98 protein-coding genes, 1 pseudogene and 1 riboswitch (1 of these 100 running past the window's edge) are annotated in these 115343 nt (G+C 69.3%); of the genes and pseudogenes, 58 read left to right on the forward strand and 41 right to left on the reverse strand.

The genetic code is table 11. From position 1 onward, the window contains the following. A pseudogene (locus tag ACFXKA_RS23745) lies at positions 1 to 1205 on the reverse strand (Fe-S oxidoreductase); the annotation flags it as partial. Positions 1206 to 1582: 377 nt separating this feature from the next. Between ACFXKA_RS23745 and ACFXKA_RS23750 the strand changes: the two are divergent. Beyond that, complete coding sequence (locus tag ACFXKA_RS23750; RefSeq protein WP_379428954.1) at positions 1583 to 2290, forward strand: hypothetical protein; 708 nt, start codon at positions 1583 to 1585, stop codon at positions 2288 to 2290. Between the two features lie 90 nt (positions 2291 to 2380). Here ACFXKA_RS23750 and ACFXKA_RS23755 read toward each other — a convergent pair whose 3' ends face one another. From ACFXKA_RS23755 to ACFXKA_RS23780, 6 genes are all read right to left on the reverse strand, one after another. Then, complete coding sequence (locus tag ACFXKA_RS23755; protein ID WP_379428955.1) at positions 2381 to 3217, reverse strand: NRDE family protein; 837 nt, start codon at positions 3215 to 3217, stop codon at positions 2381 to 2383. Positions 3218 to 3370: 153 nt separating this feature from the next. Then, positions 3371 to 4717, reverse strand: a complete 1347-nt coding sequence (locus tag ACFXKA_RS23760) for a S1 family peptidase (RefSeq protein ID WP_379428957.1) — start codon at positions 4715 to 4717, stop codon at positions 3371 to 3373. Between the two features lie 150 nt (positions 4718 to 4867). Beyond that, positions 4868 to 6220, reverse strand: a complete 1353-nt coding sequence (locus ACFXKA_RS23765; RefSeq protein WP_379428958.1) for a S1 family peptidase — start codon at positions 6218 to 6220, stop codon at positions 4868 to 4870. 117 nt (positions 6221 to 6337) lie between these two features. Next, positions 6338 to 7471 carry a hypothetical protein gene (locus tag ACFXKA_RS23770; protein WP_379428959.1) on the reverse strand — a complete coding sequence of 378 codons (1134 nt, stop codon included), beginning with the start codon at positions 7469 to 7471 and terminating at the stop codon, positions 6338 to 6340. A gap of 46 nt (positions 7472 to 7517) precedes the next feature. Next, entirely contained in the window at positions 7518 to 10391 is a 2874-nt protein-coding gene (locus tag ACFXKA_RS23775; RefSeq protein WP_379428960.1) for a LuxR C-terminal-related transcriptional regulator, read from the reverse strand. 22 nt (positions 10392 to 10413) lie between these two features. After that, positions 10414 to 12216: an Hsp70 family protein gene (locus ACFXKA_RS23780; RefSeq protein ID WP_379428961.1), complete on the reverse strand. Its 1803-nt coding sequence runs from the start codon at positions 12214 to 12216 to the stop codon at positions 10414 to 10416. Between the two features lie 313 nt (positions 12217 to 12529). Between ACFXKA_RS23780 and ACFXKA_RS23785 the strand changes: the two genes are divergently transcribed. From ACFXKA_RS23785 to ACFXKA_RS23795, 3 genes are all read left to right on the forward strand, one after another. Beyond that, positions 12530 to 14482: an IniB N-terminal domain-containing protein gene (locus tag ACFXKA_RS23785; protein ID WP_379428962.1), complete on the forward strand. Its 1953-nt coding sequence runs from the start codon at positions 12530 to 12532 to the stop codon at positions 14480 to 14482. A gap of 84 nt (positions 14483 to 14566) precedes the next feature. Then, positions 14567 to 16414 (forward strand): dynamin family protein, encoded by a 1848-nt coding sequence (locus ACFXKA_RS23790; protein ID WP_379429044.1) that lies wholly within the window; start codon positions 14567 to 14569, stop codon positions 16412 to 16414. A gap of 412 nt (positions 16415 to 16826) precedes the next feature. Continuing rightward, positions 16827 to 18428: a dynamin family protein gene (locus ACFXKA_RS23795; protein ID WP_379428964.1), complete on the forward strand. Its 1602-nt coding sequence runs from the start codon at positions 16827 to 16829 to the stop codon at positions 18426 to 18428. Between the two features lie 10 nt (positions 18429 to 18438). Here the strand turns inward: ACFXKA_RS23795 and ACFXKA_RS23800 are convergent, their stop codons facing one another. Next, a complete protein-coding gene (locus ACFXKA_RS23800) occupies positions 18439 to 19599 on the reverse strand; it encodes a zinc-binding dehydrogenase (RefSeq protein ID WP_379428965.1) in 1161 nt (386 codons plus the stop codon). A 124-nt stretch (positions 19600 to 19723) separates the two neighbouring features. Next, positions 19724 to 21406, reverse strand: a complete 1683-nt coding sequence (locus ACFXKA_RS23805) for an MFS transporter (RefSeq protein ID WP_379428966.1) — start codon at positions 21404 to 21406, stop codon at positions 19724 to 19726. A gap of 113 nt (positions 21407 to 21519) precedes the next feature. Between ACFXKA_RS23805 and ACFXKA_RS23810 the strand changes: the two genes are divergently transcribed. The 3 genes from ACFXKA_RS23810 to ACFXKA_RS23820 all read left to right on the forward strand — a co-directional run bounded on the left by ACFXKA_RS23810 (position 21520) and on the right by ACFXKA_RS23820 (position 23932). Beyond that, a complete protein-coding gene (locus ACFXKA_RS23810) occupies positions 21520 to 22035 on the forward strand; it encodes a MarR family winged helix-turn-helix transcriptional regulator (protein ID WP_379428968.1) in 516 nt (171 codons plus the stop codon). Between the two features lie 69 nt (positions 22036 to 22104). Next, on the forward strand, positions 22105 to 22977 hold the full coding sequence (locus ACFXKA_RS23815) for a haloalkane dehalogenase (RefSeq protein WP_379428969.1): 873 nt from the start codon (positions 22105 to 22107) through the stop codon (positions 22975 to 22977). Between the two features lie 109 nt (positions 22978 to 23086). Next, positions 23087 to 23932 carry an RNA polymerase sigma factor gene (locus ACFXKA_RS23820; RefSeq protein ID WP_379428970.1) on the forward strand — a complete coding sequence of 282 codons (846 nt, stop codon included), beginning with the start codon at positions 23087 to 23089 and terminating at the stop codon, positions 23930 to 23932. Here the strand turns inward: ACFXKA_RS23820 and ACFXKA_RS23825 are convergent. Further along, the gene (locus ACFXKA_RS23825; RefSeq protein ID WP_379428971.1) at positions 23921 to 24403 is read right to left on the reverse strand and encodes a winged helix-turn-helix transcriptional regulator; all 483 of its coding nucleotides are present in this window, start codon (positions 24401 to 24403) and stop codon (positions 23921 to 23923) included. The genes ACFXKA_RS23820 and ACFXKA_RS23825 overlap by 12 nt on opposite strands. Before the next feature lie 124 nt (positions 24404 to 24527). On the opposite strand from ACFXKA_RS23825, the gene ACFXKA_RS23830 reads away from it, so the two are divergent. After that, positions 24528 to 25013 (forward strand): SRPBCC domain-containing protein, encoded by a 486-nt coding sequence (locus tag ACFXKA_RS23830; protein WP_354843292.1) that lies wholly within the window; start codon positions 24528 to 24530, stop codon positions 25011 to 25013. A gap of 38 nt (positions 25014 to 25051) precedes the next feature. Here ACFXKA_RS23830 and ACFXKA_RS23835 read toward each other — a convergent pair whose 3' ends face one another. Beyond that, positions 25052 to 25945, reverse strand: a complete 894-nt coding sequence (locus ACFXKA_RS23835; protein ID WP_354843295.1) for an LLM class flavin-dependent oxidoreductase — start codon at positions 25943 to 25945, stop codon at positions 25052 to 25054. A 163-nt stretch (positions 25946 to 26108) separates the two neighbouring features. Between ACFXKA_RS23835 and ACFXKA_RS23840 the strand changes: the two genes are divergently transcribed. The 7 genes from ACFXKA_RS23840 (at position 26109) to ACFXKA_RS23870 (ending at position 34175) form a co-directional block, all read left to right on the forward strand. Further along, positions 26109 to 27179 carry a DUF1707 domain-containing protein gene (locus ACFXKA_RS23840; RefSeq protein ID WP_379428972.1) on the forward strand — a complete coding sequence of 357 codons (1071 nt, stop codon included), beginning with the start codon at positions 26109 to 26111 and terminating at the stop codon, positions 27177 to 27179. Between the two features lie 9 nt (positions 27180 to 27188). Next, entirely contained in the window at positions 27189 to 27959 is a 771-nt protein-coding gene (locus ACFXKA_RS23845; protein WP_379428973.1) for a DUF1707 domain-containing protein, read from the forward strand. Positions 27960 to 28255: 296 nt separating this feature from the next. Beyond that, entirely contained in the window at positions 28256 to 30094 is a 1839-nt protein-coding gene (gene dnaK, locus ACFXKA_RS23850; RefSeq protein ID WP_364619978.1) for a molecular chaperone DnaK, read from the forward strand. A 20-nt stretch (positions 30095 to 30114) separates the two neighbouring features. After that, positions 30115 to 30699, forward strand: coding sequence for a nucleotide exchange factor GrpE (gene grpE / locus ACFXKA_RS23855; protein ID WP_379401329.1), 585 nt, complete (start codon positions 30115 to 30117; stop codon positions 30697 to 30699). Positions 30700 to 30753: 54 nt separating this feature from the next. Continuing rightward, positions 30754 to 31932, forward strand: coding sequence for a molecular chaperone DnaJ (gene dnaJ, locus ACFXKA_RS23860; RefSeq protein WP_354843309.1), 1179 nt, complete (start codon positions 30754 to 30756; stop codon positions 31930 to 31932). Beyond that, a complete protein-coding gene (locus tag ACFXKA_RS23865) occupies positions 31932 to 32324 on the forward strand; it encodes a heat shock protein transcriptional repressor HspR (RefSeq protein WP_379428974.1) in 393 nt (130 codons plus the stop codon). Before dnaJ ends, ACFXKA_RS23865 begins: the two co-directional genes overlap by 1 nt. Before the next feature lie 681 nt (positions 32325 to 33005). Beyond that, positions 33006 to 34175 carry a globin domain-containing protein gene (locus tag ACFXKA_RS23870; protein ID WP_379428975.1) on the forward strand — a complete coding sequence of 390 codons (1170 nt, stop codon included), beginning with the start codon at positions 33006 to 33008 and terminating at the stop codon, positions 34173 to 34175. Between the two features lie 14 nt (positions 34176 to 34189). Here ACFXKA_RS23870 and ACFXKA_RS23875 read toward each other — a convergent pair whose 3' ends face one another. The 3 genes from ACFXKA_RS23875 to ACFXKA_RS23885 form a co-directional block, all read right to left on the reverse strand. After that, positions 34190 to 34975, reverse strand: coding sequence for an FAD-binding oxidoreductase (locus tag ACFXKA_RS23875; protein ID WP_354843317.1), 786 nt, complete (start codon positions 34973 to 34975; stop codon positions 34190 to 34192). Between the two features lie 31 nt (positions 34976 to 35006). Continuing rightward, entirely contained in the window at positions 35007 to 36167 is a 1161-nt protein-coding gene (locus ACFXKA_RS23880; RefSeq protein ID WP_354843320.1) for an FAD-binding oxidoreductase, read from the reverse strand. Positions 36168 to 36301: 134 nt separating this feature from the next. Beyond that, positions 36302 to 37279 carry an NADP-dependent oxidoreductase gene (locus ACFXKA_RS23885; protein WP_379428977.1) on the reverse strand — a complete coding sequence of 326 codons (978 nt, stop codon included), beginning with the start codon at positions 37277 to 37279 and terminating at the stop codon, positions 36302 to 36304. Positions 37280 to 37470: 191 nt separating this feature from the next. Between ACFXKA_RS23885 and clpB the strand changes: the two genes are divergently transcribed. From clpB to ACFXKA_RS23920, 7 genes are all read left to right on the forward strand, one after another. Further along, positions 37471 to 40026 (forward strand): ATP-dependent chaperone ClpB, encoded by a 2556-nt coding sequence (gene clpB, locus ACFXKA_RS23890; RefSeq protein ID WP_354843326.1) that lies wholly within the window; start codon positions 37471 to 37473, stop codon positions 40024 to 40026. A 162-nt stretch (positions 40027 to 40188) separates the two neighbouring features. Further along, positions 40189 to 41070 (forward strand): DUF5666 domain-containing protein, encoded by an 882-nt coding sequence (locus tag ACFXKA_RS23895; protein ID WP_379428978.1) that lies wholly within the window; start codon positions 40189 to 40191, stop codon positions 41068 to 41070. A gap of 197 nt (positions 41071 to 41267) precedes the next feature. After that, positions 41268 to 42392, forward strand: coding sequence for a hypothetical protein (locus ACFXKA_RS23900; RefSeq protein WP_379428980.1), 1125 nt, complete (start codon positions 41268 to 41270; stop codon positions 42390 to 42392). Positions 42393 to 42540: 148 nt separating this feature from the next. Continuing rightward, positions 42541 to 43368 carry an SDR family oxidoreductase gene (locus ACFXKA_RS23905; RefSeq protein ID WP_354843334.1) on the forward strand — a complete coding sequence of 276 codons (828 nt, stop codon included), beginning with the start codon at positions 42541 to 42543 and terminating at the stop codon, positions 43366 to 43368. An 8-nt stretch (positions 43369 to 43376) separates the two neighbouring features. After that, on the forward strand, positions 43377 to 43922 hold the full coding sequence (gene pyrE / locus ACFXKA_RS23910; protein ID WP_354843337.1) for an orotate phosphoribosyltransferase: 546 nt from the start codon (positions 43377 to 43379) through the stop codon (positions 43920 to 43922). Positions 43923 to 44044: 122 nt separating this feature from the next. After that, entirely contained in the window at positions 44045 to 45103 is a 1059-nt protein-coding gene (locus ACFXKA_RS23915) for a beta-ketoacyl-ACP synthase 3 (protein ID WP_354843340.1), read from the forward strand. After that, positions 45103 to 45789, forward strand: a complete 687-nt coding sequence (locus tag ACFXKA_RS23920; protein ID WP_379428981.1) for a lysoplasmalogenase — start codon at positions 45103 to 45105, stop codon at positions 45787 to 45789. The genes ACFXKA_RS23915 and ACFXKA_RS23920 overlap by 1 nt, the downstream gene beginning before the upstream one ends. A 127-nt stretch (positions 45790 to 45916) precedes the next feature. Here the strand turns inward: ACFXKA_RS23920 and ACFXKA_RS23925 are convergent, their stop codons facing one another. From ACFXKA_RS23925 to ACFXKA_RS23955, 7 genes are all read right to left on the reverse strand, one after another. After that, a complete protein-coding gene (locus ACFXKA_RS23925; RefSeq protein WP_379428982.1) occupies positions 45917 to 46426 on the reverse strand; it encodes a hypothetical protein in 510 nt (169 codons plus the stop codon). Between the two features lie 161 nt (positions 46427 to 46587). After that, positions 46588 to 47700, reverse strand: a complete 1113-nt coding sequence (locus ACFXKA_RS23930; protein ID WP_379428983.1) for a phosphotransferase enzyme family protein — start codon at positions 47698 to 47700, stop codon at positions 46588 to 46590. Beyond that, on the reverse strand, positions 47697 to 49022 hold the full coding sequence (locus tag ACFXKA_RS23935) for a purine-cytosine permease family protein (protein ID WP_379428984.1): 1326 nt from the start codon (positions 49020 to 49022) through the stop codon (positions 47697 to 47699). The genes ACFXKA_RS23930 and ACFXKA_RS23935 overlap by 4 nt, the downstream gene beginning before the upstream one ends. Positions 49023 to 49076: 54 nt before the next feature. After that, complete coding sequence (locus ACFXKA_RS23940) at positions 49077 to 49523, reverse strand: hypothetical protein (RefSeq protein ID WP_354843354.1); 447 nt, start codon at positions 49521 to 49523, stop codon at positions 49077 to 49079. Between the two features lie 92 nt (positions 49524 to 49615). Further along, positions 49616 to 50227, reverse strand: a complete 612-nt coding sequence (locus tag ACFXKA_RS23945; protein WP_379428985.1) for a Uma2 family endonuclease — start codon at positions 50225 to 50227, stop codon at positions 49616 to 49618. Positions 50228 to 50267: 40 nt separating this feature from the next. After that, complete coding sequence (locus ACFXKA_RS23950; protein ID WP_354843642.1) at positions 50268 to 50909, reverse strand: response regulator transcription factor; 642 nt, start codon at positions 50907 to 50909, stop codon at positions 50268 to 50270. 53 nt (positions 50910 to 50962) lie between these two features. Next, on the reverse strand, positions 50963 to 52354 hold the full coding sequence (locus ACFXKA_RS23955) for a sensor histidine kinase (protein WP_379428987.1): 1392 nt from the start codon (positions 52352 to 52354) through the stop codon (positions 50963 to 50965). Between the two features lie 91 nt (positions 52355 to 52445). Between ACFXKA_RS23955 and ACFXKA_RS23960 the strand changes: the two genes are divergently transcribed. From ACFXKA_RS23960 to ACFXKA_RS23970, 3 genes are all read left to right on the forward strand, one after another. Continuing rightward, complete coding sequence (locus ACFXKA_RS23960; protein ID WP_379428988.1) at positions 52446 to 52853, forward strand: DUF4190 domain-containing protein; 408 nt, start codon at positions 52446 to 52448, stop codon at positions 52851 to 52853. A gap of 18 nt (positions 52854 to 52871) precedes the next feature. Further along, positions 52872 to 53555: a TrmH family RNA methyltransferase gene (locus ACFXKA_RS23965; protein WP_354843365.1), complete on the forward strand. Its 684-nt coding sequence runs from the start codon at positions 52872 to 52874 to the stop codon at positions 53553 to 53555. Between the two features lie 63 nt (positions 53556 to 53618). Continuing rightward, a complete protein-coding gene (locus tag ACFXKA_RS23970) occupies positions 53619 to 54761 on the forward strand; it encodes a glycoside hydrolase family 76 protein (protein WP_354843368.1) in 1143 nt (380 codons plus the stop codon). 4 nt (positions 54762 to 54765) lie between these two features. On the opposite strand, the gene ACFXKA_RS23975 is transcribed toward ACFXKA_RS23970, so the two are convergent. Beyond that, the gene (locus ACFXKA_RS23975) at positions 54766 to 55410 is read right to left on the reverse strand and encodes a DedA family protein (protein WP_379428990.1); all 645 of its coding nucleotides are present in this window, start codon (positions 55408 to 55410) and stop codon (positions 54766 to 54768) included. Positions 55411 to 55505: 95 nt separating this feature from the next. After that, positions 55506 to 56159 carry a VTT domain-containing protein gene (locus ACFXKA_RS23980; RefSeq protein WP_354843645.1) on the reverse strand — a complete coding sequence of 218 codons (654 nt, stop codon included), beginning with the start codon at positions 56157 to 56159 and terminating at the stop codon, positions 55506 to 55508. 227 nt (positions 56160 to 56386) lie between these two features. Between ACFXKA_RS23980 and fbaA the strand changes: the two genes are divergently transcribed. From fbaA to ACFXKA_RS23995, 3 genes are all read left to right on the forward strand, one after another. Then, positions 56387 to 57424 carry a class II fructose-bisphosphate aldolase gene (gene fbaA / locus ACFXKA_RS23985; protein WP_354843373.1) on the forward strand — a complete coding sequence of 346 codons (1038 nt, stop codon included), beginning with the start codon at positions 56387 to 56389 and terminating at the stop codon, positions 57422 to 57424. Between the two features lie 90 nt (positions 57425 to 57514). Then, the gene (locus tag ACFXKA_RS23990; protein WP_354843376.1) at positions 57515 to 58633 is read left to right on the forward strand and encodes a BTAD domain-containing putative transcriptional regulator; all 1119 of its coding nucleotides are present in this window, start codon (positions 57515 to 57517) and stop codon (positions 58631 to 58633) included. A 174-nt stretch (positions 58634 to 58807) separates the two neighbouring features. Further along, positions 58808 to 60274: a DUF4185 domain-containing protein gene (locus ACFXKA_RS23995; RefSeq protein WP_379428991.1), complete on the forward strand. Its 1467-nt coding sequence runs from the start codon at positions 58808 to 58810 to the stop codon at positions 60272 to 60274. A 208-nt stretch (positions 60275 to 60482) separates the two neighbouring features. Here the strand turns inward: ACFXKA_RS23995 and ACFXKA_RS24000 are convergent, their stop codons facing one another. Further along, a complete protein-coding gene (locus tag ACFXKA_RS24000; RefSeq protein WP_379428992.1) occupies positions 60483 to 61559 on the reverse strand; it encodes a fused (3R)-hydroxyacyl-ACP dehydratase subunits HadA/HadB in 1077 nt (358 codons plus the stop codon). 238 nt (positions 61560 to 61797) lie between these two features. Continuing rightward, the gene (locus ACFXKA_RS24005) at positions 61798 to 64146 is read right to left on the reverse strand and encodes a hypothetical protein (protein ID WP_379428993.1); all 2349 of its coding nucleotides are present in this window, start codon (positions 64144 to 64146) and stop codon (positions 61798 to 61800) included. A gap of 83 nt (positions 64147 to 64229) precedes the next feature. On the opposite strand from ACFXKA_RS24005, the gene ACFXKA_RS24010 reads away from it, so the two are divergent. Together ACFXKA_RS24010 and ACFXKA_RS24015 are read left to right on the forward strand one after the other, a co-directional pair. Then, on the forward strand, positions 64230 to 64673 hold the full coding sequence (locus ACFXKA_RS24010) for a DUF3151 domain-containing protein (RefSeq protein ID WP_354843386.1): 444 nt from the start codon (positions 64230 to 64232) through the stop codon (positions 64671 to 64673). A 58-nt stretch (positions 64674 to 64731) separates the two neighbouring features. After that, complete coding sequence (locus tag ACFXKA_RS24015) at positions 64732 to 65826, forward strand: FUSC family protein (protein ID WP_354843389.1); 1095 nt, start codon at positions 64732 to 64734, stop codon at positions 65824 to 65826. A gap of 257 nt (positions 65827 to 66083) precedes the next feature. Here ACFXKA_RS24015 and ACFXKA_RS24020 read toward each other — a convergent pair whose 3' ends face one another. Then, positions 66084 to 66866, reverse strand: coding sequence for a site-2 protease family protein (locus tag ACFXKA_RS24020; protein WP_354843392.1), 783 nt, complete (start codon positions 66864 to 66866; stop codon positions 66084 to 66086). Between the two features lie 56 nt (positions 66867 to 66922). Then, positions 66923 to 67582, reverse strand: coding sequence for a hypothetical protein (locus tag ACFXKA_RS24025; protein ID WP_354843395.1), 660 nt, complete (start codon positions 67580 to 67582; stop codon positions 66923 to 66925). A gap of 358 nt (positions 67583 to 67940) precedes the next feature. On the opposite strand from ACFXKA_RS24025, the gene ACFXKA_RS24030 reads away from it, so the two are divergent. Then, a complete protein-coding gene (locus ACFXKA_RS24030) occupies positions 67941 to 69230 on the forward strand; it encodes an adenylosuccinate synthase (RefSeq protein WP_379388662.1) in 1290 nt (429 codons plus the stop codon). 269 nt (positions 69231 to 69499) lie between these two features. On the opposite strand, the gene ACFXKA_RS24035 is transcribed toward ACFXKA_RS24030, so the two are convergent. Then, a complete protein-coding gene (locus ACFXKA_RS24035) occupies positions 69500 to 70993 on the reverse strand; it encodes a PLP-dependent aminotransferase family protein (protein ID WP_379428994.1) in 1494 nt (497 codons plus the stop codon). Between the two features lie 62 nt (positions 70994 to 71055). On the opposite strand from ACFXKA_RS24035, the gene ACFXKA_RS24040 reads away from it, so the two are divergent. Further along, positions 71056 to 71358 (forward strand): hypothetical protein, encoded by a 303-nt coding sequence (locus ACFXKA_RS24040; protein ID WP_379428995.1) that lies wholly within the window; start codon positions 71056 to 71058, stop codon positions 71356 to 71358. Between the two features lie 52 nt (positions 71359 to 71410). Continuing rightward, a complete protein-coding gene (locus ACFXKA_RS24045) occupies positions 71411 to 71971 on the forward strand; it encodes a methylated-DNA--[protein]-cysteine S-methyltransferase (protein WP_354843407.1) in 561 nt (186 codons plus the stop codon). Between the two features lie 69 nt (positions 71972 to 72040). Here ACFXKA_RS24045 and ACFXKA_RS24050 read toward each other — a convergent pair whose 3' ends face one another. From ACFXKA_RS24050 to ACFXKA_RS24060, 3 genes are all read right to left on the reverse strand, one after another. After that, positions 72041 to 73069 (reverse strand): hypothetical protein, encoded by a 1029-nt coding sequence (locus ACFXKA_RS24050; RefSeq protein WP_379428996.1) that lies wholly within the window; start codon positions 73067 to 73069, stop codon positions 72041 to 72043. Between the two features lie 321 nt (positions 73070 to 73390). Continuing rightward, the gene (locus ACFXKA_RS24055) at positions 73391 to 76012 is read right to left on the reverse strand and encodes a LuxR C-terminal-related transcriptional regulator (protein WP_379428997.1); all 2622 of its coding nucleotides are present in this window, start codon (positions 76010 to 76012) and stop codon (positions 73391 to 73393) included. Between the two features lie 65 nt (positions 76013 to 76077). Continuing rightward, a complete protein-coding gene (locus tag ACFXKA_RS24060; RefSeq protein ID WP_354843417.1) occupies positions 76078 to 76899 on the reverse strand; it encodes a helix-turn-helix domain-containing protein in 822 nt (273 codons plus the stop codon). Between the two features lie 102 nt (positions 76900 to 77001). Between ACFXKA_RS24060 and ACFXKA_RS24065 the strand changes: the two genes are divergently transcribed. Then, positions 77002 to 77538 carry a YceI family protein gene (locus ACFXKA_RS24065; RefSeq protein WP_354843420.1) on the forward strand — a complete coding sequence of 179 codons (537 nt, stop codon included), beginning with the start codon at positions 77002 to 77004 and terminating at the stop codon, positions 77536 to 77538. A gap of 81 nt (positions 77539 to 77619) precedes the next feature. Here ACFXKA_RS24065 and ACFXKA_RS24070 read toward each other — a convergent pair whose 3' ends face one another. The 3 genes from ACFXKA_RS24070 to ACFXKA_RS24080 form a co-directional block, all read right to left on the reverse strand. Continuing rightward, a complete protein-coding gene (locus tag ACFXKA_RS24070) occupies positions 77620 to 78717 on the reverse strand; it encodes a CaiB/BaiF CoA-transferase family protein (RefSeq protein ID WP_354843423.1) in 1098 nt (365 codons plus the stop codon). A gap of 108 nt (positions 78718 to 78825) precedes the next feature. Beyond that, positions 78826 to 79698, reverse strand: coding sequence for an amidohydrolase family protein (locus tag ACFXKA_RS24075; RefSeq protein WP_354843425.1), 873 nt, complete (start codon positions 79696 to 79698; stop codon positions 78826 to 78828). A gap of 91 nt (positions 79699 to 79789) precedes the next feature. Then, positions 79790 to 81181 (reverse strand): FAD-dependent oxidoreductase, encoded by a 1392-nt coding sequence (locus tag ACFXKA_RS24080; RefSeq protein ID WP_354843427.1) that lies wholly within the window; start codon positions 81179 to 81181, stop codon positions 79790 to 79792. A gap of 287 nt (positions 81182 to 81468) precedes the next feature. Between ACFXKA_RS24080 and ACFXKA_RS24085 the strand changes: the two genes are divergently transcribed. The 5 genes from ACFXKA_RS24085 to ACFXKA_RS24105 all read left to right on the forward strand — a co-directional run bounded on the left by ACFXKA_RS24085 (position 81469) and on the right by ACFXKA_RS24105 (position 84940). After that, positions 81469 to 81915: a hypothetical protein gene (locus ACFXKA_RS24085; RefSeq protein ID WP_379428998.1), complete on the forward strand. Its 447-nt coding sequence runs from the start codon at positions 81469 to 81471 to the stop codon at positions 81913 to 81915. A gap of 62 nt (positions 81916 to 81977) precedes the next feature. Continuing rightward, positions 81978 to 82093, forward strand: a riboswitch (SAM riboswitch). A gap of 14 nt (positions 82094 to 82107) precedes the next feature. After that, positions 82108 to 82530 carry a rhodanese-like domain-containing protein gene (locus tag ACFXKA_RS24090; RefSeq protein WP_354843433.1) on the forward strand — a complete coding sequence of 141 codons (423 nt, stop codon included), beginning with the start codon at positions 82108 to 82110 and terminating at the stop codon, positions 82528 to 82530. 34 nt (positions 82531 to 82564) lie between these two features. Beyond that, complete coding sequence (locus tag ACFXKA_RS24095; protein WP_354843436.1) at positions 82565 to 83779, forward strand: O-succinylhomoserine sulfhydrylase; 1215 nt, start codon at positions 82565 to 82567, stop codon at positions 83777 to 83779. A 61-nt stretch (positions 83780 to 83840) separates the two neighbouring features. After that, positions 83841 to 84482 (forward strand): type 1 glutamine amidotransferase family protein, encoded by a 642-nt coding sequence (locus ACFXKA_RS24100; RefSeq protein ID WP_379428999.1) that lies wholly within the window; start codon positions 83841 to 83843, stop codon positions 84480 to 84482. Further along, a complete protein-coding gene (locus ACFXKA_RS24105) occupies positions 84479 to 84940 on the forward strand; it encodes a MarR family winged helix-turn-helix transcriptional regulator (protein ID WP_379429000.1) in 462 nt (153 codons plus the stop codon). Before ACFXKA_RS24100 ends, ACFXKA_RS24105 begins: the two co-directional genes overlap by 4 nt. Here the strand turns inward: ACFXKA_RS24105 and ACFXKA_RS24110 are convergent, their stop codons facing one another. After that, positions 84941 to 85699 carry an HAD-IIA family hydrolase gene (locus ACFXKA_RS24110; RefSeq protein WP_379429045.1) on the reverse strand — a complete coding sequence of 253 codons (759 nt, stop codon included), beginning with the start codon at positions 85697 to 85699 and terminating at the stop codon, positions 84941 to 84943. A gap of 298 nt (positions 85700 to 85997) precedes the next feature. Between ACFXKA_RS24110 and fgd the strand changes: the two genes are divergently transcribed. The 3 genes from fgd to ACFXKA_RS24125 are packed head-to-tail and all read left to right on the forward strand — an operon-like array spanning position 85998 to position 90323. Next, entirely contained in the window at positions 85998 to 87008 is a 1011-nt protein-coding gene (gene fgd / locus ACFXKA_RS24115) for a glucose-6-phosphate dehydrogenase (coenzyme-F420) (RefSeq protein ID WP_354843444.1), read from the forward strand. A gap of 40 nt (positions 87009 to 87048) precedes the next feature. After that, the gene (pta, locus tag ACFXKA_RS24120) at positions 87049 to 89127 is read left to right on the forward strand and encodes a phosphate acetyltransferase (protein ID WP_379429002.1); all 2079 of its coding nucleotides are present in this window, start codon (positions 87049 to 87051) and stop codon (positions 89125 to 89127) included. Next, the gene (locus ACFXKA_RS24125) at positions 89127 to 90323 is read left to right on the forward strand and encodes an acetate kinase (RefSeq protein WP_379429003.1); all 1197 of its coding nucleotides are present in this window, start codon (positions 89127 to 89129) and stop codon (positions 90321 to 90323) included. Before pta ends, ACFXKA_RS24125 begins: the two co-directional genes overlap by 1 nt. 211 nt (positions 90324 to 90534) lie before the next feature. On the opposite strand, the gene ACFXKA_RS24130 is transcribed toward ACFXKA_RS24125, so the two are convergent. From ACFXKA_RS24130 to ACFXKA_RS24140, 3 genes are read right to left on the reverse strand one after another with little or no spacing between them, the layout of a single operon-like run. Continuing rightward, the gene (locus ACFXKA_RS24130; RefSeq protein ID WP_379429004.1) at positions 90535 to 92958 is read right to left on the reverse strand and encodes a tetratricopeptide repeat protein; all 2424 of its coding nucleotides are present in this window, start codon (positions 92956 to 92958) and stop codon (positions 90535 to 90537) included. 2 nt (positions 92959 to 92960) lie between these two features. After that, on the reverse strand, positions 92961 to 93947 hold the full coding sequence (locus ACFXKA_RS24135) for a glutamate ABC transporter substrate-binding protein (RefSeq protein ID WP_354843454.1): 987 nt from the start codon (positions 93945 to 93947) through the stop codon (positions 92961 to 92963). Beyond that, entirely contained in the window at positions 93944 to 95275 is a 1332-nt protein-coding gene (locus tag ACFXKA_RS24140; protein WP_354843457.1) for a hypothetical protein, read from the reverse strand. Before ACFXKA_RS24140 ends, ACFXKA_RS24135 begins: the two co-directional genes overlap by 4 nt. 156 nt (positions 95276 to 95431) lie before the next feature. Between ACFXKA_RS24140 and ACFXKA_RS24145 the strand changes: the two genes are divergently transcribed. Together ACFXKA_RS24145 and ACFXKA_RS24150 are read left to right on the forward strand one after the other, a co-directional pair. Continuing rightward, on the forward strand, positions 95432 to 96106 hold the full coding sequence (locus ACFXKA_RS24145) for an NUDIX domain-containing protein (RefSeq protein WP_354843459.1): 675 nt from the start codon (positions 95432 to 95434) through the stop codon (positions 96104 to 96106). Between the two features lie 3 nt (positions 96107 to 96109). Then, positions 96110 to 98293 carry a molybdopterin-dependent oxidoreductase gene (locus tag ACFXKA_RS24150; protein WP_379429005.1) on the forward strand — a complete coding sequence of 728 codons (2184 nt, stop codon included), beginning with the start codon at positions 96110 to 96112 and terminating at the stop codon, positions 98291 to 98293. On the opposite strand, the gene thiE is transcribed toward ACFXKA_RS24150, so the two are convergent. Continuing rightward, positions 98294 to 98995 carry a thiamine phosphate synthase gene (gene thiE, locus ACFXKA_RS24155; RefSeq protein ID WP_354843464.1) on the reverse strand — a complete coding sequence of 234 codons (702 nt, stop codon included), beginning with the start codon at positions 98993 to 98995 and terminating at the stop codon, positions 98294 to 98296. Positions 98996 to 99148: 153 nt separating this feature from the next. On the opposite strand from thiE, the gene thiO reads away from it, so the two are divergent. The 6 genes from thiO to ACFXKA_RS24185 all read left to right on the forward strand — a co-directional run bounded on the left by thiO (position 99149) and on the right by ACFXKA_RS24185 (position 104528). After that, the gene (gene thiO, locus ACFXKA_RS24160; RefSeq protein ID WP_379429007.1) at positions 99149 to 100234 is read left to right on the forward strand and encodes a glycine oxidase ThiO; all 1086 of its coding nucleotides are present in this window, start codon (positions 99149 to 99151) and stop codon (positions 100232 to 100234) included. Then, a complete protein-coding gene (thiS, locus tag ACFXKA_RS24165) occupies positions 100231 to 100443 on the forward strand; it encodes a sulfur carrier protein ThiS (protein ID WP_354843470.1) in 213 nt (70 codons plus the stop codon). The genes thiO and thiS overlap by 4 nt, the downstream gene beginning before the upstream one ends. A gap of 4 nt (positions 100444 to 100447) precedes the next feature. Continuing rightward, positions 100448 to 101200 (forward strand): thiazole synthase, encoded by a 753-nt coding sequence (locus ACFXKA_RS24170; RefSeq protein ID WP_379429046.1) that lies wholly within the window; start codon positions 100448 to 100450, stop codon positions 101198 to 101200. Between the two features lie 233 nt (positions 101201 to 101433). After that, complete coding sequence (locus tag ACFXKA_RS24175; RefSeq protein WP_354843473.1) at positions 101434 to 102402, forward strand: ABC transporter ATP-binding protein; 969 nt, start codon at positions 101434 to 101436, stop codon at positions 102400 to 102402. Continuing rightward, positions 102402 to 103220 (forward strand): ABC transporter permease, encoded by an 819-nt coding sequence (locus tag ACFXKA_RS24180; protein ID WP_354843475.1) that lies wholly within the window; start codon positions 102402 to 102404, stop codon positions 103218 to 103220. The genes ACFXKA_RS24175 and ACFXKA_RS24180 overlap by 1 nt, the downstream gene beginning before the upstream one ends. 303 nt (positions 103221 to 103523) lie before the next feature. Next, entirely contained in the window at positions 103524 to 104528 is a 1005-nt protein-coding gene (locus ACFXKA_RS24185; protein WP_379429008.1) for an adenylate/guanylate cyclase domain-containing protein, read from the forward strand. 19 nt (positions 104529 to 104547) lie between these two features. Here the strand turns inward: ACFXKA_RS24185 and ACFXKA_RS24190 are convergent, their stop codons facing one another. Next, a complete protein-coding gene (locus tag ACFXKA_RS24190; RefSeq protein WP_354843480.1) occupies positions 104548 to 104706 on the reverse strand; it encodes a hypothetical protein in 159 nt (52 codons plus the stop codon). A 179-nt stretch (positions 104707 to 104885) separates the two neighbouring features. On the opposite strand from ACFXKA_RS24190, the gene ACFXKA_RS24195 reads away from it, so the two are divergent. The 7 genes from ACFXKA_RS24195 to ACFXKA_RS24225 all read left to right on the forward strand — a co-directional run bounded on the left by ACFXKA_RS24195 (position 104886) and on the right by ACFXKA_RS24225 (position 114144). Then, a complete protein-coding gene (locus ACFXKA_RS24195; RefSeq protein ID WP_379429009.1) occupies positions 104886 to 106601 on the forward strand; it encodes an acyclic terpene utilization AtuA family protein in 1716 nt (571 codons plus the stop codon). 88 nt (positions 106602 to 106689) lie between these two features. Continuing rightward, complete coding sequence (locus ACFXKA_RS24200) at positions 106690 to 107853, forward strand: acyl-CoA dehydrogenase family protein (protein ID WP_379429010.1); 1164 nt, start codon at positions 106690 to 106692, stop codon at positions 107851 to 107853. Beyond that, a complete protein-coding gene (locus tag ACFXKA_RS24205; RefSeq protein WP_379429011.1) occupies positions 107850 to 109454 on the forward strand; it encodes an acyl-CoA carboxylase subunit beta in 1605 nt (534 codons plus the stop codon). Before ACFXKA_RS24200 ends, ACFXKA_RS24205 begins: the two co-directional genes overlap by 4 nt. A 26-nt stretch (positions 109455 to 109480) precedes the next feature. Then, positions 109481 to 111475, forward strand: coding sequence for an acetyl/propionyl/methylcrotonyl-CoA carboxylase subunit alpha (locus tag ACFXKA_RS24210; RefSeq protein WP_379429047.1), 1995 nt, complete (start codon positions 109481 to 109483; stop codon positions 111473 to 111475). A 3-nt stretch (positions 111476 to 111478) separates the two neighbouring features. Next, on the forward strand, positions 111479 to 112642 hold the full coding sequence (locus ACFXKA_RS24215) for an acyl-CoA dehydrogenase family protein (protein WP_379429012.1): 1164 nt from the start codon (positions 111479 to 111481) through the stop codon (positions 112640 to 112642). A gap of 86 nt (positions 112643 to 112728) precedes the next feature. Beyond that, complete coding sequence (locus ACFXKA_RS24220; protein WP_379429013.1) at positions 112729 to 113523, forward strand: enoyl-CoA hydratase family protein; 795 nt, start codon at positions 112729 to 112731, stop codon at positions 113521 to 113523. 6 nt (positions 113524 to 113529) lie between these two features. Then, positions 113530 to 114144, forward strand: coding sequence for a TetR/AcrR family transcriptional regulator (locus tag ACFXKA_RS24225; protein WP_354843499.1), 615 nt, complete (start codon positions 113530 to 113532; stop codon positions 114142 to 114144). A gap of 149 nt (positions 114145 to 114293) precedes the next feature. Here ACFXKA_RS24225 and ACFXKA_RS24230 read toward each other — a convergent pair whose 3' ends face one another. Then, positions 114294 to 114860 (reverse strand): TetR/AcrR family transcriptional regulator, encoded by a 567-nt coding sequence (locus ACFXKA_RS24230; RefSeq protein WP_354843502.1) that lies wholly within the window; start codon positions 114858 to 114860, stop codon positions 114294 to 114296. A 134-nt stretch (positions 114861 to 114994) separates the two neighbouring features. Between ACFXKA_RS24230 and ACFXKA_RS24235 the strand changes: the two genes are divergently transcribed. Beyond that, on the forward strand, positions 114995 to 115343 hold the 5' portion of the coding sequence (locus tag ACFXKA_RS24235) for a DUF6463 family protein (protein ID WP_379429014.1). The gene runs 83 nt beyond the window's last position; only the first 349 of its 432 coding nucleotides appear in the window; its start codon is at positions 114995 to 114997; its stop codon lies off the right edge, out of view.

The following is a 115343-nucleotide window of genomic DNA, read 5'->3' on the forward strand; positions in this document are numbered from 1 at the left end:
GCACCACAGGTCGTGCACGACCACAACACCTCAGGATCGATGACACCACCCACATCCTCGCCACCGACCAACGGCCGCTCGGCCTCCGCGCGCGCCGCCTCCGAAATCCGCGCCAGCGCACCCTCGTCCGGCTTACCCTCGCCGTCGACCAGACCGATCTCCTCGCCACCCATGTCCTTACGGCCACCGGCGAGCAGATACGGGGCCTTCGCGTAACCATGATCACGCAACGACATGATCAACAACTTCGGCGAGAGCGGCTTACCGGTATTCCAGGCCGGACACTGCGACTGACAACGACCACACTCGGTACAGGTCGTGACGTCGAGAATGTCCTTCCACGAGAAATCCTCGAACCTACCCACACCGAAAGTGTCATTGTCCGGATCGGCGGTCTCCATCTCGATCGGCTTACCACCCGACATCATCGGCTTCGCCGCACCCAGGGCGACATCACCGTCGGCCTCACGCTTGAAATAGATGTTCGGGAAGGCGGCGAACCGGTGCCACGCCACACCCCAGGTGACATTGCGGCCGACCAGCAGCAGGAAGGTCGCGCCGGAGACCAGCTTGATGAACGCGAAGATCGACACCATGATCACCGAGTCGGGCAGCAGCTTGGCCACCTGCTCGGTGAAGAAGTCGCTCCAGGTGTGGGATTCGTGATAGGTGGCGATCTTGCCCGCCTTCACGAAGGTCATGCCCAGGCCCTCGACGAGGACGATCGCCTCGATGACGTACGCGGGCGCGAACCGGGAACCGCTGAACCGGGACAGCCGCTGCGGCACGCGCGGGTGATTCAGCTGGCGGATGACGATCAGCACCAGAATGCCGATCACGGTGCCGATGCCGAGGATCTCGTCCACCAGGTGGTAGATGCCCCAGGACCCGACGATGGGCCAGTGGAATTCGGGGTCGAAGATCTGGCCGTACGCCTCGAACCACAGGATGAACCCGGCGAGGAAGCCGATCATGACGAGCCAGTGGGCCCAGCCGACCGTGCGGAATTTGTTCATGCGCGTGTGCGCGAGGAATTCCACGATCATGGTCTTGAAGCGGGGGAAGAATGGCCGCCAGCGATCGGGTGCGGACTGCCCGACCATGACGGTGCGCGCGATGTTCCGCACACCTCCGATGAACGATGCCCAACAGAAGACTGTGAACACCGCCCCAATCGTGCCCAGCGTCACTGTCAGGGCATTCATGTAGCGACCTCTCTTACGGTTCTACGAGCGTCTTGCGAGGCAGCCTGGTTCCGCCTCGAGTTGCTCGTATCCTAATGGACGGTAAGTTACCCGTCGGTAACTTAGCTGTCCAGGGTTTCCCACACCGTAAATCCCGGCAAATCGGTGCGGTAACCAAGGGCAGGCTTACTCGCGAAACGCGGTGTCCAGCAGAAAGAAACGGATCTCGCAAATCGTAGGGTGATCGACTAGGCTCACGCTGTCCGACAGCTGTGCGCGTCTTCACATGCTCGGGGAGGACTCGTCCTAGCGCGTGGCATGGCCCGAGGGAAGCCGGGCCTCGCGTGGCGAAGAGGCGCACAGCGGATATACCTCATGACGGATTGGATACCAACCGAATGAAGCTTCGCAGTACCACTGCGGCTGCTGCCCTGGTCATCGGCGCAATGACCATCGGGATGACGACCGCCCACGCCGACGATGCTCCCGCACAGCCTGCTGGAATCAACTACTCCACCAAGCTGGTCGACGGCAAGACGATCGTTTCCACCCTGAAGAACGGCACCTTCGAGCTCGCCCAGCAGGACGGCGCGACGCCCGAGGACCCGAAGGTCACGGTGGTGAACGTCAAGGACCAGCAAGGCGCGACCGCCATCTCCTTCCCGCTGAAGTTCGACGCCGACGGCACCGACATCCCGGTGAAGTCCGAGGTCAAGGACGACGGCAAGGTGCTCGAGCTGGTCCCGGAGAAGCCGGAGGGCTACCAGCCCGGCACCACCGTGCTCGCCGCCAAGCCGATCGCCTCGGCGGACGAGAACCAGAAGGCGATGAGCAACTTCTCCACTCAGTTCGGCCTGGCCATCGGCATCGGCAGCTTCGTGGGCACGGCACTCGGCGCGATGATCGGCTGCGTCGTGACCATCGTGGCCGGCTGCGTTCCCGGTCTGGTGGCCGGCGCCGGTATCGGCGGCATCCTCGGCACCATCGCCGCGGGTGGCCCGACCCTGGTCGCCGCGGGCATCGGCCTGCTGCAGACCCTGCAGGCTCCGGATGGCACCACCCAGTGGGCCACGACCAGCAAGCCCGCTCAGGTCACCCAGAACTGAACCACCGCCGGGGTTTTCGAGCCCTGGCACGCTGAACCCGTTCGGCCCGCCTCGCTCGTCGCAGGCGGGCCGAACGCGTTGGCGGGCCGATCAGGCCGGTAGCTCCAGCCGGCCGTCGAACGACACCGTGTCGCGGCGGTGGGCGAACCGGGCGAAGGTACGCTCGGTCATCACGTAGCTGCCGTCCTCACGCACCAGAAGAACTGTGCTGCATCGGGTTCCGTGCACGGGATGATCGACGAAGCGCGCGGAGGCCGCGCGTTCGGTGAGCGGGTCCAGTCCGGTCTCCGGCAACTCGGAGGCGCCGGCGGGGGTGCGGTCGGCCAGGGCGGCCAGATAGCTCTCGACATCGCCCGGATCCGCCGCGGCCATGGCGGACAGCGCACGCACGCCCTCGCGGACCTTGGGCCAGGCCGGATCATCGGTGCCGGTCGATACGCTGCCGTCGGGTTCGAGGGATCCCACGAGCGCATTGTTGGACAGGCCGTGGAAGCCCGGCGCGAGTTCGCGCGGGGTCCGGTCGCTCCGATTGCTGTGCCACCACAGCGTTTCCAGATCCGAGACCACCAGGTTGTTGCCGTTGTAGTCGTCGGGCGCGGCCGCGACGCCGCGCACGAACTTCTCCGGGACCGGATCGCCGCGCAGGAAATCCATCAGCAGCGCGCCCCGGGAGCGGGCATCGGGGCGGAAGTCGCCGGGCCGGCGCACATTGGTGACCGTCGCGAAGCGGTGCCGATCGGACAGCAGACCCAGCCAGGTGCCCGGCACCGGGCCCGCCGCACCCAGATCCCGGCCCGCCAGCAGCCCGGGCACCTCGTCCCAGGGACGGAGCGATTCCGTTGGGCGGGTGAAGAATTCGTCCCGATTGGCGGCCACGATCAACCGGTACTCCGGATGCGCCCGCCAGCCGAGCAACACCAAACACATGACCCCAGCATGCCCGACCGAGGCTCGACGCGACCATGCCCGCCCGCTGCCGCCCGCCGCCCCTGCGCTGCCACCCGGGGGCACACCCCGGTACCCCGGAATGCGAAAAGGCCGGTAGCGGTTTGGCTACCGGCCTTTTCGAGGGTGCTGTGATCAGAGGGTGCGCACGCGCAGGCCCGGGTTGTCGGAGAGCACGGTGCTCACCGGCTGCGCGAACAGCTGCGGGGTGTTGCCGGTGATGAGACCGATCAGGTTCGGGATCTCGCAGACCGGGTAGTCGGCGACCGAGGAGGCGCTGGAAATGCCCAGGGCCAGGGTGCCGGTCACCAGCGGGCCGCCCGAATCACCGGGCAGGGCGCAGATATTGGCGGAGAACGACTGGGTGAGCATGCGGTCGCCGACCTGGACGGTCTGGTCGACGGCGTTCACCACGCCGCAGCTGAAGCCGGTGCGCGCACCCGACTTGCAGACCGGGGCGCCGACCACCGGCACGGCCACGCCGGTGATGTTGACCGGGGCCGCGCCCGGGACGTTCACCAGCGGATTGGAGAAGGCGTCCCGGTACTGGTCGCTGATCCCGATGATCGAGTAGTCCTGGTTGCCCAGCACCGACTTCTGGAACACGCCGACCTGCGGGCCCAGGCTCTCGCCGCCGACCATCTGGTAGACGCCCGGCGAGTTGGCGCCGGGGGTGGCCGAGATGTTGGGGTTGCAGTGGCCCGCGGTGATGTTCACGACATTGCCGTTGCCGTCGGTGCCGTTGAAGCCGAGCGAGCAGCGCAGCGACATGCGACCGGCCACCGAGGCGTAGGCCTGGCCGGCGGCCATGGTCTGCGGGCCGGCACCGGCGATGTCGGAAGCCTTCGGGACGTCCTGGCCCTCGCCGCCGACCGGCGGAGCGGTCATGACGATGACCCGGGCCGGGTCCACGAAGCCGGGCAGCGGCAGGTCGGGCTTGTCCACCCGCACCGCGATGCTGTTGTTCAGGGTGTCGATGGCCACGCCCCGGATGGCCTTGGACACGGACTCCGGCTGGTCCTTGAGCCACTGCTGGAAGGCGTTCTTCTCACCGCGCAGCGTGGTCTCGCTCTTGGCGACGTCCTTGGCGGTGAAGCCGGCGTCCGCCACGGCCTTGCGGGCCTGGTCCAGGCTGTCGCCGGGGGCCAGCGCCACGATGGCCTTGCCGGTCTCGTCCAGCCAGGCGCCACCGAAGACGCCCGGGAACTGCCGCTGGGCGGTGGTGGCGAAGGTGGCCGCCTTCTGCGCGATGTCGGCGCGCTGCAGGTAGTCCTGCGGGGAGATCTTCAGGTCGCGGGTGATAGCGGTGACCAGCTCGGCCGGCAGATCCGGTGTGGCGGGGGTCGCGGGCTCCGCGTGCGCACTCGCCGCCAGGGGTCCGGCGACGAGCACAGTGGTGGCCGCGATCGCCGCAGTTCGGACAAGAGACCGTGGGCGGCGGCCCACGGCAGGCATGGAGATGCGCATACGTGGCAGGAGCATGGCCCCGACTATATGGTGTCGGGCCGGTTATGCCTACTTATTGGCAGATGACGTTTCGGTATTCGGCGGGCAAACAGCGGGCGTGTCTTGAACACGCGCAATGAGAGAGGTGTCCGATTTTCGCGGCCCGCTGGAACGAGCCGCGAATCATCACGCGTTGGAACGCGTCCGGACCTGAATTCCGCTGCCGACGCCGCCGCCGGAATTGGCGTCGATTTCAGTGAGGATCGCGCGCACCGGGATGCCAAGCGACGCGGTACCACCATACTGCGCCAGCGCGGTATTGGCCTCGTTGCAGTTCGGCGCGTCGGCCGCATTCGAGCCGCTGGTGATGCCCAGCGCCAGCGTGCCGGTCACGATCGCGCCGCCGCTGTCACCGCCCAGGGTGCAGGCGCTGGAGGCGAAGCCGCGCACCGTCTTGGACTGGCCCTCGGCGGTGAACAACTGGGTCTCGACCCGGTCGGCCACCACGAAACCACAAGTGAAGGTGGAGGATTGACCGGACTTGCAGACCGGCGCGCCGGTGATCGGGTCGGCCACCCCGGTGATGGTCAGGGTGGTGCCGTTGGCGCCGCGCACCGACGGCTGATCCATCCCGGCCCGCACCGCGTCGTCGTTCAGCTTGATGACCGAATAATCGAGTGCGCTGCGGCCGCCCAGATTCGAGGAGACGAAGCTGCCGGCCTTCGGGCTCGACACCAGGTTTTTCACATTCGGAATGTAGACATCGGCGCTGGTGCCCTTGTCCACATTCGGATTGCAGTGTCCGGCACTGATGTTCAGGGCGTTTCCGGCGGAATCCACACTGTTGAAGCCGAACGAGCACACATCGACGCTGCGCAGCGACGAATCACTGAGCGCGGTCGGCGCGGTGATGTAGGTGTCACCGCCCATGGGGCGCCGTTCGACCGGGCCGCCGGAATCCGGCGACAGCATCACCTTGATATTCGCGATCAGCGTGGGCAGATTCAGCAAATGCCCGGCCGGGGTGTTCGCCACGCTGAGCACCAGCTGGCTGTTGAGGAAGTCGATGGCGACCGAATTGATGGCATTGGACAGATCGCGCGGCAGGCTGGTGATCCACATGTTCAGCTGATCGGCCGAACTCTCGAGGTTGTCGGCGCTGATCGGGGCCAGCCGGGTCTGGTAGCCGTCGGCGGCGGCGATCTTGGCGGCATCGAGCGAGGTGACGGCCATGACCGGCTTGCCGTCGGTGCCCAGCCACGCGCCCGCGAAGTCGTCGGGACGCTGGCTGCGGAAAGTCGTTGCGTAGTCCCGCAATTGCTGGGCCTGGTTGGCGCGGTCCAGATATTCGGCGGGCGTCATCTTCAGATCGCGCTGGATGGCGGTGACCAGCTCGGCCGGAAGTTTGTCGGCGGCAAGCTGATCCGCGGACGCCGGGGCGGCGGTGGCGGTGCTGAGCAAGGGACCGATGAGGACGGTCGAGGCGAACGCGACGGTGGCTGCTCGAACCGTGGCGCGACGCGCCATGAACTTGCGCATGGAGTCCCTTCGTAAGTGCACCAGCAGACCGATGTCCCGGGCCCGGATCCGGTTACCTTCCGGAAGGTCGGTCAGCGCACCACTTTAGGGCATCAACCACCGAAGGGCTCTACGAAATCAACGCGGATTCTGTCCCCATGGATCCTGCAGCACCGGCGCTTGCGGCAGCTCGAAGGTCGGCACCGACGGATACTGGTAGATCGGCGGATACGGGCGTGTCGTCGTGGGCGGCGTGCTGTGCGGGGTGGGGCTCGGTGTGGTGGCCGGCGGGTCCGGTGTGGTCGTCGGCGGTGGCGGCGTGGTCGTGGGGTCCGAGGTGACCGGGATGTCCGCGGCATCGGCGGGCGGCGCGGCCGCGGTCGGATTGTCCGAACCGGTCGGCGGTAGCAGCGGCGGCGCCACCCCCGCGGTGGCCACCGGCTCCGAACGCACCTCACCGCGCGGCGGGCCCGGGGTGGAGTCGTCGGTGCGCAACACGGCCGCCACCCCGACGCCACCGAGCAGCAAACCGATCAGGGCGGCCGCCGCGGCGATGATGTACGGGCCGCGGTTGGCGCGCGGCGCGTGGGTGACCGCGACCGCGGCGGTCGCCCGGGTGACGGCCGGCTCGGCGGTGGTGACGGCCGGGACCGCGGCCGAATACGCCTGCGCCAGTTCGGAGGACTTGAGCGCGGGCAGCACGTCGGTGACGTCGGCGGCGTTCTCGGTGGCCGCGGTGGCATCGGGCGGTGTGAGGCCGGCCGGGGTGGACAGCACCGCAGCCAGCGCCGCGCGGGCCGCGTTGTAGGCCAGGGTCTTCCCGGTCTCCGCGTCGGCCTGGGGTAGGTCCCGCTCGCTGACCAGCACCACCGACTTCAGGCCCAGATAGTCCAGCGCCTCGCGCAGGGATCGCACGTGGGCGTCGGGCCAGCCGGTCGGGTGGGCCAGATAGAACTCGGCGGGACCGTTGAGATGTTCGGCGGCCTGACTGATCAGGCAGAAGACCGCCGTGGCCATCAGGTCCTCGGCCCGGTACGCCTCACCGTCGTCCACCGCGAGCCCGGCCGGATCCCCGACCGCGCCCACGAAGCCCCGGATGGAATGGCTGTAGCCCTCCGGTGCGTCGCCGCCGAGCACGGCGTCGCCGTCCTCGGACATGTGCAGGACGGACTCGCGCACGGTGTAGTGCACCGGGAGTGTGGCGTCATCGCCTGTCACCACGGCAACGACGGATTCGTCGTCCGCGATCCGCAGGCCCACCCCAGTGGCCATCCTCTTCTACCTCGCTCGATGCGTCCGGGTGCTCTCCGCGCCGAGGTCAGACGAGGAGTGAACCGTGACCCATGGCGCGAAGCATTGACAATAGCTCCGAACGCGAGCCGGCACCGATTCGACGTCTCATCCGAGCCACGTGATGTTCCACCGTTTTCGCCGAAATATAGAGCCGGGCCCCGATCTCCCGGTACGTCAACCCCAGTAGGACCAGTTCGGCCACCTCACGCTCGCGTTCGCTCAGCACGGTATCGGTGATCGGTTCCGGGCGCGGCTGCGGGGCCGCGGGCTCGGGCGCGCGTACCGGGGACTCCGGCGGCCGAGACTGCGCGCGCACCGTGCGCGCCAGCTTGAGCAGCGCGGTCGCGGTGGCGGAATCACCCGCCGCCAGCGCGGCCTCACTGGCCAGCCGGGCCGCGTCCCAGCGCAGGCCGAGCCCGGCCAGCCGGGCCACCGCGCCCTCCACCTGCGCGCGCACCACCTGACCGCGCAGCACCAGCACCCAGGTGCGGCCCGCGTCCGCCAGCACCGCGGCCTGCGGATCGCCCGCCGCGGCGGAGGTCTTGAGCCGATGGGCGTGCGGCAGCAGGGCTTCGGGGCTCTCCTGGGCGATGGCGGCCTGAATCGCGTACCAGTGGAAGGCATTCGACCAGGCGGGCGGCTCACCGAGCCGGCGCAGCAGTTCGTCGGCGCCGGTCACCAGGGCGGTCATCCGGGCCTCGTCACGCAGGCGGATGCCGGCCAGCCACAGCTCGCCGATGGGCAGCAGCGCCAGCAGATCCGCGCCGACCTCGTCGAACAACGGGAAGGCCTGCTGCCAGGCCATGGCCAGCGCCGCGTGATCGCCGCTGCGCCGGGCCAGGCCGACGATCACGCCGTGCGCGAGCAGCCGATCGCGCGGATCCAGTTCCGTCAGCCGGACTTCCGACATCAGGGTGGCCGCCGAATGTTCGTCGCCGCCCAGCATGGCGACCCACGCGCCCAGCACCAGGCTCTGCGGATCGCGGCTGGGGCTGCGGTCCTGGGTGCCCTGCCGCAGGGCGTCCGCGGCCCGGCGCGGATCGCCCATGCTCAGGCACAGCAGCACCGCGATCGACACCGCCGAGCACGGCAGGAAGCGATCGCCGCCGTCATCGGTGGGGGCCGGACCGGAGTGCGCGGCGTGGATGAGCGCGGACGCCGCCGTGACGGCCGCGCCGCGCCGCGCCTGCGCGGGGCTGGTGAAGCGCTGCACGGCAAGGGTTGTCGGCGCGATGGCCCGCATCTCGGCGGTGAAACCGGTCGGGGCCGAGCCGGCTCCGAAGGTATTCGCCGCGCTCGCAGCGGGTCTCGCCGGCGCGGTGTCGTCGGGGCGCGATCGGTCGCCGATGGGCCGGGCCGCGGGGCTCGCGGCCCGGGCCGGCGCGCCGGTTCCGGCGGCCGGCGTGGCAAAGGTCCGGTGCGGCGGCGGGAATGGGGCGCCGGTGTGGCCGTTCCCGCGATCGGTGCGCGTCGCCGCGCTGAAATCGCCAGGGGCACTGGTCGATCCGATCGTGTCGAACAGGGCATTGGCGATCGAGGCCGCGCGCGCGGTGGCCTCGGTCGGCGGCCACTGGGCGGCATTGACCGACAGCGCCTGTGCGCCGTGGGCGTCACCGGACAGCGACAGCACCGTGGCGGCGACCGCCCAGTCCGGGCCGACCCGGGTCGGTCCGAGCCAGGTGTAGAGCTGGGCGGCCCGGCCGGCCAGGCCGCGCCGGGTCCACACACCGGCGCAGATGCGCACGGCGGCAGCCAGATCCGCGAGCGGGATCGCCGGATTGGCCAGCGTGGGTTCGGCCAGGCGCAGGGCGGTGTCGCCGTCCCCGGCCCGGGCGGCGGCATCGGCCCAGCGCACGGCCAGGGCCTCCGGATCCGCGCCGGCGGCGGCCGCGGCCGCGTAGTGCCGGACCGCCTCGTCGCCGGCGCGTTCGGCTGCGGCACACAGGAATTCGGCCAGCCGCTCGTCGCGGACGCCGGATTCGGCGAGCAGCAGTGCGGTGTGGTCGCGCAGCAGTCCGGCGTCCAGGCGCGCGTGCAGCAGGCGGCGGGCGACGGTCAGGAAGCGGCGGTCGCCGACCAGGGTGCGCAGCGGCGGGACGGCCGGGGCCAGCAGCAGATCGGCATCGGTGACCAGGGCGCTGCCCCGGGCCCGGTCCACCAGATCCTGGGCGGCCGGCGGGGTGACGTCGAGCACCTCGGTGAGCTCGCCGGTATCCAGGCCCGCGCCGATGGCCGCCACCACCAGGGCATCCAGCAGGTCCGGATCGGCGTCGTCGAGACGCGCTCGCGCCCAGGCCGTCACCGCCTGGTCCACCGCGGTCACGCCCGCGTCCAGGCGGGTGGCGCAGGCGGCGGTCAGCGCGGCCACCACACCGCCGTGGATGCCGCCGGTCTGGCGGTGGATGTGCTGGGCCAGCCCGCGCGGCACCATCATGCCCAGTTCGCGGGCGAACGGGGCGATCTCGGTGGCGCCCAGGGCGCGCAGATCGACCACGCGGCCGCGGCGGGCCACCAGATCGGCCAGACCCCGCAGCCGGGGATCATGCGGGCGCGGGCGCAGCGCGATCACCACCGGGTACTCCCCGGATTCGGCTGCGGCGCACAGCAGGTCGAATTCGGCCGGGTTCAGCGCGTGGGCGTCGTCGACGATGAGGGCGCCGCGGGCGCGGCTGTTGCCGTCGGCGCGGCCCGGGGCCGACGCGCGCAACGCGTGCGCCGGATTGTCGGTGTGCGGGACGCCCCGGGCGCGCAACCGCGCTCGGAGGGCGCCCAGCAGGGTGGATTTTCCGGTGCCGGAGCGGCCCCGGACGAGGTAGAGCACCGAGGCGGAATCATCGGAATCGAGATCCCGGAAAATCTCACGGGCGCACGGGATGGAATCCAGTGCGACGGGGGTCATGCCTGTCACTAGGAACCAACTCTCAGCGGCCGGTGTGCGGAACGACCGGTGGAACGGCGTTGCCGAGCTGATCAACTGCATTGTTCAGTGCGCCCGTGGGGAGCGTCACGCTGGGGACCGTCGGCGGCTGGATCTGCGGCACCGTCGGCATCTGGACCGGTGGTTGTTGTTGCTGCTGTTGCGGCGGCTGGGGGCTCGCCGGATTCTGTTGCGGCGCCGGGGTATCGGCCTGCGCGGCGGGGGTGGTCGGGTCGGCGGCGGCGGGTGCGGGGGCCGCGGCGCCGGTGGTGGCCGGGCTGCCGGGCTTGGCCGCGTCCGGATGCGACGCGGGCTTGGTCGCGGAGACCGGGCTCCCGGCCGCCGGAGCCGGGGCGCCGGGGGTGGTGGCCCCGTCCGTCGGCGCCGGGGAGTCGAGCGCCACGGCGGAGGCCGAGGGCGACTGTGTGCCGGCGGGATTCGCGGGCGTGGACTGTCCGCCGGTGCCCATGGCCAGGGTGCCGGTGGCGATGGCGGCCACCGCGACCGCGGCCGCGCCGATCACCGCGAGACGCTTCCAGTGCCGGAAGCCGCCGGCGGGTTCCTCGACCGGGAGGTCGGGCAGCAGCGGAATGCGCTGGGCTGCAGGCGATTCCGCCATCAGCACGGTATCGTCCGCCGCCGCTCGACCGGAATCGCCGCCGGGGCCCAGTGGTTCGGGGTCCGTGGGCCGGGCGGGGGAGCCGGCCCGGGGCCGCTGGGGGAGCCCGGCCGCGGCGCGGCCGGGGGTGGGGGCCGGGCCGCCGTCGGCCTCGGCGAGGCCCACGCCGCCGACCGCGATCGCCGGATGCGCCTCGGTGTCGGTGGTGTCGGCGAGCAGATCGGCGGCCAACAGGGCGGCGCCGTGCGCGCTGAGGTGGGCCGGGTCGGCGGCGGCCGCGACCGGGATGCCGAATTCGGTGGACAGCAGTTCGGTTACCAGCGGGATGCTCGCGCCGCCGCCGATGACCAGGAACCCGTCCAGATCGGCCGCGGTGAGTCCGGCCCGGCGCAGGGCCTCACGGACCAGATCGGTCGAACCGAGGAGCGGACCCCGCAGCAGTTCCTCGATATCGTCGCGAACCAGTCGTACGTCCACTTCCGCCATGGCGGGCAAACGCACGGGCACCATGGTGGCGGTATTTGTGGATAGAGTTTCTTTCGCAATTTTGCAGCGAACGCGGAGTGCCGCTAATTCTTGTTCCACCAAAGGGTCGAAAGGATCGAAATCCTTTTCGCCGACCGCATGGGCGAGCACGAAACGCATTGTCAGCAGATCGAATTCCGACCCGGCCACCTCGGTGGTCCGTACCGGTTCGCCCAGCAGGCCCGACATGGCCCCTGTGCGCGCCACCGAAACCGTCAGGCCGGTGACCCCCAGGTCGTACACCACCATCGCGCCGTCGTGGCTGGACTCGTGCACCTCCTGCAGCCAGCGCATGGCCGCCGTCGGCTCCGGGACCATGGCCACCGCGTCCAGGCCGGCCGCGTCCAGGGCGGTCCGCTGCACCTCCACGGTGTGCTGCGACCACCAGACCGGGTAGCAGGCGACCGTGGCCGCGGCCGGGCCCGTGCCGTCCACCGCGCGGCCGATGGCCGCCGCCACCAGGTCGGCGGCGCGGACCGCGGATCCGTCCCGGGTTCTGATGTCCACGGGATCCCCGACCCGGGCCAGGAAACTGTCCGGAACCTCCGGCTCGGCGCCCAGCACGCTGGGCCGCGTATGTACTGTGTGTTGTCCCCCCGAAGTCGTCACGGCAACCGTATTCGACGACCCGACGGTGATGCCGAGCGCCAGCCCCTGACTCATTCGAGTTCCCCTGTCATTACCCAACGCGCGACCGTTGGATCGCGTGCCGAAAGCTCTTCGGTCCGATTTGTACGAAAAATCTCGGGTTAGGCCGGGTGGCCCACCCCGCCTGTCGGTAGCTGAGGGGATCCCGTTACCGATTCCCCCACAGGTTTGGGGAAATTCCCCTAATGTTCGCCTGCCCCCCTAGGCGACCGCTGTGGAACTTGGGGGAGTTCACCCCGTTACGCGTAACGAGATGCCTTCCTAACGTGAAAGGAAATTCGAGCAGCGCGGGTCAGCGGGGCCCGCCCATCCAGGGAGACGATTCGCCATGAGCCCCAACGCAATTCTCGAGTTCATCCTCAATCTGCTGCGTGACCACGAGGCCGCGGTCAGCTATTGCAACAATCCGGGCGGGGCGCTGGCCGCCGCCGGGCTGGAGAATGTGACCCCCGAGGACATCGCCGCCGTGGCCCCCATGGTGGCCGAGTCCGCACTGGTTGCGGGAGGTTCGCAGCTGTCCGACATCATTGCCGCGGGCGGGACGGCCGGCCTGGGCGCCGACACCGGGCTGGGCGGCTCCGCCGGGCTGGGCGCCGACACCGGTCTCGGGGTCGGGGCCGGCGGCGGCGTGGGCGGCTCGGCCGCGATCGGCGACTCCGCGGGTGTGAATTTGGGCACCACCGCTGCTACCGCCACCCAGGTGTGCCTGACCGGCGACGCCGGCACCGGCCTCGAGCTGGGCCTGTCCGATGGCATCGGCGCGGTCGTCGGTGCGGCCGCCGACCTCGGCGCGGGCCTGTCCGCCGGACTCGGCGGCGCGCTCGGCGTGGCCGGTGACGTCGCCACCGGCGTCGAGGCCGACCTCGGTGGCGTGCTCGGCGCGCAGGCCGCCGCCGACCTGACCTCCGCCCTCACCGGCGGACTCACCGCCGGCGCCGGTCTCCAGACCGGTCTCCAGGGCGCCCTCGACACCGTCACTCAGGCCGGCGCGGACCTCACCGCCGGCCTGACCGGTGCCCTCTCCACCGCCGGCGGCCTCGAGACCGGTCTCGGCGCCAACCTCTCCGCCGCCGTCAACGCCGCCGCCGAGGTGGGCGCGGGCCTTCAGACCGGCCTGACCGGCGCCCTCGACTCCGCTGCCGGCGTCGGCGCGGGCCTCACCGGCGCGCTGAACACCGCCGCCGGAGTGGGCGCGGGCGTGCAGACGGGTCTCGATGGCGCGGTGAACGCGGCGGGTGGCCTCGGAGCCGGCCTCGGCGCCGGGCTTTCCACCGGAATCGACAGCGCACTCGACGCGGGCCTGGGTGTACAGACCGGCCTCAATGGTGCGGCGAATGTGGGCGCGGGTCTCGACGCCGGAATCAACACTCTGCTGGGCGCGGGTACCCAGGCGGGCGCAGGACTGCAGACCGGCATCGGCGGCGCCGCGAACATCGGCGCCGGCCTGGAGACCGGGCTCTCCGGTACGGCCGACTCTCTGGCGGGTGCCGGGACGCAGTTGGGTGCGGGGCTCGAGGGCGGCCTGCACACGGGTGCGGATCTGGGCGCGCAGCTCGGAAGTGGTTTGGAAACGGGCATTTCCGGCGTAGGTAATGCGGCGACGGGGATCGGCGCCGGCGTGCAGGGTGGTCTCGGGACCGGGATCGACACTGCGGTCGGCGTGGGCAACCAGCTGGGTACGGGGCTCGATGCGGGGCTCAACACCGCAGTGGGCGCCGGGACCCAGGTCGGGACCGGTTTGGAGACCGGGCTGGGTGGGGCCGCGAATGTCGGTGCGGGGCTCGGGACCCAGGTCGGGAGTGGCCTTGATGCCGGGGTGCACTCGGCCCTCGGCGCGGGGACCCAGGTGGGCGCGGGTCTGGAGACGGGGCTCGGTGGGGCCGCGAATGTGGGGACCGGGCTGGATGCGGGTGTGCACTCGGCGCTGGACGCGGGGACGCACCTGGGCGGGGGCGTGGATACCGGTCTGACCGGGGTGGGGAATTCGGTGGCCGGGGTCGGGGGCGGATTGGATGCCGGGGTGGGGACGCAGGCCGGTGGGGGCGTGCAGGTGGGGAGTGGGCTCGATGCCGGGGTGCACGGGGGGACCGCGGTGGATGCCGGGTTGCACGGTGCCGGTACGAATCCCTGGGCGGGTGTGGATGTTTCGCAGGCGTTCGGCGGCGGGGTGCATGCTCCGGGTGCGGACGCGTCACTGTTCGGGGATGGTGGGGCGCATACCGGGATGGATCTCGGAACGCACCCGGGCGGAGACGTCGTCGGCGACATTCTGCACTCGTAGGTTGCAGGTCGCTCGCCGCGGTGAGCGACGACCTGTCGGAACACAAACGGCTGGAATAGGTTCGGTGAGCAGGCTGTGACGAGCATGGTGGCGGCGAATCCGCTGTTGACGATGGTGTCGGAGACCATCGCGGTGGCGAAGGCCGCGGAACGCGGGGATCTGGTCGCGCGGCTGGAGACGGTCGCGGGCAAGGTGCGCGATCCGCGGCGGCGGATCCTGGTGGCCGGTCTGGGGAATCAGGGCAAGAGCCGGTTCGTCAACGCGCTGATCAACATGGATGTCTGCCCGGTCGCCGACGATGCGACCACGGCGGTCACCACGGTGCTGTCCTACGGTGAGCAACCGCGGGCGACCGTGGTCGCGGCGGGTGCCGACGGCGGCGAGAACACCAGGGAGCCGGTGCCGTTCGAGGCGGTCCCCGCGCTCACCGCGCGCAGTCCGCAGGGCCGCGCCGTGCTGCGGCTCGAGTTGGAGGCCCCGAGCCGGCTGTTGGCCGACGGCATCGTGGTGGTGGATACGCCGGGACTGGGCGTACACGGAACCACCGGCGCGGCAGGCGTTCTCGCGCAGGCCCCGGCCGCGGACGCGGTGCTGGTGCTCACCGACGCCTCCACCGAGCTCACCGAGACCGAGGTGGATTTCCTGCGGCAGGTGCGGGAGCTGTGCCCGGCGGTGGCGGTGCTGGTGACCAAGATCGACCTGTATCCGCATTGGCGGCAGGTGTTCGAGGCGAACCGGAAGCACCTGCACGCCAATGGGATCGAGATGCCCATGCTGCCGGTGTCGGCGGTGCTGCGCGCGCACGCCATGCGCCTGCAGGACGAGGGCCTGGGCCGCGAGTCCGGGTTCGGGCTGGTGTTCCAGTTCCTGCGCGAGCAGGTGGTGGCCCGGGATCAGGCGGTGATGCAGCGTGCGGTCGCCCTCGACATCTCCTCGGCCGCCGAGCATCTGGCGCTGGCGCTGGGCAGTGAGCTGGTCGCGCTGCGTGATCCCGAGCGGGGCGCGGCGGCCATCCGGGAGCTGCACGCCGCCAAGGCCGAGGCGGAGAAACTGCACCGCCACACCGCCGCCTGGCAGCAGACGCTGGGTGACGGCATCACCGATCTGGCGGGGGATATCGACCACGATCTGCGCAACCGCCTGCGCGATATCGCCCGTACCGCCGAGGACTGGATCGACCAGCACGATCCCGGCCGGCACTGGGACAGCATGGACGAATGGCTCACGGCCACCGTGGGTTCCGCGGTCGGCGACAACCTGGTGTGGACCGGCACCCGCGCGGTGAAGCTGGCCGAGCGGGTCGCCACCCACTTCGACGATCTCGGCGCGGTGGATCTGCCCGAGGTGCGCGACACCCTCGACGACGACTCCCGCGCCGAGTCCTGCACCCTCGCCGATCTGGAACCCGATCTGGGCCTGGGCCACAAGCTGCTGGTGGGGGTGCGCGGCTCCTACGGCGGTGTGGTGATGGCGGGCATGGTCGGCACCATGGCCGGGCTCGCCCTGATCAACCCGCTCTCGCTGGGTGCCGGAGTCCTGCTGGGCGGCAAGGCCTTCAGCGACGACAAGAAGGCCCGCCTGGCCAAGCGTCGTGCCGACGCCAAGCTGGCGGTGCGCCGCTACCTGGACGACATCGCCTTCCACACCGGCAAGGAGACCAAGGACCGCCTGCACCGCATCCACCGCCTGCTGCGCGATCACTTCACCGCCATCGCCGACCGCACCCTGCGCTCCATCGACGAATCCCTGCGCGCCGCCCAGGAGGCCGCCAACCTGGCGGCCGCCCGCCGCACCGAACGCGCCGCCGAACTCGAACGCCGCCTGCGCGTCGTGGCCGAACTCCGCCGTCACGCCAATACCCTCCTCGGCCCGGAACCCCAGGCCGCGCCGGCTCCCGCCGCGCAGCCACAACTCCCGCCCACCGCGCACTAGTGCAGACGGCTCGGCCCGCTAGCGGCCGGGTGCCGCTGCCGACGCCGTTCCAGCGCTGGCGACCGGGCCTGTCATTCCACAACTGAGGTAGGTCAGCGGGCGACCGTTGGACGAACCCACCGCGCGTGGCAGGCGTCCGGGCGTGGTCGTGGCAATGGCACTGGCCAGTTAGGCACTGTGCCGGACCGGCGCGGGGCCGGGAAGAGGCGCGGCGCACCGGGGGGAGGGCGGGGCGTTCACGTCCGGGCCGGGCAAGATCAAGGGTTGGGCAGCCCGGTTCGCGCTGTGGTGAGCTGCCTCTCGGAACTGGGAATCGGCTGTGAGAGCTGGGCGGTTCTGATAACGATTCGGCGTGGCCGGGCGAATGCCTTGCGATGCGTGGAGGTGCGGTGTGCTTCGGAATCGGGAGCCTATGAGGGACGACGCGAGCGGTGTCGGGTATGGGCTGGTGCCGGAGACGCGTGGGCTGGTGGCGGCGGCGCGGCGGGCGCTGGGCGAGCGGCCGCGGGTGCGCGGCCAGCTGGACGAGTGCGCGCGGCGGCTGGACGAGCCGCTGCGGGTGGCGTTGGCGGGCCAGCTCAAGGCGGGTAAGTCGACGCTGTTGAACGCGCTGGTCGGGCAGGACATCGCGCCTACCGACGCGACCGAGTGCACGCGGCTGGTCACCTGGTACCGCAATGGGACCGCGCCGCGGGTGACCGCGTTCAGCCTGGACGGGGCGCGCGCCGATGTGGTGGTGCGGCGCGGCCGCGGGGCCGAGGGACTGCCGGGCGCGCACGGGCTCACCTTCGATCTGTCGGCGCTGCGCTGGAACGCCCCCGCGCCGCGCGAGGTGGACCACCTGGCGGTGGAGTGGCCGTCGGCCGAGCTGGCGCAGACCACCATCATCGATACGCCCGGCATCTCCTCGCTGTCGCGGGAGGTGTCGGCGCGCACGTCGCGGCTGCTCACGCCGGGCGGCCCGGGCCCGGCGCTGCCGCCCGCCGATGCCGTGCTCTATCTACTGCGTCGTCTCGACGCCGCCGATGTGGACTTCCTGGAGCGCATCGGCGCCGGAACGAGCGCGAGTTCCGGTGCGCCGCAGTCATTCTCGGGCCCGCTGGGCGTGGTGGGCGTGGTGTCGCGGGCCGACGAGATCGGCGCCGGGCGCATCGACGCCCTGCATTCCGCCCGCGATGTGGCCGCCCGCTTCGCGACCGAGCTGGAGCGAACGGGCCTGTGCCAGTCCGTGATTCCGGTGGCGGGCCTGCTCGCGTTCGCCGCCGCCACGCTGCGCCAGCGGGAATACGATGCCTTCGAGGCGCTGGCCGCCATCCCGGTGGACGAGCTGACCGCGGCCCTGCTGTCGGCGGACCGCTTCGCCCATCCCGATCTGCCGCTGCCGGTCCCGGCCGAGTTGCGCGCCCACCTGACGGCCCGCTTCGGTTTGTTCGGAATCCGCTTGGCCGTCACCCTGATCCGTCTCGGTGTCCGCGGCTCGCAGGCCCTGGCGGCCGAATTGTCCGACCGCAGTGGCCTCGACGAACTCCGCACCGTCCTGGACGTCCAATTCGCCCAGCGCGCCGATGAATTGAAGGCCCATTCGGCCCTCACCGCCCTGGCCCGCATTCTCACCGCCAACCCGGGTTCGGCGGCCGATGCCCTGCTGCCGCGGGTGCGCACCCTGCTCGCCGACGTGCACGGCTTCGCCGAACTCCGCCTGCTAGCGCACCTGCGCTCGGACGAATTGCCCCTGCCCCCAGAGGATCTGGCCGAACTGAACCGCCTCATCGGCGGCACCGGCGTGGCTCCTACGCTGCGACTGGGCCTGTCCGCCCACACCGATCTCGCCACCCAGCGCGAGGCGGCCCTGGCCGCGGTCCAGAAGTGGCGGGCCCGGGCCCGCCACCCGCTGGCCGATCAATTCACCGCGAATGCCTGCCTGACCGCGGCCCGCAGCGCGGAGGGCCTGCTGGACATCCTGCACGAGCCTCCGACCACGCCTTTCCCGGCGCTGCGGCGGCCCGGCCACTAGGCGCCCGGCGTCAGGGGGCGGTGCGGTCGCTGCGCGGGTCGATCAGGATCTTGGCGTGGTGCTCGGGGGAGGCGAGGGTGGTGAAGGCCGCGTCGATGCCGTCGAGGCCGACGGTCCCGGTGATCAGCGGGCTGGGATCCACCTTCCCGTCGGCGATCATATGGAGGGCGTCGCGGAATTCGCCCGGGTCGTAGCCGAGGACGAATCGCAGCTCGATCTCCTTGTTGATGGCGGCGGCGGGATGGAAGGCGTCCTGCTGCATGCACACCCCCACGACCACCACGCGGGTCAATGGCGGTGCGGCGGTGAGGATCTGGTCGATGATGCCGGGCACGCCGACGCATTCGAAGACGACGGGCCCCGCCGGACCGCGGTCGAGGGTGTGCGCGACGCGGAACAGGTACCACCAGGGGAAGTTCGGGATGCGCCGCAGCCGTTCCATGGCGTCGAAGCCCAGATTGAGGATGTCGGAGGCGCCGGTGATCCGCGGCTTCTTCGGCGTTGCCTCCCACGGTGATTCGACGGTGGGGTCGACCACCACATCGGCCCCGCACCGGCCCGCGAGTTCGCGGCGGCGCGGCGAGAAGTCGCTGGCGATCACGGTGCGCACGCCGGCCGCCTTCAGCATGGAGATGACGGCCAGCCCGATGGGACCGCACCCGACGACGAAGGCGGTCTGTCCCTTGCTGATCCGGCTGCGGCGGACCGCGTGCCAGCCCACCGCCATCGGTTCGGTGAGGGCGGCGTGGTCGGGGGAGAGGCCGTTGGGGACCGGGAAGGTCATGGGTTCCTGCACCAGCACCTGCTCGGCGTAGCCGCCGGGCGCGTTGGCGGACAGTCCGGTGAGTTCGGGCTGCCGGCCGGTGCGCAGGATGGGCAGCGCCACCACCGGGGTGCCGGGCTTCCAGCGGCGGCGGGTGCCGGGACCGTATTCGGCGATCTCGCCGGTGAATTCGTGTCCCATGACGATCCGCTGGTCGGAGCGCATGAAGTGGTCGTAGCCGGTGGCGGCGGCCAGGTCGGCGAGTTCGTCGCAGTGCAGGCGGGCGTGCAGGTCGGACCCGCAGATGCCGCAGCGGGTGACGGACAGCAGTACCTGACCGGGCCCGGGTACGGGGGTGGGCAGGTCCTCGACCTGGAATTCGCCCTTGCTGACCACGGTCGCGCGCATGCCTGACTCCTGTCGAATGCCGGTGACACTGTGGATTCTTCACCGGAACGGACCGCGGGTCCGGTGAATCACCGAACCCGCGGCCGTTTTGCCGGACTCCGTGTCCGGATCCCGCCGGGTGGGGTCAGACTCCCACGAGTTCCTCCTCGGTCTCCACCTCGTGCTGCTCGAGCCGGGCGTCACGCGGCAGCGCCAGGAATCCGAGGCACACCAGCGCCATCAGCCCGATGCCCCACACCAGCGTGTAGTCGAAGGTGTGGGCGAAGTTGACCGCATTGGCCTGTTCACCCGCATGCGCGAGGGCCTGGCCGACAGCCGGATTGGCGGCCCGAGACTGGCAGCTCGCCGGGATGACGGAGGGATCCACCTCCGCGGAGCGGTCCCGCACACAGGCCCGGAAGTTCGCGAGGATCTGCTCCTGCGCGGGCCCGGGCACCCCGGCCGCCGCCAGCTCCGTCCGGGTCTGCGCGGCAACGGAGTCCACGCCGCGCGCCGAGTCGTGATCCAGCTGGGCGAAGAACAGAATGCCGACCAGTGCCACGCCCAGGGCCATCCCCAGCTGCTGACCGGTGTTCAGCAGCCCGGATGCCGCCCCGGCCTCGCGGTCGGGAATCTGCCCGAGCAGCATGTCGATGGTCGGCGCGACCACGATGCCGAATCCGATGCCGGTCACGATGAGCGGCAACACCATCTGCCAGGAGGCGAAATCGGATTCGTACCGGGCGGCCATCGCGCCGTACAGCGCGAACCCGCCCGCCGTCACCAGGCCGCCCGCGAGCAGCACCCACTTGCCGAACCGCGGCGCCAGCACGCTGACCGACACGCCCGCTCCGATGCCCGCGCCGACCGCGAAGAACACCGAGGTCAGGCCGGCCCGCATGGGCGACCAGCCCAGCCCGGCCTGCATGAACAGCGTCCAGATCAGGAAGAACCCGCCGAAGCCGATCCAGAACAGCAGCCAGCTCGCCAGGCCGACGGTGAACGGCCGCGACCGGAACAGGTCCAGGTCGATCAGGGGTGATCCGCCGTTGCGGCTGCGCCACCGTTCGTAGACCACGAAGGCGGCGAAGGCCACGGCCGCCGCGCCCATCATGACGAAAGTCCAGGCGGGCCAGTCCAATCGACGGCCCTCGGTGAGCGGATACACCAGCAGCAGCACCGCGGAAATGGCGAGCACCATGCCGACGATGTCCAGGCGCGGCGCGTGCGCGGACCGCGAATCCCGCATCACCCGGGCCGCGGCGGCCAGTGCGATCAGGCCGACCGGCACGTTCACCAGGAAGATGGGGCGCCAGCTCAGATCGAAGAGATTCCACTGCACCAGCAGCCCGCCCAGGGACAGGCCGACCGCGGACGCGGATCCGCCGACGCCGCTGTAGACGGCAATGGCCTTGGCGCGCTCGTCCTTCGGGAAGGTGACGCGAATGATGGCGAGGATCTGCGGCACCATGAGCCCGGCCATCGCGCCCTGGACGAACCGCGAGCCGATGAGCAGTGTGGGTGAGGAGGCCAGGCCGCAGGCCAGCGAGGCCGCGGTGAATCCGGCCATGCCGAGCAGGAACAGGCGTTTGCGGCCGTAGATGTCGCCGAGCCGCCCGCCGGTGATGAGTACGGCCGCGAAGGACAGCACGTACGCGGCGATGATCCATTCGATCTGCGAGTAGGCCGCGCCCAGGTCCTTCTGGATGCTCGGCACGGCCACATTGACGATGGTGACGTCGAGCAGGTCCATGAATCCGGCGGCCAGCACGACGGCGAAGGCGATCCAGCGGCGTGGATCGAGGGTGGGGGGATTGTCGGTATCCATGGGGCGAGCTCTCCTCGCTATCGGGGGTTGGATCGACTTCCCAAACTATGCACCTGAAGTGATTATCAAACAAGAGGGCAATCATGATTAGGGCATTGCTGTACGCTGTGTAGGTGACCGACGCCGATCCCGAGTACTCACCGCTGTTCGAGAGCGCCGCCTTCCTGCTGGGGCAGTTGGGATCGCATTCCGCGTACCGCTTCGACGCGTTGCTCGCGCCGCTGGGGATCAGGCCGCCGCAATACGGCACGCTGCGCCTGCTCGAGGCCAATGACGGCCGGACCCAGCAGCAGCTGTGCGATGCCCTGGGGATCCACCGGAATGTCATGGTCAGCCTGATCGACGACCTGGAGAAGCGCGGCCTGGTCGAGCGGCGCAAGCATCCGGTCGATCGCCGCGCCCACGCGGTGCACCTGTTGCCCGCCGGGCGCGAGGCCATCGCCCGCGCGGCCGCGATCGCCGACGGGCTCAACGCGGAACTGCTCGCCGCGCTCGACCCCGAGGACCGGCCGCGGCTGCTCGCGCTGCTGCAGCGGACGGCGATCGGCAACGGCTTGACGCCGGGTGTCCATCCCGGCCTGACCGTCGCGCCGGGCACCGTGCCCATGTATGGCCCAGATCACACCTAGGCGCTGTCACAGGCCGGGCCTGCGCGTGTCCAACCAGGTGTAGGCAACTCACCCGGAAGGACACCGACGATGGCCGCCATCGACGTTCTGGACTCGTTCATCAACTACACCGACACCGGCAGCGGTGCGGTGCCCGTCGTGTTCCTGCACGGCAACCCCACCTCCTCCTACCTCTGGCGCAATGTGATCCCGCACGTGAGCGGCGAGACCCGCGCCCTGGCACCCGATCTCATCGGCATGGGTGCCTCCGGCAAGCCGGACAGCGACTACCGCTTCGTCGATCACGCCCGCTACCTGGATGCCTGGTTCGACGCCCTGGGCCTGGACCAGGTCGTGATCGTGGGCCACGACTGGGGTGGCGCACTCGGAATGGACTGGGCCGCACGGCATCCCGAGCGGGTGCGCGGGATCGCCGTGGTGGAGACCTTCCTGCGGCCGATGCGCTGGTCGGAGATGCCGCCGCAGGGCGCGGAACTGTTCCGCCGCTTCCGTTCTCCCGAAGGCGAGGAGATGGTGCTGGAACGCAATATGTTCATCGAATTCAACCTGCCCGCCGCCACCCGGAATCTGAGCCCCGAGGCCCTGGACGCCTACCGCGCGCCCTATCCGACCCCGGAGTCCCGCCGGCCGATGCTGGCGTGGCCGCGCGAATTCCCGCTGGAGGGCGAGCCGGCCGACGTGGTCGCCATCATCGAGAACTACGACCGGTGGATGGCCGCGAGCCCCGAGGTGCCGAAGCTGGTCATGCACGTCGAGGACGGTGTCGGCCTCGGCTCGCCGGAGGTGGTGGAGTGGGCGGAGCGGACCTTCGCCGCCGCCGAGCTCGCGAATATCGGACCGGCGGGACATCACTGCCCCGAGGACCAGCCCGATGCCATCGGGCAGGCGGTCGCGCAGTGGATCCACCGCCACGCCCTCACTGCCACCGCGGCCGTGGCCTGATCCACGGGTCGCACGGCCGGACGGTTTCGACCGGTTAGCCTGGTTTCGCCGTGGCAGGGCTGATCGCGGGGCACACCATGGTGCGCCCCGCGATCCCTATGCTGGCGATATGGACACCGGATCGGACATCGACGAGCGCGTGCTCGTCGCACGGGCCGTCGAGGGCGATCGCGCCGCCGTCTCGGATGTCGTTCGGCTGCTGCAGGATCCGGTCTACCGGCTGGCGTTGCGCATGGTGTGGCGGCCCGCCGACGCCGAGGACGCCACCCAGGAGATCCTGCTGCGGGTGGTCGGCAATCTCGCGACCTGGCGCGGCGAGGCCCGGCTCACCACCTGGGCCTACCGCATCGGCGTCAACTACCTGCTGAATCTGAAGCGGCAGACGCCGCAGGAAGCGCAGCAGCTCAGCCTCGACCAGTTCGGCGAGGGACTGAAAGACGGCCTGGCCGAGGAGGATTACCGCGGCCCGGAGTCCACGCTGCTCACCCACGAGGTGCGGCTCAACTGCAGCCAGGCCATGCTGCAGTGCCTGGGCCGCGACGAACGCGTCGCGTACGTGCTCTCCGACGTCTTCGAGGTGAGCTCGGAGGAGGCCGCCTGGATCGTCGGCGCGACGCCCGCCGCGTATCGGAAACGGGTGGAGCGGGCCAAGAAACGGCTCGGGAACTTCCTGCAATCCACCTGCGGGCTGGCGAATCCCCAGGCGTTCTGCCGGTGCTCGCGGCGGGTGGAGAAGGCCGTCGAGCTGGGCCGGGTGGATCCGCGCCGCCCCGCCTTCGCCGCGCACCCGATCACACCGGGCGGGCGCAGTGTGGAGGAGGCGGAGCGGCAGATGGTGCGCCTGCACGATGCCGCCGCCGTGCTCGGCGCGCATCCGGATTACGCCGCGCCGCAGGCGAAGCTGGAGGCCATCGCCGGGCTGCTGCGTTCGGGGCGGTTCCCGCTACTGGAGTGACGTCGGCGTCCCGTACTTCCTCTCGTACGCCCACGGCGCGAGCTCGGCCGTCACCGCTGCCAGGTCGGGGCCGGCGCCGCAGTCCGAACACTCCAGGCGCACATCGACTTTCCCGCCGCACCCGGTGTGCCGGTAGGTGACCGGCGGTCCGTCCGGCGCCGCCCAGCGGTCGCCCCAGTCGGTGAGCGCGAGGATGACCGGTTTCAGGTCGAGTCCCTTGGCGGTGAGCAGATATTCGGGGTGGCCGCTGCCGGTGCCGCTGCGCTGCTCGAAGATTCCGGCCTCGACGAATTCGGCGAGCCGCTTGGTGAGGATGTTCGGCGCGATGCCGAGCGAGCGCTGGAACTCGGTGAACCGGGTCATCCCGGCGAACATGGCATTGCGCACGATGAGCAGGCTCCAGCGCTCGCCCACGATCTCCAGCGTGCGGGCGGCCGAGCACACCTCTCCGTCGTACATGCGTCCCAACATGTATCCAGATTGGCTCATCCGCTTGTGTGATGCAAGTAACCACACTATCGTGATGCAAGTAAGTTCTCGCGAGACAGTCCACTCCGACCCGTCCTGTGTGTTCAGGAAAGAAATGGGACCTGCCATGACCGATCAGAACTTCACCACCAGCGTCACCGTCGATCGCACCCCCGCCGAGGTCTTCGCCGCCGTCCTGAACGCCCGCGGGTGGTGGGGGAAGGGCATCAAGGGCGGCACCGAGCGCCAGGGCGACACTTTCGTCTTCGAGGTCCCCGGCGTCCACCGCAGTGATATCGAGCTGACCGAGGTGGTGCCGAACCGTCGCGTGGTCTGGCTGGTCAGGGACAACTGGCTGTCCTTCGTCCAGGACAAGACCGAGTGGGTGAATACCGAAATGCATTTCGACATCACCGAAACCGACGGCGGCGCCGAGCTGCGTTTCACCCACGTCGGGCTCGTTCCCGAGTACGAGTGCTACGACTCCTGTTCCCCGGCGTGGACGTTCTACATCACCGAGAGCCTGCGCGACCTGGTCACCACCGGCGTCGGTCAGCCCGGTGAACTGCCCGCCGAGATCGAGGCGGTCGAGGCCGCGAAGGCGGCGCGGTAACCTCGGGGAGGTCCGCGAACGGTGCTCCGATCGCGGGTTCAGCCGTCGCCCAGGAGCTTTCGCGCGATGGGCACCACCTGTCGCGCGAAACGCTGCACCTGGTCGACGTCGAAACCCGGCGGCCAGTAGATGAAGGTGTCGAACCCGGCGTCGCGGGCCAGGCGGACGATGATGTCCGCCCACTCCTCCGGGGAGCCGTGAATCGGGTCGGAGCCATGGGGATCCGGGTGTAGCGGCCGGTCGCTCACCACGCCGGGCAGCGCCGCCAGCCGGGTGATGGTGCGCGGATCCCGCCCGAGCGAGCGCGCCACCGCGTCGATGCGGGCATTGGCTCCGGCCCACTGCTCCCAGGGCATCCAATTCGGCAGCGGCGCAACCCATCCGTCGGCCGCCGAGCCGATCAGGTCCAGCGCGTGCGGGCCCATGGCTCCCAGCCAGATCCCGATATTGTGCGCGGGCGCGGGCCCGCCCTCGATGCCCTGCACGGTGTATTCGGTGCCCACCACGGACACCAGCTGCCCGGGCCGCCATTCCGCCCGGATGATGGCGATGCTCTCGGCCAGGGCCATGAGCGCCGACCGGCCCTTGCGGGCGGGCCCGCCCATGGCCACCACGCCGCTCTCGAAAGCGCCCGCCCCCAAACCTAATTCGAAGCGCCCGCCGCTGAGCAGGTCGAAGGTGGCGGCCTGCTTGGCGATCATGGCGGGCGTGCGCAGCGGCAGATTCGCCACGCCCGGATACAGGCTGACCCGGCCGGTGGCCGCCAGGCAGGCGCCGATCACCGCGAAGGTATCGCCGAACTGCGCGTTGTAGGGATGGTCCTGGATGGCGACCAGATCCAGCCCCTCGGCGTCGGCGGCCACGGTCATATCGATGACGTCCGGCAGCGCGGCCGCGACGGGCGGGATCGAAATACCGAACCTTGCCTGCATCGCGCCTCCTCACCAGCGGAAATCGACGCTCACGATCTTCGTGGGCGGTTGCGTGCAACACCGGCATTTCGGACGTCGGCGCGCATCCCGGGCGTGTCCCGCCCCTGCTCACCGCCCTGCCGGAAACCGCGCGGTACGGCCAAGTTCCGTTTACGATCCCCGCGTGAGCTCGAAATCGTCCGGATCGCCCGGGGATTCGCCCGCGGCCGGGCGCATGCGGGCGCGGGACCTCGACCGCGTCAACGCACGGGCGCTGCTCGACGCCGCCTTCGAGGAGGGCGAGCTCGCGGTCGAGGAGTACCACCAGCGGTCCGAGCAGGCGCAGACCGCACAGACCCTCGGCGAACTGCAACGGCTCATCGGCGACCTGCAGCCGAGCACCAAGACCGCCGACCTCACGCCCGCCGGCCGGCGGGCGCGACGGCCGTCCGCGGGCGGCTATCCGCCGCGTACCCGGGCCCGCGACAGCGACCGCCAGGCCACCTGCACCCTGCTCGATGCTGCCCGCGCGGACGGCCAGCTGAGCGCCGCCGACCATCGCACCCTCACCGAACTCGCCGGCGAGGCGCGGACATTGGGCGAACTGGCCCAGCTCACCGACGATCTGCAGCGGCCCGCCGACGCCCGGCCGGATCCGATTCCGCCGAAGTCGCGGCGCGAGAACTGGTTCGCGGCCGGTGTCGCCGCGCTCAGCATCGCGGTGGCCGTGGGGACTTTCGTAGCGGTGGACCGGCCGGCCTCCCCACCCGCGGGGCCGCCCGCGGTGGACATCGGCATGATCAAGCCCATGGTGCTGCCCCGGCCGAAACTCACGGCGGCCGAGGGCATCGACTACTTCCGGGCCGCCTACCGCGCCAAGTTCGGCGACACCATCGTCGACGAGGTCGACCTGTTCCCCGACTACGCGGTGGTCACCCGCGGGACCCAGGCCAACCGCAAGGTCCGCTACACCTATCGCGGCGGCTTCGACCAGGGTGACCAGCCGCAGACCCGGTCGCCGCAGACGCCGACCGCGGATCTGGCGGCGCTGAACGTGCCGGCCATCGCCGCGCTCGCGGCCCAGGCCCCGGCCCTCACCAAGGTGGATCAGGGCACGGTCAGCTACCTCGACATCGAAGGGTCCGGCAGCGGGCCGATCGTTCGTATCTATGTGGGCAACAAGGCCAATGAGAACGGCTACCTCGAGGCGACCCTCGACGGCCGGATCGTGCGGACCCTGGCGTTCGGGGGATAGATCGAGACCATGGCTGATGCACGCTCCCAGGGATTGCGGGCCCGCGACACCGATCGCGTGGACGCCTGCACCCTGCTCGACACCGCCCGGGACGCCGGCGAGCTCACCGCAAGCGAGTACACCGCACGAACCGCGAAGGCGATGGCGGCCAAGACCTTCGGCGAACTGGACGCGGTGCTGGAGGATCTGCAGATTCCCGCCAATCTGGTGAATTCGCCTGTGGTGCGTGCGAATCGGCGCGGTCCGTCCACTCGCATGCGGGTCGCCGCCGCGATCCTGGTGGCCGCGGCGCTGCTGGGCGCGTTCGCGGGTTGCGTCTCGCGCACGGCCGCACCGAAACCCGCTCTGCCGGACCCGACCACGGGCGCGGGCCTGGCCAGTTTCGTCGCGTCCTACCAGGACCATTTCGGCGACACCAAGGCCGACCAGGTTCTCCTCTATCCCACCTACGTGATCATCGAGCGGCGTAAGGATCCGTCGGCGCCACGTGACGCGCACATCCGCTACGACGGCAGCTTCCACTCCTATGACGACATAGCCCGGTCTCCGGGCGCGGACATCTTCGACATGTCGGTCCTGGATCTGAAGAAGATCGCGGGTCTGCTCGCCGGGGCTCCGCAGTCGGCGGGCGTGCCCAACGGCCGGATCGGCCACGTCGAGATCGCCCGGGGCGCCGATGGCAGTCCGGTGGTGACCGTCTATGTCGACGACGGCTCCCAGCACGGCTATTTCAAGGTCACCGCCACCGGCGAGCCGATCGCGATCTACCCGCCCAGCTGATCGGTCACGGTCCCGGCCTGCCGGTAGTTGCGAACCGACCGGTGTGGACACAAGGGCGGCGAGTCGCGCCTGCCCGCGAAGAATTTTTTTTGTGCCGCGTGGAATAGATGACGTGCGGTCCCCGTTGGGACAGGTCAGCAAGGTTGAGCGAGTCGGACTCAAGTTCAAGTTGCGCGCCGCCGCCGGCGGGTGCAGGATTGAGCCGACCACGCTCAGTGTTACTGGGATTGCAGTGCGCCAGAGTCGCTCGGAAGGGATTCCGGCGCGCTCAGGTACGTCAACTAGGAGGAACCACCATGGCTCGTGCGGTCGGTATCGACCTCGGGACCACGAACTCTGTCATCGCCGTTCTCGAAGGCGGCGAACCGGTCGTCGTGGCCAACTCGGAAGGATCGCGCACCACGCCGTCGATCGTCGCTTTCGCCAAGAACGGTGAGGTGCTCGTCGGTCAGCCCGCCAAGAACCAGGCCGTCACCAACGTCGACCGCACCATCCGGTCCGTCAAGCGCCACATGGGCGAGGACTGGTCTGTCGACATCGACGGCAAGAAGTACACCCCGCAGGAGATCTCCGCGCGCGTGCTGATGAAGCTGAAGCGCGACGCCGAGGCCTACCTGGGTGAAGAGATCACCGACGCCGTGATCACCGTCCCCGCCTACTTCGAGGACGCGCAGCGCCAGGCCACCAAGGAGGCCGGCCAGATCGCGGGTATGAACGTGCTCCGCATCGTCAACGAGCCCACCGCGGCCGCGCTGGCCTACGGCCTCGACAAGGGCGACAAGGAACAGACCATCCTGGTCTTCGACCTCGGTGGCGGCACCTTCGACGTCTCGCTGCTGGAGATCGGCGAGGGCGTCGTCGAGGTCCGCGCCACCTCCGGTGACAACCACCTCGGTGGCGACGACTGGGACGAGCGCATCGTCGGCTGGCTGGTCGACAAGTTCAAGGGCACCTCGGGCATCGACCTGACCAAGGACAAGATGGCCATGCAGCGCCTGCGCGAGGCTGCCGAGAAGGCCAAGATCGAGCTGTCGTCCTCGCAGTCGACCTCGATCAACCTGCCCTACATCACGGTCGACGCGGACAAGAACCCGCTGTTCCTCGACGAGCAGCTGACCCGCGCCGAGTTCCAGAAGATCACCTCGGATCTGCTGGACCGCACCCGCAAGCCGTTCCAGTCGGTCATCAAGGACGCCGGCATCTCGGTCGGCGACATCGATCACGTTGTGCTCGTTGGCGGCTCGACCCGTATGCCCGCCGTGTCCGACCTGGTCAAGGAACTGACCGGCGGCAAGGAGCCCAACAAGGGCGTGAACCCGGACGAGGTCGTCGCCGTCGGCGCCGCCCTGCAGGCCGGTGTGCTCAAGGGTGAGGTCAAGGACGTCCTGCTGCTCGATGTCACCCCGCTGTCGCTGGGCATCGAGACCAAGGGCGGCGTGATGACCAAGCTGATCGAGCGCAACACCACCATTCCGACCAAGCGGTCGGAGACCTTCACCACGGCCGACGACAACCAGCCGTCCGTGCAGATCCAGGTCTTCCAGGGTGAGCGCGAGATCGCCTCGCACAACAAGCTGCTCGGATCGTTCGAGCTGACCGGCATCCCGCCGGCCCCGCGCGGCGTGCCGCAGATCGAGGTCACCTTCGACATCGACGCCAACGGCATCGTCCACGTCACCGCCAAGGACAAGGGCACCGGCAAGGAGAACACGATCAAGATCCAGGACGGCTCCGGCCTGTCCAAGGAGGAGATCGACCGGATGGTGAAGGACGCCGAGGCGCACGCGGCCGAGGACAAGGCGCGTCGCGAGGAGGCGGAGACCCGCAACCAGGCCGAGTCGCTGGTGCACCAGACCGAGAAGTTCATCAAGGACAACGAGGACAAGGTCCCGGCGGACGTCAAGACCAAGGTCGAGGCGGCCATCGCGGAGGCGAACGAGGCGCTCAAGGGCACCGACATCTCGGTCATCAAGACCGCGGTGGAGAAGCTCGCCACCGAGTCGCAGGCGCTGGGCCAGGCCATCTACGAGGCCTCGGCCGCGGACCAGGCCGCCCAGGGCAACGGCGCGGGCGCGCCGCAGTCCGATGACACCGTCGTGGATGCCGAGGTCGTCGAGGAGCCTGAGAAGAAGTGACGAATCAGAACCCGGAAAACATGGTCGACTCGGCCACGGGTGAGGTCTTCGAGGCCGCGGCGGACACCGCTGCGGCCCTCGGGGCCGAGGGAACTCCCGAGGTCAGTGAGGACGCTCTCGCCGACGCGATCACGGCCGAATTGGCCGAGCGCACCGCCGATCTGCAGCGTCTTACCGCGGAGTACGCCAACTACCGCCGCCGCGTCGAGCGCGACCGCAAGGCCGCCATCGACACCGCCAAGGCCGCGGTCGTGGGCGAACTGCTCCCGGTGCTCGACGATCTGGATCGCGCCCGCGCCCACGGTGACCTCGACAACGGACCGCTCAAGTCGGTCGCGGACAAGCTGGTCACCGCCCTGCAGAAGCAGGGCCTCGAGGAATTCGGTTCGGAGGGTGAGCCTTTCGACCCGACCCTGCACGAGGCCGTGCAGCACGAGGGCAGTGGCGCGGACCCGATCCTCGGCATGGTGATGCGCAAGGGCTACCGCTTCGGCGATCGCGTGCTGCGGCACGCGCTGGTCGGCGTCACCGACGGTGTGGCGGATCTGGCTGCGGCGCAGCCGGATACGACGAACGCTGGCACCGATGCCGCTGGCACTGATTAACAACGCACAGACGCCCCCGGCGTCACCGACAACACAGAAAGGAGGAGATGCCCGGTGAATCGAGAGTGGCTCGAGAAGGACTTCTACAAGGATCTGGGTGTTTCCTCCGGCGCCACCCAGGACGAGATCAAGAAGGCCTACCGCAAGCTGGCCCGTGACCTGCACCCGGATAAGAACCCCGGGGACAGCACGGCCGAGGAGCGGTTCAAGGCCGTCAGCGAGGCGAATGCCGTGCTGTCGGATCCGGAGAAGCGCAAGGAGTACGACGAGGCCCGGAAGCTGTTCGCCGGCGGCGGTTTCGGCCGCGGCGGGTTCTCGCCCGGGGGTGGCTACGGTCAGCCCGGCGGCGGGTTCTCCGGCGAGTTCAACCTCGGCGACATCTTCGGCGCGGGCGCCGGAGCCGGTGGCGCCGACGGCGGCCTGGGCGATCTGCTGGGCGGACTGTTCAATCGCGGTGGCACCCGGACCTCGTCGCGTCCGCGGCGCGGTTCGGATGTCGAGACCGAGACCACCCTCGGCTTCCGCGAGGCCGCCCAGGGCGTGACCGTCCCGCTGCGCATGACCAGCCCGGCCGCCTGCACCACCTGCCACGGCAGTGGTGCCAAGCCGGGCACCAGCCCGCGAGTCTGCCCGCACTGCAATGGCACCGGTGTGGTCAGCCGGAACCAGGGCGCGTTCGGCTTCAGCGAGCCGTGCGAGGACTGCCGGGGCACCGGATCGATCATCGACGACCCGTGTGTCGACTGCCGCGGTAGCGGCATCCAGAACCGGACCCGCACCATCACCGTGCGCATTCCCCCGGGTGTGCGCGACGGGCAGCGGATCCGGCTGGCCGGTCAGGGCGAGGCGGGCCTGCGCGGCGCGCCTCCGGGTGACCTGTACGTCACCGTGCACGTCAGCCAGGACAAGGTCTTCGGCCGCAATGGCGACGACCTGACCCTGGTGCTGCCGGTCTCGTACGCCGAACTGGTGCTGGGTACTACGGTTTCCGTGCCCACCCTGGACGGCCGTGTCGGCGTCAAGGTGCCGCCGGGCACCGCCGACGGCCGGACCCTGCGGGTGCGCGGGCGCGGTGTGCCCAAGCGTGACGGCGGCGCCGGTGACCTGCTGGTCACGGTGAAGGTCGCGGTACCGCAGAAGCTGGACGATAATGCCGCCGAGGCGCTGCGGCGCTACTCGGAGGCGGAGAAGACCAGCGGGTTCGATCCACGTGCGGGATGGGCAGGTGCGTAATGAGTTCCGATCCGAAGAACACCGAGGCCCAGTACTTCCTGATCTCGGTGGCCGCGCAGCTGGCGGGCATGCACGCCCAGACGCTGCGCACCTATGACCGGCTGGGTCTGGTTTCGCCGCAACGTACCTCGGGCGGCGGGCGGCGCTACTCGGACCGGGATGTGGAGCTGCTCCGCGAGGTGCAGCGCCTGTCCCAGGACGAGGGCGTGAACCTGGCCGGCATCAAACGGATCATCGAACTCACCAACCAGGTGGAGGGGCTGCAGCAGCGGGTGAGCGAGTTGACCGCCGAGGTGGAAAGGCTCCGGTCGGGGTACCGCCCCGACCTGACCCCGCCGCAGCGCAGCACCGCTCTCGTGGTGTGGCAGCCTCGAAACCGGCGAAAGCAGTAGCTCCCCCGCCTCTCCGGATATTCAGCGGGCGGCTGAGAGCCGTTGGGGTTGGGCAGCCGTGCCGGCGGTTGGGAGCCGAAGCTATTTCGGGGGTACCCGGGGAGTTACCCGGATCTCGCGAAATCAGTTGTCCCGTTTGGGAAAACGGGCAGTAGAGGTAAGGGGTCGGGAGGTTGCTCCCGACCCCTTCTCTGCTGTATCAGGCGTTGCCGATGGGGCCGGGTGTTCGCCCGCTTGCGATTATTGCGGGCAATGTGCTGAGTTGTCCTGAGGGGCTGTGGGATTGGCGAAATTCTTGATGCCGGTGAATTGCAAACAGACCGGTACGGTATAAATTGATGCCAATCGTGAGTTTTGTCCGTATGCTGCAAGGGAATTCGAGGACCGGCGCAGTTGCGGCAGGATCGCTGTTTTCCTGAGCCTTGCAAAACGGATCAGGCAGGTTCGCCGTCCGAAAGCCTGTGTCTCACGGCGTGTTCCGGTTGAACAGTCGGTTTTCGGCTCGGATACCCCGCGACATTCACGTTTTCGAGGAATAAAGGCCGCGTTATTGAAACGTCCCGTTCCGTTGCTGGCTAACCTCGCCTACACTTGCTTGGCAACGGCTGCTGTCGAGTGTCCCGCAGCACTTCACTCGCCGGTCACGCCTGCGTTCGATTGCGAAATGGGGTTGTGACACACATGGATTCGCGCACCGTCGCATTGATAAGAACAACGTTCAAGGCGGTTGCTGCGGAAGAAGGTGGCCCCGAGAAACTCGCGCGATCGTTCTACTCCATCCTCTTCACGGAGTACCCCCACGTACGCGACCACTTCCCCGCCGCCCTGGACGCCCAGCGCGACCGGCTGGTCAAGGCCATCGCCTATGTAGTGGACCGGCTGGAGGAGCCGGACCGGTTGCTGCCCTTCCTGGCCCAGCTCGGGCGCGATCACCGCAAGTACGGGGTGGTGGCCGAACACTATGAGGCCGTGGGGAAATCGCTCAAGAGCGCGCTGGAGGCCTACGCCGGCACCGAGATCTGGACCGACGAGATCGGGCGCGCCTGGGACGAGGGCATCGGCGTCATCGCCGGCACCATGATCAACGCGGCCGAGCAGGAGACCACCCCGCCGGTATGGACCGGCACCGTCATCGAGCACCGGGAAGTACTGCGCAACCTGGCCATCGTGCGCCTGCGGCTGGACCAGCCCATGCAGTACGCGGCCGGTCAGTACATGAGCGTGCAGATCCCGTCCCGCCCGCGCATGTGGCGCTACCTGTCCCCGGCCATCCCCGCGAATGCCGGCGGCGAGCTGGAATTCCACATCCGCGGCGTCACCGGCGGCTGGGTCAGCCCGGCCATGGTCGGCCACAGCCGGGTCGGCGAGCAGTGGCTGATCGGCTCGCCACTGGGCGGCCTCGGCGTGCCCCGCAACACCCGCCGCAAGCTGCTCATGATCGGCTGCGGCACCGGCATCGCCCCGCTGCGCGCCCAGCTCATGGCCATGACCGCCCGGCGCTCCAACCCCAAGGTGGATCTGTTCGTCGGCGGCCACTACCCGTGCGATCTCTACGATCTCGAGGTGCTGAGCCAATTGGCCTGCGCCAACAAGTGGCTCAACGTGCACCCGGTCACCGAATCCACCGAGAACCCGTGGTGGCACTTCGACGGCTCCGACGGGATCCGCGAGTATCCGGGCCTGCAGCCGCGGGTGGTCGGTCAGATCGGCAAGATCGTGGCGAGCCGCGGCTCCTGGGGCGACCGGGACGTGCAGATCGTCGGCGCGCCGTCCATGGTGCAGACCACCAAGTTCCGCCTCATGGCCGCGGGCACCCCCACCGAGAACATCCGCCACGACCCCTTGTTCTGAGCGCGGCGGAACCCTCAGAAGCCTTCGTAGCGAATGGCTTCCGCGGGCGCGCCGATGGCGACCAGCTGATCGATGGTGTTGCGGACCATGGCCGCGCCGCCGCAGACCAGGATCTTGTGGTGGTCCAGCGGGCCGAACCGTTCCGGGATGTCGGCGATGGTGCCCGGCATCATCTCCTCCGGGCGGAAGCCGATGTCCACCCGGCACTGCTCGTACCAGGCGTCGACGAGATCCGGGTCGTACTCGCTCTGCACCACGGGAACGACCGTGAGCCACGGCAGTTCACCGGTCAGCAGGTAGAGCATGTCGGAGGCGTAGAGGTCGCGCGGGTAGCGCCCGCCCACGAACAGGTGGGTGCGCGGCGGCTGCTCCCGGCGCGACAGATCCAGCAGCAGCGCGCGCATCGGCGCGAGCCCGACACCGTCGGCGATCATGACCACCTCGGTGGCCTCCGGTTCCACGGTCAGCCAGCCCGCGGGCGCGCTGATCCGCCATTCGTCGCCCGGATGCGAGTCGGCGACGATGGAACCGCTGCACCAGCCGCCCGGCACCGTGCGCACGTGGAATTCCAGCTTGCCGTCCAGCGAGGGCGGCAGCGCGGGATACAGGCGGCGCACCATGTTCGGATGCTGCGGCGTGCGCACCTCCACCGACTGGCCCGCCGCGAACGGCACGAACTCGCCGATCAGCCGCACCACCGTGGTGTCCTCGCGCAGCCGGTGCGCACCCACCACCGTGGCATTCCATTCCGTCTGCGCGCCGAGCGCGAGCTCTCCGGTCTCGTCCGGGCCGAGCGTCACCGATAACTCCTGATTGTCGAAAGGCCGTGCACTACACCGGATCCGAGCTTATCGCCGACGTCGGCGTGCCCACCGCGAGCAGGGCGCGCTTGGTGTCGGCGATCATGCGGGCCGAGCCGGCGATCTGGATCTGGCGATCGGCCCAGGCGCCGAAGCTGGCCACCACCGCGCCCAGATTGCCGATCAGCCGCCGATGCATGCCGAACGGCGTCTCGGCCGGCGGATAGGGGTGCCACCACGGGTTGGTCTCGTTCTCGCAGACCGGGACCACCGTGAGCCACGGATTGGACTGCGAGAGCTGCCACATGTTCTCCACGTCGTAGAGATCACACGGGTAGCGCCCGCCCATGAACAGGTGCACGCGCGGATTGATGCCGCGCCGGCCCATCTCGATGAGCTGTGCCCGCAGCGGGGCGATGCCGGTACCGGACCCGATCATGAGCACGTCCTTGCGGCGGCTCAGATCCACGTGCAGACCACCCAGCGGCGCGGCGATCATCCACCGGTCGCCGACCTGGGTCTCGTTCACGATGCCCGGGCTCACCCAGCCGGTGCGCACCTTCCGCACATGGAACTCGATCTCGCCGTACGGATTGGTGGGGATGGCCGGCGACAGGTAGCGCCACATCTTGGGCCGCTGCGGAATGGCCACCGGTACGTACTGCCCGGCCTGATAGGGGATCGGGGTGTCGGTCTGCAGACGGACGATGGCCAGATCGTCCACCACCCGCCGGTGCCCGACCACCGTCGCCTCCCAATACGGTTGCGACTTATCCGAATTGGCGCCGATGGCCATGGACGCCGAGATCAGGATGGTGATGTCGCGCCAGCCCGCCTCCAGCTGCCGGCTCCAGTTCGCGGTGCCGTTGTAGCTGCGGAAGGCATGGAGCAGGGCGCGCCCGGCGATGTCGTAGTGCGCCGCCTCCACCCCGTACTTGCGATGGTCGCGCGCGAGTTGCTCCAGGAAGCGTTGCGCGCGATCCCAGTCCTCCAGGTTGTCGAGCACGAACGAGATGGCCGTGACCAACCGTTTCGGCTGCATGTCCATGGCGGAGGGAAACAGTTCCCGCAAGGCGGGAATCTCTGCGAAAAGATGACCGTAGAACGCGCTGATCAGCCGTTCCGGCCCGTTGGGGGCCTCGACGACTGTCCGAAAGTTTGCGCGGACCAGCGCTGCCGAACGCGCATCCACGACGTCGAGCTTTCCTTCCTGTGCTGCTACCCCGGAACGCCTGCTGCCAGGCGGCCCTCCGCGTCAAGTATCCCTTAAAACGCGGTGGTCGCACGGATATAGCCGGAGGCCGATCGATTTGCGTAACCCGGAGTTCAGATCACCAGGACGATCTTGCCGCGTGCGCCGGATGCGCCGATCACGCCGGGGGCCTCGGCCAGCGGCGGCATGGCGCTGATCGGGACCATCAGGTCGCCGTCGCCGACCATCCGCAGCAGCTCGCGCAATTCGGCTGCGCCGCCGTGGGATTGGAGGTTGCCCCCGTGCACGCCCCGGGCCTGCAGCTCCGCCTCGTCGGCGGACCAGATGGTCGAATAGGCCGAACCGCCGGACTTGACCAGGCTCGCGTTGTCGGCGAAAACCGGCGGCGGGCTGACCAGATCGAACAGCACGTCGATGCCGCCGGGATCGGTGATCCGCACCGAATCCGCGACCGACAACTCCGAGCCCTCGGCGTGGGTGGGGGAGTCGGTGACGGTGATCCGTCCGTAGTTCACCACCTCGGTCGCGCCCAGCCGGATCATCCGATCGGTGTCGTCGGGGCGGGCGGTGGCGATGACGTGCGCGCCGGCGAGCGCGGCGAGCTGCACCAGATAGGAGCCGACGCCACCCGAGGCGCCCACGACCAGCACTTTCTGGTTGCGGGTGACCCCGGCGGCGTGCATGAGGTCCAGGGCCGTGATACCCGCGGTCGGCAGGGCGGCGCCGCGAATGGCGGAGACCTCTTCCGGCAGCTTGGCGAGGGCGCCGTCGTGCGGCGCCACGATGTATTCGGCGAAGGTGCCGTGCCCGACCGGCGGGTTCAGGAACTTCCCGACCACCCGCTCCCCGACCTCGAAGTCGTTCACCCCCGCGCCCACCGCGCTGATCGTGCCCGCGCCGTCGGTGCCCGGGATCAGCGGAAAGTCGTGCGGCAGTTGGCCGTCCAGGAAGCCGTCGATGATCCGCTGGTCGAACGGGTTGACCCCGGCGGCCTCGAGCTGGATCTGGACCTGGCCCGGTCCGGCCTCGGGGGTGGGCATGTCGGCGGGCTCGGGGCGGCCACCGAATTCACGGACGACGATCGCGCGCATTTGCTGCTCCATTCATTCGGAAACCGGGATGGATGAGCTGGTGTGATGCGTCAACGAATGGAGTCATCGTACGCGTAGCGTAGGAACCGGCCTCGGACACTGGACCTGGCGTCGAAAACTGGTCAGACTTGAGCGGAACAGACTCAACTTCTACCGCGTTGTAGAGAGCAACGACAAGTAGGAAGGTGACAGTGGACTCGTTCAATCCCACCACCAAGACCCAGGCGGCCCTGACCGCCGCGCAACAGGCGGCCGCCGTCGCCGGAAACCCGGAAATCCGTCCGGCGCACTTGCTGGTGGCGTTGCTGGATCAGATCGACGGCATCGCCGCACCGCTGCTCAAGGCCGTCGCGGTCGACCCGGCGACGGTACGGCGCGAGGCCCAGGAGATCGTGGACCGGCTGCCCCGGGCCACCGGCGCCACCACCACTCCCAATCTCGGGCGCGAAGCCATCGCGGCGCTCAGCTCCGCGCAGCGGCTGGCCACCGAGCTGGGCGACGAATACGTCTCCACCGAGCACCTGGTCTACGGCCTGGCCGCCGGTGACTCCGACGTTCAGCAACTGCTGCTGAAGTATGGCGCGACCGCCGACGCCCTGCGCGAGGCCTTCACCGCCGTGCGCGGCAACGCCCGTGTCACCTCGCCGGATCCGGAGGGCTCGTACCAGGCGCTGGAGAAGTACTCCACCGACCTGACCGCCGCCGCCCGCGAGGGCAAGCTGGACCCGGTCATCGGCCGCGACACCGAAATCCGCCGTGTCGTACAGGTTTTGAGCCGTCGCACCAAGAACAACCCGGTGCTGATCGGCGAGCCCGGCGTCGGCAAGACCGCCATCGTGGAGGGCCTGGCCCAGCGCATCGTGGCGGGTGACGTCCCGGAATCGTTGCGCGGCAAGAAGCTCGTCTCGCTCGACCTGGGCGCGATGGTGGCCGGCGCCAAGTACCGCGGTGAGTTCGAGGAGCGGCTGAAGGCCGTGCTGGAGGAGATCAAATCCTCTGCCGGACAGATCATCACGTTCATCGACGAGCTGCACACCATCGTGGGCGCCGGCGCCACCGGCGAATCCGCCATGGACGCGGGCAACATGATCAAGCCCATGCTGGCCCGCGGGGAGCTGCGGCTGGTCGGCGCCACCACCCTCGACGAATACCGGCAGCACATCGAGAAGGACCCGGCCCTGGAACGCCGGTTCCAGCAGGTGCTGGTGGGCGAGCCGTCGGTGGAGGACACCGTCGGCATCCTGCGCGGGCTCAAGGAGCGCTACGAGAACCACCACCACGTGCGGATCACCGACTCCGCGCTGGTGGCCGCGGCGACCCTGTCCGACCGCTACATCACCTCGAGGTTCCTGCCGGACAAGGCCATCGATCTGGTCGACGAGTCGGCCTCGCGGCTGCGCATGGAAATCGATTCCCGCCCAGTGGAAATCGACGAGATCGAACGCGTGGTGCGGCGGCTCGAGATCGAAGAGGTGGCGCTGGCCAAGGAGACCGACGAGGCGTCCAAGCAGCGGCTGGAGAAGCTGCGCCAGGAGCTCGCCGACGACCGCGAGAAGCTCAACCAGCTGATGACCCGCTGGCAGAACGAGAAGCAGGCCATCGACGCGGTGAGCGTGCTCAAGGAGGAGCTGGAGTCGCTCAAGGGCGAATCCGAGCGGGCCGAGCGCGACGGCGACTACAACAAGGCCGCCGAACTCCGGTACGGGCGAATCCCCAAGCTGGAGAAGGAACTCGCCGAGGCCGAGTCCAAGGCGAAGACCGCCGCCGACGGCGACGTCATGCTCAAGGAGGAGGTCGGGCCGGACGATATCGCCGAGGTGGTGTCGTCGTGGACCGGTGTCCCCGTGGGCAAGATGATGGAGGGCGAGACCCAGAAGCTGCTGCGCATGGAGGACGAGCTGGGCAACCGGGTCGTCGGGCAACCGGAAGCCGTGCAAGCGGTTTCGGATGCCGTGCGCCGCGCCCGGGCCGGGGTCGCCGACCCCAACCGGCCCACCGGCTCGTTCATGTTCGTCGGCCCGACCGGCGTCGGTAAGACCGAACTCGCGAAGGCGTTGGCGGACTTCCTGTTCGACGACGAACGCGCCATGGTCCGCATCGACATGAGCGAGTACAGCGAGAAGCACTCGGTGGCCCGCCTGGTCGGGGCGCCCCCCGGCTACGTCGGCTACGACCAGGGCGGCCAGCTCACCGAGGCGGTGCGGCGACGCCCGTACACGGTGGTGCTGTTCGACGAGATCGAGAAGGCCCACCCGGACGTCTTCGACATCCTGCTGCAGGTGCTCGACGAGGGCCGGCTGACCGACAGCCAGGGCCGCACGGTCGACTTCCGCAACACCATCCTCATCCTGACCTCCAATCTGGGTGCGGGCGGTGACAAGGATGCGGTCATGAACGCGGTGCGCCGCGCCTTCAAGCCGGAGTTCCTGAACCGGCTCGACGACGTGGTCATGTTCCACGCGCTCGACGAGGAACAGCTGGAGCGGATCGTCGACATCCAGCTGAACCAGCTGCAGAAGCGCCTGTCCCAGCGTCGCCTGAAGCTGGACGTGTCCGACTCGGCCCGCTTCTGGCTGGCCGTGCGCGGCTACGACCCGGCCTACGGCGCGCGCCCGCTGCGCCGCCTCATCCAGCAGGCCATCGGCGACTCGCTCGCCAAGGAACTGCTGGCCGGCGAGGTGCAGGACGGTGACACGGTGAAGGTCAACGTCACCCCCGACGGCGACACCCTCATCGTCGGCCGCTGACGCGGCGGACCCGGGCCCCCGCGCGAGCTTCGGCTCGGCGGGGGCCTTGCGCGTTCCGGGCGACCGAGCCTTGCCGGTTTCGAGGTGTGAACGGTCCGCGGATTGGGAACCGTCCGGTCGAGTTCGCGGCTCGGGACGGGTCGGCCGCCTACCCTGGAGGTCATGACCAATCCGAGCGATCCGTGGTCGCGGCGGCCGGAACCGGGCCCCGGGGAGGGGCCCGCCGAGCAGGCCGCACCTGGCGGCTACCCCTCGGATAGCGCCGCGGGCTACGGGCCCACCGAGGCCATACCCGCCGGTCCGATCGACTATTTCGGGCAGCCGGCCGGGCCCGACTCCACCCGCGTGCTGCCGCCGGCGGACGCACAGTGGGGTGGATACGAGACCGGCGGCGGCTACGAGCCGACCGCCGTCTACCCGGGCCAGCCCGGGTACGCCCCCACGAGTAGCTATGGCGCGCCCGGATTTCCGCCCGCCGCGGGCGGGCCCGGTTACCCGGGTGGTCCGGGCATGCCGACCGGTGGATATCAGCCCGCGGGCTTCCCGCAGCATCCGGTCCCGCCCCCACCGCCCCGCCGGACCACCCTGTGGATCGCGCTGACCATCGCCGCGGTCATCGTGGTCGCCATTGTCGGCGTCGCGGCGGGAACCCTGCTGTCGAACAACGATTCGTCGAACAGCGCCGCACCCGGCAGCGTCAGGACCTCCGGGTACCCGGCGTCGAGCCTGCCCGGCAACTCCTCGGCCCTACCCCTGCCCAGCGGCATTCCCACCATCCCGGGCCTGGGCGATCTGGACGAGCTGGGTGCGAACATGGGCACGATCTCGAACAACGACGGTTCCACCCTCACCATCACCACGTTGTCCGGTGGCACGGCCACCGTGAAGACCGACACCAAGACACAGGTGATTTCCCTGGGCAGCACCAAGGTTTCGGACTTGCCGGTCGGTGAGGTGATCATGGTCCAGGGCGACAAGAACGCCGACGGATCAATCCAGGCGAAGCTGATCATCAGCACCTCGATGCCGAGTGCTACCCGATGACACATGGTGCAAGCGGAAAAACTGACCAACCCAAAGGTTCGCGGCGCAAGCGCGGGGAGGCGGAGCGCTCGATTCTGGACTGACGGAGCGGGGAGCGAAGCGGAGGAGCGGAGGAGGGAAGAATCGAGACCTCCAGCGCCGCGAACCCGCCCCGGAGCGAAGCGGAGGGGCAATTAAACACAGTAGGGTAGGCGGCGATGACGGCGATATGGTTCGGGCTGGCGGCGATCGCGCTCGTGGGTGCGATCGTGCTGCTCTATTTCGATCGGCTGCAGCGGCAGCGCACCGGGCACGTGCGACAGGTCTGGGCGAAATCCCAGGGCTACACCTATGTTTCGGTGGAGCCCGCGCTCGCCTCCACCTGGCGGCGCGGCGCCCTGGCCAAGCTCGGCTACCTGTCCGCGGTGGACGTGGTGTCGGGTAACCGCAAGGGTGAGAAGTTCGTGCTCTTCGATCTGGAGGACGCCGCCACCCTGGTCGCGGTGCGCCGGCAGATCGGCTCGGACATCGACATCGACCTGCGGCTGAAAACCGCGGCGCCGCCCAAGGATCACGATCTGGAGCTGCTCGGCGCCATCGGCGACCGGGTGGTCTTCGCCACCAACCCGGACGTCGCCCGGCACGCGGTGGATCAGCGCATGGTGGCGTTCATCGAGTCGCTGCCCGACACCGTGCAGCAGCTGTGGTCCGAGGGCAACTGGACCCTGGGCATGCTGCCGGTCGGTGCCGTGGCCAAGGACTGGGAGATGGCCATCGACGCGGTGCTGCGGCTGTCGGGCCTGCTGCACGTGCTGCCGCCGGTCATCAATGCCGAGCGCGGCCGCGACGAACTCCCCGAACCCGGTCGCTCGCACCCGGTTCCCGAGGACGACGACTACGACGGCCACGACGAATTCGGCGACTTCGGCGACGATCGCGATCGCCCGCGCGCCCAGGACCGCCCGGCCCGCCCGCGCGCCGAGGAAGCCGACGATTACGAGTCCACGCTGGTCAGCGATATCGCCGGCGCGAGCGAACCGGACGACGAGCCCGAAAACTGGCGTCCCGCACTGAAAGTCGTGCCGGATCCGCGCAACCGTCCGCGCCGCAACTGGCCGCCCGCCCCCGAGGGGGAGGAGCCGGACCCGTACGACGAGGACGACCGCCGCCGCCCCGGGGACGAAGACCGTTGGGCGGAACCGGAATCCGAGGATTGGCGCGACGAATCGGACGCCGACCGCGAGCCCGAGGAGGGCTGGCACAGGGATCAGGGCCGCAGCGCGCCGCCCGGCGGCCCGTTCCATCCGGGGTTCCGCCCCTATCAGGGACCCGCGCCGAGGTGACCCACCCCGGCCGTGTCCGCGCGCGGCACGCCGCAGCCACGTGGTGTCTGCGCGAATTCGCCGCGTGTGGGTCGGTCAGGGATCAGAATGGGGGCGCAGTTCCGGTCATTGCCGACCGCTCCCCAGTCGTGCGAGTGATGGGCCGCCGATGACCGAGAGTTCCCCTGATCGTCCGGCGGGCGCCCCGCGCCTGCCGGGTGCCCACCGCCCGGTGGCCCTGATCACGGGACCGACCTCCGGCATCGGCAAGGCGTACGCCACCCGGCTCGCCGCGCTCGGCTACGACCTGGTGCTGGTGGCGCGGGATGAGGATCGGCTGGCCGCGCTGGCACACGATGTGCGGGTGCGTTTCGGCGCGCGAGCCGAGACGCTGCCCGCGGACCTGGGCCGCTCCGCCGACCTCGGCCGGGTGGCCGAGCGCCTGGCACAGGGCGTCGAATTCCTGGTCAACAATGCGGGATTCGGCATGTCGGGCGAGTTCTGGACGCTGGAGCCGGACGCCCTGCAGCAGCAACTGGATGTGAACGTCAACGCCGTCGTACAGCTGACCCGGGCGGCCCTGCCGCCCATGCTGCACGCGGCCAAGGGCACCGTGGTCAATGTGGCCAGCATCGCGGGCCTGATACCCGGACGGGGTTCGACCTATTCGGCCTCCAAGGCGTACGTCGTATCCTTTTCCCAGGGGCTGGCCGGCGGGCTGGCCGGAACCGGAGTCCGGGTGCAGGCCTTGTGCCCGGGATTCGTCCGCACCGAATTCCATGAGCGGGCCGGAATCGACATGGCCTCGCTACCGCGACCGTTGTGGTTGAGCGTGGACGAGGTGGTGGCGGGTTCGCTGCATGATCTGGAGAGAGACCGGGTGATCAGCGTGCCCGGAATGCAGTACAAAGCGATCGTCGCGATCGCCGGGTTCATCCCACGATCCCTGGTGACCCGCCTGAACCGGGGCCTGTTCAACGCACGCGGAAGGACATAGAGGAAGCAATGCAGGTAACGACCACCGACCGGGACAGACTCGCGGCTCTGGTGCGCGACCTCGCCGTGGTGCACGGCCGGGTGACCCTGTCCTCGGGCAAGGAAGCCGACTACTACGTGGACCTGCGCCGCGCCACCCTGCACCACGAGGCGGCCCCGCTCATCGGCAAGCTACTGCGCGAACTCGTGGCGGACTGGGACTTCGACGCGGTGGGCGGGCTCACCATGGGCGCGGACCCGGTGGCGGCCGCGGTCATGCACGCGCCCGGCCGGGCCATCGACGCCTTCGTGGTCCGCAAGGCCGCCAAGACGCACGGCATGCAGCGCCAGATCGAGGGCCCGGACATCGTGGGCAAGCGGGTGCTGGTGGTCGAGGACACCACCACAACCGGAAACTCCCCGCTCACCGCGGTGCGCGCGCTGCGTGAGGCGGGCGCCATCGTGGTCGGTGTGGCCACCGTGGTGGACCGCGAGACCGGCGCCGACGACATCATCGCGGCCGAGGGGCTGGAGTACCGGTCGATCCTGGGTCTGAAGGACCTCGCCCTGGGGTGAGGACTTAGGTCCTTACCGAACGGTTAACAAGACTTTGCTCTGGGCTGAACCCTTGCTCTGGGTTAGCCTGGTGCTGGTCTTACGTCCGACAAAGGTGTTGTGAAGGGTCGTGTGAGTCACCTGTGGTGAGCATTGCAATCAACAAGGGTCATCAAAATGTTGCGATGCTCGGCATCGGCGCCTACCGGCCCCAGCGCGTGGTCAGCAACGCCGAAGTGTGCGAGGTCCTGGACTCCACCCCGGAGTGGATCTTCGAGCGCACCGGCATCCACAACCGGCGCTGGATCTCCGGTGACGAGACGCTGCGCACCATGGCGGTGGCGGCGGGCAACCGGGCGCTGAACAACACCGGCATCGACCGGTCCAAGATCGGCGCGCTGCTCTTCTGCACCTCCAGCTGGCTCAAACTGACCCCGCACGGTGCCCCGAGCGTCGCCGCGGACCTCGGCATGAACGGCATCCCGGCCTTCGACCTGACCTCCGGCTGCGGCGGGTTCGGTTACGGCCTGGGTGTCGCCACCGACATGATCCGCTCCGGCTCGGCCGAATACATCCTGGTGATCGGCGCGGAGACGATGACCGTGGGCCTGGACCCGAAGGATCGCGGCACCGCCATGATCTTCGGCGACGGCGCGGGTGCGGTCGTGGTCGGGCCCAGCGAGGAGAACGGCATCTCGCCGACCGTGTGGGGTTCCGACGGCGAGAACGCCGAGGCCATCGCGCAGGACGTCGACTTCCTGGAGTTCATGAACAAGGCGCAGCGCCTGCAGGGCACCGACCCGGCCGTCGAGCCGGTGGGCCGCATGTCGCTGCACATGGAGGGCCCCAAGGTCTTCCGCTGGGCCGCGGTCACCCTGCCGCGCGCGCTGTCGAGTGCCATCGAGCAGTCCGGCGTGCACAAGGAGGACATCGAGGTGTTCATTCCGCACCAGGCCAATGCCCGCATCAACGAGCTCATGAAGAAGAACCTCGGGCTCGCCGACGACATCCCGATGGCCAATGACATCGAGAACACCGGCAATACCTCCGCGGCCTCGATTCCGCTGGCCATGGAGGAGATGCTGGTGACCGGCAAGGCCAAGGGCGGTCAACTGGCGCTGCTGCTCGGCTTCGGCGCTGGCCTGTCCTACGCCGGTCAGGTCGCGGTGCTGCCGCCCGCGCCGGCCGAACCCAGCTTCTGATGGCCCGCCCGTTTCGCGCCGCGTTCGTCGGCGCGGCGGTGGTGACGGTGTTCGGCGCCGTCACCGGCCGCGAGAAACTGCAGTGGGCCGCAAAGCCTTTGCTGATGCCGCTGCTGGCGGCCGATGTGGCGATGAATGGCGCGGCCCTGGATCGCACCGATCGCACGGTGCTGCTCGGGTCGCTGGCCGCGGCCACGGTCGGCGACGTGTTGCTGATCGACCCCGATGACGATCGCCGATTGATAGCCGGCGCTTCGTCTTTCGCGGTCATGCAGACCGGGTACTCGTGGTTGTGGTTCCGGCGCGGCGGGCGGCCGCGCGCGCAGATCGCGGCCCCGCGCCTGGCGGCCTGGCTGGGCGCGGCGACGCTGATGCGGTTCAAGGCCCCGGCGATCGCGGTGCCGCTCACCGCCTACGGCGCGACCCTCGGCACGGCGGCCACGCTGGCGTCCGATCCGGAACTGGCTCGGGACGCGAAGAATATTGCGGGCGTGAACATTCCGAATGCGGACCCGCGCAGCCGATTGGGCGTGGGTGCGCTGTTGTTCACGCTGTCCGACGGATTGATCGTGCTGCGGCGCATTTTCGCGCGCGGTGAGAAGTCGCGCAGGATCAGTGAGGGCGTCATTCTCGGCACGTATGCCGCCGCGCAATACCTGCTCACGGATCCCCGCGCGCATCGGTAACCGAATAGGTCATCGAATAGGTCACCGTATCTGTCATCGGCAACCGCTGCCGATCATCGAATTCGATCGGACGAGAACCCCATCCCGAGTTTCGGGATGGGGTTCCGGTGTTTTTATCCCCGGGGGATCAGGGCAGGACCTGCGGAATGGCATCCGGGTCGACCGCGCCGACGAGCAGGCCGATCAGCGCGCCCTGGAGCGCCGGGCCGAGGGCGCACAGCGGGATGAGCGGAATGCCGACCACGGTGACGGCGCAGATGACGGCGCCGATCACGGCCCCGACACCCGCGCCTACGACGGCGGCATTGGCCATCGGGTCGTGGTTCTTGGCATTGGGATCGGTGGCGATGTCCTGCGGCTGTGAGATCTCGGCCGCAGGCTGGGCGACCTCGGGCGCAGCGGGCTGCTCGACATCCGGCGTGACCGGCTGCGCGGCCTCCGGAGCGACGGAGACCGCCGCCGGCGCGATGGCGGCCGCGACCGGAGCCGTGACCATCTGCACGACCGGGGCCGACTGCACGGCGTCGGCCGGGGCGGTGGCGGAAGCCGTTCCCGCGCTTGCGAAAGTCGTGGCGACGGCCAGCGGCAGTGCCGCGACGATTGCCTTACGACCGAAATTACGAATGGTGCGACGCATGATTTTTCCTGTCCTCCCGACCCCCGCAGCACGCTGAACTCAGATGGCGTGCAGAACGATTCACGTTGCCGATGGCAACGGAACAAGTTTTATCCGATCGCGGTCGCGGAATCAAGTCCCGCTGCCGCTATTCGAGATCCGTGGAATTGTGCTCGCCACCACTATTCGGTGACGCGTGCCATTCCGGGGATTGCGGATAGCAGTTCGCGGCCCGCCCCGGATTCCGTCCACCATGCGGTATGGCCGAGAAAGTACTCGTCGTAGGCGATTTCGGCGTTCTTCGCATTGCCGCCGGGGACGACGCCGAGGAAGTAGTCGATCTCGGACAGCTCGTACTCGCAATGCACGAGGGGGAGCAGCGCCGGAAGGCCGCGCCGCTCGGCGGCGGTCAGCGGCCGGACCGATTCGTAGCCCTGCAGCAGTGCGCGTACCTGGTCGAATCGCACTTTCGCCGGTCCGCCGTCGCGGATCGAAATCCAGTCCACGGCACTGCGTTCGATGGCGGTGGCGAGATCGTGGACGGCGGTGGTGCGGTCGCACAGGCCGAAGTCGATGACGGCGGTGATGTCGCGGTCGCGCCAGAGCAGGTTCGTGCCGTGCCAATCATTGTGTGTCCACAGCGGTTCCAGGTCCGCGAGCAGGGGCCGGAGCCGTTCGTAGGCCGGGAGGTGGACGCGTTCCAGGTCCGCCCGCCAGTCGCGTTCGGCGAGGAATGCGCCGACGGCCGGGCGTTCTGCGGCCCGATGCGCCACGGCCGCAAGGGGATCGGCGGAGGCGAAGAGGGTGAAGCCTGCCAGTAGCGGCCGGGGCGGGCGGCGTGGCGCCTCGTAACCCGCGGCCGCCAGGTGCAGGCGGGCCAGCAGGCGGCCGGCCGCGGCCGCCCCGTCGAGGGAGCGGTACGGCGTCCAGGAGAAGACGCTCTCGTACTCGTCTCGCCCGTCACCCGATTCCTGGACCTCGTAGGCGAAATCGCCCAGGTCGACCGTGTGCAGTACCCGCGGCACCGGGATTCCCTGCGAGCGTAGGTGATCCATGAAGCGGTGCTCCTCGCCGAGCGCGGCGGCGTCGCGCAGCGCCCGGGGGAGGCGTTTGACGATGAGGTCGCGCCCGTCCGGCGGGCGTACCCGGGCGGTCGCCGACAGTGGTCTCGGGCTGCGCCACACGATCGTCGCGTCCGTGCCCAGCACGGCGTCCACCTCGGCGGAAGTCAGTGCGGGCCAATCGGGTTCGACCAGCGGGTCGAAGCCCATGCCGTAGACGCGGCCGTCGGTCATCCCCGCCGGACCCGCACCAGGAGCGCGGTTACCGCCGCGGCGGCCAGGAACGAGTAGAGCGAGGCCGAGGACCACCAGCCCGGATGCACGCCGAGCGCGTCCTGTGCCCAGGTCCAGAATGTCGCCCACCAGCTGATGGAGCCGGGATTGAACAGCTGGTACACCACGAAGCCGACCGCCCACGGCAGCAGCATGAGCGGCCGGGCGGGCGCGTTCTGCGCCAGATTCCAGTCGCGGCGGCCCTGGCCGAGGAAGTAGTCGACGATGAGCACCGCGCACAGCGGCACGAAGACCGAGCCGATCAGATAGAGGAAATTCGCGTAGCTGCTGAAGTCGCGCACCGGTAGCGCCAGCAGTGTCACCGCCACACCGACCAGCCCGGCCAGCAGTCGCCGATCCACCCGCGGCAGCAGGTTCTGGATGGACATGGCCGTCGAATACACATTGGCGAAGGACTGGTCCGATTCGCGTAGCACCAGTACCGCGAAGAAGAGCCAGCCCGCGGTGACGCCCAGGAAGGAGTCGAAGACGTGGTCGGCATTGCCGCCCGCCTGCAGGATGGCGATGATGCCCAGCAGGTAGCACCACACCTGGGCGATCGAGTAGCCGGCCACGGTGGCCCCGGCGGCGGTCTTCGCCGAGCGGGAGTGCCGGGTGTAGTCGGCGGCCAGCGGCACGAACGAGATGGATACGGCCAGGGTGGTGTCGACGGCGGGCCAGAACCCGCTCCAGCTGGTGTCGTGCTGCACCGGAATGGGTTGCCGCAGTAGCTCGATCGTGAAGTAGAGCATGGCGACGGCCACCGCCACCGAGACGTATTTGCGGAGCGCCCGCACCGCGGACAGCGGCCAGATGGCCATGGTGGTGGACAGCGTGCCCGCCGCGACGATCACCACCCAGTGCGGAACCCGGTCGTGGGTGAGCGCCGAGACGCCGAGCGCGATCACGGTCAGCTCGTACACACCCCAGCCGATGCACTGCACGATATTGGCGACCGTCGGCAGATACGACAGCCGCGTCCCGAACAGGCCGCGCAGCACCGCCATGGCCGGTGCGCCGGTGCGGGCCCCGACGGCGCCCGGTCCGGCCACCATGGCCGCGCCCACCACGGTGCCCAGGACGGTCGCCAGCAGCGCCCCGGCCAGCGGGAGCGGCGGGTTCCCGGTCGGGAAGAGCACGTACGCGGCGCCGCTGAAGCCGATGAGACTGACGCCGAGATTGAGCCAGAATGCCGCCTGATCCGTGAACCCCAGCGTGCGCGGCGGCTGGGTGTCGAGCACCAGCGGCGCTTCCCTGCGGTCGGGTTTCTCGGCGATCGTCATGCCCAGGAGCCTACGGCCCGAATCGTGCGAATCCGGCACTGAGCTGGATATATATCAGAGGCAGAGGATGATCCGGTCCCGGTTCTGCGGGTCGACGCGGATCGAAATCGTGCCGCCCACAGCGATTCTCGGTTTCACCACCGGTTCGACATCGAAGACGATGCTGCCGTAGTAGGTCTCCGAGCCCGGCACCACGAGTTCGAGATCGAGTTCGGTGATCTCGGTGCAGTGGTCGGTGCGCTGCAGGGGGTGGACCGCTTCGATGTTCGCCCAGCCCTCGAGCCCGTGCCGGCGTAGTCTGCGGTCGGAGCGGCTGGGGCGCTGGGCGAACAGCATGCCGAGGCCCAGGAACGTTCCGAAGAGACCGACCAGTGTGACGATCTGGACCGGCACGGTACCCGGCGGGGTGAGTGGGACCAACCACCCCAGCCACAACCCGAGTGCGACGAGATATGCCGCCGTCACTCCGAGCACCGTACGGGCTATACGCGCGTGGTCCATGACACCCTCCAACCACGGCCTATCAGAATTCCAGGATAGTCCCGATACTTGTTCCGTGTGGGCCGATCAGGCGAGGTCAGAGGGCTGGTGGGTCAAACGGGCACGCCGGATGTGCGGAGCGCGGTGAGAGTGTCCAGATCGAGCGGCAGGTCGAGGCCGTCGAGGCCCAGGGTGACCTGTCCGGAGTACTCACCGGTCGGTAGGTATCGACCGTCCCGCAGCCGATGGGTCAGCAGCCGCATCGACTCCTCGGTCTCCAGCAGCCAGTAGTGCCCGATCCCCGCCGCCGCGTACTCGGCGAACTTCATGACCCGATCCACCCGCCGCGAACCCGGCGACACGATCTCGATGGCCGCCAGCACATCGCCCGGCCGCACCCGGGTGGCGTGCTCGGCCCCGGCCGTACCGCCCACGATGAGCACATCCGGCACCCGCACGGTCGGCGGCGTGCCGTCGTCGATGATCAATTCGATCCGCGCCATGGCGGCCACCCGCCGGGGCAGCGCCCGCTCCAGCTGAGCGGCCAGACGCCATACCGCGAGCTGATGCCGCGGCGGCTGCGGCGCCACCACCAGCACGCCGTCCACCAGTTCGCGGCAGTGCCGATTGTTCTCCGGCAGCAGCGACCACTCCTCGATGGTCAGGAGGTGATTCGGCCAGTATTCAACCGATTTCAGCAATTCCGCGGAACTCGATCGAGTCATGGGGCCAGTCTTCCACGCCCGGCAACCGTGCAGCGATGTTTCAACCCCGCAACCGCAGAACGGCGAGTACCCGCCGATGATGCAGATCCGAGGGCGGCAATTCCAGCTTGGAGAAGATGTTGCCGATGTGCTTCTCCACCCCGCGTTCGGTCACCGAGAGGGCCCGGGCGATGGCCGCGTTCGACAGCCCCTGGGCCATGGATTCCAGCACTTCACGCTCGCGCGGGGTGAGGCGGGCCAGCGAATCCTGCTGCCGGGCAGCGCCCATGAGCTGGCCGACCACCTCCGGGTCCAGCGCCGTGCCGCCGGTGGCGACGCGGCGCAGGGCATCGGTGAAATCGCCGACGTCGGCCACCCGGTCCTTGAGCAGGTAGCCGACGCCGCCCGCGCCGGCGGCCAGTAACTCGGTGGCATAACGGGTTTCGATCCACTGCGAGAACACCAGCACCCCGGTGCCGGGATGGCTGCGGCGCAGCGCGAGCGCGGCCAGCAGACCCTCGTCGGTGAAGCTGGGCGGCATGCGGACGTCCACCACGGCGACATCCGGCAGCTGGTCGGCGACCGCGGCGTGCAGACCGGTCGCGTCGCTCACCGCGGCTACCACCTCGAACCCGCGCTCCGCCAGCAACGCGGTGAGGCCGTCGCGCAGGATGGCATTGTCCTCCGCGATGACCACCCGCAGCGGCTGGTTCGCGGTGTTCGCATCCTGGTTGTCCCGGGTGTTCACAGCCTCGATCATTGCGGCCCGGCCAGCGGCAGCACCAGCGTGACCACGGTCGGGCCGCCGATGGGGCTGACCACCGTGAGCGTGCCGTCCACCGCGCGCGCCCGCTGCGCCAGCCCCGAAAGCCCGCCCACCACAACGCCTTCGCCGGGTCCGCCCACCGGTTGCAGCGCGCCGCCCTGGCCGTTGTCGCGCACGCTCACCGCCAGCGCATCCGTCCCGGCCGGCAGCACCGCCACCCAGATCCGGTTCGCGGCAGCGTGTTTCACCACATTGGTGAGCAGTTCCGCGACCGAGAAATAGGCGATGGCCTCGATGGCCGGGCTGGGCCGCAGCGGCAGCAGCACCCGCAGCTCCACCGGCAGCGCGCAGCGGGCGGCCAGGGTCTCCAGCGCCGGTTCCAGCCCGAGTTCGAGGGCGGGTGGATGGATGCCGCGCACCAGTTCCCGCAGTTCGGCCAGTGCCTCCTTGGATCCGGCGCGGGCCTGGGCGATCAGCTCGGCGGCATCGCCGCCCGCCGCGATCCGCTCCTCGGCGCGGCCCAGCATCATGGCGATGCTGACCAGTCGCGCCTGGGTGCCGTCGTGCAGGTCGCGTTCCAGCCGGCGCAGGGTGGCGGTGGAGTCGTCGACCGCGGCGCGGCGGCTCTCGCGCAGGCCGGCCAGCTCGAGATCGCGGGCCGTCGGGGTGAGCAGCCACAGCGCGAGCGCGCGGTGCAGGACGCAGACGCCGCGGATCAGCCACGGCAGCAGGAAGCAGCCGAGCACGCCGAGCGCCGCGAAAGCCAGGACACGCGGCCAGGTGTCGAGGTAGTAGTCGCCGAACTGGATCATCGAACGGTGTGACACGCCGCGTTCGTCCACATTGACCGGATCCATGAGTGCCCACGGAATCGGCGACAGCGCAACGAAACCCGTCACCGCCACCGCCGTCAGCACACCGTAGCCGATCACCACACCCAGCAAGCCGTCGAGGACCAGGAACAGCAGGGCGCGGTACGAGGTCCGATCGGTGAAGGCACTGCGCAGCCAGCCGATCGGCCCGGGCCGAAAGGTGAACGGGGGCGGCTCGGGCAGGGCCGCGTCGAGCAGCACCGCGCCCAGCACCCGATGAATGCGGCCCCACACCCGCCCGCCGAGGATCATGGCCGCCAGCACCGGGATGCCCACCACGAACACCGAGAGGTACAGGCTGCCGCCGATGCCCAGGAACAGGTAGACCGCGGCGGCACAGCCCAGCCCGAAAACGATGATCAGGTAGGCGAATTCCTTCCAGGTGCGCGCCCGGAACGGCGTGACCAGGAAGGTCCGCAGCACGGACTCGGGGGTGGGGCGGGGGCCCGGATCCGATTGCGGCGCGGGCGGATCGAGCACGATGCTGGGTAGGGCGGCCGTATCGCTCATGGATTCATGGTCGCGGGCGGCGCGGTGCGGTGGCGAGGGAGCAGCCCAGAAAGTATTCGGTGTAGCCAGCACGACCACCTAGCATTCAGCCATGACCTACGACGCGCCCCCGCCGGGCTGGGATCCGCAGTCCCAGGGCTACCAGCAGCAGCCGGGCTACAACCAGCAGCCCGGCTACCCCCAGGGCTACCCGCCGCAGGCGCCCGGTTACTACCCGCCCGGCTACTACGGCGCGCCCGCGCCGGATCATCCGCAGGCGGTGGTGGTGTTGATCCTCGGCATCATGAGCCTGATGTTCTGCCAGCTGCTCGGTCCGGTGGCCTGGATCATGGGCGGCAAGGCCCGCCGGGAGATCAGCGAGTCGAACGGCATGATCGGCGGCGGCGGCATGGTGACGGCCGGCTGGATCTGCGGCATCGTCGCCACGGCGCTGATGGTCCTGGTCATCCTGTTCATCGTGCTGGCCATCATCGTGGGCGCGGTCGGCTCCTCGCACTAGGCAACTACCATCGCCGGGGTGAGTTCCGCCCCGACCGCCCACGAACCGCCGACCCCCGGACCGACCGAATGGGGTGAGCATCCGCACGGCGTCGGACCGTGGCGCGAGGAGTTCGGCACCGAGCCGCCGGACGATCCGCGCCTGGACCCGGACCTGCTCGAGCACGGCGACCGGCGCAATGTGGTGGATGCCTACCGGTATTGGCGGCGCGAGGCCATCGTCGCCGATATCGACAGCCGCCGGCACCCGTTCCACGTGGCCATCGAGAACTTCGGGCACGACGCCAATATCGGCACGGTGGTGCGCACGGCCAATGCCTTCGCGGCGGCGGCCGTGCACATTGTCGGGCGCAAGCGGTGGAATCGGCGCGGGGCCATGGTCACCGACCGCTACCAGCACATTCACCATCACGCCGACATCGATGAGCTGCTGCGTTTCGCGGCCGGCGAGGGGCTGACGGTGGTGGCGGTGGACAACGTCCCCGGCGCGGTGCCGCTGGAGACCGCGGCGCTGCCGCGCGAGTGCCTGCTGCTCTTCGGCCAGGAGGGCCCGGGCGTGACCGAGGCAGCGAAAGCGGGCGCGCTGCTGACCGTTTCGATCGCGCAGTTCGGCTCGACCCGCAGTATCAATGCCGGTGTCGCCGCGGGTATCGCCATGCACGCCTGGATCCGCCAGCACGCCGACCTCACCACCGCCTGGTGAGCTGGACGACTCTCGGTAACAAATCAGCCACGAGCGCAGTGCCCGACTGGCACGATAAGTCCTATGACTTCGCGGACCGGACGCAATATCGAGCCGACCGCTGCCCTCTGGTCGGAGCGAGCCGACCTGGCGGAATCCGCGATCCTCTCGCGTCACCTACGCAAGTTGTGGGGCTGTCCCGGCACCCAGCTCGGCGTGGTGGGCTGGCCCGCCACCAAGGGCGAGCGGGTTTTCGCCTTCTGGCACTACTGGTGGCAGGCCCACCTGATCGATTGCGCGGTCGACGCCGCCAATCGCGCGCCGACCCCCGCCCGGCAGCGCCGCCTCTGGTCCATCGCCCACGCCTCGCGCCTGCGCAATATCACCGGCTGGACCAACAACTACTACGACGACATGGCCTGGCTGACAATCGCTTTGGAGCGGGCCGAACGCACCCAGGGCGTCGCCGAGGTGCGGGGCGCGCTGCTCACGCTGGAGAAGACGCTGGCCAACGGGTTCGATCCCGAGTTCGGCGCGGTGCCCTGGCGTAAGGGCTCCGACTTCTACAACGCCCCGGCCAACGGCCCGGCAGGCATCGCCATGGCGCGGCTGGGCCGCTACCACCTGGCACAGGAACTGGCCGACTTCCTCGACGCCAACCTGCGCGACAAGGAGACCGGCCTCATCTTCGACGGCATCCACCTACCCTCCGGCGAGGTCGAGAAGCCGGTCTACAGCTACTGCCAGGGCGTGACGCTCGGCCTGGAGACCGAACTCGCGGTGCACACCGGCGAACCCCGGCACGCCGAGCGCGCGGTCCGGCTGGTGGACGCGGTCGAGGAGCATCTGACCGCGGACGGCGTGGTGGTCGGCGACGGCGGCGGGGACGGCGGCCTGTTCAACGGCATTCTCATCCGCTACCTGGCGCTGGCCGCCCTCATGCTGCCCGGCGACGACCCCGCGCAGGTGACCGCGCGCCGCAAGGCCGCCGCGATGGTGCGCGCGTCCGCGAACGCGGCCTGGGAGCACCGCCTGGATGTGGAGGGGGAGCCGCTGTTCGGCGCGGATTGGCTGCAGCCGGCGCGACTTCCGGGCATCGCGGGCGCGGGCGGCTTCGAGGGCGGTTCGGTGACCGCCTCGCGCAGCCCGGAACGCGATCTGTCGGTGCAGCTTTCGGGCTGGAAGCTGATGGAGGCCGCGCACACGGTGACGGCCGCCGGGCTGTAATCGTTCAGGCGCGCGGCAGCCGGGGCAGCGGCACCGTCGCGGCCTCTGCCACGTCGAGGTCGAAATCCTCGGCGGGACGTGCCATTTCGACCCGGTACTGCCGCACGCCCAGGACCGTGCCGAGCACCAACCCGACCACCAGGGTTCCGATGACCGCCGGCATGAGCCAGGACATGTTCTCCAGGAAGCTGCCCGCGTAGTAGCTGGCCAGCAGGATCACCGGCGCCCAGATGACCGCGCCGACGGACGAGGCGATGGTGTATTTGCGGTGGTCCATCCCGGCCGCGCCCGCGACCAGCGGGCACAGCGTGCGCACCCACGGAATCCAGCGGGCCACCAGCACCGCCAGGAACCCGTGCTTGTGCAGCATGTCCGAAACCCGCGCGAGATTGCGGGTATTGATGTACTTCCCGTTCTTGCGCGCCACCAGATGGTGTCCGGCGCGCTGGCCGAAGACGTACCCCACCTGGTTGCCGGCGATGGCCGCGATCATGGTGCCGATCGACAGCGCCCAGACCTGCTCCTCGCCGACCTGCGAGGCCAGCACCACACCGGCGGTGATGAGCATGGAGTCACCGGGCAGGAACAGCCCGATGATGAGTGCGCACTCCAGGAAGACGAAGGTGAGAACCACGGTCCAGACGAGCACTGGTCCGGCTGTCTCGAGCGGGCCGAATCCGGAGGCGGAAAGAAAGGCGGGACCGCTCGATGCGAGGGTTAGCGGGGTGGTCGACACCGAAGGGCTCAGTGGGTCGGCTCGTTCGTCGAGGTGGCGTACTCGGCCTGTTCCGGGGCCTGGCCGCGGTGCAGCAGGTTCTTCGCGACCGCGATGATGCCCGGCAGGATGGACACGAACACGATCAGCAGGAAGATCGCCTCGACGTTCTTACGAATGAATTCGACATTGCCCAGGAAGTAACCGAGCACGGTGACGCCGCCGCCCCAGAGCACCGCGCCGATGATGTCGACGGTGGCGAACTTGCGGTAGTCCATCTTCGAGACACCGGCCAGCACCGGCATGAAGGTGCGCACGATGGGCACGAAGCGGGCCAGCACGATGGTCTTCGGGCCGTGCTTCTCGAAAAAGGCGTGCGTCTCGGTGATGTAGTGCTGCTTGAAGAAGCGCGTGTCTTCCTTCTTGAACAGCGCCGGACCGATGGATCGGCCGATCCAGTAGCCGCTCTGGTCGCCGAGCCAGGCCACGAAGGCCGTCGCGGGCACCAGCCACCAGATGTTCATGCCGGCCGGCGGGTGTGCCTGGGCCGCCAGCAGACCGCCGGTGAACAGCAGCGAGTCGCCAGGCAGGATCGGGAACAGCAGACCGGTCTCGATGAAGACGATGGCCAGGATCGCCGGGAGCACCGCGTGCTGCAGCCAAGTCTCCGTCAGGAGGTGCATTGGATCCAAGATCGCGGGCAGCGCGGCATTGGTCGTCACGGCATCGGATACGGCCAGCAAGGTCACGGCCACCACAGTACCGGTAGGCCGGACATCACACCGAACGTCGAAGCAACCTCACAAACTTGTGGGGTATGTGAGGCCATTGCCCCGGAGAAATGGGGCTGTCCTATCGTGTCAGCTGACAGAATTTTGTAGTACGCACCACACACAACACGGAGGTCATTGTGCCCATCGCGACTCCGGAGATCTACGCCGAGATGATTGCTCGGGCCAAGCAGAACTCCTTCGCGTTCCCCGCCATCAACTGCACCTCGTCGGAGACCATCAACGCGGCCATCAAGGGCTTCGCGGACGCCGGCAGTGACGGCATCATCCAGTTCTCCACCGGCGGTGCGGAATTCGGTTCCGGCCTGGGCGTGAAGGACATGGTGACCGGTGCGGTCGCGCTGGCCGAGTTCGCCAACGTGGTCGCCGCGAAGTACGACGTGACCATCGCGCTGCACACCGACCACTGCCCGAAGGACAAGCTGGACACCTTCGTGCGCCCGCTGCTGGCCATCTCGGCCGAGCGCGTGAAGAACGGCCTGAACCCGCTGTTCCAGTCGCACATGTGGGACGGTTCCGCGATCCCGATCGACGAGAACCTGGAGATCGCCAAGGAACTGCTGAAGCAGGCGCACGCGGCGAACATCATCCTCGAGGTCGAGATCGGCGTTGTCGGCGGTGAAGAGGACGGCGTCGAGGCCGAGATCAACGAGAAGCTCTACACCTCGCCCGAGGACTTCGAGAAGACCATCGATGCGCTGGGCTCCGGGGAGAACGGCCAGTACCTGCTGGCCGCCACCTTCGGCAATGTGCACGGCGTGTACAAGCCGGGCAATGTGGTGCTCAAGCCCGAGGTGCTGGCCGAGGGCCAGCGGGTGGCCGCCGCCAAGCTGGGCCTGGGCGCGGACGCGCAGCCGTTCGACTTCGTCTTCCACGGCGGTTCGGGCTCGCTGAAGTCGGAGATCGAGGACTCGCTGCGCTTCGGCGTGGTGAAGATGAACGTCGACACCGACACCCAGTACGCCTTCACCCGTCCGGTCGCCGGTCACATGTTCGGCAACTACGACGGCGTCCTGAAGATCGACGGCGAGGTCGGCAACAAGAAGGTCTACGACCCGCGCAGCTACCTCAAGAAGGCCGAGACCTCGATGGCCGCGCGCGTCGTCGAGGCCTGCAACGACCTGAACTCCGCGGGACGTTCGATCAGCGCCAAGTAAGCTCAACGGTCGGGATTCCGCTGCAATAAGCGGAATCCCGGGCAATTTTCGAGCGGCGGGCGCGCCGCGGTCTCTATCGAGGCAGGTGGCATGACTGTCGATGTGCGGGTCCTGGGCCCCGTGCAGCTGTTGGTCGCCGGTCGGTCCGTGCCGGTCGGCGGCCCCAAGCCGCGTGCGCTGCTGGCGGCTCTGACCGTGAACCGGCGGCGCGCGGTGTCCTCGCAGGCGCTGGCCGACATTGTCTGGAACGACGATCCACCGGACTCCTATCAGGCGAGTCTGCAGGTGTTCGTCTCGAATATTCGCAAGACCCTGCGCACCGCCGGGGTCGACCCGGTGGCGCTGCTGCGCACCGAATCCTCCGGCTACCGGCTGGAGATCGAGGATGACGAGTGCGATCTCGGGCGCTTCGAGACGCTGCGCCGCGAGGGTTCGGAGGCCGCCTCGATCGGCGACCCCACCGCCGCGTCCCGGCTCTTCGGCGAGGCGCTGGCGGAATGGAGCGGCCGCGCCCTGGACGATCTGTCCGGCCTCGGCTTCGCGGAGAGCTTCGCCACCGCCATGGACGAGGAGCGGCTGCTGGTCGCCTCCGCCCGCATCGACTCTGAAATCGCTTTGGGCCGAGCCTCTTCCGTGGTCGGCGAGCTGGTGTCGATGACCAGTGCGCATCCGCTGCGGGAGCCGCTGTGGGCGCAGCTCATCACCGCGCTCTATCTGTCCGGCCGTCAGGCCGACGCGCTCGACGCCTGCCGCCGGGTGCGCACCGTGCTGGCCGACGAGCTCGGCATCGATCCCGGTCCCGCGCTCATCGCGCTGGAGCAGAAGGTGCTGCGTCAGGAACCGTTGAGCACCGGGCAGATTCACGAGGTCGAGCGCATGGCCAAGGCCATGACCGAGACCGTCACCGAGATGCCGCGCGCGGTGCGTGCCGGGCAGCTGCGGCTGTCCGACGGCCGGGTGGTGCCGATCGGCCCGAACGGCATGAAGATCGGCCGCATGACGGACAACGATCTGGTGCTAGACGATCCGAAGGCCAGCCGGTACCACGCGCAGATCACCCCGAGCCGGGCCGGGCTGCTCATCAAGGACCTGCACTCCGCCAACGGCATCTACATCAATGAGGAGTCCATCGAATCGGCCGCCGTGCTGGCCGACGGGGACGCCATCCGGATCGGCACCACCGTGCTCACCTTCCAGGCCTTGCGCTGAACCCTCGCTGCATTACGCTGCTGCACTGTCGGTTTCGGTCCGCGGTGCGGCGGCGGTAGGTCCACGGGTCTCGATTCTGTCGAGATCGGTCGAGTGCCGGCGGTTCGCCCGGTTCCGGGGGTAGGGTCTCTGCCCGGATATATCCGAGAGCCCGTTTGTCGGAAGGTTGAGTGCATGGCCAAGCGGCTGGTGGCAGCTGCGGGGGCGGTGATCGTCGGGGCGGGCGTACTCGCCGGAATGGGCGGGCCGGTCGCGGCGGCGGATCCGGATCCGGGTGCGGCACCGGCCGTTCCGGGTATCGGGCCCTGCAGCACCGACGCCAAGCCCGGACACGAGTCGCTGATCCCGAAGACCGTCGAGGTGCCCGTGCCCTATCCGGTGGTCACGGTCGACACCGGGCCGGCGCCGGAGAACACCAAGCGCGTCGCGATGGAGCTGCCGCCGGATCCGTGCGTGAACCCGTGCCCGGACCTCACCGACACTCCCGCTCCGCCACCGGGACTCGCCGAACAGCTCGGCCTCCCCAAGCTGATCGTGCGGCCGCAACCGTTCAATTTCGCGTTGCCCAACCCGAATCCGCCGGCGCTGCCGCCCGGTCCCGATCCGGCGCACCCGCCGGTCGAGGCTGCCGCCCAGGTGCCCGCGCGGCCGACACCGCAGGTCTCCGACGTGCGCGAGGTGTCCAAGCTGACCGGCGCCGACTCGGTGAACCGCACCGACAAACGCTGGCAGGTCCAGGGCACCGACCTGGGGATCATGTGGCAGAGCGCGCCGGACGAGATCGCCATCGCCTTCGGCGACACCGTCGGCCGCGACTTCCACCCGCCGGGCGGCATGGGTGAGGACTGGCGCTCGAACCTGCTGGCCTTCAGCAAGAACCGCGATCTCGAGAACGGTGTGGTCTTCGACCGCATGGTCACCGACGACCGCTGCCACGCCGCCGAACTGCTGAGCAGCCGCAAGCTGGACAATATCGAGATCACCACCATCCCGACCTCGGGCTTCGCCATCGGGGACCGGCAGTACCTGAGCTACATGTCGATCCGAACCTGGAACAGCGTGCCCGGCACCTGGTATACCAACTACGGCGGCATCGCCTACTCCGACGACCACGGCGAGCACTGGACCAAGGACCCGTACGCCAAGTGGGAGAACATCTTCGGCCTCTCCAACTTCCAGGTGACGGCCATGGTGCCGCAGGGCGACTGGGTTTACATGTTCGGTATCCCCAACTCGCGGCTCGGCGGGGTGGCGCTGGCCCGGGTGCCGAAGGGCCAGGTGCTCAACCCGACGGCCTACCAGTACTGGAACAGCGGCTCCTGGATACCCGAGACGAACGGATCGGTCACGGTCACACCGATTGTCGACGCGCCCGCCGGTGAGCTGTCGGTGCGCTACGACGAGAGCCGCAATGTGTGGCAGATGAGCTACCTGGACACCGCCAAGGCGGCACTCGTTGTGCGGGAATCGGATACGCCGCAGGGCACGTGGTCCGACAGCGCGGTCACGGTGAGCGCACTGCAATTCCCGGAGCTGTACGGCGGTTTCATCCATCCGTGGTCCACCGGCAACGACATGTACTTCACCATGTCGACCTGGAGCGACTACAACGTCTACCTGATGCACGCCACAGTGAACTAGCAGCACTCGAAGCGGGTGGGCCGCATGACATGTGCGGCGCATCCGTTTCTTGTTGTTCGGTTGCCAACCGCAGCAACTGATTTCGTAACGGTCGGGGTAACTCCTGGGGTACGCCCGAAATAGATTCGGCGCACGCCCGCCGGCACGCGTGCGCGGCGGGCGACGGCTCTTTGCCGGGCGCTGAAGTTCCGGGGAGGCGGGGGAGCTCTCAGCTGTGCGCTGAAGTCTCGGGGAGGCGGGACAGCCGGATCTCGGCGACGGCGCGGCCGAACAGCTTCTTGCCCTCCGAGGTCGCGCCGAGGACGACGGTGGCCGCGCCCCGGGCGGCGTCCACCGATTTCACCTTGCCGGTGAACTCGACGATGGTCGGGGCGGTCGGCTCGACCGGCACGAAGCCGGAGAAGCGGACGCTGAACTTGCCCAGCGCCGACGGATCGCCCAGCCAGTCCACCAGGTAGCCGGCGGTCAGGCCCATGGTGAGCATGCCGTGCGCCACCACGGTGGGCAGGCCGACCAGGGTCGCGGCGGTGTCGCTGAAGTGGATGGGGTTCGGGTCGCCGGAGACGCCCGCGTAGTTGACCAGGTCGCCGCGGGTGACCGGCACCTTGGCGGCGGGCAGCTCGGTGCCTGCGGTCAGGGTGGCGGCGGTGGGGATGGTGTGGACCGGCTGCGGCGGGGCGGGGGCGGCCAGCTCGGCGACCTCGTCGGGAGCCAGCAGAATCAGACCGGTCGGGTCGCCGTCGAATTCGCCGGGCTCGACCACATGGCCGTGCATGACCACGCCCGAGACCGTCTCGACCGTGGCCGGATCGATCTCGACGCCCTTGCGGGCCACGATGGTGGTGGTGGCGACCAGCACCGGCAGCGCCTCGGCATCGGTGAGGGTGACCTTGACGGTGATGAAGTCGTTGTCGCCGAAGCTGCGGATGTTCTCGACGACGACGTCCACCCCGAGGCGGTCCTCGGCCAGGATCGGGCGGTAGTACTCGAAGATCTGATCGGTCTGCAGGATCTGCGAGACGTCGTACTCGGTGAGCACCGATCCGATCAGCGAGCGGGTGGTGGCCGCGCCGATCACCGACGCGAAGGTCGGGGAGGCGAGCAGGCCGCCGTAGCCGAGCGCCGCGGCGGCGGCCTCGGTGTGGTGACCGGGGTGATCGTTGCGCACCGAACGCGCGAACTCGCGGATCTTCTCGCGGCCTACGTCGTAGTGATCACGGACACGGAAGTGCCGTCCGACCAGCTCGGCCGCGGTGGCTTCAGTAGCCTCTGCCGTTTCCGGCATGGTGTTCAGCTCCCTGCAAATCGAAACCCGGTGGGCCCGCACCACTTCTGCCGGGCACTGCCCGCACGAATCAGGCAATGCCCTGGACGGTGTACAACCGTTGAAGTGCCGGAATGCCGAAATGGCTGGCCCAGACAATCCGGCACACTGTACCGACGTGCCGGACTGTTGACCAGGTCTTTGTGATGTTCATCGCGACCGGGGCCGCAAATGCGTCAGGAAATTTTCCGGGATCCGATCAGTGCCCGTTCTGCGGGTCGCACACCTTCCACGAACCACCCTCGTTGCGCAGATCGAAGGTGCGTGCGGACGTCTTCGACGGGTCCGCCGCGGTGTACACGGTCGCCTGCGCCAGCGCGGCGTCGCCGGTGATCTGAATGGCGTCGACGCTCTTCACCTGGGGAATGCTCTTCTGGTCCTGCGAGGTCTTGTACACGCTCGCGAACTGGTCGGCCGAGATCTTCTGGTAGAAGTCGTGCTGCGCACCGCAGGTCACGGCCCGCAACGCGTCCAGATTCCCGGACTTCAGCGCGTCGGTGTACGTGGTGATCGTCTTCTGCACCAGGGCTTCCGGCGAGTTGTTGTTCTGGTGCTTCACCACACCGAACACCACACCGGCAATGGCGATCACCGCGATCACGGCCGCCGCCACGATGATCCACAGCTTCTTCGACACACCGCCCGCCGCCGCGGCCCCATCGGCCGCCTCGGCGGCGGCCGGTACCCGCTGCGGCTGCGCCAGAATGCGCGGTCCATCCCCCTGAACATCGTGCGGACCAGCCTGTCCCGGGCCACTCGGCACCGGACCCTGCTGCACACCCTGCGGCACGTTCGGTCCCTGCGGCGCTTTCGGTCCCTGCGGCGCGCCGGGTCCCTGCGGTGCATTGGGGCCCGGTGCGCCCGGTCCCTGCGGGCCGCGCGGACCCTGCGGCGGCGCACCCGCTCCGACCCGCTGCGGCGGGGCGATGCGCGGCCCGCCGATGGGCTGGCCCGGCGTGGTCGGCTGCATATCCGCCGGTGACGGCGCGGTCGCGGGCCGGCGCGGCCCCATCGGCGGCCGCGGCGGCGACGGCCGGGTCTCCTCGACCGGCGCGTCCGGCGCCGGCGCGTTCCCCTTCGGACCCACATTCCGCGGCCCCGCGTTCACCCGCGGCGTCTGCGGCGGCTTGCTGACCGCCCGCCCCTGCGGCCCCGACACCCGGATCTTCTCGGTCGCCTGGTCCCCGGACACGATCGGCAATGCCGTCGTGGCGTCATCCGCTGGACTCGGAACCTTCTTGATCACAACGGTTTTCGCGTCCCCGCCGGTGGCGTCGCCGGAATCGCCGTCCGGCTTCGCCGCGAAATCGCCCGTGCCGCCGGCCTTCTCGGCCGCCGCGTCACCGTCCTTCGCCTTACCGGCCTCCTTCGACTTATCGCCGTCCGCGGTGGCCTTGCCATCCTCCGGCTGCGAATCCGCCTGCGGCATCCCCTCGGTGGGAACATCCTGCGGCGCGGGCTTCCCCTGCGCCGTATCGCTCGCGGCTCCACCCGGCTTCCCGGCAGCCGCGGGCGCGGAACCGGCCTTCGCGGCCTCGCCGCTCGCCGCCTGCCCGGGTTGCTGAATCCGAATCAACTGCGTGGTCGCATCCGCCCCGGCGGCCTCGCCCGCGGCAGACTTCTCCCCGCTCGGCCGCTGAATCGGAATGAACTGCGTAGGAGCATCGTCTGTCGCCGCCTGCCGGCCCGGCCCGGACTGCTCCGCGCCGGTCGGCTGTCCGCCGGCGTTCTGTTGCGAGGGTGAGCTGGAACCCTTGGGGTCGGCCGGGGCGGTCTGCCCCGCCTTCGCTCCGGGAGTCGGGGAGGTGTCCGGGCGCTGCGCATCGCCCGCGGCCTGTGCCTTCGTGCCGGGTCCGGATTGTCCAGCGCCAGTGGACTTCTCAGTGGCTGCGTTCGATGGCGTCGACGCGTTCGCGTCCGGGCGGTTTGCCTGTCCCGCTGCGGGTTGGGCGGCCTTCGAGGCGCCCGGTCGCGGTGCGGCGCCCGCGGCGGGAGCCTGTTGGGCGGGGGCGGATTGCCGGGCGGCAGCGGTGCCGGGCGGGTTCTGCTTGCCGGCCGGGCCGGGGGCCGCGGGCCGGGCGCTCGAGGTGCTCTGGGGTACGAATTCGCCCGAGCCCTGGCGCGCGGCGGCCGGGGGTCGGCCGCCCGGGGTGTTCTGCGGGACGGGTGGCTGGATGCGTCCGGCGGGCTTGGGGGTTTCGTAGTGGATGGTGGCGAAACCGGCCGAGGACTTGGCGGGCGGGTTGGCCGGCTTGCCTTGGCCGGGGGCCGGGTTCGAGCCGGCCGGTGCGGGTTCGGCTGCGCCGGTACGGATCTGCTCGGTGCGGGAGTTGGCGGTGGGAATCACTTCCGTGGCCGCGGTCGGGGGAGCGTCGTTTTCGCCGGCATCGCTCGGTGCGCCGGGGCCCTTCGCGGGGTTGCCCGCGGCGGGGCCGCTGGGCCGGGACGCGGACTGGTCGGTCGGAGTCTTGGGGGCGGCGGTGTCCTCGGCGCCGGATGCCGAGTTGGCAGGACCCTGCGGCTGCTGGTCGTCTTTCGGGTCGGACACGCGCTACACCCCTTGCTTCGGCGGAACTGTGATTCGACGGTCAGCCTACTGAGCATTCCGGACGGCGGTGCAGAATGATCGGCATGACCTCCTTCGGCGATCTACTCGGACCGCAGCCGGTCCTCCTCCCGGAAAACATCGACGCGGAGGACGCGCTGCTCCAGAAACAGGACCCGGTGCAGGTTGCCGCGGCGCATCCGACCGCCTCCATCGCCTGGGCCTACCTGGCCGAGGCCGCGCTGGAGCGGGGCGCAGCCGCCGACGGCGAGATCAACCACGACATCATCTCCGCCTACGCCTTCGCGCGCACCGGCTACCACCGCGGCCTGGACCTGTTGCGTCGCAACGGCTGGAAGGGCTTCGGCCCGGTGCCGTGGAGCCACGAGCCCAATCGGGGCTTCCTGCGCAGCGTCGGCGCGCTGGCGAAGGCCGCCCGCGCCATCGGCGAGACCGACGAGTACGCGCGCTGCCTGGACCTGCTCGAGGACTGCGACCCGCGCGCGGCCGCCGAGCTCGGCCTCGACTGAATTGAGCAGCGGCCTGGGCGAAACCATCGACGCTGCCCGGGAGAGCAGCGTCACCCGTATGCGCAGGGCCGCGGGTCGCGTCCGGTCCTCGCTGCTGCCGATCGTGCAGTGCGCGATCGGCGCGGGCGTGGCCTGGTTCATCGCCCACAATGTGATCGGGCACGAGCGCCCGTTCTTCGCGCCCATGGCCGCCATGATCTCCATCGGCCTGTCGTTCGGTGCGCGGCTGCGCCGGTCGGTCGAGCTGATCGTCGGCGTGGCAGTCGGCATCGGCATCGGCGACCTGTTCGTCTCCCGGGTGGGCACCGGCGGCTGGCAGATCGTGCTGCTGGTGGTGATCGCCATGTGCACCGCCGTCTTCCTCGACGGCGGCCCGGTCATCACCATGCAGGCGGCCAGTTCCGCGGTACTGGTGGCCACGCTCTATCCGCCCGGTCAGGGTGGTGCGTCGCTGCGCATGATCGACGCGCTGGTGGGCGGTCTGGTCGGCATCGTGGTGGTGGCGGCGATCCCGCTGCATCCGGTGCGCCGTGCCCGGGAGCAGGCCGCCGGGATTCTCGAGGTGATGGGCAAGGCCCTCACCGAGTGCGCGGACGGCCTGCTCGAGCAGGATGCCGGCAAGATCAAGACGGCGCTCGAGACCGTGCGCGGCACCCAGGGTGCGATCGATGCGATGCGGAACACCCTCGAGGGCAGCCGGGAGATCATTCGAATCTCTCCGCTGTACTGGAACTCTCGCTCCCGCCTGCAGCGCCTGCGGCAGGCCGCCGACCCGCTCGACAACGCGGTCCGCAATACCCGCGTGCTGCTGCGCCGCGCGCTCACCTCGGTGCGCGACGACGAGGTGCTGAATCCGGGCCTCGTCGCGGAGGTCGAGAAGCTCGGTCAGGCCGTGGATGTGGTGCGCCGCATGATGCTGGCCGACCCGGACGAGAAGCCCGATCCCGCCGAGGCGACCCGCGTGCTGCGCTCGGTCGGCAAGGGAGCGACCAAGGATCTGGTGACCGGGGCGGGCCTGTCCGCCCACGTGGTCTTCGCCCAATTGCGTTCCATCGTCGTGGATCTCATGCAGGTGTGCGGGATACGAAGGCTCTCCGCCATGGCGCTGCTGCCGCCGACCGTCCCGCATCCCTATGTCACGCCGATCGACTGATCCATCGTCCGCCCGGATCCAGGTCCGAGACCGGGATTGCGGGTATGTCCGATTCGCCTGCGGGTGCCTGCTCTTGATCTTCGGGTAGTCCGCTACTCGCGTCGAACCGGTTGCGTCCCTCTACCGTTCGTATCAGGCCGGATTTACGAGGGGTAGTCCGGTTCCGGACTCGCAGCGACGGGTGGCAACGGTTTCTCCGGACCGATGTCGTTGCGATGGGCCGCCCGACACCGGGTCGTCCGGGCGGCCCACCCGGATCAGAGCCAGAAGCGCGTCAGCGCGCTGCCCGCCGACCACCAGCCGCCCGGCAGCCCGGACAGTTCGAACAGCGCGTTGATCGCGTCGAAGAAGAGCCGGTTGAGTTCGGGCGTGAACAGCAGCGCGAACAGGATCAGGATGCCGAACGGCTTGATCTGATCCAGCGACCGCCGCGTCTGATAGCTCAGCGACGGCTCCAGAATCCCGTACCCGTCGGTGCCGGGAATCGGGATGAGGTTCAGCACGGTCGCCGTAATCTGCAGAAACGCAAGGTAACTGAGCCCGAACCAGAATGCCGCGTGCGAATGGGTGCTGCCGTAGAACCGCACGATCACCAGCAGCACGATCGCGCACAGCGCGTTCACCGCGGGCCCGGCGCCGCTCAGGATCCGCTGTATCCGCGGGCTGAAGTTGTGCGAGTGCACGTACACCGCACCACCGGGCAGCGCGAACCCGCCGAGCGCGATGAACACCACCGGCAGCGCGATCGACAGCAGCGGATGGCTGTACTTGAGCGGATTGAGGGTCAGATACCCGCGCATCTCCACTTCGCGGTCCCCGGCCCGCCACGCCACAAACGCGTGCGCGAATTCGTGCAGGCAGATGGACACGATCCAGCCCGCTACCACCAGGATGAAAACGCCGAATTGGGCCTGGCGCGAACCGTAGTCGGCGTCCCAGGCGAGCGCCCCGCCCGCCACCGTGATCACCACGACCAGTAGGAACACCGGACTGGGCCGGACCGCTCCGGATGCCCGGCCCACCGCGCGCGGGTAATTCACCTGATACTCCCAACTGGTCGGCTCTGCTGTACGCCGCTACCCATTCTGGGGGTGAATCAGCGAACCAGCAGCCAAGGTTCGTGGTGCCGATAGAACGTGGAGCGCTTCACCAGCCGATCGGTGGTGATCCCGTCGCGGGTGACGATGGCGCCGCTGGTGCCCAGCTGCATGGCGCGCCCCTCGACCCAGCGCTTCTTGCGCAGGCCGCGCTGCACGGTGGCGTGCAGGCCGGGCATCTCCAGCATGGGCGAAACATGCAGTGCCGCGACCTTTCCCGTGAACAGCCGGGTGTCGTCGACGTAGGCCTCGCCCTCCAGCTTCGCGCCCGCCTCGCCGACCAGGGTGGCGCGGCCGATCAGCACCTTGCCGGTGTCGTCGCGAATCAGCGGGGTCGCGATGGCCTTGCCCTCCAGCGCGCGCTTGGCGGCGGCGGAGCCGGTACCGGTCTCGTAGGCGCGGGAGCCGTAGGTGCGATCGATGGGCACATAACCGATTTCGACGCCGAGGCGTTCGGTGCGCATCAGATGGGTGAGGACCGCGGCCAATCCGGCATCCTCACCGAGCACGATGAGCCGGGGCAGGCTGTCGGCGGCCATGACCGGCAGCAACTCGTCCAGAGCGCCGGTATCGGGAATGGCGGAGGTCTGGGTGAGGGGCAGGGATGCCAGCGCGATGGGAACAGGCGCGCCGTCGCAGCGGAGAACATGGGTACTCAACTGCCGAACACCCTCCTCTGGCTTGCCAACACCTATCCGCCTCGCTGCATATCCGATGGACCCCCGCCGGTCCCTCTCCCCGTGCCACCATAGCCCTGTCTCATTTGCCACGCTGTCCTCGCTGCGCATCCGTTACGTGCCCGATTTGCCCTACGCTTCGCCGCTTCGCTCCCGTATCCGCTCCGAGCGCGGGGAGGCGGCGCGCAGTCCAGACCGAGGCGGGCCGCGAACTGCGGGTATGCCGCCTCGCGGGACTCATGGGGGACTCCCGTAAAGTGTGCCTACGGCCACCGCCTTCTGACGGCGGGTAGCTGCAGCACCAGAGGGGCTGCGCGTCGAACCCGTAGGAGACACTCACATGCCGGCAATCGTGCTGATCGGCGCCCAGTGGGGCGACGAGGGCAAGGGCAAGGCAACCGATCTGCTCGGCGATCGGGTCCAGTGGGTAGTTCGATACCAGGGCGGCAACAACGCGGGTCACACCGTGGTGCTGCCCAATGGTGAGAGCTTCGCGCTGCATCTGATCCCGTCCGGCATCCTCACCCCGGATGTGACCAACGTCATCGGCAATGGCGTGGTGGTGGATCCGGGTGTGCTGCTGGCCGAACTCGCCGGTCTGGAAGAGCGCGGTGTGGATACCTCCCGCCTGCTGCTCTCGGCCGACGCGCACCTGATCATGCCGTACCACGTGGCCATCGATAAGGTCACCGAACGCTTCCTGGGCAACAAGAAGATCGGCACCACCGGCCGCGGCATCGGTCCCTGCTACCAGGACAAGGTCGCCCGCGTCGGCGTCCGCGTGGCCGACGTGCTGGACGAGAAGATCCTCACCCAGAAGGTCGAGGCCGCACTGGAATTCAAGAACCAGGTGCTGGTGAAGATCTACAACCGCCGCGCGCTGGACCCGCAGCAGGTGGTGGACGAGGTGCTGGAGAAGGCCGAGGGCTTCAAGCACCGCATCGCCGACAGCCGGCTGCTGCTCAACCAGGCGCTCGAGCGCGATGAGATTGTGCTGCTGGAGGGTTCGCAGGGCACCCTGCTGGACGTCGACCACGGCACCTACCCGTACGTCACCTCCTCCAACCCGACCGCGGGTGGCGCGGCGGTGGGCGCGGGCGTCGGCCCGAACAAGATCACCACGGTGCTCGGCATCCTGAAGGCGTACACCACCCGCGTCGGCTCCGGCCCGTTCCCGACCGAACTCTTCGACGAGTCCGGCACCTACCTGGCCAAGACCGGCGGCGAGGTCGGCGTCACCACCGGCCGCGCCCGCCGCACCGGCTGGTTCGACGCCGTGATCGCCCGCTACGCCACCCGCGTCAACGGCATCACCGACTACTTCCTCACCAAGCTGGATGTGCTCTCCAGCCTGGACACCGTCCCGATCTGCGTCGCCTACGAGATCGACGGTGAGCGGGTCGAGCAGATGCCCACCACCCAGACCGAATTCCACCACGCCAAGCCGATTTACGAGGAAATGCCCGGCTGGTGGGAGGACATCTCCGGCGCCCGCACCTTCGAGGAGCTCCCCGCCAACGCCCGGGCCTACGTCGAGCGCCTGGAAGAACTGTCGGGCGCGCGGGTTTCGTGCATCGGCGTCGGCCCCGGCCGCGACCAGACCATCGTCCGCCACGATATTCTGGGGTGAGCTCCCCCGCCTCCCGGTGACTTCAGCGGGACACCCAGCAAGGCAGTGCTGCATGCCCCCCGGTACCCGCATGATGCCCTGAGACGGCCCGCGCCCGCCGCGATAGCGGCGGGCGCGTGTTTTCCGCTCAGCGACAACTGATTTCGCAAGATGCGGGTAACTCACCGGGTACGACCAGAATTGGTTCCGCACCCAACGCAGGCACGGGCGCCGAACCCACGACGGCACTCAGCTGCCCGCTGAAGTCCCGGGGAGGCGGGGGAGCGGCGTCAGTAGGTGATCAGCGGGGCGAGCGGGTCGGCGGCGTGCGGGTTGAGCGCGGCGGCGGCCGCCGCGATGGACTTCACGGCGACTCGCAGGTCGGATTCCTCGTGGGTGAAGGGGAGGCGGATGAAGCGTTCGAAGGCGCCCTGGACGCCGAAACGTGGTCCGGCGGCGAGCAATACGCCGTGGTTGGGGGCGGTGGCGGCCAAGGCGGTGGAGACCGGGGCGGGGAGTTGGGCCCACACGGACATGCCGCCGACGCCCTCGGTGACGCGCCAGTCGGGGAGTTCCTCGGCGAGTGTTTCGAGCAGGACCGCGCGGCGGGAACGGAGCTGGTCGCGGCGGGTGGTGAGGATTTCGTCGGCATTGCGGAGCAGGTGGACGGTGGCCAGCTGGTCCATGACGGGGGTGCCGAGGTCGACGGTGGAGCGGGTGCCCAGGAGTTTGGTGATCAGGGCCTGATTGGCGCGGACCCAGCCGACGCGCAGGCCGCCCCAGAAGGACTTGGAGGCCGAACCGATGGTGACGATCTCCGAATTGCGGGCGAAAGCGGCGGCGGGGGGCGGTGATTCGAGGTCGGTGAGGTTCAGATCCACCATGGATTCGTCGACGATCACCGTCATGCGGGTCTCGCGGGCGATGGCCGCCAGTTCCGCCCGGCCCTCGGCGTCGAGCAGGTGACCGGTCGGATTGTTGAAGTCCGGAATCAGGTAGGCGACGCTGGCCGCGGTCTGCCGTGCGGCACTGCGGATTCCGTCCAGATCCCAGCCGTCCGGGCGCATGGGCACCGGCACCGGGCGCGCACCCACATCGCGAATCGCCTCGATGGCGTTCGGATAGGTGGGATGCTCGATGAGCACGCGCTCGGCCGGGGTGGTGAGCACATTGAGCAGCAGCCGCAGACCGTGCTGCGCGCCCAGGGTGATGAGGATCTGCTCCGGCTCGGTCGGCAGCCCGCGCTCGGTGTAGCGGCGGGCCAGCGCCTCGCGCAGCATGAGCACACCCACCGGGTCCATGCCGTGGGTGCCGAGATAGGTCGGAAGCCCTTGCAGGGCAAAGGAGTACGCCTCGGTCATCTGCGGCGGGGCGGCCATGGCGGCGTAGGTCATGTCGATGGTCGGCAGTTCCGGCTGCGCCATCATGGCCAGGATGCTGCGCGCGGGCTTCGCGCCGTCGTGCACCACGGTCGGCGGCAGCGCCACGGTGCTGCGCGAGCCCTGGCGGCTGATCAGGTAACCGTGCTCGCGCAGCAGGGAATACGCGGAGGTGACGGTGGTGCGGCTGACCGCGAGGGCGGTGGCCAGATCGCGCTCGCTGGGCAGCGCGACGCCGAGCGGCGCGCGGCCGTCGTGAATGAGCAGGCGGATGCTCTCCGCCAGTGCCACGTAGGCGGGCCGCGTCGAACGCTTGCCGTTGTCGGCGGGGGCGCCCGGTTCGTCGTTCCGCCACCGGCCCAGGTCGCGCGTCAGACTGGCCGCGCCGATCACTCGTGTCGCCATACAGGCCAGTATCGGGGTACTGGATATTTTCTTCAAGTCCGGACCGGAGCCACTATGGGCTCATGGTCGCTCTGCTGGTCTCCATTCTGATCGTCGCCGCTTTCGCCGGTCTCGTGTACCGGTATGCGCCCAAGCCCGGTGAGCGCTGGGGTGAGCTGCTGGAGCGCTATCGCCCGCATGCTCCCATGTCGGACTGGTCGGTCGCCGAATATGAAGCGTCCCGGCAGTATTCGGACCTCGCGGCCGTCGCGTCGCTCCGCCCGGATGCCTGCCCGCCGGCTCCCGCGCGGCGATTCCGTCGCAGCGCTCCGGCCGTGGCCGCCCTGTCCACCATCCCGTGCCGAGGGGAATCAGTCCAGTTCTAGCTAACTGGACTTGAATCGGATTCTTGTCGGTGCCACCGTGCACACTGGCCTCATGTCCGCCCCGGCCCGACCCCTGGCGTCGGCGGCGCTCTTCGATACCGCGATCGGCGTGTGCGCCATCGCGTGGAGCGCCACCGGCGTCCTGCGCTTCGCCCTTCCCGACCGCGACCCCGCGGCCACCCGTACCCACATCCTGCGCCGCCACCGCCTGGCCGACATCCACGAGGCCGAGCCCACCGCCGAGCTGGCCACGGCCATCGACCGCATCCGCGCCCACCTCACCGGCGACCTGGACGACCTCCGCTGGATCCCCCTGGACACCAGCGCTTTCAACGACTTCGACCGCGCCGTCTACGAGGTGACCCGCGCCATCGACCCGGGTCACACCCTCAACTACGGCGCGGTCGCGAACCGCATCGGCGCCCCCGGCGGCGCCCAGGCCGTCGGGCAATCCCTGGGCCGTAACCCGATCCCCCTGATCATCCCCTGCCACCGGGTACTAGCCGCCGACCACGCCCTGCACGGCTTCTCCGCCCCCGGCGGCCTCACCACCAAACAGCGCCTCCTGGAAATCGAGCGCACGCCAGGCTTCGGCGAGCCCACCCTCTTCTGACCACTGCCATATGGAATGCATCCCACCGAAAGCCCGGTGCGGATGCCCTGTATCGCCGGAAGGTGTGCGTCAGAGCGCGCCGCCCAGGAACCCACCCAGCGCCGCGCCTCCCGCGCCGACCACAGCTCCCCCGGCGAGTGCGGCCGGGATGCCCGCGGCCGCGGCTCCAGCGGCAGCGCCGACGCCTGCGCCGATCAGCGCCCCACCGGCCGTGCCGCCCGGGACGTCGATCGGCGCGGCCCACGGCGCCAGGACGACACCGGCCGAACCGAGCCCGAATCCGACCGCAGCGCCGACGCCCGCGCCGATCGCACCGCCGACTGCCGCACCGAGCAGCGCCGCCGGAACGCCCGCACCGATGGCGCCGATGCCCCCGCCGATCGCCGCACCGCCGAGGGTGCCCGCGGCGATCTTGTCGGAGCGGCTCGGGTTGACGCCGATGGAGTTGAGGCCGGTGGCCAGGCCGGCCTCGGTGTCGGCGGCTGCGCCGTTGAGGGTGTCAAGGATGGTGTCGGGCAGCTGGTCCGGGGCGGGGGTGCTGAAGTCGCCGATGCGGACGGTGCGCGGGGGCGGGGCGATCGGGAGGACCGGGTCCACCACCGCCGGGGCGTGCAGGGTTCGGAAGTCGACCGCCGGTGCCGCTTCGTGATTCGGGATCGGACGGAAGTTCGAGGGGATCGGGTAGTCGGCCTGCGACGGCGACTGTGGTTGCGGCAGTGGGTGATTCGGCACGGTGACGCCGGGCTGCGCGAGGCTCGGACGTGGGCGGGGGCGGTCCTGGTCATGGGCCGGGAGGGCCACGCCCGGCTGGGCGGCGCCGGGTCGCGGGGCGGACTGGACGGAACTCGACGTGCCGGCGGTGCCCGCGGCGTCCCGGGCAGCCGCATCGGGCTGCGGATTCGCTTCCGGGGCACCGGTATCGGCCGGGGCGCGGGTGTCACTCGGCTGCACGGCGGTCAGGGTCGGGCTGCGCTGCGCCGACTCGGCCAAGTGGTCACTCGTATTCGCGCAGGCCACTGTCAACGCCAGCGGAACGACGCCCGCGACGATCACCCGCCGAGCCACGGTGCCCTTCACTTCACGATCCCGACGGAGCATGCCGAAACACCTGCCTTCCGAACATATTTCGTTGCGGCGGTCCCGAGACCGGCCATGACTACCGGTTATTCGCGGGAACCCCTGGCTCGGCTTGCCCGTGCACCGGCCCTATCCGCATCGACGCAGATCAACGCCTCGAATTGGGGGTGCGAAGTTGCATTCCGCCGGGCGAATCGAGTGGGGGAGCGGCTGGAAGGCCCCGCTGGCCGCACCGGTGCCGGCGGGGCCGCGCAGGCGATGGCCAAGGCCGGCAGCAGCAGGACGCCGGCGGCCGGGCATCCGGCGTGGCGGAACACGCCGGTATTCATTTATCGATCCGGATCAGGTCAGCTTTGCTGATTTGCCCGACGGCGTCCCCCCGCGCATCAATTCCGCCAGCGCCTCCCGATCGGTGACGTCGAGCTTGATGCACGCCCGGTACAGGTGCCCCTCCACCGTCCGCACCGAGACGGTCAGCCGGTCCGCGATCTGCCGGTTGGACAGGCCGGCCGCCACCAGATTCGCGATCTCCCGTTCGCGCGCGGTCAGCGGCAGCGGCTGCGCGGACTGCCGTAGCGCCGGGGTCGACGCGCCACCGCAGGCGGCCGCCAGCCGATTGGCGGTTGCCGCGGATTCCAGCAGTCGCCGGCGGTCACCCGCCCGCTCGTGCGCGGAGGCGGCCTGCGCAGCCGCGTCCGCCGCGGAGAGCAGCGCCCCGATTGCCTCGAATTCCGCTGCGGTGGTGTCCAATCCGGTTCCGTCGTGGGCCGCGACCGCCACCGCGTGCCGCGCCTGCACCTGCACCAGCCGCCCGTCGATGCGGGCCGCGAGATCCGACAACCGCCCGGCGACCGACTGATCGCCGAAGCGGGCGGCGGCGTGCAGCGCCATGGCCTCGATGGCGTGCTGGTGGGTGCGTGCGGCCAGATCCGCCGCCCCCAGCGCGAGCCGTACGGCCGGCGTCGCGGTGCCCTCGGCCGCCGTCTGCATGGCCCGCACGAGTTCGAGCAGCGGTTCGTAAACGGCACTGTGACGCCCGCCTCGCAGGGTCGCCGCCGTAATGGCTTCCGCCGCTTCGGTGGGCCGTCCGAGCGCCGAGTACGCCTCCGCCAGCCGCAGTTGGGCCGGGAACATCCAGGACGCCGCGCCCTCGGTGGTGAGCGCCGCGAGCGCCTGCTCGAGATTGTCGATGCCCTGCGGGAACTGGCCCTGCGCCACGTCCACGGTGCCCTGCAGGATCTTGGCCATGCCCCAGGCCAGATATTGGCCGGGGGAGGAGAACGGGTAGGGCGTATTCGCGCATCGGCGCGCGGCTTCCAACTCGCCGATGAAGGTCAGGGCCAGTACTTCCGCGTGCGCGGAGATGAATCGGTTCAATCCGTCGATATGCGACTCCACGGCGTGCGAGCGGGCCGCGTACTGCCGGGCGGCTTCACCGCGTCCCATGAGCGCGAGGGCGAGTCCGCCACCGAAGGCAGCCCAGTACACCGCCCACGGTGGCGCGTCCGGGGCGGACATGACCGGCTCGGCGAGAGCGAACGCGTCGTCGATCCGGTTCTCGTTGACCGCGCACGCGGAGGCCAGAGCGTCCAGTGTCGCAATAATTTTCGGATGTGTGACCCGGTGCCGCACCGATTCCAGCACGGTATCGGCGCGATCCGCGTCGCCCATGGACCACAGCAGGTTCGACACCCGGGTGCTGCCCCAGCGCGCCAGCTGCACCTCGTTCATCTCGTCCGGATCGAATCCGGCCAGTGTGCGCTCGGCCTCTATGCGATGCCCCTGCCACAGCAGCGCGCGGGCCAGCAGGTCAGCGGCCTCCACCCCGCCCTGGCGTTCCACCGCCGCGCGCGCGAACCGTTCGCCCAGAGGCAGATTCGCCAGCGCGATGGCATCCGCGGCCGCCGCCTGGAACAGCTCGAGATCCGCGGATTTGTCACTGTCCAAGGCCAATTCGGCCAATCGGATGCGCTCGGACGCGGAGTTGATGGGCCGGTCCCGGAGCGAGGAGTAGAGCCGCCCGCGCAGCCGCCGCGCCGACGCGATACCCAGCCGCCGCCGGATCACCTCACCGAACAGCGGATGGTTGTAACGCACCAGCAGCTGATGGCTGTTCTCGACAATCCTGATGAGACCGCGTGATTCGGCGGATTCCACCGCCTCCTCGCCCGCGAGTTCGGAGAGCACGTCCAGGTCGATGGGCTCGCAGAAGGTGAGCAGTTCCAGCACCCGCAGCACCGACTCGGGCAGTTGTTCGACCCGATCCTCCAGCAGCGCAGCCAATTCCGAGGTGACGGCCGCGCGCCCGCGCAGTTGCCACACCCCGCTGACCTGCCGTAGCGTCCCGGCCTCCAGCGCGCCCTCGACCAGGTGCCGCAGGAAAAGCGCATTGCCGCCGGAGGATTCCCACATCAGGTTGGCGGTGAAGCCCTCCAGCTGCCCGCCCAGCATGGATTCCACCAGTTCCACGCTCTGGCGCTGGGTGAACGGCTTCAGGTCGATGCGCAGCAGGTGCCCGTCCTTCCACAGCGAGGTCACCGCGTCGGGCACCTGCACCCCGCTGCGTACGGTGCACACGATGTGCGCGGCCTTGTCGATGGCCAGCTGCAGCAGCAGGGTGGCCGAGAGCTGGTCGAGCAGATGGGCGTCGTCGACGCCGATGATGGTGTGCCCGTCGGCGAGCAGCGCCTCGCGCGCGGCCGCCATGAAGGTCACCGGATCGTGGGCGGTGTACACCCCCACCATGTGCGCGAAGACCCCGAGCGGAATGCTGCGGGCGGATTCGGTGCCCGCGACCCAGCGGATATTGCCGCCGACGGCGGCGGTGGCCTGCCGCGCCAGCGTGGTCTTGCCGACCCCCGCGTCACCGGTGAGCACCGCCCCGACGAACTCGTCGCCGGTGAGTGCCGACCTGATCGATTCGAGTTCTTTCACCCGCTCGACCATCGGCCAATTCCGAGCCATGGCTCAACTGTAGATGGCCCGACCCGCCGCGGCAGCGGGAACGAAACCCCCGGAGCCTGCGGCTTTTATTCGTTGACCAGCCGTAATCCGGGCGTGCGGGCCTGGCGGCGGTCGACCAGCCAGACCATGACGGTCTGGTCGGCGGCCGGATCCAGGGTCTCGACCTCCACCTCGACCGCCCCCCGGGCCGGGTGCTGAATCTTCAGCACGAGGGATCGGAAATCGGTGAGCCGGTGCTCGCGCCAGCGTCGCTCGAACTCCGGGTGGCGGTTCAGGGCGGTGACGACGGCCTCGACCGACGGGTCGTCGGGGAACCGGGTGGTGGCGGCGCGCAGGGACGAGGCAGCCATATCGGCGACGTCGGACCAGTTCAGGAAGGTCTGCTGGGCGGCCGGATGGGCGAAGACGTAGATGGCGAAGTTGCCGTGCGCCTCCGCGTCGAACATGCCGAGGGGTTCGGCGAAGGCGCGGAAGGAGGGGTTTCCGGCGAGCAGGTTCAGCCAGCGCCCGAGCACCAGCGCGGGTGTCGGCTGCAGGGCGTCGATGACCGCCTGAATGGTCTCGGAGACCTGTTCCCGGGCCTGCCCGGAGGCGGGGCAGGAAGCCTTCTGTTCCAGCCCGAGGGCCAGCTTGCCGAAGTGGTGTTTCTCGATCTCGTTGAGCCGCAGGGCTTCCGCGAGGGCGGCCAGCACGGCGGTGGAGGGGTTGGTGTCGCGTCCCTGTTCCAGGCGGGCCAGGTAGTCTGCGCTGACACCGGCGAGCGCGGCCACCTCCTCGCGGCGCAGGCCGGGTGTGCGCCGTCGCCGCCCGGCGGGCAGTCCGACGTCCTCGGGCTGCAGTTGCGCGCGGCGGGCGATCAGGAACTCGGCGAATTCGGAACGGGACACCCTTCCATACTGCCTGGTCCTGGTTCCGTTATCCGCGCCCTGGCAGTCCCCGGATAACCACGGTGTGGATAATCGGACCGGAGTCCACTTAGAGTGGTTGACATGACGACTTCCGAGCAGACCACTCTCGCCCCCGGCTCCTGGACCCTGGACGCCGCCCACTCCTCGGTCAACTTCACCGTGAAGCACCTGGGCATCTCCAAGGTCCGCGGCCGCTTCAACCGCTTCGAGACCGGCTTCGTGGTCAACGAGGCCGGCGAGGCCGCCATCGAGGCCACCATCTACTTCGACTCCTTCGACACCGGCAACGAGATGCGCGACGGCCACGTCCGCAGCGCCGACATCCTCGATGTCGCCAACCGCCCGCACCTGACCTTCCGCGTCCCCGAGCCCGTCGCCCTGAGCGAGGAGTTCGAGGTCACCGGTGAGGCCACCATCGGCGGCATCACCAAGCCCGTCACCCTCGAGGTCGAGTGGGGCGGCGTGCAGGTCTTCCCGCAGGACAACAAGGAGCACGCCGGCTTCACCGCCTCCGGCACCATCAAGCGCAGCGAGTTCGGCGTCGCCCCGGGCATGCCCAACGCCATGCTGAGCGACAAGATCGCCATCGAGCTCGACATCCAGCTCGTCGCCCCGTAAGTCCGGGAGCTACCCGCCGCATCGGAAAAGTCAACGCCCCCTGTGGAATTCCATAGGGGGCGTTCGGCCGTGCGCGGAAGGTCAGTCCGCCCAGACCGTTTCGATCGGGGTGCCCTCGTTCGGCGGCGGGGTCGGGATGCCCGCCGGCGTGCGTGAGAAGCGCGGGGCCGGGGCGTGCTGCACGACGCCGTCGATATCGATCAGCCCGGTGCGGGCCTGGATGTGCGGATTCTGTTCGGCCTCGGTGAAAGTCAGGACCGGGGTGGTGCAGGCGTCGGTGTGCTCGAAGACCGCCCACCACTCGTCGCGGGTTTTGGTCTTGAACTTCTCGGTGAACAGCTTGCGCAGCTGGTCCTGGCCGTTGGGGTCGAGCTGGTTGGGCAGGCCCTCGGGCGAGATCTCCAGGCCCTGCAGCAGTTCCGCGTAGAACTGGGGTTCGATGCAGCCCACGGCCATGTACTTGCCGTCGGAGGTCTCGTAGGTGTCGTAGAAGGCCATGCCGGTGTCGAGCAGGTTGGTGCCGCGCTCGTCGGACCACAGGCCGACGCCCTTCATGCCCCAGATCATGTGCGAGAGCGCGAGTGCGCCATCGATCATGGCGGCGTCGATGACCTGGCCCTTGCCGGAGTTCTGGCGTTCCACCAGCGCGGCCAGGATGCCGAAGACCAGGAACATGGAACCGCCGCCGAAGTCGCCGACCATGTTCAGCGGCGGCACGGGGCGTTCGCCCTTGCGGCCGATGGCGTTCAGCACACCGGTGAGCGAGATGTAGTTGATGTCGTGTCCGGCGCGGTCGGCCATCGGGCCGTACTGGCCCCAGCCGGTCATGCGGCCGTAGATCAGGCGCGGATTGCGTTCCAGCGCCGTGTCGGGGCCCAGCCCCATGCGCTCGGTGACGCCGGGCCGGAAACCCTCGAGCAGCACGTCGGCCTTCTCGATGAGTCCGAGCACCTGCTCGATGTCGGCGGGATCCTTCAGGTTCGCCTCGACGATGGTGCGACCGCGCCACTGCGGACGCTCCATGAAGCCGGGCAGCATGCCGGGCCGCTGCACCCGCACCACGTCGGCGCCGAGGTCCGCGAGCAGCAGTGCCGCGTGCGGACCGGGGCCGATGCCGGCCAGTTCAACAACCCGGATGCCCGCGAGCGGGCCCTGCTTGGCGGTGGATGGAGTGCTCACGCCCTACCTCGGTTCGTCGTCGAATCCTGCGCACCGGCTCACACACCGGTGTTGACGGTATGACAATAACGCGAAGTCTCCGCGGCCCTCAGCGGGTGGCCCGGTGCGCTAGCGATCGATGATCGGCAGCGGCAGGGTGGGCGGGGGCGGGGGGCCGGGGAGCTCCGAGCGCGGCAGCCGCAGGGTGGGCGCTTCGCCCGCGGCCCGGCGCATGGTCGGGTTCGGGTCCTCGAACAGGCGTTCCTTGGCGGGCAGCCCGTAGAACGCGCGGGCATTGTCCTCGAGCACCCGGTGCAGATCGGAGCCCACGGCGTCGGCGAGCAGCGAGATATCGGAGTCGCGGAACGGCCGTCCGGCCCGGGTACCCGGCAGGTCGGTGCCGAACATCAGGGCCTCGGGGTTGACGGTGTGGATCTTGCGCAGGGCCGAGCCCACATTCATCGCCACCCGCCCGAAGCCGGAGGCCTTCACCTTGGCCCCGCGGTCGACCAGGTTGAGCAGGTAGGGCAGGCAGTCGTCGGACATGCCCAGATGGTCGATCGACAGCTTGGGCAGCTTGGTGATGACCGGTTCCAGCGAGCCCAGCATGGACCCGTCGATGTAGAGCTCCACATGCCAGCCGGCCAGTTCGTAGGCCCGCAGCGCCAGCATGGTGAGCCCGACGATGTCGCCGCCCGCGCGCTTGAGGTTGAACCGGATGGCCCGCACCCCGGCCCGGTTCAGCTCGAGGATCTCCGCGTCGGTGGCGTCCACGTGCAGATTGGTGACACCGACCCAGCCCTCGCCGAGTTCGGCGAGGGCGGCCAGCAGATAGCTCTGATCGGTGCCCTGGAACGACCCGCTGACCACGGCGCCACCGTCGATATCGAAGCGGGACATGCGCTTGCGATAGGCGGCGATGGTGTACGGGTCGGGCAGGTAGCCCTCGTTCTCGACCAGCGGGAACCGCGGATCGAAGATGTGGAGATGGGCATCGAACACGTGATCAGCATGCCTCAGAACGGTGACATGTGTGGACAACCTTGTCCGGCAGCCGGATTGGCGCTGGTCAGGACACCTTGCCCGGCGCTGGTCAGGAAACCTTGCCGGGTTCGGAGGCGGCGAGCATCTCGTCGCGCTCGACGACCTTGACCCGCTCTCGGCCCTGCGGCTCGCCCAGGGCGCGCTCGTGCGCGTCGAGGCGGTACCAGCCGGCCCAGGTGGTGAACGGGATGCCCTTGTGCTCGAGGAATTCGGTGACCGCCTCCAGCTCCGGCCGCGCGGCCGGGGTGAAGTTCGGGGCGTCGTCGAGCAGGCAGGCGATGGTCTCGTTGGCGTCGCCCTTGGTGTGGCCGATGAGGCCGACCGGGCCGCGCTTGATCCAGCCGGTCACGTAGGTAGCGGGCATGTAGCGGGCCGCGCCGTCGGCGTCCTCGTCGACGAGCACGCGCCCGGCCTCGTTGGGCACGGTGCCGGCCTGGTCGTCGAAGGGCAGCAGCGGGATGTTCTGCGACAGGTAGCCGACCGCGCGGTACACGGCCTGGATGTCCCAGTCCTTGAATTCGCCGGTGCCCTTGCAGTTTCCGGTGCCGTCGAGCTGGGTGCGCTCGGTGCGCAGGCCCACGACCTTGCCGTCGGCGCCGATGATCTCCGATGGGTTCTCGAAGAAGTGCAGGAACAGCTTGTGCGGGCGGTCGCCGACATCGCGGATGGCCCACTGCTCCAACGTATTGCAGATCATGTCGACCTGCTTGGAGTGGCGGCGCGCGGCCTCGGAGCCCTCGTCGTAGTCGATGTCCTCGGGGTCGACGATGACCTCGATGGTCGGGGAGTGGTCGAGTTCGCGCAGCTCGAGCGGGGTGAACTTGGCCTGGGCGGGTCCGCGGCGGCCGAAGACGTGGACCTCGAGGGCCTTGTTGCCCTGCAGGCCCTCGTAGACGTTCGGCGGGATCTCGGTGGGCAGCAGTTCGTCGCCGGTCTTGGCGAGCACGCGGGCCACGTCGAGGGCCACGTTGCCGACACCGAGGACGGCGACCTTCTCCGCGTCCAGCGGCCAGGTGCGCGGCACGTCCGGGTGGCCGTCGTACCAGGACACGAAGTCGGCGGCGCCGTAGGAGCCGTCGAGGTCGATGCCCGGCACCTCGAGGGCGCGGTCGGCGTTGGCGCCGGTGGAGAAGATGACCGCGTCGTAGAACTGACGCAGGTCCTCGAGGGTGATGTCGACGCCGTAGTCGATATTGCCGAGCAGGCGGACCTGCGGCTTGTCGAGGACCTTGTGCAGGGCGGTGATGATGCCCTTGATGCGCGGGTGGTCGGGCGCGACGCCGTAGCGGATCAGGCCGAAGGGCGCGGGCATGCGCTCGTAGAGGTCGATGCTCACCTCGGCATCGGACTTCATCAAGGCATCGGCGGCGTAAATACCGGCCGGGCCTGCGCCCACGATCGCAATGCGTAGCGGGCGGGTCGCTGCACTCTGTTCGGTCATTCTTCCGCGCACCCTTTGGGTCGAAACTAACTTGTCGTCAAAACTCAGCCGTCGTTCTTAGCTTAGGCTAAGTTGACGCCCTGGCTTCGGTGACCGCCGTTGGCCCCCGACGCTGCAGCGTTGCTGCGTAGTCTTGCTATTCCCGCGCCTGGGGCGGAAATTCTGCTGATTCTATCGATGGCGGACGAGGCCCTTCACGCGCAGGGCCGTGAACTGTGGGAATGCCGAGGCCCGAACCGTAGGAAGGCCGTGCCGGGCGGACGGCGGCGACCAGGCATGATCTACCCATGAGCGACGCCGAGGAGACAGCCGGGGAGACATCGGTTCCGATCGATCAGAACGAGGCCCGCAGCATGTGGCCGTTCCTGGTCGCGGCGGGCGTCATCGCGGTCGTGATCCTGGGTATCGTGATCGCGGCGCTGGTCTCGCCGGTTGAGAAGAATGTCACAGATTCCGATCGGCTCGCGGTGGCCGCGGGCAACTTCATCAAGTTCCGTAGCGACAACGGCAAGTACGATCCGGCCCTGTCCTGCAAGGGATTCGACGAGAACGCCTCGCCGCTGAAGAGTGCGGCCGCGACCGGGGGGACCATCACGTTCGACAAGCTGGACGACCCGGCCGTCGACGGCGAGAAGGCCACGGCGCAGGTCACTTTCACCGTTGCCGGCGCCCAAACCACCTCGACCTGGCACTTCACCCGGGAGAATTCCCGCTGGTTGGTCTGCAATTCCTGACAACGGCCGAAGTCGCGGCCGGGGTTTGACAGTGGGGCCGTTTTTTCGGCAGTCTCAACCCAGGTCATGAGTACCAGCGTCAAGCCCCGGCTGGCTGGTCGGCAACCCTCCTCCGCGGTGGGGTGCTCCGGGTGACGACCTGGCCTCGCATCGGACAGCGGTGCGGCAAGTGCGGATTCACAGGAGGTACAAGTGAGCTACGCGGGTGACATCACGCCGAAGCAGGCGTGGGAACTGTTGCGCGACAACCCCGATGCGGTGCTGGTGGATGTGCGTACCGAAGCCGAGTGGCGGTTCGTCGGGGTGCCCGACACCAGCGGCATCGGCCGGCCGACCGCGCTGATCGAGTGGGTGGACGTCTCCGGCACGCCCAATGCCCGTTTCACCGATCAGCTGAAGCAGGCGCTCGGCGATCGCGGCCAGGACTCGGCCGCGCCGGTCATCTTCATCTGCCGCTCCGGTCAGCGCTCCATCGGCGCGGCCACCGCCGCCACCACCCTCGGCATCGCCCCGTCCTTCAACGTGGTCGACGGCTTCGAGGGTGCGCTCGACGGTCAGGGGCATCGCGGCGGTACCGGCTGGCGGGCCGACGGCCTGCCCTGGCGTCAGTCATGAGTTTCGTGTCCGGCCGGATCGCAGGGAGGCAGTCATGATCACCGGTGGTTCCTTCGACAAACCGCTCCCCGAGGGCGTCGGCCCCGCTACGCAGGCCGTGCGCGGCGGCACCCGGCGCTCCGGGTTCGACGAGACCTCCGAGGCGCTGTTCCTCAACTCGGGTTTCGTCTACGAGAGCGCCGAGGCGGCCGAGGCGTCCTTCACCGGCGATATCCAGCACTTCGTCTACTCCCGCTACGGCAACCCGACGGTCGCCATGTTCGAGGAGCGGCTGCGCCTGATCGACGGCGCGGAGGCCTGTTTCGCGACGGCTTCCGGCATGTCGGCGGTGTTCACCGCGCTGGGCGCGCTGCTCGCCGCGGGTGACCGCCTGGTGGCGGCGCGCAGCCTGTTCGGCTCCTGCTTCGTGGTGGCCAACGAGATCCTGCCGCGCTGGGGCGTGGAGACGGTCTTCGTCGACGGCGAGGATCTGGACCAGTGGGAACAGGCGCTGTCGGTGCCGACCCAGGCCGTCTTCTTCGAGACCCCCTCCAACCCCATGCAGACCCTCACCGATGTGCGCGCGGTCTCCGATCTCGCGCACGCGGCGGGCGCGAAGGTGGTGCTGGACAACGTCTTCGCCACTCCGCTGCTGCAGCGCGGCTTCGACCTGGGCGCCGACATCACCGTGTACTCGGGCACCAAGCACATCGACGGGCAGGGCCGGGTGCTCGGCGGCGCGATCCTCGGACCGCAGGACTACATCGACGGCCCGGTGAAGAACCTGATGCGCCACACCGGTCCGGCGATGAGCCCCTTCAATGCGTGGACCCTGCTCAAGGGTCTGGAGACCATGCCGCTGCGCCTGCGCCAGTCGGTGGACTCCGCGCTGAAGATCGCCGGGTTCCTGGAGACGCATCCCGCCGTGGCGTGGGTGAAGTACCCGTTCCTGTCCTCGCACCCGCAGTACGAGCTGGCCAAGCGTCAGATGTCCGGCGGCGGCACGGTGATCACCTTCGAGCTGAAGGCGCCGGAGAACGAGGCCAAGAAGCGCGCTTTCGAGGTGCTCAACCGCCTGCGCATCGTCGACATCTCCAACAACCTCGGCGATGCGAAGACGCTGATCACGCATCCGGCCACCACCACCCACCGGGCGATGGGCCCGGAAGGCCGTGCGGCCGTGGGGCTCACCGATGGCGTGCTCCGCATCTCCATCGGGCTCGAGGACGTGGAGGACCTGCTCAATGACCTGGACCAGGCGCTGAGCTGATCCGGCGCGAGTCGTCGAGCGTTGATTGACAGCATGCTGTCAAACATGACAGCATGCTGTCATGCTGAAAACAGTCCACATGGCCTTGTACGACACCTTCTCGGACTGGGAGGTCGGGCATGCGACCGCACACATCAATCGCGCACTCTGGCACCGCGAGCCCGGAACCTGGCAGGTGAAGACGGTCGCCCTCGGCGCCGGGCCGATCACCTCGATGGGCGGCATGCGGGTCCTGCCCGATCTGGTTCTGGATGAGCTGAAGCCCGCCGACAGCGCCATGCTGATCCTGCCGGGATTCGAAACCGAGCGGCATTCCGAGACGCCGGCGGCCTTCGCGCGCAAGGCCCGGGAGTTTCTGGCGGCCGGGGTGCCGGTGGCGGCGATCTGCGGCGCGACCTTCGGGCTGGCGCAGGAGGGCCTGCTGGACGATCGGCGGCACACCAGCAATGACGCGGGATATCTTGCGTACAGCGGATATTCGGGTGGCGAGCACTATGTTCAGGCGACCGCGGTCACCGACGGTGACCTGATCACCGCGACCGGCACCCGGCCGGTCGATTTCGCCCGCGAGATCTTCGCGCGCCTGGGTATCTACGAGCCGCACGTACTGGAGTCCTGGTACCGGCTGTACGGAAACAATGATCCCGCGGGCTTCTACGCGTTGTTCGAGTACGAGCAGCAGCGCGCGGCGGCCGCGCAATGACCCGCACCGCGCAGCAGCTGCTCGGGGCCGCGGCCGTCACCTCGTTCAAGCTGAACGGCCAATTCCTCTCGATCGCAGAGGAATTGGCCAAGCCGTCCGGGATCACGGTCGCGTGGTGGCAGGTGCTCGGCGCGATTCTGCACGAACCGCTCCCGGTGGCCGGTATCGCCCGCGAAATGGGTATCACCCGCCAGAGCGTGCAGCGCATCGCGGATGTGCTGGCGGACAAGGGATTCGTGGAATACCGCCCCAATCCGGCGCATCGGCGCGCGAAGCTGGTGGCCATCACCGAGGCGGGTCACGACGCGGTGCGGCGGATCGACCCGCAGCACGCGGCCATGGCGAAACGGCTGGTGGCGCAGCTGGGTATCGAGCAGCTGGCCCACATCGTGGACGCGCTGACGACCCTGTCGGCCGCCCTCGACGCGCTCGGGGGCGACGCGGCGGGCATGGCCTGACTACAGCGCGAACGGGTCCTTGGTCTTGCCGACCAGGGCGGCCACCGACGGCAGGATGGTGGTCGGGCGGTACGGGAACTGCTCGACCAGGGCCGGGGTGGAGATGCCGGTGGTGACCAGGATGGTCCGCATGCCCGCCTCCAGGCCCGAGATGACGTCGGTGTCCATCCGGTCGCCGATCATGACGGTGGACTGGGAGTGGGCACCGATGCGGCGCAACGCCGATCGCATCATCAGCGGGTTGGGCTTACCGACGTAGTAGGGCTTGCGGCCGGTGGCCTCGGTGATGAGGGCGGCGACGGAGCCGGTGGCCGGAAGGATGCCTTCGCGGGACGGGCCGGTGGCGTCCGGGTTGGTGGCGATGAAGCGCGCGCCCGCGGAGATCAGCCGGATGGCGGTGGTGATGGCTTCGAAAGAGTAGGTGCGGGTTTCACCGAGCACCACGTAGTCCGGGTCGGAATCGGTGAGAACGTAACCGATTTCGTGCAGCGCGGTCGTCAGGCCGGATTCACCGACCACGTAGGCGGTGCCGCCTGGGCGCTGGTCGTTGAGGAAGGTCGCGGTGGCGAGGGCGGAGGTCCAGATGGACTCGACCGGAATGTCGAGGCCGGTGTGCCTGAGCCGGGCCTGCAGATCGCGCGCGGTGTAGATCGAATTGTTGGTGAGCACCAGGAACGGAATGTCGTTGTCGCGCAGTTCGGCGAGGAACTGATCGGCCCCGGGCACCATGTGATTCTCGTGCACGAGGACGCCGTCCATGTCGGTCAGATAGGAGAGGATCGGTTCAGCGCTCGCGTTGGTCACGCGCACATTCTCCGCTATCCCGGGACCGAACGCTCATATATTCCTGCTCTTGCCGACCGTCCGACCGGTTTCATCCCCGGAATACCGTCCGCCCACCCGGGGTTCGATCCCTTGGGTGTGACCCCTGCCGCACCGCGTTTCACCGCTGACCTATCGTGCGAAGTAGGACCGTTCGCGATGCCCGGTGTCGCGGCGGTCGTGCGGGAGGTTGGCCCGCACAGCTCGAGCGCAGCAAGGCGACAGGAGTCCCCAGGTGAAAGACCTCAAGCTCGGTTACAAGGCGTCCGCGGAACAGTTCGGCCCGCGTGAACTGGTGGAGCTCGCGGTGGAGGCGGAGGCGCACGGCCTCGACAGTGCCACCGTCTCCGACCATTTCCAGCCGTGGCGGCACAATGGCGGGCATGCCCCGTTCTCGCTGGCCTTCCTGGCCGCGGTGGGCGAGCGCACCAAGCGCATTCAGCTCGGCACCTCGGTGCTGACCCCGACCTTCCGCTACAACCCCGCGGTCATCGCACAGGCCTTCGCCACCATGGGCTGCCTGTACCCGGATCGCATCATGCTCGGCGTCGGCTCGGGTGAGGCGCTGAACGAGATCGCCACCGGGTTCCAGGGCGAATGGCCGGAGTTCAAGGAGCGTTTCGCGCGGCTGCGCGAGTCGGTGGACCTGATGCGCGCACTGTGGACGGGCGAGCGGGTGGACTTCGACGGCCAGTACTACAAGACCGTCGGCGCCTCGATCTACGACGTGCCCAAGGGCGGCATCCCGGTCTACATCGCCGCGGGCGGCCCGCTGGTGGCCCGCTATGCCGGCCGCGCCGGTGACGGTTTCATCTGCACCTCCGGCAAGGGTATGGATCTCTACACCGAGAAGCTGATGCCCGCCGTCGCGGAGGGCGCCGCCAAGGCCGGCCGCTCCGTCGACGACATCGACCGGATGATCGAGATCAAGATCTCCTACGACACCGATCCCGTTCTGGCACTGGAGAACACCCGATTCTGGGCCCCGCTCTCGCTGACCGCGGAGCAGAAGCACTCCATCACCGATCCCATCGAAATGGAGGCGGCCGCCGACGCGCTGCCGATCGAGCAGATCGCCAAGCGCTGGATCGTCGCCAGCGATCCGGACCAGGCGGTCGAGCAGATCAAGCCGTACCTGGACGCGGGCCTGAACCACCTGGTCTTCCACGCGCCCGGTCATGATCAGCGCCGGTTCCTGGATCTGTTCCAGCGCGATCTGGCGCCCCGCCTGCGCGCAATCGGGTAGGCGCGGAAATCAGCCCATAACGGTCGGTAGGCTTTCGCCCATGGCTGCCACACCGGTTTCCAGTGTGTACATCGCGTCCCCCGAGGGCGACACCGGCAAGTCGACGGTGGCGCTCGGCGTCCTGCAGGCCCTCGCGGCGACCACGCCGCGAGTGGGCGTGTTCCGGCCGATCACCAGGTCCGCGATCGGGCGCGACTACATTCTCGAGCTGTTGCTCGAGCACTCCACCGCCGATGTCGACTACGACCAGGCCATCGGCGTCACCTACGAACAGGTGCACGAGGATCCGGACGCGGCGATCAGCGAGATCGTCATGCGGTACCACGCGGTCGCCAAGCAGTGCGACGCCGTGCTCATCGTCGGCTCGGACTACACCGATGTCGCCAGCCCCAGCGAACTGCGCTACAACGCCCGCATCGCGGTGAACCTCGGCGCGCCCGTACTGCTGGTGGTGCGCGGAATGGGCCGCACCCCTGAGGAATTGGGCCAGCTGGTGGAGCTGTGCCGCGCCGAGCTGGCGGCCGAGCACGCCAAGCTGGTGGCGGTGATCGCCAACCGGTGCGAGCCCGGGCAGCTGGAAGCCGACGCCGCCGCCCTGAAGCAGGCCTGCACCGTGCCGTCCTGGACGCTGCCGGAGGTGCCGCTGCTGCAGGCGCCCACCATGGAGGAGCTGCGCGAGGCGATCGGCGGCGAACTCTACAGCGGCGACCCGGAACTCATGCAGCGCGAGGCGCTCGAGGTGATCGTCGGCGGTATGACCGCCGAGCACATTCTGGAACGCCTCGCCGACGGCGTCGCCGTCATCACCCCCGGTGACCGCTCCGACGTGCTGCTCGCGCTGGTGAACGCCCATGAGGCGGAGGGCTTTCCGTCGCTGGCCGGCATCATCATGAACGGCGGCATGCTGCCCGAGCCGTCCATCGCGCGGCTGATGGCGGGCCTCAAACCCAAGCTGCCCATCCTCGCCACCGATCTCGGCACCTTCGAGACCGCCAAGGCCACCGCGCTCACCCGCGGCCGCGTCTCGCTGTCCAGCATCCGCAAGGTGGACACCGCGCTGGCCCTCATGGAGCAGCGGGTCGATCCGCGGGAACTGCTGCGGCAGATCGAGATTCCCATCCCGAACATCGTCACACCGCAGATGTTCGAGTACCAGCTCATCGACCGCGCCCGCAACGACCGCAAGCGCATCGTGCTGCCCGAGGGCGACGACGACCGCATTCTGCGCGCGGCCGGGCGGGTGCTGCAGCGCAAGATCGCCGACCTGACCATCCTCGGCGAGGAGGCGGCGGTGCGCGGCCGCGCCGCCGAGCTCGGCGTGGACATCGAGGCCGCCGAGGTGCTCGATCCCAAGACCTGCCCGCTGCGCGACGAATTCGCCGAGGAGTACGCCCGCCTGCGTGCCCACAAGGGCATGACGGTGGACCGCGCCCGCGAATTCATGAGCGACATCTCGTATTTCGGCACCATGATGGTGCACATGGGGGTCGCCGACGGCATGGTGTCGGGCGCGGCGCACACCACCGCGCACACCATCCGCCCGTCCTTCGAGATCATCAAAACCGAGCCGGGCGTGTCGACGGTGTCCAGCGTCTTCCTCATGTGCCTGGCCGACCGGGTGCTGGTGTACGGCGACTGCGCCGTGGTGCCGGACCCGACCTCCGACCAGCTGGCCGATATCGCCATCTCCTCCGCCCGCACCGCCGTCCAGTTCGGCATCGATCCGCGCGTGGCCATGCTCTCCTATTCCACGGGTGAGTCGGGTTCCGGCGCGGACGTCGACAAGGTGCGCGCCGGCACCAAGCTGGTGCACGAGCGGGCGCCGGAACTGCTGGTGGAGGGGCCGATTCAATACGACGCCGCCATCGAGCCCACGGTGGCCAAGACCAAGCTGCCGAATTCCCAAGTGGCGGGCCAGGCGACGGTCTTCATCTTCCCGGACCTCAATACCGGCAACAACACCTACAAGGCGGTGCAGCGCAGCGCCGGGGCCGTCGCCATCGGCCCGGTGCTGCAGGGTCTGCGCAAGCCGGTCAATGATCTGTCGCGGGGCGCGCTGGTCGCGGACATCGTGAACACCGTCGCGATCACCGCGATTCAGGCTCAGCAGGAGGCGTGATGAAGGTTCTGGTGATCAATTCCGGATCCTCGTCCATCAAATATCAGCTGCTCGATCCGGCGACCGCCGATGTGTGCGCGCAGGGCGTGGTGCAGCGCATCGGCGAGGCGGTCGAGCGGGATGCGGTGACCGTCGAACACACCTCGGGCGAGAAGACTTTCGAGTATCAGGGGCCCATCGCCGATCACGCGCAGGGCCTGCGGGTGGTGTTCGATCTGTTCATCGCGAGCGGCCAGGATCTGGCGCACGCGGATCTGGCCGCGGTCGGGCACCGGGTGGTGCACGGCGGTGAGGTCTTCTACCAGCCGACGCTCATCACCGACGCGGTGGTGCAGGCCATCGTCGACCTATCCTCCCTTGCGCCGCTGCACAATCCGCCCAATGTCATCGGCATCGAGTCGGCGCGCGCGCTGCTGCCGGACGTGCCGCAGGTCGCGGTGTTCGACACCGCCTTCTTCCACAATCTGCCCGCCGCGGCGAAGACCTACGCCATCGATGCGGAAATCGCGGCGGCGCACGGTGTTCGCAAGTACGGTTTCCACGGCACCTCGCACGATTACGTGTCCGGCCAGGTCGCTGCCTTCCTCGGGAAGGACAGAACCGAGCTGAACCAGATCGTGCTGCACCTCGGCAACGGCGCGTCGGCCTCGGCCATCCGGGCCGGGCAGGCGGTGGACACCTCCATGGGCCTGACCCCGTTGGAGGGCCTGGTCATGGGAACCAGGTCCGGGGATCTGGATCCCGGGATCATCTTCCACCTCATCCGTACCGCGGACATGGATGTGAACGATGTGGACGCCCTGCTCAACCGGAACTCCGGGATCAAGGGCATCTCCGGTGTCAATGACTTCCGGGAGCTCGGCCGCCTCATCGAAACCGGCCATCCGACCGCTAAATTGGCGTTCGACGTCTACATCCACCGGCTGCGCCGCTACATCGGCGCCTACCTGATCGAGCTGGGGGCGGTGGACGCCATCACCTTCACCGCCGGTGTCGGTGAGAACGACGCCAAGGTGCGCGCCGAGTCGCTGGCGGGGCTGGAGCGGTACGGGATTCGCATCGACGCCGACCGGAACACCGCGAAAGACCGTACGGCCCGGCGCATCTCGACCGGCGACTCGGATGTGTCGGTGCTGGTGGTGCCGACCAACGAGGAACTCGCCATCGCCCGCGCCGCCGCCGATCTGGTCGGCTGAGCGCCGCCGCACCCCCGCATGGCGATTCGGACTTCACGAAAACATCATGATGGACCTGGCATGGTGGTCACCGGATCCGGTTAGCCCGGTCCACCGGAACCCGTGTCGCACCACGCACAACCGTGGTAGGGGCCGAAATTCCCTCGCCGGCCCCGTGGTTCGCAGACTGCCTCTGTGACCGCCGCGGGCGACACGGGACTCTTCCGGTGCCTCAGAACCAGGATTTGGCGCGCACCGCGTTGGCCAGATCCACCAGCGCGTACCGGTGGGAGCGTTCGGGCGCGGAGCGGGCCAGGCCGCGCAGGCCGGTCTCGATGCCGCGCCGGAGATCCCGCTCGGTGAACGGTGACCCGAACAGCGTGGAACCGGCCGATCTCGGCTGCTTCCCGGCCTGTACCCAGCCCAGCGCGATCCCCAGGGTGAGAATCCGCAGCTGGGCCGCGCGACCCTCGCCGGGCGGCAGATCCTGCACCCGCGCCGCCGCCACCCGCAGTGTCGACTCGTCCAGTTCCGCGGCGGGCGCGCAGGTCAGCAGCATGAGAATGGCCGTCATCCGGGCCTCCGCGTAATGCCGTGAGGCGGGCGGCACCTGATCCAGCGCGTGCACGGCGGCGGTGGTGTTCCCGGCCGCGGCCAGCTGGCGGGCCAGGCCGAAGGCGGCGCTCACCACGCCCCGATCGGTGCGCCACACGGTGGCGTAGTAGCTCTCGGCGTAGGACCGCCATTCCTCGGGATCGGGCGAATCCCAGTGCTGGAGAATGAGTTCCGCGGTGGCGGCCAGCGCCAGCTTGGGCGCGATCTCGCCGGGCAGCGCCTCCAGTACGGTGTCGAAGCGGGCGAAGGCGCGCTCGTACTCCAGTTCCAGCAGCTCGGTCAGGCCCAGGTACCAGTCGATGCGCCAGTCCGGGGCCGGCGGCAGCGGCTCGTCGGTGAGCCGGGCCAGCAGCATGCGGGCGGCCGCGGGCTCGTCGAGGTCCAGGTGGGCGCGGGCCTCGGCCAGCGTCACCTCCAGTTCGAAAGTCTCGGGCGCCCCGCCGGGTTCGGCCGACGCGCGCTGGCGGGCGTGCCGCAGTTCGTCGAGGGAGTGCCGGGGTTCGGGATGCGCGGCCCCGGCCAGCAGCGGCGCGGACGGGTCGCCCGGATCGATGATGGGCACCGGCAGCGCCGCCACCACATCGCGGGGCTGCAGCAGGGTGTCGCGGGGGACGCCGTCGATGATGCCGTCGGTCTGCGCGATGAGCTCGCCGGTGCCGAAACTGGTGCGCGGCGGGCTGAACAGCGTGGACAGCTGCGGATGCTCATTGCCGGTCTCGACGGCCAGGATCTCCCGCAGCACGCCGGTGAGCTGGGTGGCGAGCAGGCGCGCGGAGGGGAAGCGGCGCTCCGGGTCCGGGTGGGTGGCGCGCAGCAGCAGCCGGTAGAGGAACGGGTGCCGGGCCAGCACCGGCTGCTCCTTCGGATCCGGGATGCCGTCGACGTAGGCGCCGCGTTCCATCGGCAGGCGCAGGGTGAGCACGGCCAGCGTGCGGCCCACGGTGTAGATGTCGGAGGCCACCGTCGGCCCGGTGTGCGCGATCTCGGGCGCCTGGAATCCCCTGGTGCCGTACAGGTTTCCGTACGCCTCGAACTGGGTGACCGCGCCCAGGTCGATGAGCTCCACGCGGTCGGTGGTGATCATGATGTTGTCGGGCTTGAGGTCGTTGTAGGCCAGCCCCACCGAATGCAGATAGTCCAGGGCCGGAAGGATTTCCAGCAGGTAGGCGATGGCCTCGGCGACCGGCATGCGGTCGGGCGCATGGTGATCGAGCAGATCGCGCAGCGAAGGCCCGCCCACGTACTCCATGACGATGTAGCCGATCGGCGTCCCGTCCGGTCCCGGGTGTTCCACGAAGTTGTGGATCTTCACGATGCTCGGGTGCACGACCTCGGCCAGGAACTGCCGTTCCGCCAGCGCGACCGCCTGTGCCTCGGCGTCACCGGCGTGCAACAGGCCCTTGAGCACCACCCAGCGGTCGCTGACATTGCGGTCGATGGCCAGGTAGATCCAGCCCAGTCCGCCGTGCGCGATGCAGCCCTGGATCTCGTACTGGCCCGCCACCCGGTCGCCGGGATACAGCGAGGGCCGGAAATCGTAAGGCGCACCGCAGGTCTGGCAGGTGCCCGCGGTGGTGGACACCTGGGTTGGGGAGGCCCGCCCGACCGGCTTGCCGCAGCGCCAGCAGAACCGCCGCCCCTCGGCCACCACCGGATCGTCGAGCACGGCGGCTTCCGGATCCACCGGCTCCACCGCCGGGATCGGCACCAGTCCGGCCCCGAGCCGCCGCACCGCGGGGCGCGGGCGGGTCATGCGGGCGGTGCGCTGGGAGGGCCGGGTCGGAGTACGCGACTCGCCCTCGGCGCTCGGAACACCCGGCGCCACCGGGATTTCCGGTTCCACGGCGGTCGGCTCCGTGCCGGGGGATTCCGCGCGCGGCGTCGGCTCGGTGCGCTGGGCGGGCCGGGTGCCCGCGCCATCGTCGTCGCCGGCCGGTGCGTGCCGCGTGGTCACCTCGGTCCGGGCGGGCCAGTACGGCCCCACGGTCATCTCGGTGCGCGTGACCGCCTGCGTCCCCTCGGGCTGTTCCGGTGTGGTCATCGTCAGTCCTGATACCTCGGGGGCGGCGGAATGGCGGCGTCGCCGAGTTCGGTCACCAGCCAGCGGCGGTAGAGCCGGTTCCAGGTCCCGTCCGCGCGAAGGCGTTCCAGGGTGCCGTTGACGAAGCGGACCAGATCGTCCGCGCCCTTGGAGATGCCGATCCCGTACTGCTCGGTGCTCAGGTCGGGACCGACCACCTCGGTGGCCGGATCCTGCTCGGCCAGCCCGGCCAGCACGGTGTCGTCGGTGCTGACCGCGTCCACCTGCCGCTGCTGCAGCACCACCAGGCAGTCGGCCCAGGTGGGCACGGTGAGGATGGACGCGGCGGGCTGCGCGCGCCGGACCAGGTCCAGCGAGGTGGTGCCGTTGACCAAGCACAGCCGTTTGCCCGCCAGATCGGTGAGTCCGTTGATGCCGGAGTTGCGCACGGCCAGCACGCGCTGATGCGCCTGCAGATACGAGGTGGAGAAGGTAACCGTCTGCCGCCGTTGACAATTGATGGTCATGGTCTTCACCACCACGTCCACGGTGTGCTCCTGCAGCGCCCGCTCGCGGTCGGCGGAGCCGAGGATCCGGAACTCCAGCGCCGCCGGATCGCCCAGCAGGTCCCGGGCCAGCTCGCGGGCGATCTCCACATCGAATCCGGCGAGCGTGCCGCTGGCCGGATCCCGGAAGCTGAACAGATTGCTGCCCGGGTCCAGGCCGACCAGCAGCCGCCCTCGCGCCCGGATGGCGTCGATGTCCGGCCCGTTCCTGGTGCCGTTGGGCCGCAGGCTCGCGGTCGGGTCACCGCAGTCGGTCACCTCCGGCGGCGGCGCGGTCTGGGTCTGTGCCGCAACGGCTCCCGACGGCAGCGGCGGCTCGACATAGCTGGGCACCCGGGTCGAGGGCGCGGGCGGCGGCGGACCGGTGTCGCCGCAGGCGGCCGTGCAGGCCACGGCCGCGGCCAGGGCCGCGAGAGTCAGGGAGCGGACGGGTCTTCGGGTCATCGGTACTCCCGCAGTCGGGGCCAGAGCCCGGCCGCGATCAGCACGGCGGTGGCGGTGCTCAGCACCAGCGCCCCGGGGCCGAGCAGGTCCAGCGCGCGGGCGGCGTGCGAGGTGTCGGTACGCAGCATGTTCCGGGTGTCGGCGATGCCGTCGCCGAGCGCGCGGTCCAGCGCGTCGGTCTGGGCGGCGGCCTCGTTGGCGCCCGGCCCGGTGGCGACCGCGGCCGCACCGAGGAAGTCGCCCTTGGACAGCGCGTCGTTCATGCGCTGGTGCGCGGCCCGCCAGCGGTCCAGGGCGCCCGCCGCGGTCTGCACGTCGCGCGCGCCGGGCGCGTCGGTTCGATAGCCGGACAGGATGTTTCGCAGTTTGTCGATGGCCTGGTCGTAGGCCTTGTCGTAGTCCGCGCTGGTGTCGCGGCGCACCAGCTTGAGGGTCTCCGCGGTGCGGGCCTGCTGGGCCAGGATGCGGCTCTGGGTGAGCGCCGTGGTGGGGGTGCTGCCCTGGTCGCGGGCGTGGGTGGTGTCCACCGCGGAGATGATGCCCGCGATCACCGTCCAGGCCAGCAGCACCACCATGGTCCCGGTGGCCAGCAGCAGCCCGAGATTGAGCACCCGGTGCCAGCGCCGGTACAGGAACAGCTGTGCCGCGATCAGCGCCGCCACCACCAGCAGCGGCAGCAGGATGGCGGGCCAGGGCGGGCGCACGTGGGTGTGCTGGGTGGCGGTGATGGCGGTGGACCGGTGCTCCTGCAGTTCCTGCGCCATCGGCAGCAGCGTCCCCTGCATGAGGTTGGACGCCTCGCTCAGATAGGCCGCGCCCACCGGCTCCCCGGCGCGGTTGTTGACCCGCGCGGTCTCGATGACGCCGGTGTACACCGGCAGTCCGGTGGCGATGCCGCTGCGCAGCCGCGTATCGGTCTCCCCGTCACTGCGATTGGACTGGGTCACCAGTTCGGCCGCGGCCTCGCCGACCGCCTGGTTGTACCGGTCACGCACCGGCTTCGGTTCCAGCCCACCGGAAATGAAGGCGGCACCGGCCGAGGCGTCGGCCACCGACAGCGAGGTGTAGAGCCGCTGCGCCGAATAGGCATCGGGCTCCGACTGATCCAGCAGGACGTCCAGGGCGTGTTGCCGGTTGGTCACCGCGGTGGCGGTCACGAGGCCGGCCGCCACGCACAGGCTCAGCAGGACCAGCCCGATGGCGATCAGTTTGGCCGGGGAGGACTGGGCGAAACTGCGCAGCTCGGTGGTCGCGAAGCGTTCGCGCCAGGCCGCCGCGGCGGTGCGCGGGGACAGCTCCGCGAGCCGCAATTCCTCGGTGCGAGCCATCCTCACCTCCTACTGACCGATATCGAACGACCGACTTGTTGCTGCCGGATGAGCTTATTGTGGACGTACCGCCGCTGTGGCGCGGGAATCCCCGCGGTCTGCTCCGCCGAGCGGGGACGGTGCACGGCAGTGCGGTCGGACGATGGGATTGCGAAGATGCGTGGTGATGGGGACGGGTGGGCGGAGAGTCCGGATGGCACCCGCCAGTGGGGTCGTTTCGGCGCTGCCGGACTGTTGCTGCGCGCCCCGCTGGCCGGCGGCGGATCTGCAGTCCTGCTGCATCATCGGGCCGCCTGGACCCATCAGGGCGGGACCTGGGCGCTGCCCGGCGGAGCCCGTGACTCCCACGAGACCAGCGTGCACGCGGCCGTCCGCGAGGCCGAGGAGGAGGCCGGTATCGCGCCCGGCTCGATCCGGGTGCGCGGATCCCGCGTGACCGCGACCGCGCCCAGTGGCTGGACCTACACCACCGTCATCGCCGATGCCGCCGATCAACTGCGCACCCGCGGCAACCAGGAGAGTCAGGACCTGATCTGGGTGCCCGAGGACGAGGTCGAGGACCGGCCGCTGCACCCGGGCTTCGCCGCCGCCTGGCCCGCCCTGCGCGCCACGCCCACCCTGATCAGTCTCGAGGGAATCGCCGATACCGGCGCGGTGGCGGCCGCGTTGCCGCGCACCCTGGATCTGGCCGGGCAGGGATTCCTCTGGCTGCATTCGAATGGCGACGGGGCAGGCCGCACCGCCCGCATCGGCGCGCCCGCATCGGTCACGGAACAGACCAATCTGGCCGGAAATGTGTTGTTCCTCACTTTGGACCAGGTGTTGTCTTGAGGCGTGACAACGCGCGAGGTTCCCACCTACTGCCGGATCTGTGAGCCCCTCTGCGGGCTGATCGCCACCGTCGAGGACGGGAAGCTGGTGCGCCTGCGCGCCGACAAGGACCATCCGCTCTCCCGCGGCAACGCCTGCCCCAAGGGCATCGCCTTCACCGAGATCCAGAACGATCCCGACCGGGTGCTGTATCCCCTGCGGCGCACGGCCTCCGGCGCGTTCGAACGGGTCTCCTGGGACACGGCGCTGGACGAGATCGGCGCACGCCTGCGCGAGCTCATCCGCGAGCACGGAATCGAGAGTCTCGGCTGGTATTTCGGCAATCCGTCCTCCTTCTCCTATTCACACACCCTGTGGATGGTGGGTTTCCAGCTGGCCGCCGGGCTGAAGCACGTGTATTCGGCCGGTTCCCAGGACATCAACAACCGCTTCGTTGCCAGCGAGCTGCTCTACGGCTCCCTCACCACCGTGCCGGTGCCCGATCTGGACCGCACCGATTTCCTGCTCATGCTGGGCGCGAATCCCCTTGTCTCGCACGGCAGTGTGCTGAGCGCGCCGCGTATCCGCGAGAAGCTCACCGCCATCACGAAGCGGGGCGGGCGGGTGGTGGTGGTCGACCCGCGAAACACCGAGACCGCCAAGCTGTTCGAGCACGTCGGCGTGCGACCCGACGGTGAGGCCTGGCTGCTGGCCTCTCTGTTGCAGGTGATCTTCGACGAGGGTCTGGAAGATGCCGCGGCGCTGCGCCGCCAGGCCGGCGGCGCACGTGAATTACGGGATGCCGTAGCGCGTTTCACGCCCGAATTCACCGCCGAGGTCACCGGCCTCGAACCGGATCGGGTGCGCGCCCTGGCCCGTGATCTGGCCCGCGCCGAATCCGCCGCGGTCTACGGCCGCACCGGCACCTGCCTGGGCAGGCATGCGACCCTGGTGGCCTTCCTCATCGACGTCCTGTCCCTGGTGACCGGAAACCTCGACAGGCCGGGCGGTTCGGTCTTCGGCAAGGAACTGGTGGCGGTCTCCGAGCTGAGCGCCCGCCTCGGTTTCGCCGGCTACGGCAAGAACCATTCCCGCATCGGCGGATTCCCGGACGTGCTGGGTACCTTCCCGGCCGCCATCATGGCCAAGGAGATCACCACGCCCGGCGCGGGGCAGCTGCGTGCCCTGTTCACCTCGGCGGGCAATCCGGTTTCCTCGGTGCCCAATGGCCGCGAACTGGCCGCCGCGCTCACCGAACTGGACCTGTTCGTTTCCATGGACATATATGTCAACGACACCAACCGGATCGCCGACTACATCCTCCCGGCGACCACTTTCCTGGAGCGCGACGACATTCCGCTGCCCTTCACCGCGTTCTCCCCGACGCCGTACACCCAGTACACCGAGCGGGTCGTCGAACCATACGGGGAGGCTCGCGAGGAATGGCGGATCATCGACGCCATCGCGACCCGGATCGGTGTGCAGCCCTTCGCTGTCGGCCCGGCCCGCCCGGCCGGTCGCCTGCTGAGCGCGCTGCGCCGCCGCGTCCCGGGCCTCGGCTCCGCCCGCCCCACCCCGGCCCTGCTGGCCGACCTGGCCCTGCGCACCGGCCCCTACGGCGACCGATTCGGCCTCCGCCGCAATGGCCTCAGCCTGCGCATGCTGCGCCGTCACCCGCACGGGGTGGTGCTCGCCGACAGCATCGCCACCGGGGTGCTGCGGAACGTGGTGCGGCACAAGGGTGGCCGCGTCCGGCTGGATCCGGACGAGATCATCGGCGAACTGCGCGCCCTCAGCGCGCGGCCGGCCGATCCGGCCTATCCGCTGCGCGTCATCGGCCTGCGCGAACTGAAATCCCACAACTCGTGGATGCACAATGCCGAGCCGCTCATGCGCGGCGACCGCGAGCACGCCGCCCGCATCAACCCCAAAGACGCGGCGGTGGCGGGCATTTCCGATGGCGACCGTTGCCGGGTCACCTCCGCGCACGGCGCCATCGAGGTGACCGCCCGGCTCACCGAGGACATGACCGAGGGCACCGTGGCCATTCCGCACGGCTGGGGTCACGACGGCGGCTGGCAGCGCGCCAATGCCGCCGGGGGCGCGAACGTGAACGACCTGATGTCCACCGATCTCGCCGATGTGGAACGCCTCGCGGGCATGTCCAACCTGAACGGCGTCCCGATCCGCCTCGACCCGGTCGGTTAGCTAGCGGTCGTTCTCCAGGATCCGCTGCTTGATGGCGCGGGCGGCGGCCTGCGGATCGTCGGCCTCGGTAATGGCCCGCACCACCACGATTCGCGTCGCGCCCGCGTCCAGCACCTCGGGCAGGCTGCGGGCGTCGATGCCGCCGATGGCGAACCACGGGCGCTGTGTGTGCGAATCCGCGGTGGACCGGACCAGGTCGATGCCCGCGGGGGTGCGGCCCGGCTTGGTCGGGGTGGCGTACACCGGCCCGGTGCAGAAATAGTCGATGTGCTCGTCCACCGCGGCCAGTCCGGCCTGCGCGCGATTGTGCGTGGAGCGGCCCAGCACCACCTCGCCGCCCAGGATCTGCCGGGCGTACCAGGGCGGCAGGTCGCCCTGGCCCAGGTGCAGCACGTCCACCCCGGCCGCGAGCGCGATATCGGCGCGGTCGTTGCACGCGACCAGGGCGCCGTGGCGGCGGGCGGCGGCCTTCAGCTCGGCCAGCGCACCCAGTTCGGCCTTGGCCTCGAGCGGCCCGAACTGCTTCTCCCCGGGCGAGCCCTTGTCCCGCAGCTGGATGATGTCGACGCCGCCGGCCAGGGCCGCCTCGGCGAACTCCGCCAGGTCACCCCGGTCCCGGCGGGCGTCGGTGCACAGGTACAGCCGCGCGGTGGCGAGGCGTTCCCGTGGGGTGGCGGGCCGGTTCGGGTGGGAGGGTTGCACAGCTTCGACGGTAGTCGCGCTACGGTGTTCGAGTCGAAACGACCCGAGGGAGCGCGCCCGGCGTGCAGCTGCGCGACGCTGCCGCCGAGTCCACTGTTTCGCGCGATATATATGCAGGTCCCGCGGATGCCGGGATGAGTTAGGTGGATTCACATGCGGACTCTGGCCGTCGTCGGCGGCGGTGTGATCGGACTTTCGGTAGCCTGGCGTGCCGCCGGAGCGGGCTGGACCGTCACCGTCTTCGACCCGGCCGTGGGCTCCGGATCCTCCTGGGTGGCGGGCGGCATGCTCGCCCCGCTCTCGGAGGGCTGGCCCGGTGAGGACGCCGCTCTCGCCTTCGGCGCCGCCTCCCTGATCCGCTGGCCCGGTTTCGCCGCCGAGCTGCGGGCCGTCACCGGCACCGATGTCTTCGTCGCCAATCAGACCCTGACCGTCGCCCTGGACGGCGCCGATGCCGCCGACCTGCGCACCATCGCCGACTGGGTGAATGCCCGCGGCCACGAGCTGCGCCTGCTGGACCGCGCCGGGGTGCGCGCCGCCGAACCCGGCCTGGGCCGCGGCGTGCGCGCCGGACTGCTCGCCGTCGCCGAACCCGCCGTGGACAATCGCGTGCTGGTGACCGCGCTCCGAACCGCCTGTGCCGCGGCCGGAGTCGAGTTCCGCGCGGAGCGGGTGGAGTCGCCGGCCGGCCTGCCGCACGATCGCATCGTGCTCGCCACCGGCGCCGCGGCCGCCGACCTGTGGCCCGGTCTGCCGGTGCGCCCGGTGAAGGGCGAGATCCTGCGCCTGCGCCGCCGCCCCAGCGCCCCGCCCGTGCCCGCCCGTGTGGTCCGGGCCCGGGTGCACGGCCGGCCCATATATCTTGTGCCGAGACGTGACGGAATCGTGCTGGGTGCAACACAATACGAAGTCGGGTTCGACAACGCCGTCACCGTCGCCGGAGTCCGCGATCTGGTCACCGATGCCGAGGCCGTGCTGCCGGGTATCGGCGAGTACGAATTCGCCGAGGCCATCGCGGGTTCGCGCCCGGGCTCACCCGACAATCTGCCGCTGATCGGTTACCTGGACGAGCGGGTGATCGTGGCCGCGGGACACGGCCGCAACGGCATTCTCGACACCCCGGTCACCGCCGACGCCGTCCTGGCGCTGCTCGCCGACACCGAGCTGCCCGAGGCGCGCGCCGCGGATCCGCGCCGGTTCACCACCGCCGCACCGTTTCACCCAGGAGGAGTCCGATGACCGCAATCCCGGTCGGCGTCACCGTCAATGGCGAGGATCATGTTTTCCCCGACGAGCTCACCATCCGGCAGCTGCTGGAACGGCTGAACCTGCCGTGCCAGGGCGTGGCGCTGGCCATCGACGGCGCGGTGTTCCCCAAGTCCCGCTGGGACGAGCCGGTCGGCCGCGGCTGGGAGATCGAGGTGCTGACGGCGGTGCAGGGTGGCTAGCTCGATCGAACCGTTGGTCATCGCGGGACGTGAGTTCGGCTCGCGGCTCATCATGGGCACCGGTGGGGCGGAGAACCTGGCCGTGCTGGAGGAGGCCCTGGTCGCCTCGGGCACCGAGCTGACCACGGTCGCGATGCGCCGGGTGGACGCCGCGGGCGGCACCGGCGTGCTGGACCTGCTCAAGCGGCTGGAGATCGCGCCGCTGCCCAATACCGCCGGCTGTCGCACGGCCGCCGAGGCGGTGCTCACCGCCCAGCTGGCCCGCGAGGCTCTCGAAACCGATTGGGTGAAGCTGGAAGTCATCGCCGACGAGCGCACCCTGCTGCCCGACGCGATCGAATTGGTCGCCGCCGCAGAGCAATTGGTGGACGACGGCTTCACCGTGCTGCCCTACACCACCGACGACCCGGTGCTGGCCAAGCGCCTCGAGGACACCGGCTGCGCCGCGGTCATGCCCCTGGGCTCGCCGATCGGCACCGGTCTGGGTATCGGCAATCCGCACAATATCGAGATGATCGTGGCCGCCGCGGGCGTGCCGGTCATCCTCGACGCGGGCATCGGCACCGCCAGTGATGCCGCGCTGGCAATGGAACTCGGCTGCTCGGCGGTCCTGCTGGCCACCGCGGTCACCCGCGCCCGGCAGCCCGCGCTGATGGCCGCCGCCATGGCCCGCGCGGTGGAGGCCGGCCGGCTGGCGCGGCAGGCGGGCCGAATCCCCAAGCGCTTCTGGGCCCAAGCGTCCTCGCCCGGATTCTGAAGCGCCGCACTCTGGTTCGCGGCGCGTCTCGTTCTGGACCGCGCTCCGCCTCCCCGCGCTTGGAGCGGGGGAGCGAAGCGGAGGAGCGGAGGAGGGAAGAACGAGACCTTCAGCGCCGCGAACCCGCCCGGAGCGAAGCGGAGGGCAAATTGGACACAGTCATCCTCAGGGATGAGCGACGCGCGACCAATTAGCGATAGTGCGCGCTCCGTACATGGGGAAGACTGGTCGCCATGATCGAACTGAGAGGCCTGACCAAGCACTACGGCCAGACCGTCGCGGTGTCGGACCTGTCGTTCACGGTCCGTCCGGGGCAGGTGACCGGCTTCCTCGGCCCGAACGGGGCGGGCAAGTCGACCACCATGCGGATGATCCTGGGGTTGGACACGCCGACCTCCGGCACCGCCCTCATCGACGGTAAGCCGTATCACGACCTGAAGCGTCCGCTCGACACCGTCGGCGCGCTGCTGGACGCGAAGTGGGTGCATCCCAATCGTTCCGCGCGCTCGCACCTGCGGTGGATGGCCGCCTCCAATGACATTCCGCAGTCGCGGGTGGAGGAGGTGCTGCGCCTGGTCGGCCTGTCCGAGGTCGCCAACAAGAGTGCCGGTGGTTTCTCCCTCGGTATGTCCCAGCGGCTCGGCCTGGCCGGTGCCCTGCTCGGCGACCCGCAGGTGCTGCTGTTCGACGAACCGGTGAACGGCCTGGATCCCGAGGGCATTCTGTGGATCCGCCGTTTCATGCAGCGGCTGGCGGGCGAGGGTCGCACCGTGCTGGTGTCGAGCCATCTGCTCTCCGAAATGGCGCAGACCGCCGAGCATCTCGTCGTAATCGGCCGGGGCCGGCTCATTGCCGACACCACCACAAAGGATTTCATCGAGAAGGCCTCGGAACAGTCTGTGCGCGTGCGCAGTCCGCAGCTCGATCAGCTGCGCAGCCTGCTCACCTCGAACGGCATGACGGTGCGCGAGGATGGTGCCCGGCCGGCCGGTAAAGAACCTGTAGAGACGGACGGCGCGGCCCTGGTGGTCGCGGGCGTCACCAGCGACGCGGTCGGAAAACTGGCCGGCGCCAATGACATCACGCTCTACGAGCTCTCGCCGCAGCGCGCCTCGCTGGAGGAGGCGTTCATGCGCATGACCGGTGGCGCGGTGCAATACCACGGCGAAGGCTTCGATCAGGTTATGGGAGGTGCGCTCTGATGGGAGTGCTCGCGGCGGAACGAATCAAGCTCACCTCGACCAAGTCCCCGGTCTGGTGCACGGCGCTGCTGGTGGTGTTCGCGCTGGGTATCGCGGCGCTGTTCAGCCTGGCCCTGAACGCGTCCTGGCGGGTCTTCGAGGATCAGCTGGCCCAGGGCAAGATGACCCCGGCCGATGCGCCGTACGCGGAGAACTCGGTGGCGGGCCTGGGTATCACCGGCCTGGCCCAGGGCATTCCGGGTTTCGGCTACCTGATGGTCATGATCCTGGCGGCGCTGGCGGTCACCAGTGAGTACCGCTTCGGCACCATCAAGACCACCTTCCTCGCGGTTCCCGGTCGAACCACGGTGCTGCTCACCAAGGCCGGTGTCATCGGGGTTGCTATGGCGTTGCTGAGTGCGGCGCTGACCTTCCTCGGCTTCGTCATCTTCAAGGTCATGGTGAACCACGACGCGGGCAGCCACCTGAGCCTGAGCAGTGGCGATCTGCGGGTCTTCTACGCCGTGCCGCTGTTCATCCTGCTGGTGGTCTTCCTGGCGGTCGGCGTGGGCACGCTGATCCGGCAGTCGGCGGGCGCGCTGTCGCTGCTGATCGTCTGGCCGGTCATCCTCGAGCCCATGGTCGGCGCGTTCGGCAAGATCGGCCGGGAGATCCAGGTGCTGCTGCCGTTCCAGAACGCGGGCCTGTTCCTGGGCACCGTGGACGCCAAGTCGTCGTACTGGCACTGGGGTCCGTGGGGTGGCCTGGTCTACTTTGCGGTCTTTGTCGGATTGATCTTCGCGGCCGCGTTGTTCGTGGTAAATAAGCGCGACGCGTAGAGCGCGCACAGACCCTGCCCTAGGGGCCGCCGGCCACTGCCCGGCACGGCGGCGAGCATCGGCCCGATACGGATTCTCCGTATCGGGCCGATGTCATAGCGGGCCAAAAGTGTGTTCCAGCTAACTTTTCCTGTCGGCATGGATCGGTTGGCCGTCGTACTGGACGGTCGGTAGCATCGAAACAGCAACCAAAACACTCAAACCTTCGGCGGGTCCAATGATGTGGCCGCTACACCGATCGGGAGGTGTCAGGTGGCAATCATTGATCCATTCCACGACGGAACGCTGAGATACGCTCTGGGCGTGAGCGAACGACCCTCCGACGGCGGTGAACGCGCCTCCGACGCGAACCGTACGGACGGACTGGGAACCGATCGCAATCGGTCCCGCGATGCGCCCGGCAGCCGGGCACGGCAACCCCGCATCGACCCGGATGTGGTCATCCCGCTGATACCCGCGGAACTGTCCGAGGACCCCGACGAGACCGACGAGTCGCGGACCGGGCGGCGGCGCGGCCGTTTTCCCGGGCAGCTCTCGGCCATGGTCAATGCCGCCAATCAGCGCGGCGACATCATCGACGCCATCCGCAAGGCGCGCGAGAACCTGCCCGGCGATCCGGCCTTCGGTGATCCGCTCTCGGTCTCCGGACCCGGTGGCGCGCGTGCCGTGGCTCGCGCGGCGGACAAGCTGGTCGGTGATTCCCCCAGTGCCGCACGCGAATTGGGGCTGGGTGCGCTGCAGGTCTGGCAGGCCGTGCTGGAGCGGATCGGCAAGGGCCGCGGCCCGCAGGAGATCACCATCATGTTCACCGATCTGGTGGCCTTCTCCAGTTGGTCCCTGGCCGCGGGGGACGAGGTGACCCTGGACCTGCTGCGACGGGTGGCCAAGGCCATCGAGCCGCCCATCGTGGATCGCGGCGGCCAGGTGGTCAAGCGCATGGGCGACGGCATGATGGCCGTGTTCCCGTCCGCGGACCGGGCCGTGCGGGCGGCGGTGGCGGCCAAGGAGAACCTGTCGGCGGTATCGGTGGACGGCTATCGCCCGCAGATGCGCCTGGGGCTGCACACCGGCAGTCCGCGTGAGATCGGCGGCGACTGGCTCGGCATCGATGTGAACATCGCGGCCCGCGTCATGGAGGCGGGCGGCAATGGCAACACCATGCTCTCGGGCGTGACGCTGGACTCGCTGCGCCCGGAGACGCTCGAGGAGCTCGGCCTGGGCGTAAAGCCCTATCGCCGTAGCTTTTTCGCGGCTCCCCTGAGCGGCGTCCCGGAAGATCTCCGTATCTTCCGCCTCGAAGCCGAGTGAGGGTCCGCCGGCCCGAGAGTCAGTTCGTCATCCAGAGCACCGCGCCCACGGCCGCGAGCACGCCGCAGACGGCGAGCCCGATGGCCAGTGGGCGCGAGGTCTTGAACAGCGAGTACGCCCCGCCGAGCAGGAATCCGGCGAGGGCGAGCAGGACGATCACGGTGACGTCTGAGGACACCTGTTCAGTGTGCCTGAAGGTTGCCGATGTACCGGAGACCGGTCCCGACCTGGGATTTTGAAAAATAACAAGCACGCGGGCTTGATTTTTTCCTGACCTGATGTGACCCTGTAACCGACCGCAGCACCGAGGCTGCGCCGACCGCGCTGTGACAGCGCAGGTGTACAGGGAGGCCCGCCATGAGTCAGCTCGCCGACACTCCGGATCTGATTCGGATCGGCAACTGTTCCGGGTTCTACGGCGATCGCCTCAGCGCCATGCGGGAGATGCTCGAGGGCGGGCAGCTCGACGTGCTCACCGGCGACTATCTGGCCGAGCTCACCATGCTGATCCTGGGACGCGATCGCATGAAGGACGCGAACCTCGGCTACGCCAAAACCTTTGTGAAGCAGCTGGAGGGCAGCCTCGGCCTGGCCCTCGAGTCCGGGGTGAAGATCGTCGCCAATGCGGGCGGGCTGAATCCGGCCGGGCTGGCCCAGCGGGTGCGGGAGATGGCCGAAAAGCTCGGTCTCGCACCGAAGGTCGCGTACGTGACCGGTGACGATCTGCTGGCGCGCGCCGGAGAGCTGGGGCTGGGCGCGCCGCTCACCGCGAACGCCTACCTGGGCGCGTGGGGCATCGCCGAATGCCTGACGGCCGGCGCGGACATCGTGGTCACCGGGCGGGTCACCGACGCCTCGGTGGTGGTCGGTCCCGCGGCCGCGCATTTCGGCTGGGGCCGAACCGATTACGATGCGCTGGCCGGTGCGGTGGTGGCGGGGCACGTCATCGAGTGCAGCACCCAGGCCACCGGCGGCAATTTCGCCTTCTTCACCGAGATCGCCGATCTGGGGCGGCCGGGCTTCCCGATCGCCGAGGTGCGGCGCGATGGCAGCAGTGTCATCACCAAGCACGAGGGCACCGGCGGCGCGGTCACCGTGGACACGGTGAAAGCCCAGCTCATGTACGAGATCCAGAGCGCGCGCTACGCCGGTCCGGATGTCACCACGCGACTCGACACCATCGAGGTTAGCCAGGAGGGCCCCGACCGGGTGCTGATCAGTGGTGTGACCGGTGAGGCCCCGCCGCCGCAGACCAAGGTGTCGACCAACACCATCGGCGGATTCCGCAACGAGATGGAGTTCATCCTCACCGGCCTGGATATCGAGGCCAAAGCCGCACTGGCGCAACGGCAGCTGGAGTCCTGGCTGCCGGCGCGGCCCGCCGAGCTGGAGTGGACGCTGGCGCGGCTGGACCGGCCCGACGCCGATACCGAGGAGCAGGCCAGCGCCCTGCTGCGCTGTGTGGTCCGGGACCCGGATCCGAACAAGGTGGGGCGCGCGTTCTCCAGTGTCGCCGTGGAATTGGCCCTGGCCAGCTTCCCCGGCTTCTCGCTGACGGCCCCGCCCGGCAATGGCGGTCCGTACGGGGTGTTCACGCCGGGATACGTGGATTCCAAGGAGATTCCGCATACGGCGGTCCTGGCGGACGGCACCGAGGTGGCGATCGCGCCGGCCGGGGAAACCCTGGAGCTGGCTGCGGTCGCGGAACCGGAACTGCCGCAGCCGCTTCCGGCCGGAGCCACCACCCGCGCCCCACTGGGCGCGATCGCGCTGGCCCGCAGTGGCGACAAGGGCGGCAATGCCAATATCGGCGTCTGGGTGCGCACCGAGGAACAGTGGCGCTGGCTGGTGCAGACGCTGACCGTCGACGAGTTGCGCCGCCTGCTGCCCGAGACCGCCGCGCTGCCGGTCACCCGGCACGTGCTGCCGAATCTGCGGGCGCTGAACTTCATTGTCGAGGGCCTGCTCGGGGAGGGCGTGGCCTATCAGGCCCGCTTCGACCCGCAGGCCAAGGGGCTCGGCGAATGGCTGCGCGCCCGCTACCTCGACATCCCCGCGGAGTTGCTGCCGTGAGGCGGCGCGGCGGACCTGTGCTGCGGCCGTGGACCGGCCGAGCCGGTGACAGGCGAGGTTTCGGCCTCGCGGAAGGGAACGAGGCGGTATGAGCGCCGGATATGCAGACCCCTGGCAGACACCCGAACGCCGCGAATTGCGCGCCACCGTGCGCGGTTTCGCGGAGCGGGAGGTACTGCCATATCTGGACGAGTGGGAGCGCAACGGCGAGATCCCGCGTGAGCTGCACAAGAAGGCGGGTGCGCTGGGGCTGCTGGGCGTCCAGTTCCCGGAATCCGCCGGTGGTTCCGGTGGCGACGGCATCGACGCCGCCATCGTGGCCGAGGAGCTGCACTACGCGGGCTGCTCGGGCGGCCTGTTCGCCTCCCTGTTCACCTGCGGCATCGCGGTGCCGCACCTGATCGCCTCGGGCAATGCCGAGCACATCGAGCGCTGGGTGCGGCCGACGCTGGCGGGCGAGAAGATCGGGTCGCTGGCCATCACCGAGCCGGGCGGCGGTTCGGATGTCGGGCATCTGCGGACCACGGCGGTCCGGGACGGCGACGACTTCATCGTGAACGGGTCCAAGACCTTCATCACCTCCGGTGTGCGCGCCGATTTCGTGGTGACCGCGGTGCGTACGGGCGGTCCGGGCGCGGCGGGTGTGTCGCTGCTGGTGGTGGAGAAGGGCACGCCCGGGTTCACCGTCAGCCGCAAGCTGGAGAAGATGGGCTGGCTGTGCTCGGACACCGCCGAACTGTCGTATGTCGATGTGCGAGTGCCGGTCTCGAACCTGGTGGGCCCGGAGAACAGCGGATTCGCCCAGATCGCACAGGCTTTCGTGAGCGAGCGGGTGGGGCTGGCCGTGCAGGGGTACGGGCACGCCCAGCGCTGCCTGGACCTGACGCTGCAGTGGTGCCGGGACCGGGAGACCTTCGGCCGCCCGCTGATCAGCCGCCAGGCCGTGCAGAACACGCTGTCGGAGATGGCACGCCGCATCGATGTCGCGCGCGTGTACACGCACGCGGTGGCCGAGCGCGCCGCCCGCGGTGAGACCGATCTGATCGCCGAGGTGTGCTTCGCCAAGAACACCGCCGTGGAGACCGCGGAATGGGTTGCCCACCAGGCGGTGCAGCTCTTCGGCGGCCTCGGCTACATGCGTGAGTCCGAAGTCGAGCGCCACTACCGTGATGTCCGCATCCTCGGCATCGGCGGCGGCACCAACGAGATCCTGACCAGCCTCGCGGCCAAGCGATTGGGGTTCCAGTCTTGAGTATTCTGCGCACGTCCGTAGACCCGAATTCGGCGGACTATCAGGCCGCCGCCGAGGCCATGACGGCCAAGCTGGCCGAGGTGGAGGCCGAGTACGCCAAGAACATCGCGGGCGGTGGACCGGACAAGATGGCCCGGCACCGCAAGCGCGGCAAGCTGACCGCGCGTGAACGCATCGAACTGCTCATCGACGAGGATTCGCCGTTCCTGGAGCTGGCTCCGCTCGCGGCCTGGGGCAGCGACTTCCATGTGGGCGCCAGCGTGATCGCGGGCATCGGCATCGTCGAGGGCGTCGAGTGCATGATCGTGGCGCCGGATCCGACCGTGCGCGGCGGTACGTCGAATCCGTGGACGCTGCGCAAGAACCTGCGCATGAACGACATCGCGCTGGAGAACCGGCTGCCGGTGATCGGCCTGGTCGAGTCCGGCGGCGCGGATCTGCCGACGCAGAAAGAGGTCTTCGTCCCCGGTGGGCGGATGTTCCGGGACCTCACCCGGCTGTCGGCGGCCGGAATCCCCACCATCGCACTGGTTTTCGGCAACTCCACCGCCGGAGGTGCGTACGTCCCGGGCATGTCCGATTACACGGTCATGATCAAGGAGCGCTCCAAGGTGTTCCTGGGCGGTCCGCCGCTGGTGAAGATGGCCACCGGTGAGGAGTCCGACGACGAATCCCTCGGCGGCGCCGAAATGCACGCCCGCGTTTCGGGTCTGGCCGACTACCTGGCCGCGGACGAGCAGGACGCGATCCGGCTGGGCCGTTCCATCGTCAAGCGACTGAACTGGCAGAAGCAGGGTCCGGCCGCGCGCCCGGTCACCGAGGTGATCGAGCCGCTGTACGACTCGGAGGAACTGCTCGGCATCGTGCCGAGCGACCTCAAGATCCCGTTCGATCCGCGCGAGGTCATCGCCCGCGTGGTCGACGGCTCCGACTTCGACGAGTTCAAGCCGCTCTACGGTTCCAGCCTGGTGACCGGCTGGGCCGAACTGCACGGCTACCCGGTCGGCATTCTCGCCAATGCCCGCGGCGTGCTGTTCTCCGAGGAAGCGCAGAAGGCCACCCAGTTCATCCAGCTGGCCAACCAGTCGAACACGCCACTGCTGTTCCTGCACAACACCACCGGCTACATGGTCGGCAAGGAATACGAGCAGAAGGGCATCATCAAGCACGGCGCGATGATGATCAACGCGGTCTCGAATTCGAAGGTGCCGCACATCTCGCTGCTCATGGGCGCGTCCTACGGCGCGGGACACTACGGCATGTGCGGGCGCGCCTACGATCCGCGCTTCGTGTTCGCCTGGCCCAGTGCCAAATCCGCCGTCATGGGCGGCGCGCAGCTGGCGGGCGTCATCTCCATCGTGGGCCGGGCCGCGGCCGAGGCCAAGGGCATGCCCTTCAACGAGGAGGCCGACGCCGGGATGCGCGCCATGATCGAAGCGCAGATCGAGGCCGAATCGCTGCCCATGTTCATGTCGGGCCGCCTCTACGACGACGGCGTCATCGACCCGCGTGACACCCGCACGGTGTTGGGAATGGCGTTGTCCGCCATCCACAATTCCCCGATCAAGGGCGCCGAGGGCTTCGGCGTCTTCCGGATGTGAGGCCAGAGATGAGCATTGCGACCCCAATGGGCACGGTGATTACCAATGTTCTGGTCGCCAACCGTGGCGAGATCGCGCGACGCGTATTCGCGACCTGCCGTCGGATGGGTATCGCGACCACCGCCGTCTATTCGGACGCCGATGCGAACGCCCCGCACGTGGCCGAGGCCGATGCCGCAATTCGCCTGCCGGGCAACACCCCCGGCGAGACCTACCTGCGTGCCGAGCTGATCATCGAGGCCGCGCTGGCCGCCGGTGCCGACGCCATCCACCCCGGCTACGGATTCCTCTCCGAGAACGCCGAATTCGCCAAGGCCGTGCAGGCCGCCGGCCTCGTCTGGATCGGCCCGCCGGTCGCGGCCATCGAGCAGATGGGCTCCAAGGTCGAGTCCAAGAAGATGATGGACGCCGCCGGTGTCCCGGTGCTGAAGCAGCTGGATCCGGCCGAGGTGACCGCCGACATGCTGCCGGTGCTGATCAAGGCGTCCGCCGGCGGTGGCGGTCGCGGCATGCGCGTGGTGCGCGAACTGTCCGAGCTGACCGGTCAGATCGAGGCGGCGCAGCGGGAAGCCCAGTCCGCCTTCGGCGATCCGACCGTCTTCTGCGAGCGCTACTTGGAGACCGGCCGCCACATCGAGGTGCAGGTCATGGCCGACACCCACGGCACCGTGTGGGCGGTCGGCGAGCGCGAGTGCTCGATCCAGCGCCGCCACCAGAAGGTCGTCGAGGAGGCTCCGTCGCCGCTGGTCGAGAAGGTCGACGGCATGCGGGCGCGGCTGTTCGAGGCGGCGCGGCTGGCGTCGGAGGCCATCGGCTACGAGGGTGCGGGCACCGTCGAATTCCTGGCCGACGAGAAGGGCGACTTCTTCTTCCTGGAGATGAATACCCGTCTGCAGGTGGAACATCCGGTCACCGAGCAGGTCACCGGTCTGGACCTGGTGCGCCTGCAGCTGCAGGTGGCCGCCGGTCGCGCGCTGCCCGCGCGGCAGCCGGAGATGCGCGGCCACTCCATCGAGGTGCGCCTGTACGCCGAGGATCCGGCCCACGACTGGCAGCCGCAGTCCGGCCCCGTCCACAAGCTCGACATCCCCGGCACCCTGGGCGAATTCACCGTGCTGACCGAGCCGGGCGTGCGCCTGGACACCGGCGTGGTGGGCGGTTCCGTGGTGGGCGTGCACTACGACCCCATGCTGTCGAAGGTCATCTCCTTCGCCGAGACCCGCGACGAGGCGGCGCATCTGCTGGCTGCTGCCCTGCAACGGGCCAAGATTCACGGCCTGGTCACCAACCGCGACCTGCTGGTGCGGGTGCTGCGGCATCCGGCGTTCCTGGCGGGCGATACCGATACCGCGTTCTTCGCGACCCACGATCTCGAGAAGCTCTCGGCGCCACTGGTTTCCGAGGCCGGCGAGCAGCTGTCCATCGTGGCCGCCGCGCTCGCCGACGCCGCCGCCAACCGGCGCGCGGCCCGGGTCGGCAGTGGCCTGCCCAGTGGCTGGCGCAATCTGCCGTCGCAGCCGCAGTCCAAGTCCTACGAGTCGCGCCTGACCGGCAAGCACGAGGTGCGCTACCGCCTGACCCGCACGGGTGTCGAGGTCGAGGGCCACGATGGCCTCGAATTGCTGGAGGCCACACCGGATCTCGTGGTGCTCCAGGTCCCGGGGGAGCGCGGCCCGGTGCGCCGGCGCTTCGAGATCGCCCGCTACGGCGACCTGGTCGCGGTGGATTCCCCGCTCGGCCCGGTGGCCGTGCGCCGCCTGCCGCGCTTCGAGGACCCGACCGACCAGGTGGCCGAGGGCTCGCTGCTGGCCCCGATGCCGGGCGCGGTCATCCGCCTGGGCGCGGCGGTCGGCGACCGGCTCGAGAAGGGCCAGCCCATCCTGTGGCTGGAGGCGATGAAGATGGAGCACACCATTGCCGCACCCGCCGCCGGCGTGCTCACCGAATTGAACGTTTCCGCCGGCCAGCAGGTCGAGGTCGGCGCGGTTCTCGCCGTGGTCCACAGCGAAGATCAGGAGTAGGCAATGAGTTTCATCGAGACCGACGAGCAGAAGGCGCTGCGGGCCGCGGTGGCCAAGCTGGCCGCCAAGTACAACTTCCGCGACTACGCCGGCCCCAAGGCTCGCCGCAACGAGCCCTTCGACGAGCTGTGGGACGAGGCCGGCAAGCTCGGCTTCCTGGGCGTCAACCTGCCCGAAGAGTACGGCGGCGGTGGCGCGGGCATCTACGAACTCGCGCTCGTGCAAGAGGAATTGGCGGCGCAGGGCTGCGGCCTGCTGCTCATGGTGGTCTCGCCCGCCATCTGCGGCACCATCATTACCAAGTACGGCACCGACGCGCAGAAGCAGTACTGGCTGACCAAGCTGGCCGACGGCTCGTCGAAGATGGTCTTCGGCATCACCGAGCCGGACGCGGGCTCCAACTCGCACAAGATCACCACTACCGCCCGCCGCGACGGCGAGGACTGGATCCTCAACGGCCGCAAGATCTTCATCTCCGGCGTGGACCAGGCCGAGGCGGTGCTCATCGTGGCCCGCTCCGAGAACGCCAAGACCGGCAACCTGCAGCCCGCCCTGTTCATCGTCCCCACCGACGCTCCCGGCTTCGTGAAGACGAAGCAGGAGATGGACATTCTCGAGCCGGACAACCAGTTCACGCTGTTCCTCGACGATGTCCGGCTGCCCGCCACCGCCCTGGTCGGCCAGGAGGACGCCGCCATCGCGCAGCTGTTCGCGGGCCTGAACCCGGAGCGCATCATGGGCGCGGCCATGGCGGTCGGCATGGGCCGCTACGCCATCGACCGGGCCGTGGCCTACGCCAAGGAGCGCGCGGTGTGGAAGGGCGCGCCGATCGGCGCGCACCAGGGCATCTCGCACCCGCTGGCGCAGGTGAAGATCGAGCTGGAACTGGCCAAGGTCATGATGCAGAAGGCCGCGTTCCTCTACGACTCCGGTGACGACTTCGGCGCGGCCGAGGCCGCCAATATGGCGAAATACGCTGCGGCCGAGGCCAGTATCAAGGCTCTCGACCAGGCCATCCAGACCCACGGCGGTTCCGGCCTGACCTCGGATGTGGGCCTGGCGGGCATGCTGGCCGCCGCCCGCATCGCCCGGGTGGCGCCGGTCAGCCGCGAGATGATCCTCAATTTCGTGGCCCAGCACTCGCTGGGTCTGCCCCGGTCCTACTGACCGGGGCGACGAGTGGCGGCGGTGTGCGCGGCCACCGCCACTCGTCCCTCCCGCACCCGAAAGCCACACAGCAGCAGGAGTATTCGATGACCGACACAGCCGGTGCCGCCGCGGACGTGCCGTTCGTGCGCTATGAGGTGCGCGACGGATTCGCGGTACTGACCCTGGACTCCCCGCACAATCGCAACGCCCTGTCCTCCCGGCTGGTCACCGAACTGCTCGCGGGCCTGGAGCGGGCGACCGGGGACGACGCGGTGCGCGGGGTGGTGCTCACCCACACCGGCAACACCTTCTGCGCAGGCGCGGATCTCAAGGAGGCGGTGGACGCCGACCCGGCGGCCGCCGCCGACATCCGCACCCGCTGGATGATCTCGGTGCTGCGCGACATCCTCGCCATGCCCAAGCCCGTGGTGGCGCAGGTGGACGGCAATGTGCGGGCGGGCGGCATGGGCATCATCGCCGCCTGCGACCTCGTGGTCGCCGGGCGGAACAGCAGCTTCGCGCTGACCGAGGTGCGGATCGGGCTGGCACCGTTCATGATCTCGCTGACCCTGCTGCCGCGCATGACCGGCCGGTCGGCGGCCCGCTACTTCCAGACCGGCGAAACCTTCGACGCGGCCGAGGCCGAACGCACCGGCCTCATCACCGTCGCCGCCGACGACCCCGCGGCCGAGACCGCGCGGCTGCTCGGTGAACTCCGCAAGGGCTCACCGCAGGGCCTGGCCGAAGCCAAGCAGCTCGTCAACGCGGACCTGCTCACGGCTTTCGACCGCGGGGCCGAGGACCTGGCCAAACGCTCCGCGAGCTACTTCGGCACCCCCGAGGTGATCGAGGGCATCACGGCCTTCATGCAGCGCCGCCCACCCAGCTGGGCAGAATAGGCAACCATGGCGACACCCCACGAACCCAAGCAGGACCGCAGCCGGGCCACCCGGCAGCGGCTGCTGGAGGCGACCATCGACTGCCTGGCACAGACGGGCTGGGCGGCCGCCACGGTCGCGGTGGTGGCCGAACGGGCCGGGGTGTCGCGCGGTGCGGCCCAGCATCACTTCCCCACCCGTGAGGATCTGATCACCGCCGCCCTGGAGTACATGTTCGACACCCGGATGGACCAGGCCAAGGCCGACGCCCTCGCGGTCGCCGACGTCGCCGAGGGCGTCGCGCGCACCGAGGCGGTGGTGGCCGGCCTGGTCGAGTCCTACACCAGCCCGCTGTTCAAGGCGGCGCTGCAGGTGTGGACCCACGCGGCCGCCGACCCGGCCCTGCGGGAACGAATCGTCCCCATGGAAGCCCGCTTCGGCCGCATCTCGCATCGGATGGCCGTCGAGGCGCTGAGCGTCGACGACTCCGACCCCGTCGCCCACCACCTGGTGCAGGCCACCCTCGACCTGGCCCGCGGCCTCGGCCTCGCCGATGTCCTCACCGACGATTCCCTGCGCCGCAAGGAAATCGTCCAACAGTGGGCCGCCACCCTCCACACGGCCCTGGCCGCCCGCCACTGACCATCCGGCGACCGCCGCCCTGACCGCCGCGCTCGCCGAACCCGTTGCCGCCGTGGCAGACTCGCTATTCGCCGGTGGCCGGCCATGTCGTCCGTCTTCAACCGAGACAGCGTCATCGACCTCGACGATGAGCATGCCCTCCGCGATGGCTAGCGGTCCGGGTCTGCGGGGCGGTCGAGGAGGATCGCGGCGGCGCGGGCGAGGACCTGGGCGCGGGTGCGGCCAGGGTGGTCGGCGGCGAGGAACTGGTTTCCGATGGCCAGGCAGAAGGCGAGCAGGCTGCGGGCCTCGATCTCGTCGGGGTCGGAGCAGAAGATGCCGATGGTCTCGCGTAGCAAGGCCATTCGGCGGTCGTCGACGCGGCGTAGCCGGGCGGCGACCGATTCATCGCGGCGGGCCCAGTCCCGGATCGCGAGGTCGATTGCCAGCAATCGGCTGGGGGACAACGTCAATTGGCCGGCGAGCGTGATCCTGTCCCGCGGGTCGTCCTCGAGCGCAATGGTTTCGAGCACCTCGTCGGTGCTCTCGCGCTCCCAGACGTCCAGCATCGCCTCCAAAAGGGTTGCGCGGTCGGGGAAGTAACCGTAGAACCCGCCCTTGGTCACACCCAGCTGCTTGGCCAGGACTTCGATGCGGACCGCTTCCACGCCGCTGTCGACGAGCGTCTGCAAGCCCTGCTCGATCCACGCCTCGCGTGGGGTGCGGGCCACGCCCATAGGGTGACTCCTCTCACGCCTCGCCTTCTATACGGCACCGTATATCAGGGCTACCCTCGCTGTTATACGCCACCGTATAACAAGCTGGCGGGGGACGAGACACGCACCCCCCGCAAGAGAAATGGGGAGTTCGGATGATCAAGTGGGCTGGTCGGCTCATCGTATTTTTCGGAGCCGCACACACTGTGGGCGCATTGACGATCGAGCGCGCCGCACGCCACGCCGGAGCGTGGTTCAGCGGGGAGCTGTGGGGCGACGACTTCGCCGCCATGAGCCCGGCGGACAGCGCCTACTGGCTCTCCCTGGACAGCTTCGGCATTCCGCTGATCGTGGTCGGCCTGACCGTGCTCTGGCTGGACAACCGGCACATCACCCCACCGCCCTTCATTCCCTGGATTCTGGGGATCTGGACCGTGATCGGCGCCATCGTCCTCGCGCCCACCCCCTGGCCGATCATGGCGCTCGCGACGATCCTCCTGTACA

The organism is Nocardia sp. NPDC059228 (assembly GCF_042754245.1).
In the GTDB taxonomy this organism is placed as follows: domain Bacteria; phylum Actinomycetota; class Actinomycetes; order Mycobacteriales; family Mycobacteriaceae; genus Nocardia.

Bases quoted from the DNA above. Each gene is read 5' to 3' on its own strand.
- ACFXKA_RS23750 (WP_379428954.1), top strand. From the start codon at position 1,583: ATGAAGCTTCGCAGTACCACTGCGGCTGCTGCCCTGGTCATCGGCGCA.
- ACFXKA_RS23755 (WP_379428955.1), bottom strand. From the start codon at position 3,217: ATGTGTTTGGTGTTGCTCGGCTGGCGGGCGCATCCGGAGTACCGGTTG.
- ACFXKA_RS23760 (WP_379428957.1), bottom strand. From the start codon at position 4,717: ATGCTCCTGCCACGTATGCGCATCTCCATGCCTGCCGTGGGCCGCCGC.
- ACFXKA_RS23765 (WP_379428958.1), bottom strand. From the start codon at position 6,220: ATGCGCAAGTTCATGGCGCGTCGCGCCACGGTTCGAGCAGCCACCGTC.
- ACFXKA_RS23770 (WP_379428959.1), bottom strand. From the start codon at position 7,471: ATGGCCACTGGGGTGGGCCTGCGGATCGCGGACGACGAATCCGTCGTT.
- ACFXKA_RS23775 (WP_379428960.1), bottom strand. From the start codon at position 10,391: ATGACCCCCGTCGCACTGGATTCCATCCCGTGCGCCCGTGAGATTTTC.
- ACFXKA_RS23780 (WP_379428961.1), bottom strand. From the start codon at position 12,216: ATGAGTCAGGGGCTGGCGCTCGGCATCACCGTCGGGTCGTCGAATACG.
- ACFXKA_RS23785 (WP_379428962.1), top strand. From the start codon at position 12,530: ATGAGCCCCAACGCAATTCTCGAGTTCATCCTCAATCTGCTGCGTGAC.
- ACFXKA_RS23790 (WP_379429044.1), top strand. From the start codon at position 14,567: ATGGTGGCGGCGAATCCGCTGTTGACGATGGTGTCGGAGACCATCGCG.
- ACFXKA_RS23795 (WP_379428964.1), top strand. From the start codon at position 16,827: ATGAGGGACGACGCGAGCGGTGTCGGGTATGGGCTGGTGCCGGAGACG.
- ACFXKA_RS23800 (WP_379428965.1), bottom strand. From the start codon at position 19,599: ATGCGCGCGACCGTGGTCAGCAAGGGCGAATTCCAGGTCGAGGACCTG.
- ACFXKA_RS23805 (WP_379428966.1), bottom strand. From the start codon at position 21,406: ATGGATACCGACAATCCCCCCACCCTCGATCCACGCCGCTGGATCGCC.
- ACFXKA_RS23815 (WP_379428969.1), top strand. From the start codon at position 22,105: ATGGCCGCCATCGACGTTCTGGACTCGTTCATCAACTACACCGACACC.
- ACFXKA_RS23820 (WP_379428970.1), top strand. From the start codon at position 23,087: ATGGACACCGGATCGGACATCGACGAGCGCGTGCTCGTCGCACGGGCC.
- ACFXKA_RS23825 (WP_379428971.1), bottom strand. From the start codon at position 24,403: ATGTTGGGACGCATGTACGACGGAGAGGTGTGCTCGGCCGCCCGCACG.
- ACFXKA_RS23830 (WP_354843292.1), top strand. From the start codon at position 24,528: ATGACCGATCAGAACTTCACCACCAGCGTCACCGTCGATCGCACCCCC.
- ACFXKA_RS23835 (WP_354843295.1), bottom strand. From the start codon at position 25,945: ATGCAGGCAAGGTTCGGTATTTCGATCCCGCCCGTCGCGGCCGCGCTG.
- ACFXKA_RS23845 (WP_379428973.1), top strand. From the start codon at position 27,189: ATGGCTGATGCACGCTCCCAGGGATTGCGGGCCCGCGACACCGATCGC.
- dnaK (WP_364619978.1), top strand. From the start codon at position 28,256: ATGGCTCGTGCGGTCGGTATCGACCTCGGGACCACGAACTCTGTCATC.
- grpE (WP_379401329.1), top strand. From the start codon at position 30,115: ATGGTCGACTCGGCCACGGGTGAGGTCTTCGAGGCCGCGGCGGACACC.
- ACFXKA_RS23865 (WP_379428974.1), top strand. From the start codon at position 31,932: ATGAGTTCCGATCCGAAGAACACCGAGGCCCAGTACTTCCTGATCTCG.
- ACFXKA_RS23870 (WP_379428975.1), top strand. From the start codon at position 33,006: ATGGATTCGCGCACCGTCGCATTGATAAGAACAACGTTCAAGGCGGTT.
- ACFXKA_RS23885 (WP_379428977.1), bottom strand. From the start codon at position 37,279: ATGCGCGCGATCGTCGTCCGTGAATTCGGTGGCCGCCCCGAGCCCGCC.
- ACFXKA_RS23895 (WP_379428978.1), top strand. From the start codon at position 40,189: ATGACCAATCCGAGCGATCCGTGGTCGCGGCGGCCGGAACCGGGCCCC.
- ACFXKA_RS23900 (WP_379428980.1), top strand. From the start codon at position 41,268: ATGACGGCGATATGGTTCGGGCTGGCGGCGATCGCGCTCGTGGGTGCG.
- ACFXKA_RS23905 (WP_354843334.1), top strand. From the start codon at position 42,541: ATGACCGAGAGTTCCCCTGATCGTCCGGCGGGCGCCCCGCGCCTGCCG.
- pyrE (WP_354843337.1), top strand. From the start codon at position 43,377: ATGCAGGTAACGACCACCGACCGGGACAGACTCGCGGCTCTGGTGCGC.
- ACFXKA_RS23920 (WP_379428981.1), top strand. From the start codon at position 45,103: ATGGCCCGCCCGTTTCGCGCCGCGTTCGTCGGCGCGGCGGTGGTGACG.
- ACFXKA_RS23925 (WP_379428982.1), bottom strand. From the start codon at position 46,426: ATGCGTCGCACCATTCGTAATTTCGGTCGTAAGGCAATCGTCGCGGCA.
- ACFXKA_RS23930 (WP_379428983.1), bottom strand. From the start codon at position 47,700: ATGACCGACGGCCGCGTCTACGGCATGGGCTTCGACCCGCTGGTCGAA.
- ACFXKA_RS23935 (WP_379428984.1), bottom strand. From the start codon at position 49,022: ATGACGATCGCCGAGAAACCCGACCGCAGGGAAGCGCCGCTGGTGCTC.
- ACFXKA_RS23940 (WP_354843354.1), bottom strand. From the start codon at position 49,523: ATGGACCACGCGCGTATAGCCCGTACGGTGCTCGGAGTGACGGCGGCA.
- ACFXKA_RS23945 (WP_379428985.1), bottom strand. From the start codon at position 50,227: ATGACTCGATCGAGTTCCGCGGAATTGCTGAAATCGGTTGAATACTGG.
- ACFXKA_RS23955 (WP_379428987.1), bottom strand. From the start codon at position 52,354: ATGAGCGATACGGCCGCCCTACCCAGCATCGTGCTCGATCCGCCCGCG.
- ACFXKA_RS23960 (WP_379428988.1), top strand. From the start codon at position 52,446: ATGACCTACGACGCGCCCCCGCCGGGCTGGGATCCGCAGTCCCAGGGC.
- ACFXKA_RS23970 (WP_354843368.1), top strand. From the start codon at position 53,619: ATGACTTCGCGGACCGGACGCAATATCGAGCCGACCGCTGCCCTCTGG.
- ACFXKA_RS23980 (WP_354843645.1), bottom strand. From the start codon at position 56,159: ATGCACCTCCTGACGGAGACTTGGCTGCAGCACGCGGTGCTCCCGGCG.
- ACFXKA_RS23990 (WP_354843376.1), top strand. From the start codon at position 57,515: ATGACTGTCGATGTGCGGGTCCTGGGCCCCGTGCAGCTGTTGGTCGCC.
- ACFXKA_RS23995 (WP_379428991.1), top strand. From the start codon at position 58,808: ATGGCCAAGCGGCTGGTGGCAGCTGCGGGGGCGGTGATCGTCGGGGCG.
- ACFXKA_RS24000 (WP_379428992.1), bottom strand. From the start codon at position 61,559: ATGCCGGAAACGGCAGAGGCTACTGAAGCCACCGCGGCCGAGCTGGTC.
- ACFXKA_RS24010 (WP_354843386.1), top strand. From the start codon at position 64,230: ATGACCTCCTTCGGCGATCTACTCGGACCGCAGCCGGTCCTCCTCCCG.
- ACFXKA_RS24015 (WP_354843389.1), top strand. From the start codon at position 64,732: ATGCGCAGGGCCGCGGGTCGCGTCCGGTCCTCGCTGCTGCCGATCGTG.
- ACFXKA_RS24030 (WP_379388662.1), top strand. From the start codon at position 67,941: ATGCCGGCAATCGTGCTGATCGGCGCCCAGTGGGGCGACGAGGGCAAG.
- ACFXKA_RS24035 (WP_379428994.1), bottom strand. From the start codon at position 70,993: ATGGCGACACGAGTGATCGGCGCGGCCAGTCTGACGCGCGACCTGGGC.
- ACFXKA_RS24040 (WP_379428995.1), top strand. From the start codon at position 71,056: ATGGTCGCTCTGCTGGTCTCCATTCTGATCGTCGCCGCTTTCGCCGGT.
- ACFXKA_RS24045 (WP_354843407.1), top strand. From the start codon at position 71,411: ATGTCCGCCCCGGCCCGACCCCTGGCGTCGGCGGCGCTCTTCGATACC.
- ACFXKA_RS24050 (WP_379428996.1), bottom strand. From the start codon at position 73,069: ATGCTCCGTCGGGATCGTGAAGTGAAGGGCACCGTGGCTCGGCGGGTG.
- ACFXKA_RS24055 (WP_379428997.1), bottom strand. From the start codon at position 76,012: ATGGCTCGGAATTGGCCGATGGTCGAGCGGGTGAAAGAACTCGAATCG.
- ACFXKA_RS24065 (WP_354843420.1), top strand. From the start codon at position 77,002: ATGACGACTTCCGAGCAGACCACTCTCGCCCCCGGCTCCTGGACCCTG.
- ACFXKA_RS24080 (WP_354843427.1), bottom strand. From the start codon at position 81,181: ATGACCGAACAGAGTGCAGCGACCCGCCCGCTACGCATTGCGATCGTG.
- ACFXKA_RS24085 (WP_379428998.1), top strand. From the start codon at position 81,469: ATGAGCGACGCCGAGGAGACAGCCGGGGAGACATCGGTTCCGATCGAT.
- ACFXKA_RS24095 (WP_354843436.1), top strand. From the start codon at position 82,565: ATGATCACCGGTGGTTCCTTCGACAAACCGCTCCCCGAGGGCGTCGGC.
- ACFXKA_RS24100 (WP_379428999.1), top strand. From the start codon at position 83,841: ATGCTGAAAACAGTCCACATGGCCTTGTACGACACCTTCTCGGACTGG.
- ACFXKA_RS24105 (WP_379429000.1), top strand. From the start codon at position 84,479: ATGACCCGCACCGCGCAGCAGCTGCTCGGGGCCGCGGCCGTCACCTCG.
- ACFXKA_RS24110 (WP_379429045.1), bottom strand. From the start codon at position 85,699: ATGGACGGCGTCCTCGTGCACGAGAATCACATGGTGCCCGGGGCCGAT.
- pta (WP_379429002.1), top strand. From the start codon at position 87,049: ATGGCTGCCACACCGGTTTCCAGTGTGTACATCGCGTCCCCCGAGGGC.
- ACFXKA_RS24125 (WP_379429003.1), top strand. From the start codon at position 89,127: ATGAAGGTTCTGGTGATCAATTCCGGATCCTCGTCCATCAAATATCAG.
- ACFXKA_RS24130 (WP_379429004.1), bottom strand. From the start codon at position 92,958: ATGACCACACCGGAACAGCCCGAGGGGACGCAGGCGGTCACGCGCACC.
- ACFXKA_RS24135 (WP_354843454.1), bottom strand. From the start codon at position 93,947: ATGACCCGAAGACCCGTCCGCTCCCTGACTCTCGCGGCCCTGGCCGCG.
- ACFXKA_RS24140 (WP_354843457.1), bottom strand. From the start codon at position 95,275: ATGGCTCGCACCGAGGAATTGCGGCTCGCGGAGCTGTCCCCGCGCACC.
- ACFXKA_RS24145 (WP_354843459.1), top strand. From the start codon at position 95,432: ATGCGTGGTGATGGGGACGGGTGGGCGGAGAGTCCGGATGGCACCCGC.
- thiO (WP_379429007.1), top strand. From the start codon at position 99,149: ATGCGGACTCTGGCCGTCGTCGGCGGCGGTGTGATCGGACTTTCGGTA.
- thiS (WP_354843470.1), top strand. From the start codon at position 100,231: ATGACCGCAATCCCGGTCGGCGTCACCGTCAATGGCGAGGATCATGTT.
- ACFXKA_RS24175 (WP_354843473.1), top strand. From the start codon at position 101,434: ATGATCGAACTGAGAGGCCTGACCAAGCACTACGGCCAGACCGTCGCG.
- ACFXKA_RS24180 (WP_354843475.1), top strand. From the start codon at position 102,402: ATGGGAGTGCTCGCGGCGGAACGAATCAAGCTCACCTCGACCAAGTCC.
- ACFXKA_RS24195 (WP_379429009.1), top strand. From the start codon at position 104,886: ATGAGTCAGCTCGCCGACACTCCGGATCTGATTCGGATCGGCAACTGT.
- ACFXKA_RS24200 (WP_379429010.1), top strand. From the start codon at position 106,690: ATGAGCGCCGGATATGCAGACCCCTGGCAGACACCCGAACGCCGCGAA.
- ACFXKA_RS24210 (WP_379429047.1), top strand. From the start codon at position 109,481: ATGGGCACGGTGATTACCAATGTTCTGGTCGCCAACCGTGGCGAGATC.
- ACFXKA_RS24215 (WP_379429012.1), top strand. From the start codon at position 111,479: ATGAGTTTCATCGAGACCGACGAGCAGAAGGCGCTGCGGGCCGCGGTG.
- ACFXKA_RS24220 (WP_379429013.1), top strand. From the start codon at position 112,729: ATGACCGACACAGCCGGTGCCGCCGCGGACGTGCCGTTCGTGCGCTAT.
- ACFXKA_RS24225 (WP_354843499.1), top strand. From the start codon at position 113,530: ATGGCGACACCCCACGAACCCAAGCAGGACCGCAGCCGGGCCACCCGG.
- ACFXKA_RS24230 (WP_354843502.1), bottom strand. From the start codon at position 114,860: ATGGGCGTGGCCCGCACCCCACGCGAGGCGTGGATCGAGCAGGGCTTG.